This window comes from Bacillus sp. PPSBB_2, from assembly GCF_045291115.1.
Classification (GTDB): Bacteria; Bacillota; Bacilli; order Bacillales; family Bacillaceae_G; genus Bacillus_A; species Bacillus_A cereus.
Genome location: NZ_CP147983.1, coordinates 3,070,345 through 3,178,460 on the forward strand (window position 1 = coordinate 3,070,345; position 108,116 = coordinate 3,178,460).

Consider the following 108,116-nt stretch of genomic DNA (forward strand, 5'->3'; position numbering starts at 1 on the left):
ATTTCTTTTTCAAATAAAACGGCTTCGTGACATGTTTGTAGTAAAATAAAAAACACATTTGCAAATATTTCTTTATGCGCTTTCATACTTTCTTTTTTATGAAGCATTTCAATCAATAACTGCTTCATTTCCTCACCTGCACATTTACCATGTACACTTGAAAATGCACGAGACATAATACATAATCCTTTTTCTAATATTTCATCCATGTATAAAATAATACGTAAAAGCATTACATATTCTCTTGCAGTTATCTCACCCATTTTTGGTCGTTCTCGCAAAAATACACTGAGCCAAGCTGTCCAAAATTTTTGTTGTTCTTTTATACTTAATGTTTTGACGTAATAGCATAAAAACTGCATAAACTTAATTTTATTTTCTTCATTTTCTAGTATGAGTAACGGGTATAACCAATCTGTTTTTTGCTCCCAATATAGTACACATTTAATAAATACAAAGCTAAGCCATTTCAAGAAAGCTTCTCTCGTATGCGGATGTAATACTTCCAAATGTTCTATCGCATACTTAATAAATCGCTTCATTTCTGTAAATAAAGGTAGATTTATTTGCGTGTAACATAAGCCGGCCCATGCATATTCCGTAATCTCATTTTGTTTTTTTAAATCTAAGTATGGTAACAAATATTTTCGGCACCATTGTTTTTCAATATGATATAGGAATGTAATATCTGCTATTAAACGAGCAAACATAAAGTTTGTTCGTTCCGAATTAACTCTTACTTGTTCTTCAAATAAAAATAAATATTCATATACATTACGATCGTATAAATGATCATATGATAACAACTTTAATAATACAGCCGTCATTTTTCCAACTGGATGCTGAATTGATTCATTATAAAAATCTTGTTTCCCAAGCTTAAAGTCTGTATCACTCTTCATAACTTGAGGAAACACTGAAAAAGCAAATCGTTTTACAACACGTATACTATTCTCTTCTAACTCTTCTAGTCGATTACTAATTTCATATAGAAAACTACTAATTAACCAATGAAAAGCAGTATTTCTAACAAATTTCTGCAATAGCGGAATAATTTTTTGGATTTGCTCATTCGTCAATCCTCGATTATTTCGCCATTCTCTAATACAAACAAACCATACTTCATTACTTATTTCTTGCACTCCTACTAATTGGTATGCAAATGAAATACTCCACTCTGTGTTTAATTTACATGCTTTTGATAACATCTCTAAAAAATGGCGTTGTTCAAAAACACCATCTTGCGAAAATTGCTGAACTTGCTTCATAATTTCAACATCTTTCAGCTGTAATAATCCGTCAGCAGTTACATTACAAGTAATGCTTTCTGCTGTATCCTCTTTCTTTTGTACACTGTATCGTTCAGAATGAAAATGAGGATGCTTTTGCTTCATTAACTCATACCCATTTGCCGTAGATGGGCTATTCGAATCACACTTGAATAATAAGTCTAATACGAGACATGCATCAAATACCCTCTCTTCTGTAAGATGCTTTATTACAGTTCGAGTGACTTCTTCTTTTGTTTTTTCTAAACAATGTGCATAATGCCTTTTTAAAAGTTGAAAAACTTCGTGTTTATAAGTGAAATCTAAAAGAAGTCCTTCATGTAACAACCATTTCATTTTGTCATCTACACGAACAAAAATATTTTTATTCATCGCATCAATTGCAATTCGCTTTTGAAGTACACTATTTGCTTCTATCATTTCTGTAATATAATAATCCGCTTTTTTCTCATTGTTTTCGCATAAATAAGTTAGACACTCTTTTACAATTCGTATTAAAAATGCAAGGTCATTTTGATGAAACTCTTTCTCTACATTTTCCTTATTTCTTTTTTTCAGTGCCGTTTGTCTTAACGACAACATTCTCAATTTTTCTAATCCAATCATCATAATTGGAACAGCATAATAAGCGATATATGGCCTCATCTTTTCGTTCCAAATTTGCTCCACATGAGAAAATGTAGATACTGGTAAGCGACTCGATTCCTCGAGTTCTATTGATTCTTGCGTATCATTTCCCCATTTTCTTACACGTTTCAACTTCAGTTTTCCGTCTAAAATAAAAGTTAGTAACAATAAGGCAATTTCTTTATGCTCAGGAAAAGAACATTTTTGCAGTAACTTAGAAATCTTTTCTATAGAGCTACTATCTTTTTCAGCTGTTTCTAATAAAAGGAGTGTCCACCTTGCAAACAACAACGGGTCCATCTTACTCTTCGTTTCGTTTAAGTAGTTACAAATTGTTCTCCATAATAACGGTGATATTTTAGAATAGTTTTTATAAATTAATTGAAATAATTCTTTCTGATGACTAAAAAGAAATTGTTCCACTAACCATTCTGCAAGTAATTCATCTACTTCATTATAGTTTGGCGTAAGCATAAACAAATTTTGTAATTTACCTTCTGCTTCTAACCATTCGACCCATTCATAATCATGAGCAAATTCCACAAAGTAACGTACTGTTTCAATTTTTTTAATCGATTGCTTTATGTATGATAATTGTTCCTGTTCTACTGACGGGGGAACCGTTACAATATCCCGAATACGCATTCTTTTCGTAATATAATTATCACCCATTAATTCAGCCCAGCGTTTTACCGCTTTTACAAGGGATTGATGATTATTCACCTTATTCGGATACACAATTGGTCTTATCCCTAAATGTTCCCAGTGGTATGTATTTTCTCCTTGTGCGACAAAAGCAAATCGTCTTGTACTTGGTGGTAAACCAGTTGCTAAATATTTCATTACTGGGTCATTATGACTATATCCAACGAATAAAACGGTGTAATTTGAGAATAGATCAACTAAAAACCTTCTCGCCCACCCTTCCGTTAAGTAAGCCCTTCCAAAATCACCATCTGTTAAAATTAAAGCCTCTTTCTCCTGTTCTACATTACCATGTATGTAAGCAAGACCTTTAAAAGCTCTCCCAGTCGGTAAAGCTGGAGCGTAATAAACATTGATATCTCTATTTATTTCTTTAATTGCAGTTGTAAAATGTTGATCAAAATTTGTTGTTACAATGCGGATATCTGTATCTAAAGGAAATAACCTTGGAATTGCATAATGCAATGGATTCGGTTTTGATTTCTCTATATGAACGAGATCTCTTGCGACTTGATGTACATCTTTTGTTTTCGCAATTTTGCCAAGATAATAATCATGTGGCTCTGTTATTTCACGTTTTTCGACATATAACGTTTTTGCAATTTCATCAACTAAATCATCAAAATTCGGTAAGTTTGATTTCCCTTTCATAGAAACTCCCGCTCCAACAAATAACACTAACTTTCCTTGCTCAAGGTGATCAATTAACTCATCTGGAATTTCTACTTCTGAAGTAATCCACATCTTGGATTCCCCCTTACCTAAAAATGTCATACACTCTCATTTTACTATAACATTTTTTCATTGTTTTTATAATATTTAGACTAAATTCCGAACATGAAAAAGTTTTATGTAAATAAATCCGTTACAATGTATGAACTCCAGAATTTATTGAAAAACTATGTATAAATCGGAGGTGTAAATTTTGAATGATTTCACAGTAGTGCTTATCAAGTTTATATCGTGCATTATCGCATTTAGCATTGGGCTTGCTTTATTTTTCCCTGCAACGTTTGTTCAAATTATTTCATTCAGTCTCTTTGTTACAATCGTATCCTACATGTTCGTTGATAAAATTATTTTAAATCGAATTGGCAATACTGGTGCCATTATGTCGGATTTCTTATTAACATATTTAAGCGTATGGATTTTTGGTAATATTTTATTAGACAACTATATGCAAATTGCATGGGGCAGTATCCTTTCTGCCATCGTCTTCACTTTATCTGAAGTAATCGTTCATCGCTTCTCTAACTCTCATACAAGGCACAACAATGATAACATTCGTATTAATCGCCGCTTTGCATATGGTACAGAGTTTGCTGAAGAACAAAATATATTGGATAAAGATAAGAAAAAGTAACGTTTTAATGCAGGAGCGCCCTTTTTAATTATGTGGTGCTCCTTTTTGTATTTTTTCATTATGGTACGTGAAATTATATAAGTGATTATTTCAAAATACCGAATTACTAACAATATTTGACGCTATTTTTTCTAATAAAAAACTGCCTCTTATTTAGAGGCAGCCACTTTTAAGTCTTTTACTGCAACAACATCCGCAAACGCTCCCAATACTGCGTTATGATGTTTCACAATATCTTCAGCACGTAACACTTCTGTATTAAATGTACTATGCGCATCACTCACTAACGTTACTTTATACCCTTCACTACATGCTCTGCGCGTTGTCGTATCTACACAATACTCTGTTTGCATTCCCGAAAGAATAACGTGTTCAATTCCTTTCTCTTGTAACACTTCGCTTAAGTTTGTATTATGGAATGAATCTGGAGTCGTCTTTTCAACTATATTATCTCCTTCTTGCGGAGCGATGGCCGCATGGATTCGCCATCCATCCGTACCTTTTTCTAACGGATGGTCTTTAGGACCGTTATGTTGGATATAAATAACTGGAATATCATTTGAACGACATTCCCTAATAAGCTCTTGCAATGTTTGTAAAAACTTTCCCCCATTATGTACTGGCATTCCAGCTGTATACATACCCGCTTGCACATCAATTACGATTAATGCTTTTTTCATTTCACACATCCCCCTTTATTTGTATAAGCCATTATTATTGTTTATATTCCATCATCCAACAATCTTCTAATTTCCCCTCATGCAACTCATGTTCCTTTAAAATCTTTACTTTTTTAAATCCACTTTTTTCATAACACTTTATTGCTCGTTCATTATTTACTTTCGGATCCATTGCAATTGCTTCTGCTCCCATTTCACCCATAATATATGTAATTGCTGCCTGAACGAGTTTTGTTCCAATTCCCTTTCCCCAATAGGCTGGTTCACCGATAAATTGGTCCATACCCCATACATTTTGTGATTCTTTATAGCCATATAACGCTTTCCACTCTGAATCCACTGGGTACATTTGTATGTAACCAATCGGAATGGTATCAAATTCTATTAAACATCTTTTTTCATTACTGTTTGGACTATGTATAAAATGATCAAGCACCTTTTCTACAGATTGCGGATTATCTCGTCCTTCGTAATACCGCAGGACTGCTGGGTCCGTTAACCATTTAGAAATGATAGATGCATCATCTTCCATTACGTATCTAATCAATAAACCTTCTTTTTGAAAAAGCATATTATACCTCTATTATTTCTTTATATTTTTTCTTGCTGTTACATCTTTCATTGCACCTACTAATGCATATGGTAGTAATGTAATCGCAAAAAATGCTGTAAATACGTTAAGTTGCGGGATTGTATAGAGTGTGAACCATTCGGTGAAAAATTGAGAATTTAATATTCTATTAAAAAACTCTCCGCCTGGCCTAAAGTTTGGCGCCCACGCAGTGATTTCACACAAAATAAAGTGAAACTTTAATCAGTGGGGGTTTTGTTCATCCCCCACTGATTATTAGTTGAACCAATCGGGGTCTTACTGCCCTTTAATGCGGGGTAAACAGTAACTGAACAATAAAAAATGCCCCTAGATAACGAAACCAAGTCCGTTTCCATATAGGTTGTGCATTTTTTAATATATCTCCCATCTTACCCCCTCCTTAAATATCCATCATATTAATTATACACTTTCCTCACTTTATTTGTTAAAATTTTCTATATAATTAATGCTGTTGGGGGGAAATACATTATGTCTAATCCTATACTTACATCCACTTTAATCATTCTTAGAGGAAACTCCTCAAGTGGTAAAACAACGATTGCAAAACAACTACAAGAACATTTCGGACAAGGAACACTTTTAGTATCACAGGATGTTGTACGTAGAGATATGCTTAGAGTACACGACACAATGGGTAATTTATCACATGATTTACTATTTGAAATTACGAAGTACGGAAAAGGAAAATGTGAATTTGTTATTTTAGAAGGTATATTGAACAGTCATAGGTATGGTGAGATGTTAAAAGAATTAATTCGTTATTTTGATGAAAATGCATTTGCATATTACTTTGATTTATCATTAGAGGAAACTATTAGACGACATAACACAAGAGACAAACGACATGAATTTGGTGAGGATTCCCTACAAAAATGGTATAATCCGCACGATACTATTAAGGTTGCCACAGAAACTATTTTTACAGATAACTTTACGCAAAAAGATATATTTGATGCAATTCTTAATGATGTTGCGATCGAAAAACAAGCCTAACATAATATGTTAGGCTTGTTATGTATTTTGTATTTCAGTTTTTATAATTAAACAATCTATACATAAATAATAGTATATATTCATTTCCCCAAACTGGAAATCAACTACTGAAATAAGTCCACGTTCCTCAATATCTTGAGTAATTGTAGCAACATATTTCATCTCTTTCGCACAAGTTGGACACGCCAAATCCTTTGGAAGATCATCATATAATGGTACGCCTAATAATCTACATACATATTCAGAACCGAACAAGTCAAAAGCTTCCCAGTAACTATCTTCATCTGTAGGTATATCTTCATTTTTCATATTTATAAGCTTTACCGTTGTTTTTGGTAATGAAGCTGGTAACTTATCTTCCTCTTCCATTATCCATTCTTCTGTATTTTGCTGCTTTATGATTTGAACTGTTTTACCTCCATCACTTAACTGAAAATATTGCGGTTCCCACACCATCGCGCAGTTCAAGCATGAAACGAATGGTAAAATATTTAGTTCATTACTTTTAAGTTCAGCAAGTCTCCCATCTTTTAAATCAAAACAGGGAATTTGATGCATCTTCTCACCGCATAACTTACATACTGGCAAATTACAATCTTGACCGCCAAAGTAATGATTATATGAACCTCTTCCTTCAATTACTCTATACCCTTTCCGCTCATTACAATGTGCGCCATATAATTCTATTGTCATATTCTATCCTCGCCTTTTATAAGAATGATTCACAAAATGATAATAATTAAGACTAAAAAACATCGTCTTCCTGAATAGTTTCCATAATAAATTCTTTTAAACTCGGAGATATTTCTTCCATTTCGTCATCCGCGTGATACCAAATATATATTTTATCATCCATTTTTCCATTATTTATTTTAAAGCACAATTTATCCCCTGAACCATCGTCACCAATTATGATAAGATTTTCTGGTATAGACTCATCTCTCATGTCAATATTTTGTCTAACAATATCATCCCAAGTTTTCGTTACATTTCTATTATCTTTAATCGGATATAGTATCCATTTCCCTATTTCAGCATTATTAACTAATTTAATAAGATCCCTATATTGATTTGGGAAAGCAGCACCTAGCTTTTCTTCCGTTTCTTTTATTTGCAACTCCAATACACCTTGTTTCTTTGTTTCAATATATTCTCTTACTTCTTTCATGAAATACACCTATCCTTTGAACTTAATTACACTATTATGAGTGAAAGTGTTTAGTAAACGATTTGATCCGATTTATATATTTCATTATACGTTAACCCTTCGTTTTCAACATACTATTCTTCTCTACTTCTCAATAACCTTCTGTTCTACTTCCTTACCTCATTCTTAATAGTTTTTCTAAACATGAGACAATTTTTATGTTTTATTACAGGTTTATTAATAAGTCATTTAAAAATCCTATTATACTTCCACTAAAAAAATAAAAGCCAGCCTCAATAAAGAGAACTGACTTCTATTTGGATCATTATAGTTACTATAAAATTTTTACTTTAACAGTTTTTCTTCCCCAATTCATAGCTTTACTTTTTGACCCCATTAATACATCAATACGATTACCTTTAATTGCGCTTCCAGTATCACCAGCGATAGCTTCTCCATAACCTTCTACCCATACTTTAGATCCTAATGGGATTACTTTCGGGTCAACTGCGATAATTCTCATATTCGGATTTACCGTTAAATCATGCCCCATCGCAGTTAAAACGCGTCCACCATATGTACCATTTTCACTTGGATCAGCAGTATACGCTGTCGCTACTACCGTTAATTCACGTTTAGCAGACTGTATGTTGTTTTTAGATGCTTCTTTCGCTCTCTCTTCTTCTTTAGCCTTTGCTATTTCTCTTGCTTTCTCTTCTTTAGCTTTTGCTATTTCTCTTGCTTTCTCTTCTTCTTTAGCTTTTGCTATTTCTCTTGCTTTCTCTTCTTCTTTAGCTTTTGCTATTTCTCTTGCTTTCTCTTCTTCTTTAGCTTTTGCTATTTCTCTTGCTTTCTCTTCTTCTTTAGCTTTTACTATTTCTCTTGCTTTCTCTTCTTCTTTAGCTTTTGCTATTTCTTGCACTTTTTCTTCTTCTTTAGCCTTTGCTATTTCTTGCACTTTCTCTTCTTCTTTAACTTTTACTTCTTCTTTGATTTTTGCCTCTTCTTTAGGCTTTACTATTTCTTGCGCTTTTTCTTCTTCTTTAACTTTTACTTCTTCTTTGACTTTTGCCTCTTCTTTAGGTTTTACTATTTCTTGCGCTTTCCCTTCTTCTTTAGGTTTTACTATTTCTTGCGCTTTCCCTTCTTCTTTAACTTTTACTACTTTTGCCTCTTCTTTAGGCTTTACTATTTCTTGTGCTTTCGTTGTTTCTTTCGCTTTTGCTACTTTCTGCGTCTTTACTTCTTTCTTTTCTTTAACTGATTTTTGTACTTTCGCTACTTGCTTCGTTTTCTCTTCAGTTTTCTTTTCAGTTGGTGCTGTACTTGATAGGAAAGAAACGTTTGCATAAGCAGTTTTTCCTTTATACTCAAATTGCAACCATCCGTCTTTTACTTGATGCGTTGATTCAATTACATCATCTTTTTTTAGTCTGCCAAGAATTTCTGAATCTGTGTTTGCTTCAGTACGTACATTTAACAAATTCGCCGTTACATGATATACATCTTTTGTAAACTCCGAACTTACAAACACTTCTTTACCATTCAACTCAATTTTTGACCAGCCATCTTCGGTATTTATGACTTTTAATTCTTGCCCATTCTTTACTTTTTCGACCACTTTTGATTCTGTAGTCGGTTTTTCACGTACGTTAAGTACATCTGCTGTTACGATTGTTTCTGCGGTAGCAGTTGTGGTAAACGCTCCCAATCCAAAAACAGTTGCTGTTGCTGCGCCAATTACTTTTTTCATATTAGCCTCCATTAAATTTTTTTGAATTTTATCAAATGCCTCCGTAAAATTGTATAATTTTACATAATATCAAAACATTTGCAACAGTATATTAATATTGTTTAATATACTGTTATTAAAACTCCTTACTCCAATACTATCAAATTCTCATTTCTAATTCTATATATTATAAATCTCCTTATCTTTTATAAAAGCTCCATGCCCTTCTTCACACTAAATAGTTGTGGCAATTCCCGCCAAAAATAAACTTACGATTGCTAAAATTTGAGTAGCGACTATAGCCCCTCTTAAATGAAACTTATAATCTTTATAACCTTTCATACCTTCCGTACTAGGAATCACAACAAACCTTGGAGTAATCCAGCAAAAAATTAGCCAATCAATTATAAGTAAATCTACTAAATTGAAAATCATTAAAATACCAAAAGTGTGTAAATAGGCATCCATATACATTAACTTTTCATGCTTATGTAGTATATATGTAGAAACGAAAGGACTACCGAAAAGAATAGTATTATATACAATATTAAAATAAATGGTTTGCTTTTTTTCATGAATCGATTTTGGAAAAACTACTTTTTGAATATCTTTCGGATAATCAGTTAACGAAAGTCGAGGATTATAATATAAGGACCCTAAAATCATTACGGATAGTACAATAGACATGATGACACCAACGTACATCATTTGCTCAAATTGATTCATATGCTTCATTCACCCTTTTCTGTAATTACTATGATGGTCATTCACTTAATTACATATTGTATGTACGTACACAATCAAAAATTAACAACTAGCTTTAATAGCGAAGCAAAATTGTTGTAATGCAAATGCAAATTTAATACAGTGGAAGCCTAATTGATACAGATAGGATTGGTGAAACCTATGAAAATTGAACATATTGCAATTTGGGTAAATGACTTAGAATGTATGCGTGATTTTTATATGAAATACTTTAATGGTAAAGCAAACTCTTTATATCATAATAAAACGAAACAATTTGAATCTTATTTTATTACGTTCGAATCTGGAGCAAGACTTGAACTTATGCGTAAAAAAGGGATTGAAAATAAGCCTAATTTAAACATAACTGGCTATGCTCATATGGCTTTTTCTGTCGGTAGTGAAGAACGTGTGAATGAACTGACAAAGGTGATAAAAGCTGCTGGTTATCCTTTATTGAATGGACCACGTTTTACTGGAGATGGCTATTATGAAAGTGTAATAGGCGATCCGGAAGGTAATCAAATAGAAATTACGATTTAACTTACCCTTTTCCACCACCTCCGTATTTTTCCACCGATTAGGCGGTGCTGTTGCCGAGGTGCCAAATGAGGCGACTGCTTATTTTTACCGAAAAGCACTATCAAACATGTCAATATTTGCTATTTGGGGGCAATCAGAAGGTGCTGGTGGAAGTATTCGATGGGTTGAAGATTTCCGCTTGGCAATGCTCCCCTTTACAAAGGGTGTCTACGTTAATACACCTGACCTTTCCATTAAAAATTGGCCAGATGCAGCTTTGACCGATTAATGAAAGTAAAAGCGAAATACGATCCGAAAAATGTTTTTAACTTTCCGCAAAGTATTCCGCTTTTTTAAACTATATATTCCACCTAATATATCAAAATATAAAACATCCATTTTTTTATGGTTGTTTTACAAAAAGAGTTTACATAATATAATTATTAGTTGCTTCTTTTACTAAATATCTATTCAACAATCGAAAGTAACACTTTCTCAAGGTCTTTTTTAGATAACATACTTTCGTTTATATAGCCATTCTTTTAATTGTACTTCATCCAAAGCTCCGTTCCCCTCTCATAATCCTTCACACTATATTCGCTCGTTTTTCACAAAAGGTTCATTTTACATGAAAATTTATTTATTACAATAAAAATATAAGGTATATTTTTATGAAAAGGAGGAATTCAATAATGAATACAGAGGATAAAATTCACGCTGAAAAAGTGTTGAAAAATCTATTCATCGGATCACAAGTTGATGGATTACAATTTGGTATTTCTCCAGGCGCTATAAAGATTCATTTCACAAACTTTCACGACTCAGTTGATTATGACGGACAATTATATATCAATATCGAATCCAAATGGTGTTTATTTAATAAACCTCAAAAAAGCTACCCATTAAATGAAGATGAATTTGAAGTTTATTCTGAGAAAGAAGAATATGAAAGAATATGTAAGATAAGAAGACAAAAAGTTACCGATATACAACTTGGCTTAGAAAGCCCTCATTTAATTATTACATTAGAGAGTGGACAAATTATTTTTTTAAATGGTTTTCATGATTATTATGAATGTTGGCAAGCTGGTGTCCTATGTGAGCAATGGCTTGTAGTCGCTGCACCTGGGAATGAAATCGCCACTTGGGCTCCCGATGAGTTTACCGATAAGTAAACTGTCTTCACGGAGAAGAAACGAAGATATTTTATGAAGTACTATACTAATGAACTACATAATCATTTCTATTACACGTAAACAAAATGACGATTTTACTTTAATAGAACTCACTTTATTAAAGTTGAAAGGATGATAATGATGGCATGTGTCCATGATTTTGGAATAATTGACGATTTTACTTCTCAAAAAAATTACGAAGATTATACACCAGAGAAATATCATTGTATATCTGTTGATGATGATATTATCAGTAGTTTAAATCAAAATTTATCAATTATGAAAACCTACTTCCATACAGTCAAAAATCAGAAATACGGTTTAGCTTATTGTGGTATTACAATTATCCCGCCTGAATCATTAGCAATTTTCTATGAAACAGTTACATCCTCAAAGTTCTTCAGAAAATCTGATGAGCTGAATGAGTTAGCTTCAAAAATTGTACAAGCTGCAGCAGAACAGAAGTACATGATCCATTATGGGGTTTAAATGTAATTCAAAAAATGCTTAGGATTTCTCCGAAGCATTTTTTGTATGTTACTAATACATTTATTCCTTAACCATTTAGTCAATGCTTGATCCTATGGCCCCATCTTTTACAAGTGAGGGCGCCCCTATTAATCTAAATAAGCGTCTCATTTCCAATCTTCCAGCTAAACCATCTCCCATGCCCTTCTGTTTCTCCAACTGTTTCACGATATTCGTTTCCGTTAATATAATAATCAATATGAAGGTCACGATCCCACATGTTGTTATACAGGTGGAATACATCACGTTTTGCTCCAATTTCTTGTATTTGTTTTTCTAACTTATGTTTTACTTGTTCTGGTATTTGATTTGCAACATGTGTATGGAAAATACAAATAACAGCTTCTTCACTTATTTGTTCAATAATAGATGATAATAGCTCTACACCGTCTCCTTCTATTAATTGGACAGATTCATTTTTCACTAAAGATGCAGCTTGATCAAACATCTCAAGCCTTTCTTTATGTTCTGGCCAAATTAAAGCACGTAACCATAAATAATCTTCCTCATTATGTAAATCATTCACATGTAAGTCCAGTCCGATTCTTTCTACGACAGATGGGCTTTCTTTTAGAAAATGCGGCACATTTTCCCCTCTTATTTCAGAAGTTACATGCACATTTGAATTTATATTCCCGTACATTTTATTCGTTTCGTACGAATAACGATATTGGTCCCAGAACAATTGCAACCCAGAACTTGTCCCAATTTCAATTAACGCTAACGGCTTCTTCACTTTCTTAAATATGTAGCAGAAACTTGGGTATAAGTATGCGCACCGTCTTACTTCATTCGTTTGAACAAGTTTTGTTTGTAACAAAGTAATGATTTCTTCTCGGTACTCTTTACAGAAATCTTTAAAATGATTAAAAGCTTTATCTAAATTTGTATCAGCATCTTCAACTAAACTACTATAATACGTTTTTAAATGATGTTCTTTCCCTGCTAACAATAAATAATGTACTGCACCTAATAGTAAGTTTGGGACTGGTTGACCTACCTGAGCATAGGACGATAGTGTAAGTACTTCCTCATCTTCAGCAATTTTCATTGATAAATATTCATATAAATCACTTGACCCTTTACATTCCTTTATTGAAAAGTTTCGAAATAAGTTTGAAATTTGCTCTTTTGTACGCATTAAAATCCCTCCTTTTTTTCAGAATAATCTTACCATTACAGAAAGAATAATCCCATAAAAAGGTACTCGATTTAGTCCCTTAAGGATACGTAAGCTTTTTCGAGATAATTTCAAACTGTAATTTTTTTCTATTTATCACCTTAAAAGAGCTTGTTAAATAAGATTTTTAGCGAATAAAACGTTAAATAGTTTAAAATTATCAGATAACACTAGATATTTTAGTCTATTAATTATTATAATAGAGTATGAGATGGTTACATAATTGAGACAAAAAAGGTATACACCTAGGTGGGGCCTAGGCGGTGTTTCTCTTTTACGGCTTAGACATAGAAAACACCTACACTTTTTTGCCAATATAGGGGATGGAGAGATTATCATGAGCAACATGCAGCAAAAAACAGACGTTATCTTAATTGGTGCAGGAATTATGAGTGCAACGTTAGGCTCATTACTAAAAGAATTAGCACCAGAATGGGAAATTAAAGTTTTTGAAAAACTCGCAAGTGCCGGGGAAGAAAGCTCTAACGAATGGAATAATGCAGGTACAGGGCATTCTGCGCTATGCGAACTGAACTATACTTCCGAAAAAGCTGACGGATCTATAGATATTAGTAAGGCTGTAAAAGTGAATGAGCAATTCCAGCTTTCAAGACAATTTTGGGCATATCTTGTAAAGAGCAAATTAATTCGTAATCCACAAGATTTTATTATGCCACTACCTCATATGAGTTTAGTACAAGGGAAAAAAAATGTTGAGTTTCTAAAAAACCGTTTTGAAGCGCTTTCAAAAAATCCACTGTTTCAAGGAATGGAATTTTCTGATGCTCCTGAAACATTAAAAAAATGGCTTCCACTCATTATGGAAGGCCGCACATCTAATGAACCGATGGCGGCAACGAAGATTGACTCTGGAACAGATGTTAACTTCGGTGCATTAACACGTATGTTGTTTGATTACTTAAAAACAAAAAATGTCGAGCTAAACTACAAGCATAGTGTCGAAAATATTAAGCGCACGAAAAATGGTTTGTGGGAAGTAAAAGTACACGATATGAATAGTGGTAAAATTGAGCATCATACTGCTAAATTCGTCTTTATTGGCGGCGGTGGCGGTAGCCTACCTCTACTTCAAAAGACTGGTATCCCTGAATCAAAACATATCGGTGGATTCCCGGTAAGTGGACTATTTATGGTATGTAAAAACCCAAAAGTTGTAGAGCAACATCATGCGAAAGTGTACGGTAAAGCTAAGGTTGGTGCTCCGCCAATGTCTGTACCTCATCTAGATACGAGATATATAGACAATAAAAAAGCTTTACTGTTTGGACCATTCGCAGGCTTCTCACCTAAATTCTTAAAAACAGGTTCAAATCTTGACTTAATCGGTTCTGTAAAACCGAATAACGTCTTAACGATGTTAGCCGCTGGTGTAAAAGAAATGGGACTTACAAAATACTTAATTCAGCAAGTTATGTTATCACATGAAAAACGTATGGAAGAATTACGCGAATTCATTCCGAACGCGAAAAGTGAAGATTGGGATATTGTAGTTGCTGGGCAACGTGTACAAGTAATTAAAGATACTGATGCTGGCGGTAAAGGGACACTTCAATTTGGTACAGAAGTAGTAAGTGCAGCTGACGGCTCAATCGCCGCATTACTAGGCGCATCACCAGGTGCTTCTACTGCTGTTCACGTCATGCTTGAAGTATTAGAAAAATGTTTCCCAAGCCGCATGGTAGAATGGGAAGAAAAAATAAAAGAAATGATTCCTTCATATGGCATTTCACTAACTGAAAATCCAAGATTGTTCCAAGATCTTCACACTTCTACTGGTCGTACACTTGGATTAAACGAAAAAGAAACTGTTCATAATTAATGAAGAAATAAAAAAACGTCCGATATATTCGGACGTTTTTTTGTCTACTAAAAATTATACTTATCAATATTATCTTTCGTAAATACAACTCGTTCTGGTAATACGATAATTCCATTCCCTTCTGCCTCATAATCATATCCTTGAATGGAGTTTGGCTCTACCTTCACTTTTCCAATTCCTTTTACTTCGAAGCTATCCCCTACTTTTAACTTCTTCCCTTTTACAACAATTTCATTTGCTACATACGTTGCGAGAGCACCTTGTTGTTTTACATCCCATAAACCAAATTGTGCTACTGTTCCTCGTTTTACGTAATCACGCATAACGTTTGGTGTAGAGAAGCCAGTTACGACAACCTTTTTATCCATTTTTAAATTTTCAGCTGCTTGTGCCATTGCCGGAAGTGCCGTTGCATCTGGACAAATGACTGCGTTAATATCAGGATACGTTTTTAAAATATTCTCTCCTACTGACAAAGACTTTTGCGCATTATTTTCACCGTACTGCGTCGTTACAATTTCCCAGTTCGGATATTTCTTTTTAATAATTTCTTTCGCTTTCGTTACCCATTGGTTTTGATCCGTTACTGTCGGGCTAGAATAAAAGAAGGCTACTTTTCCTTTATCTCCAATTTGCTTTGAAGTCATTTCTATTAATAAATTAGCAAGTTGGTCTGGTGTTCCTTGGCTTATATAAAAAGAACGATCTTTCGGATTCACATCAGAATCCCATGTTAACACCGTCATCCCTTTTTTCTTAGCACGTTGCAGTGATTGCGATAACCCATCCACTGACGTAGATGAAACCATAAGTGCATCATAGTTTTGATTAATGAAATTGTTTATATATTTAACTTGCCCTGAAACACTCGCTTCAGACGGTCCATCATACTTCACTTGCACGCCTAACTTATCTCCCATCTCTTTTGCCCCTTCACCACCCGATGTGAAGAAACCAACCCCTGTTAATTTCGGAATAAATGCAAATTTCACATCATCAACCTTTTTCTTATCTGCCGTTTGACTAGAACACGCAATTAAACCGATTAAACAAATACATACAATCAATACAATCCCCAGTTTTCTCTTCATGACATTTCCCCCTTATGCAAATTCTTTCTTTTCTCCGCTAAGAATTGATGTAATTTGAAATGTCTCATAATAACTGAAAGAATAAGGATAATACCTATTACTACATTGGATTGTTCATTTGTTAAACCCGTCATTTGCAAGCCATACTGCATGAGCCCAATGAAAATACTCGCCAGTACAGTACCAATAATGCTTCCTTTTCCGCCTGTAATAAGTGTACCGCCTAAGACGACTGCTGTAATGATTGGTAAAATTGTTTCACTTCCCATATCAGCACGTGCGGAACCGAAGTAGGCAGTTAAGAAAGCGCCTCCTAATCCACCTCCTAACCCTGAAAGTATGTAAGCAATAATGACTACTTTTTTCGTTTTAATCCCAGTGTATTTTGCTGCATTTTCGTTCGCACCTGTTAATTTTACATGGCGCCCGTATATAGTTCGATGAAATAATACAGTACATAAAACTGTTAATACGATCAGTAGCCATAATAAATTCGGTATTCCTATAAAACTACCATTTGCCAGTTGTACAAATACGTCTGGTAAACCGCTTATTCCTTCATACCCAGAAGCACCTGCCCCTCCTGAAATGACGAGGGCAATTCCCCCGTATAAAAACATCGTTCCGAGTGTAACGACGAGTGGTTCTACATCCGTCATTTTTATAATCAGTCCGTTTAAAGCGCCTGCTAAACAACTAATTATTAGGGCGATTATAACAGCAAACAAAATAGGTATTCCGTTCATCCAAAGTACACCGATTAAGATCGAAGTGAGCCCCATTATTGAGCCGATCGATACATCAATTCCTCCTGTTACTATAACAAAAGTCATTGGTATCGCCGCAATTGCGATAAATAAGAAATCATTTGTACTAAAAAGGAGATTACTAATATTTAAGAAATCACTATTTATTAAACTAAAAAGGATGAATTCTACAAGAAGTAATACAATTAGAACCCCTTCCCATCTATATACATACTTCATAGATTCATCCTCCTTTCTGCCTTCCACTTTTTCATAACACTATCTAATATGATGATAAGTAATAATAAAAAACCTGAAATAGCATTATTCCAAAATGCTGGTATTTTTAAAAAGACGAGTGAGCTACTTATTGTTTCTAAAAATAACGCTCCTAATGCAGCTCCAAATAAAGATCCTGTTCCTCCTTTTAAGTGAATTCCTCCTAGTACAGCGGCTGCGATTACTTGTAATTCTAATCCTGTACCTGTTTGATTTGGCACGAAACCGATATTCATAACAAATATGCAACCAGCGATCGCAGCGCTTATGCCTGAAATCATAAACGCATATATCTTCACTTTATTAACAGGTATACCAATAAGCCTCGCGCCATCTTCATTATCACCTACCGCATAAAAGTATCTTCCCAATGGCACTTTTCTTAAAAAGAAGTATAGTAGTAGTAAAATAATAAGAACGAACCATACAGTTATAGGTAAACCAAGAATGATGATAGATGGCAGCTGCTTAAAATCGTTTGGAATATCTTCAATCCACTTCCCGCCTGTGAAAATTAACATTGTACCTCTAATAATTCCTAACATGCCTAATGTCATAATAATGGCTGGTACCCGAAACTTCGCAACTCCAATACCATTTACGAAACCAATAATGGCCCCAAGTATAATAGCTACAAATATCGACAAGAATGCACTATACCCATTCGTTAACATCATTCCGCAAACTGCTGCACTTAACCCCATGCTTGAACCAACTGATACATCTATATTTTTCGTAAATAAGACGAACGATTGACCGATTACTAGCACCACTAAAATAACGCTTGATTTCATCAGTAAAGATAACGAGTTAAATTGAATAAAACTAGGGTTTATCATTCCTACAATAGCTATATAAATTAGTAGTAACAGTATGATAGACGTTTCATGCACTTTTAACATATGTTTCATTCCGCTACACCTCCGTATGCAAGGCGTGTAACTTCATTCACACTCAGTTGTTCTTTTTCCATATGAGAAACAAATCGCCCATTTCTCATTACATATACACGGTTTACTAATTGGACAATTTCTTCAACATCTGAAGAGATTAATAAAATTGCGAGTCCTTCCCTTTTCATTTTTTTTATCGTCTCATACACTTCAAGCCTTGCTTTCGCATCAATTCCGCGAGTCGGCTCATCAAGAATAATAATTTTAGGATTACATGCAAGATACTTCGCAAGCACGACCTTCTGCTGATTACCTCCTGATAAAGATGCCAGTTCTTTATTCATATTCTGTACAACAATTCGGAACTGTTCTATAAACGAATTAACTAAAGCGCTTTCTTTTTCTTGATTTATAAAAAAGCGATTATTTTGATATAAACTTGCTGCTGCAATATTTTCTTTAACAGAAGCAATTGAGAAAATTCCATTCCTCGCCCTATCCTCTGGCACATAAACTAGTCCTTCGTCTAGCCTTTTATGCAAAGAACACGTATCAATTGATTTTCCACCCAATAAGATAGACCCTGATTTTATAGTTTTCAATCCAAATATCGCTTCTGCTAATTCCGTTCTGCCAGATCCTATAATGCCAGCAACACCTACAACCTCACCCGCATGTACAGTGAATGATATATTCTCGAATGCGTGACCATTTATATCAACCACTTCTAATATTTTTTTCGTCTTTACTGTCTCTTGAACTACTTCTATTTTCTCTTTCTGTTTATATCCTTTTGGCAATAGTCCCTCCATCAGCATGTCATATGTATAGTCACATACATCACCTTGGCTTACAACCATTCCATCACGTAGTATTGCTACTTTGTTGGCAATTTCAAAGATTTCTGGAAAACGATGCGTAATATAAATCATCCCAATTCCTTTTTCTTGTAAACTTTTCATCAACACAAAAAGACTCTTAATTTCGTGTGTTGTTAATGTCGATGTTGGCTCATCTAGAATAAGAATCTCAGCTTCTCTTATTAATCCTCTAACGATTTCTACTAACTGTTGTTGCGCAATCGATAATGTTCCTCCTAGTTTATTAAGGTCAATATCCCATCCTAGGCTGCTAATCAATTGCTGAATCTGTACTTTTAGTTTCTTTTTCTTTTCTTTTAACCCGATACATATATTTTCTTCAATAGTCATATGCGGAAAAATGAGTGGTTCTTGCGGTATTAAATAAATACCTTTTCGGTGTGCTTCTGATGGATTTGAAAACTGTTGCTTCATTCCTTTTACATACATCTCTCCATCATCATACGAATATAACCCCGTTAATATTTTCATTAATGTTGATTTCCCGGCGCCATTTCCCCCCACTAAAGCGTATATATCTCCGCGCTCTACTTGTAAGTTCACTTCTTTTAATACAAGTTGATTTAAAAACGCCTTACTCATTTTCTTTACTTGTAATAAAGGTACGTTCTCCACATGATGTCACCTGCCTTTATCCAGAACATTTTTTGAGAAAATGATTATTTGTTCTACTTGTTTTGTAGCATTGTATATTCCTTTTTTTATATCTAGAACACTTTTTTCTACGTACTATTAATCGTTTCAACTGGAATAAACAAAATATATGGTACATATGTTTAAGCTGTGGTCAATTGTTGAAAGGGATGAAGAGTATGACTCAGCTGAACTTTGAAGAAAATTTATTAACTAAAGTAGCTTGGTACTATTATAAAGACCAATTAACACAACAGGAGATCGCGTCACTTCTTCATATTTCAAGAAATAAAGTCGTCCGGTTATTAGATAAAGCGCGGAGTGAAGGTATCGTTACATTTCACGTAAAAGGGACTGGTTTGCACTGTTTAAGTATTGAGCGTGACCTAATGAAAAAATTCCACTTAAAAGATGCTTTTATTATCCCTACCCCAGTAAACAATTATCACGCTTCTCTCGGAAAAGCTGCTGCACAATATTTAGAAACTCATCTCCAGCAAGGCGATTTACTCGGTATTGGCTGGGGAGAAACAATTAGCAAAATGCTAGAAAACATTCATTTTGAAAGTTCTATCAACCTTTCAATCGTAACGCTCACAGGCGGGGTAAATCACTATTTCCCGAGAAAACAAAACTATTTACACTACATGCAAGGCGAGCTTCACATTATCCCTACGCCGTTTCTAGCGTCTACAACCGAAATGGCACAAAGTATTCTATCAGAACCGAGTGTAAAAGATATGCTTCAAGTCGCTTCACTTGCTCATACGGCTGTTGTCGGTATTGGGGGATTATCTCAAGACGCTACGATTGTAAAAGAAGAAAAATTAACACTACGTGAGATGACATATATTCGTAGTCAAAACGGTGCTGGCGATATTTTAGGACAGTTTTATAATACAAATGGCGATTTATTAGAGCTCTCGCATCACAATCGTCTAATTGGCACGCCCCTCTCTATTTTGCGCAATATGAAGCATGTCGTCGGTGTTGCTGGAGGTACTGAAAAGATAGATGCAATTTATGGTGCCTTAAAAGGAAAGTTTATTCATTCATTAATTACCGATGAGGAAACTGCCCTCTCCTTATTACGAAAGGATGGTGATTGTTAATGTCCCATTTATTAGCTTTCGATGCTGGTACAGGGAGCATTCGAGCAGTTCTTTTTGATTTACATGGTAATCAAATTGCAGTAAGTCAAAAAGAATGGATTCACAAATCTGACCTTCGTTATCCAGGCTCTATGAACTTTGATGTAGTAGAAAATTGGAAGCTAGTACAAGAATGTACGAAAGAGGTGCTTCAAAAAAGCAACACTCCTGCCTCTTCTATTCTTGCTATTAGCGCTACAAGTATGCGAGAAGGATTTGTTTTATATGATCAAGATGGGCAAGAAATATGGGCGTGTGCAAATGTTGATGGGCGCGCATCCGTCGAAGTTAGTGAATTAAAAGAAATTCGGTCACATCTTGAAAAAGATTTATATACAAAGTCTGGTCAAACTTTTTCATTAGGTGCTTTACCACGCCTACTCTGGATAAAAAAACATGAACCCGACGTCTATAATAATATTCACTCTTTTACAATGTTAAACGATTGGATTTTATATAAAGTAAGCAGCGTACTACAAATTGATCCCTCAAACGGATGCACGTCAGGTATTTTTGACTTACAAAATAGAGTGTGGGATAACGATGTCGCTAAGGAGTGCGGTCTATCTTTGCCATTTTCACCAACAGTAAATGAAGCTGGTACAGTAATTGGCAACGTTACAAAAGAGTGTGCAGCATTAACTGGATTACGTGAAGGGATTCCTGTCGTCGCCGGGGGTGGAGATGCTCAAATGGCATCGCTCGGAACAGGAATCGTGAAACCGAATCAAACGTTAATATGCGGGGGTAGCTTTTGGCAACAAGAAGTGAATGTTACTGAGCCAATAACAGATCCACATGCTGCGATTCGAGTAAATTGTCACGTTGTTCCGAACCTATGGCAATATGAAACAATCGCCTTTTTCCCAGGTCTCGTTATGCGCTGGTTTCGAGACGCTTTTTGCCAAGAAGAAAAGAAACTTGCTGATAAACTCGGTGTAGATGCTTATGAATTACTAGAAGAACAAGCGAAAGACGTACCTGTCGGTTCACATGGCATTATCCCTACTTTTTCAAACGTTATGAACTACATTTCTTGGCGTCATGCCGCACCTTCTTTTTTAAATTTAAGTTTAGACGCTGACAAATGCGGAAAAAAAGAACTGTTTCGTGCTATTGAAGAAAATGCAGCCTTCATTACACTTGGAAACTTAAAATTAATAAAAAATCTAACTGGCACATTCCCTTCTGAAGTTATTTTTGCTGGCGGTGCCGCTAAAGGAAAACTATGGCCACAAATTCTATCAGACGTACTCGGTATTCCTGTAAAAGTACCTGTTGTGAAAGAAGCAGCTGCTTTAGGAACTGCGATTGCTGCTGGAGTTGGTGCTGGCATATATTCATCTATGGAAGAAACTGCCGAAGAGTTTGTACAGTGGGAGCAAACATTCAAACCAGTTACTGAAAATCACGAACTATATAAAGAGTTCTATGAAACATGGAAAACTGTATATGACAGTCAGCTCGCTTTAGCTGATAAAGGGCTCACCTCACATATGTGGATTGCGCCTGGTGCACTGTAACACATTACATAAAGGAGTGAACTGTATGTTAAAAGCGAATGAAAATGACTTCTCCTATCGCTTCGGTGATAACGGGCCGAAATATTTAATACAAGGTCCAAATATTGATCTTGGCCTTGTTGTCATTCAACCGGGCCAGGAGTTTCAAAACCATTATCATACGACGTGCGAAGAGGTCTTTTATGCATTAGAAGGTGAAATAGATTTCTATGTGAATAATGAAAGAGTTCCAATTAAACAAGGTGATGTCCTGCAAGTTCGTCCTCATGAATCTCACTATCTTATTAACCATTCTGACAAACCTTTTAAAGCTGTTTTTATTAAGTCACCACATTTACCAAATAAAGATACTGTACAAACGGAAAATCCAACATTAACGAAGGAGTGATTTGGAATGACTTGGGGATTTAAAAATCGATTAAATACAATTTTACCTGATGGTAGAGCGGTTATGTTAGCAATAGATCACGGTTATTTCTTAGGACCAATTCACGGACTAGAACAACCACTTGAAACAGTAAAAAACTTACTTCCTTATACAGACTCCCTCTTTTTAACGCGCGGTGTACTTAGCTCCTGTATTCCTGAAAACTGCAGCACACCGATGGTTATGCGTGTATCTGGCGGCGCTACTGTCGTCGGTAAAGATTTAGCGAATGAAACAATTGTTACACCTGTAAAAGAAGCAGTGAAGCAAAACGCAATTGGCGTTGGCGTTTCTGTTTTTGTCGGATCAGACTATGAAACACAAACTGTTTCGAATCTCGCAAATGTAGTCTCTGAAGCTCACGATTACGGCCTACCTGTACTCGGCATTACCGCAGTCGCAAAAGAATTACAAAAACGTGAAGCTCGCTTTCTAGCACTTGCTTCCCGCGTATGTGTTGAAATGGGTGCTGATATTATTAAAACGTATTACTGCGAAGGATTCGAAAAAATAACGAGCACATGCCCTGCCCCAGTCGTCATCGCGGGCGGCCCAAAACTAGATTCAATTGAAGACGCATTAAACATTACGTACAATGCATTGCAAGAAGGAGCAATTGGAGTAGACATGGGCCGAAACATATGGCAATCCGAGCACCCAGCTGCGATGATCCAAGCAATACATGGCATTGTGAAAAATGGATTGAATGTGAAAGAGGCACTTGAACTTTATGATGATGTGAAGAATTAATGTGAAAAGACAGACTATTTATTAGTCTGTCTTTTTTACTTTACAGTGAAACTTTCTTAATCCGTCTTCTAATATGATACATACTTAAATTTTATACACCTTCAAATGATTACTCTTGTTGATCGCTATTAAGCTTTGAAACTTTCTTACCTTCTCTATAATCAAGACAAGACACTTCAATTAATAAGCCATTAAATACTGTAAAATAAAAACCATAACTACTACCTCGCATCGAATAAGGTTCCTTATCTATTTCAATGCCGCCTGCTACTAAACGATTATACGCTTGATCAACTTCATTTGAAGTATCCACTAAAAAACCAATATGAAAAGCTTCTGGATACATCACTTCCTTATTCCCCTTAAATGCTTTGGGGTCGCTTAGCACCAGTATAAATCCACTCTCATCACTCATTACTAATAATGCCTTTCCCTTTTGCTCTAAAAATTGAAAATCAAAAAATGTTTCAAAGAAATGTCTCGCTTCTGATAAATCATCAACACATAAATTCAAATGATTTAACTTCATTCACTTCATCTCCTTTTAAGCAGAGGGTATGTAGACTCATTTTCATAACACTTAAATATGCAAGGTAAGATATTCAAGCGTTCCGTCTAAGACTATGCTTTATAAGTCTAATACTTTTCTCCATAGCCTAGAACGTTTTTTAAATGAATGAAAGATTTCCTATCATTCCCATCCCCCCAGTCATAAAAAAGAGGATACATGATTGCTTCTACAACATGTATCCTCTACTTATATATTACGACTGTTGATAAGCCGATTTCGATGATTTCACATAATAAACCGCATGATCCACATTAATAATATGATCTGGCTTTGGTTTACCACGTCCCGCTCTATGTCCAGCTAAGTGTTCTTCACTTGTTTCCCAGTTTTTCCATGCTTCTTCAGATTCCCAGCGAATCATAACGACTACTTCTTCGTCGCCGCGTCTTACTTTTTTCACAAGAACACTTAAGTCAATAAAGCCTTCAAATTTTTCAATAATACCTTCTCCAGTAAAACGTTCTACAACTATATTTGATGTACCTTCTTTTACTGTAAATGTTTTCGTTTCGATAAACATATATCCCACTCCTTCATTGTAATACGAATACTACTATTATAGTTGATTATGATAATTATTTTCAATTATAAAGTTTAAATTTTTCGAATTATGCTGTTTTCTCTTCTATCGCCTCATCTAAAAATTTGAAATATGGGAGTAAGATTCCGACTAAAGAAGTGACACATATAATTGAACCGATAATAAAGTATAGTGCTCTTACTCCCCACATTTCACTCAATATGCCCCCTACTAACACACCTAACGGCATAGCGGATCGTATGAAAAATAATCGCACTGAAAATACTTGTCCTATCATATTATTCGGCACGGTTTGTTGGCATATTGTCGTGTTATGAACATTGAAAAATGCAATACAAATCCCTGCTATTACTTCAATTATTATTGCAATGATAATACTATGATTGAATCCTAATGAAATGTATGTGAGTCCCCCTATAAACAATCCTCCAAGCATAAGTATACGCCGACTTTTATATGTTACTTTTCCGACTAATACTGAGCCAATTACGTAGCCAAGTGGAAAACCTGCCATGAAATAACCGTACTCTGCATATCCCGCTGACAGCTCGTCTTTTATATAAGGAAGATTTGTGACCATCGTTACCCCTACTCCAAACTGCACGAAAGTAAGAAATATACCGAGCCAAACGATGATTGGTTTTGTAAAAAAATATGTAAAACCGTGAAGAAACTGTCCAAGCCACGTTTTCCGAATTGGTTGCGACGTTCTATTTTCTTTTATATAAAGTAAGAAAGTGCCACTAACAAATAAACAAATGCATACGAAAGATAATGTAAGTTCTGTTCCAATGAAATGAATGACTACTCCACCTAATACTGGCGCAAGAAACATCATAAGGCGAGTCATTCCATCAATGTACGCATTCGCATCTTGAAGTTGTTCTTTCCTTACAATGCTCGGTGTAATGGCTTGACTTGCAGGTGTATAAAGTGGTGTAATAAGTCCCACTACAATTTGAACAACATAAATGTGCCAAACTTCTATACTACCCGAAACTAACATCACCAAAGGTAATAAGAATACGGACGCTCGTATCCATTGTGAAAAAATCATAATCCACTTCCGGCTCCATTTATCAATAAACGGACTGCTGATTAATTGCAGTATGAGTGATGGGATGAAATATAATAACCACATACTACTTAAAGCCATTTCTGATCCCGTTAACTCATATACTAGAATTGAATTACATAACGTTCCGAAAGCCCCTCCTAATTCTGAGATTGCACTACCAATCCACATAAAAAAAAACGAACGATTTTTCAATACATTTTTCAATTTCATACACCAACTTTTCTTTTATATTCCTCCCTTTATGTACATTCTCGTTGTTAATTATCTATTCAAAAACATATCTAATTCTTTCGTTAAAGACTGTACTGCTTTCTTTCTTAATACATATTTTCCATCGTGTATATCCACTAACTTCGCTGCACGTAACAATTTCAAATGGTGGTGTACAGTCGATTTACCAAGTTGCAATCTTTCTGTAATTTCCTGCAATGTTCGTTCTTTTTCGAACAACATTTTTACAATGCGTAACCTCGCTTCATCTCCAAGAGCTTTATGTTTTTGAACTAAAAAATAATTCGGTTCATATGGATCTTCAGGATGGATACTTTCGTTTGCAACTGGATAATGAAATACTTTCGTATCATCAATATCTGCTTCAATATTCCACGGTCTGTACGTCATTTGCGGAATAAGAAGTACGTGATGAACACTTGGCTCTGGCATATAGTTCACTCCGCCAGTCGCCCACTCGACAAACTCTTCCGGCTTCATCTTTTTATTCATTTCATTTTTTGCTTCATAATCTCGTTTTAATATAGAAAGTATTTCTTCTTCCTCACTCTTAATTACACTCTCATACCACCCTGTCATTACAGCGATTAAATGAGATTTCAGCACTTGTACATCTACATCACATATAAAGCGAATGTACGTAGAGAAAAACTGATGATCATGTGTTAATTCCTTTAGCTCATGTATTGCAGTTCCATCTCTACTTGCGGCTAAACGTCTTTTTTTCTCATATTTCTCCCCTAAAAACGGTAAACATGTATACTTCAAATCTTCTTCTGAAAGTGAATCGATTTTAGCATGAAACTGCGATACATCCTGCATGTCTTCTTCATACAACACCTGAAGTAATGCTTTCCACGTATTATGTTCTTCGACAAATTGTAAGTGCTCTCTCATTTCTTCTGTTAATGATTTCTTAATTTCTTCCCATTCATTTTGACTCTTTTCAAGAGTATCAATTAACCGCTTATGAGTAATTGCTGCAATGCCAAACGCACATTCGAAAAGTATCGAATATTTCACTTGAACGTTATAAGTTTCCCTCTTTCTACTCGTTATGTGATAGACCTCCATTTTTATCCCCTCCTTGTTTGCTATATATTTAATTCTATTTTTATCGAATTTAACCTTCTATATTTTTAGAATTATTTTGCGACTTCAAAAAAACTCTAATCAATGAGCAAATAGAGAAAGGTTTATACTCTTTTTCATTCTGACTTAATTAAAGCCTTGATTATTAAGTATCATATTAAAAAGAAGTTTTTTAATGGCTCTGTTATAAGTTGTCTTTCACCCTCTTGTGCAACTATAGAAAAGGTTTATTGAAGAGAAAAGAGAATTGGTTTTATTAAGAAAAATGAACAGGAGGCTATACGAATGGGAAGAAAAGAAATGTTGCAAAATGGAGTCCAACAAGTTTTTTACGAAGAAGAATGGTACCCACCAATATCAGAAGCGTTAAAGAATCTTACGGTTGAACAAGCATGTTGGCAACCAGAAGGTGCTGCGAGTAATACGATTTGGGAAAATGTGAACCATTTATTAATCTTTAAAGAACGCCTACTTTCCCGCTTACATGAAGACGACACATTTGTTGCTCCACAAAATAATGATGAGACATTTATCCAAGGTGGACCTAATGATGATGCCGCTTGGCAGCAAACCGTAAAGCGAACGCTTCAAGTACATGATGCCTTACAATCTTCATTAACCGCCCTTCAAGAAGCAGAACTAGATCAACTAAGTCCTTCTCTACCAGTTTGGCAACAATATATGAATATCCTTTTGCATGATGCTTATCATACAGGACAAATTATACAGCTTCGGAAACTTCAAGGTTCATGGCCAACTCATCGTTCTTATTTATAAGCGATGCTTACATTTGCTTACGTTTAACATGAAACAAAACAATTGAAAATAGCTACTTGTTTTGTAATTACTACGATTGCTCAAAATAAAGCAAATTAAAATACATTGATTCCTAACATAACTTACATGCTTCATAACTTCTAATCATAATCCAAATTTGGAAGAATAGATGCTTTTTTATATACAAATAATAACTCTCAAGGAGTTGTTGACATGTATTTCATATTGAATATGTTAGGGATTTTCGTTGTCATATTAATCATTTTCTTATGTTCGCCTAATAAAAAACATATAAAATGGAGACCAATTGTAATTCTCATCCTATTGGAGCTTTTTATTACGTGGTTTATGTTAGGCACAAAGCTCGGCAGTATTATCATTAATAAAATTGCGTCATTTTTCAGTTGGCTACTAGCATGTGCGAATGAAGGTATTCGATTTGCATTTCCTTCAGCTATGGAAAGTCAGCACATTGATTTCTTCTTTAGTGCGTTACTTCCTATCATTTTTGTTATTACTTTTTTCGATATTCTTTCTTATTTCGGAATCTTAACTTGGATTATTGATAAAGTAGGTGCAGTTATTTCAAAGATTTCTCGTTTACCAAAGTTAGAAAGTTTCTTTTCGATTCAAATGATGTTTTTAGGAAACACCGAAGCACTTGCGGTTGTTCGGGATCAATTATCTGTTTTAAAAGAAAATCGATTATTAACTTTTGGAATTATGAGTATGAGTAGCGTTAGCGGATCCATTCTTGGTGCTTATTTATCAATGGTTCCAGCAACATATATTTTCAGCGCAATCCCATTAAACTGTATTAACGCATTAATTTTAGCCAATGTATTAAATCCTGTGGAAGTTTCGAAAGAAGAAGACGTTGTTTACACACCTTCAAAACATGAAAAAAAGGATTTCTTTTCTACTATTTCAAACAGTATGTTAGTTGGGATGAATATGGTTATCGTTATTTTAGCTATGGTAATTGGTTATGTAGCTTTAACAGCATGTTTAAATGGGATTTTAGGATTTTTTGTAACGGGGTTAACAATTCAAAAAATCTTCTCCATTATCTTTAGTCCTTTTGCATTTTTACTCGGTTTATCAGGCAGTGATGCTATGTATGTAGCTGAATTAATGGGGATCAAAATAACGACGAATGAATTTGTTGCAATGATGGATTTAAAATCAAACTTAAAGTCGCTACAACCGCATACGGTTGCGGTTGCAACGACATTTCTAGCTTCTTTTGCTAACTTTAGTACAGTAGGTATGATTTACGGAACTTACAATTCATTATTTGGCGGAGAAAAATCATCAGTCATCGGTAAAAATGTTTGGAAGCTTCTTGTTAGCGGGATGGCTGTTTCTTTATTAAGTGCTATGCTCGTTGGGCTATTTGTATGGTAATTAATTTTTATAATAAAAGACACCCAAGCCAATTGAGTGTCTTTTATTATTATTTTCGAATTTGCCCATTTCCACGAATCACATATTTTGTAGAAGTTAATGCTGGAAGCCCCATTGGTCCTCTTACGTGTAACTTTTGTGTACTGATACCAATTTCCGCTCCGAATCCAAATTCGGATCCATCTGTAAAACGAGTCGATGCATTATGATAAAGTGCCGCGGCATCTACAGAAGTAAAAAACTTGCTGACGTTTTCCTCGTTTTCAGTAATAATTGCTTCAGAATGCATAGATCCATACGTATTTATATGATGAATCGCATCTTCAACAGTGGAAACCACTTTCACTGCTAGTGTGAGAGATAAAAACTCAGTTTCCCAGTCTTCTTCTGTCGCAAGTAAGATAGAAGAATCAATCGCCACTGCTTTATTATCACCACGTAGCTCCACTCCTCTTTCCTTCAAGGAAGAAAACAACTCGCTACCATATTGCTCTGCCCAATTCTCATGAAGTACAATCGTCTCAATTGCATTACATACAGATGGACGCTGTGTTTTTGCATTTATAATAATATTAAACGCCATTTGTTTATCTGCTGTTTCATCAATGAATATATGACAATTTCCCGCACCTGTTTCAAGTACTGGAACAGACGCTTCTCTCACAACAGTATCGATTAATTGTTTGCCACCTCTTGGAATAAGAACGTCTAGATAATCCTTCATTGTAAACAACTGCTTCGCGCTATTTCGCGTTGTATCTTCTATAAGCTGTACGCTTTCTTGAGGTAAGCTTGTTAGTTTGAGCGCTCTGTGAATAACGGCAACGATGGCCTTATTAGAATGAATAGCAGAAGAACTACCACGTAATATGACTGCGTTTCCTGTCTTCAAACAAATTGTAGCTGCATCCACTGTTACATTCGGTCTTGCCTCATAAATCATGCCTATAACACCAAGTGGTACGCGCATCTCCTGAATAGATAGTCCATTTGGCCTTTCCCATGCACTTACACATTCTCCTACAGGATCACGTAATTCAATTAGCTGCTTAATCCCCTCTGTCATATCAATAATACGATTTTCAGTTAGCAGAAGACGATCAAGGAGTGAATCAGAAAATCCTTTTGCCTTACCTTCTTCAATATCCCTCTTGTTTTCTTCTAAAATATAAGCTGTTTCTAATATTAACTGATCAGCTATTGCGGAAAGTGCTTCGTTTTTTTGCTCTGTAGATTTAAGCACAAGCTCTCTAGCAACCTCTTTTGCTTTTATCCCCTTTGCCAACACTTCATTCATTTTTATTTCCTCCTTTTTAAAGTGAAACCCAATGATCCCTATGGATGACTTCATAACTATGTCTCTCGCCTCTTACTTGAATATCTTGGCTTTGCATACCTTTTACATCTCTTAGTTCCTCTGCACTATATGTGCATTGTCCTTTTCCTATTACGCGCCCTTGTTGCGTTACAACCTCTACAACTTCACCCACTTGGAAAAATCCTGATACATTCGTAACACCAGCTGGAAGTAAACTCTTACCATGCTGAATGATGGCAGTAGCTGCCCCAGCATCTACTTCAATTTGTCCGCTAACAAGCGAATGTAAGGCAATCCATTGCTTGTTCATCTTCATTTCTTTTTGAGGAGCATTACCAACATACGTTCCATCACCCTTACCCTTCAAAACATCTACAAACTTTTCCTGTCCACGTCCTGTTCCGATAAATACACTCACACCAAGAGAGAGCGCTGTCTTTGCAGCATCGATTTTTGATTTCATACCGCCAGTCCCAAGTTTTGAGCCAGCATCTCCTGCAAGAGAAGAAATTTCTTCCGTAACTTCAGGAAGAAAATAATATTTTTTTGCATCCGCATTTTTCTGAGGATTTTTGTCATATAACCCGTTCACATCCGTAAAGATCATAAGCATATCCGCCGAAACAAGCCCGCTTACTAAAGCTGACAGCATATCATTATCACCGAACGTCAGCTCCTCTAAGGAGATGGAATCATTTTCATTAATAATTGGAAGAGCGGAGCGGTTTAATAATTCTCCTAACGTAGCGTAAGCATTACTATATTGTTCTTTTCTAGAAAAATCACTTCTCGTCAGCAAAAGTTGCGCAGTAACGATGCCATATTTACGGAATTCCTCGGTGTACGCCTGCATTAACAAACTTTGTCCGACAGCTGCTGCAGCCTGTTTCCCTTTAATCGTTACAGGTCTGCTAGGATATCCTAGCGCTGAAAAACCTGCAGCGACGGCTCCAGATGTAATTAACACAACCTCGTGCCCATCTTCTTTCAACCGAGCCAATGCGGCAACGTGATCTGAAAGCTGTTCTGTAGAGATGCCTCCGTGACTATCTGCCAAGGAACTACTCCCAATCTTTACAACAACTCGTTGTTTTTTCACTTTTTTATCCCCCAAGTCTAAAATCAAAGTTTTTTATAAATTACACTTCATTCACTTTGTAACTATATCTATTCTCATCAATGCTGCAATGAAGTATTTAAGAGCAAAATAAAAATGACCGCTTCGCCCTTAATAAAATAAAAAGGACGAAACGGTCATTGTTCCGCGGTACCACCTTAATTGATATACATAGATATCCACTTGGTGCCTATAACGCAGGCGAACGCCTAAACTTTCATTTAAGACTCAGGGATAGGTTCGATATATTCTATACGAGGAATCTTTCAGCCGGTGAATTCCACTCTCTTTCGCAAGAAGACATATGTACTAGTTCCCTTCAACGATTTTCAATCTAATTTTTTTATATTATGCGATATAGTTCGATTCGGTGTCAAGAGGTATTTTTAAAAATAAATAGAGCCGCAAGTTATTTGTATGAAATTATCGCCCTACTAAATAAAAATACAAAATGATATAAGTTTAACTCATATTCATAAACATAAAACCTTACATTATAGTGTATATATTTACATAATGTCGAATATAATTAATTTTTATCTTTTAGTGTTGCAAAAAGGAATATATTCTCTTAGAATGTTTCTTTATATTGCACAGGGATGTTATTCTTATTCTAAGAAAATAATATCAAACCGATATAATTGATTATAAAAGGAGCAAAATTGAGTTATTATGGATAAACAAATTGGATTCATCGGTTGCGGAAATATGGGAATGGCTATGATTGGCGGAATGATAAACAAAAATATAGTGTCTTCAAATCAAATTATTTGTTCAGATTTAAACACTGCTAATTTAAAAAATGCTAGTGAAAAATATGGGCTAACTACAACTACCGACAACAATGAAGTAGCTAAAAATGCTGATATTTTAATTTTATCAATCAAACCAGACCTATACGCGTCAATAATTAATGAAATAAAAGAAGTAATCAAAAACGATGCTATCATCGTTACGATCGCTGCTGGGAAAAGTATTGAAAGTACTGAAAATACCTTTAATAAAAAAGTAAAGGTTGTAAGGGTAATGCCTAATACTCCTGCTCTTGTTGGAGAAGGAATGTTTGCATTATGCCCGAATGAAATGGTGACAGAAAAAGATTTAGAAGATGTACTAAACATTTTCAATAGTTTTGGTCAAACAGAGATCGTAAGTGAAAAATTAATGGATGTTGTCACATCCGTAAGTGGTTCTTCACCAGCTTATGTATATATGATTATAGAAGCGATGGCAGATGCTGCTGTACTAGATGGTATGCCAAGAAATCAAGCATATAAATTCGCTGCTCAAGCTGTGTTAGGCTCTGCAAAAATGGTACTAGAAACAGGAATACATCCAGGTGAATTGAAAGATATGGTTTGTTCTCCTGGCGGAACGACAATAGAAGCTGTAGCAACATTAGAGGAAAAAGGACTGAGAACAGCGATTATTTCAGCTATGCAGCGTTGTACGCAAAAGTCTGTTGAACTATCTGGTCAAACTAAAAAGTAAAACTGTAAAAGAGATCGCGTTAGCTATGAATTCATATGAATTTAATTAGAAATTCACTACATGATAAACGGCCAAACTCATATATACTTGAGTTTGGCCGTTTCAGTTTTAATTATATTAAAATAATTTCATTCAAATCTTCTTTACAGGTTCTGTTTTATCCCTTACCTATTCCCTACTATGATTGTGTAATTTTATTAGAAACTAATAATTTTTCAATGCATTTCGGTAACATATCTAATAGCGTTTCAAATGCGTAGTTTACATCTAGACGTTCTGTCCATTGATGTGCATCTTTTCCTACCGGCCCCATATTTAATACTGGAACATCAAACTCTTCTAATTCCTGAAGCGGAATTGAATAACCTTTATCCCATAATGGCATATTGTCTACAAGCGAACTCATTGAATCCAGTGGATACTGCAAGCCTACATAACTTAAATCTGAAATCCCCCCAAAATAATTTTGGTTTTCAAATGTAATTTTATGATTGTAGTGTGCATACTTTTCCATTTCTACAACTACCTCTTTTATTAAAGGATTGTTGCGTGAACTCACAGCTGGATAGTACGGCGGAGCGAAGAAAAGTACAATCATCGGTGCCTTTTCTTTACATAAAATCGCTAATTTATCTACTAAATCAATGGTTACCGCACGATCATCTTTATCTCCTCTATTTTTTATAATATTAGATTGAATATGATTTATTTTTTCTCGTCCATGTTGCTCAATTGCATATGTGATAAGCTCTTCATAAGTTAATACATTTACTTTGAGATTAGGTGGTATAAATGAATTATATTTAGAAAAACGATATGCATGTTTTTCATATGACTCTTCTATTTTCTCTGCTACTTTCGTTACTTTTTGACGTAACAATGCAACTACATCTGTCATTGATTTTTCTAATAAAAACAAATTAAATAATGTAACTGCACGATGCGGAATTTGTACAGAATAATCCTCTTTTAAGTCCCTTTGAAGTAAGTTAGTTGGCGGGGGACTCGCTTCCCCTTCTACAATATCACAAAGGTCTGTGTTTAACTCTAATTCTGCTGTTATTAATGAAGCCATATAACTCCCATTTAACCCTGCAAAAGGTTCACCTACATGTGTCTCTTTTCCGTAGCAAAGAAAACCAGGTAACACTTTACCAATAGAGCCAGTGTAAATATACTTATTTTGGTCACCAGGATGTCTTGAAAACATAGGCTCTGAGTTTAAGACCGTTTTATAATCTAAGTTATGCTCTCTTGCTAAATCTAACAGTCTCGGAACAGCGGCCCTCATCCCTACAGAATTTACTTCTTCATCTGGTACAGCCAATAAAAGAACATTCCCATCAAATCTTTCTTCGCAAGCTTGCTCAATCATTGCCATTTGTAATGCGAGGCCGCATTTCATATCCATTGTTCCTCTACCAAACAGCCATTCTCCATGTTCTATATCTTCACGTACATGGTCTGGAAGTTCATCTTTATGAGAATAAAACATAGATGTTAACTTTTTAGGATTAAATGCATCTTCTTTCCACATTCCGTAATCTTGTACATCTACAACATCAAAGTGACTTACTAGAATTACAGTATTTTTTGTACTATCGCTTTTCTTTACTAGTGCTGTAACAAAATATCGTCCGTCCCCTGTCGGATTTTTTTGCAAATGGTGCGGTTTTTGTTTGAAATACTGTAAGTCAGATAATTGTTCCACAACAAAGTCTGGCAATATTACTTCAGCTTCTGAACCGGTAATACTAGGAATTTCAACAAGACTGCTTAATAATTGAACCAATTGTTCTTTTGATTGCCACTTTGACATATAAATCCCCCTATTTTCCGCATTATGAAAACTAATTCCATTATATGAATAAAAAATGACGACAGCTATCAAAATTATAGTTCTGATGTACTGCCGATTTTTATTGATATTTCATGAGCCGCTTGTTTTACCTTGCTAATAAGAAAAGATAGTCGATCATCATTAATACGATGACTAATTAACCCAACACTTAATGCTCCTACTACTTTATGATTAAATCCGATAATAGGTGCAGCTACTGAAGCTGTCCCTTCTGTTTTTTCACCATAACTGACAGCATATCCTTCATTTTTTATTTGCTTTATTTGATTAAGAAGAATTTGCTTTTGTTCTGGTAATGAAGGAAGTAAATACTCTACAATATGTTCCATTTCATTCGTTTTCATATTGGCAAGCATCGTTTTATTTGCAGCACCAATTGAAAGTGGAATTTGTTCTCCTAGATTATCGATAACTCGAATTTTTAAAGGACTATCAATTCTTTCAATGATAATAGAATGTGTTCCGTTTGGAATATTCAAATAGACACTTTCTTCCACTTCAGAAGCCAAACGTTTCATCACTTCTCTTGCAACAGATCTATAGTCTACCTTCTCCAATTGACGCAACCCTATTTCCATCCACATTGGTCCAATTTTGTACTGTTTTGTCTCTGTAATTTGTGTAACTAACCCATGCTCCATTAGAGAGTTAAGTAATCTGTGTACTGTACTAACCGGGAGCTGTGTTCCATCAGCTATATCAGAAATAGCCCAATACTCTTTTTCATTTGTAGAATTCAATAATTTAATAATACTTATCGCTCGATCAATGGACTGTACCATAACTCGCCTCAACTTTACTCGTAATATGTTAGTACGCTTAATTAACTATCAATTTAGCAAACATTCGAAATGAAATCAATCTATTTATTTAATTTTCTAACAATAAAAACATATCACTAACAACGAATTGAAAACGCAAACAAAAAAATATTGACTTTTCTTTTTAATTATCTGAAAATTATAACAATATTTCACATCACGGAATACATTCCATAATACGGAAAAACATCAAACATTATTCTATCAACTACGAAAGTGAGGAAAACAATGGCGCAAATAAGCAATACAAACAATGAATTAAAACGTACGATGAAAAGTAGACACTTATTCATGATTGCACTCGGTGGTGTGATTGGAACCGGGTTATTTAACGGATCTGGCTTTATTATAAGTCAGGCTGGACCTGGTGGATCCGTACTTGCCTTTATTGCTGGTGGATTATTAATGTATTTCGTTATGCTATGTCTTGGTGAACTTGCTGTAGCCATGCCTGTTTCAGGTTCTTTTCAGGAATATGCTACTAAATTCATCAATCCTGCAACTGGCTTTACAATCGGATGGTTGTATTGGTTAAGCTGGGCGAATACGACCGGTCTTGAATTTACAACTGCCGGTATTACAATGCAGCGCTGGTTTCCTGATATTCCTGTTTGGGTTTGGTGTTTAATATTTGGCGTTACCATCTTCACTATTAACGCATTATCTGCTCGTAGTTATGCAGAAACAGAATTTTGGTTTTCAAGTATAAAAGTATCTGCCATTATAGCTTTTATAATTCTTGGTGGCGCCGCTATGTTCGGTTTTATTGATTTAAAAGGCGATGAACCAGCTCCACTTCTTTCAAATTTCGTAAATCATGGTGGTTTATTTCCGAATGGACTTGCAGCTATTCTATTAACAATGGTTACAGTCAATTATTCCTTCCAAGGTACAGAGCTTGTCGGAATCGCAGCAGGTGAAAGTGAAGATCCAGCAAAAACTTTACCTCGTTCTATTAGAAATATTATATGGCGCACAATGTTTTTCTTCGTCTTAGCAATCTTTGTTCTTGTTGCTTTAATTCCTTGGGAAGAAGCTGGATTAACAAAGAGTCCATTCGTTGCTGTTTTTGATAATATCGGTATTCCATATGCAGCTGATATTATGAACTTTGTTATTCTTACTGCTGTTCTTTCTGTTGCAAACTCAGGACTATACGCTGCTACTCGAATGCTTTGGTCTTTATCAAAAAACGAAATGGCTCCAGCATTTTTAAAGAAATTATCATCACGTGGGATTCCTCTCAACGCTTTAATCATGACAATAGCTATTTCTGCTTTTTCTCTTTTGACAAGTGTAGTAGCTGCTGAAACTGTTTACTTGTGGCTCATTTCAATTTCCGGAGTCATTACCATTATTGTTTGGATGTCAATTTGTGTTTCTCAATTCTTTTTCCGCAAACATTATTTAGCAGACGGCGGAAAATTAGAAGACTTAAAATTTAAAACGCCACTTTATCCACTCGTACCAATTCTTGGTTTTGGATTGTATGGCATTATATTAATCAGTCTTATTTTTATCCCAGAACAACGACTTGGAATCTATTGCACTGTCCCATTTATCATCTTTTGCTACACTTACTATCACTTTAAAGTTAAGAAAAGAAATTCTACTAACACTCATAGTGAAACTAAAATTAGCGAGACTTCGTAATATTTGACTATACATAAAAGACCACACATGGCGTTTCACTTCATGTGTGGTCTTTTTTCATTATTTTAATATGATTTCATCTGAATTTAATGAATATATCCCCTTTCCTACAAAAGTAGTAGAGTGTTCATTTAAACACTTACTACCTCAGTGGGATTTATCACATTCCAATTTCAATATAATAGTAAATAGGTATATCGGATATAGATGTACATTACTAGGCTTATACATATTTCAACTTTAGAATTATATTCACTATTCAATTGGTAGTTACCAATAAAGAAAGGAATGATCATAATAATACAGAACATATACGAAACTCATTTACATGTAAGAAATTTAGAGAAGGCAATAAATTTCTATCAAAACAAGCTAGGATTAACGTTAGCAAGAAAACTCTCCAAAAGAAGAGTGGCTTTCTTTTGGGTCGGAGAAAATAAACAACAAATGCTTGGACTATGGGAAGTACATAACATTGAAGACTTTGAGCCGAGACATTTTGCTTTTGGTGTAAATTTAGAGTTTTTAATGACTTCTAAAGCGTGGTTAGAGGAACGTGGAATAGCAGTGATAGGAAGTCAAGGAAAAGGAAATCAAGAGCCAATTGTCCAAAGGTGGATGCCTGCTGCAAGTGTATACTTTCTAGATTGTGATGGAAACAAATTAGAATTCATTTCTATGTTACATGAGAATCCAGATGAATTAGAATATGCGTCCTATTTAAGTGTATGGAATGCGGAACACCAAGAAAAATGAATGGAATTTTCGTTCAAGTCTTTTCTTATTTTTGGATATAATGTTGTACGATCCCCCCTTTTACTATGAATTTGTTAACATAATGCATTTACTGTCATCTTATATTTGTACTTACGTACGAGCAATTCCTAATCTGCTTCAATTACAATTTGAATTATGTAAATTTTCCTCTTATCTGGCATCTACTCTTTAAACACAAACTCCCCTTAAATCGAAAATGATTAAGGGGAGTTTTATATACGATGCAATTATAGTTCAGATTTCACTCGAACAGAAACATTATTTTTAATTATATTTTTGACATCTTTAAAGCTAACAAAATTGTTACTTTTCTCATCCCAAAGACGGAAACGTAGTGATTGTAAGCTTGTAGCAAGCGTAATCGTTGGTACATTTTTTAACGGAAGCGTATTATTGTGTGCCTCTTCTAGTTTATAGTTAGGTACTCTTGGGCTTAAATGGTGAACATGATGGAATCCAATATTACCAGTTAAGAACTGCAAAATTTTAGGAAGCTTATAAAAAGAACTTCCTTCCACTGCCGCTTTCACATATTCCCAATCTTTATCCTCTTCAAAATAAGAATCCTCAAATGTGTGCTGTACGTAAAACAGCCAAATCCCTACTGAACCTGCTATTAAGAATATAGTACCATGTACTAACAGAAACGATTGCCACCCAATTGCCCAGCAAAGTATAGCTACTACAGCAACAATTATAATATTCGTCAAATAAGTATTCATACGTTCTTTCTGTCTTGCATCTTTTCGGTTAAATCTATTTTTAAGCAAAAAAACATAAATCGGACCTAATCCAAACATAACGAATGGATTGCGATATAAGCGATATGCTAAACGAAGTCTAAATGGTGCAGCTACATATTCATCAACTGTAAGCGTCCAAATATCCCCTGTACCCCTCTTATCCAAATTACCACTTGTAGCGTGGTGAATAGAATGTTCATGCCCCCACTGATCAAATGGGAATAATGTTAAAACACCCATACACGTTCCAACTATTCTATTTGCACGTCGACTTTTAAAGAACGAATAATGGGTGCAATCATGAAAAATAATGAAAATTCTTGTCATAAATCCAGCGGCTAACAGTGCTGGAACTAATGTTAACCAATAAGAAACTGACAAACTTTTATAAGCAAGGTACCATAAAATAATAAATGGCACGATTGTGTTGATCAGTTGCCAAACACTTTTTTTAATCGTTGATTTTTCAAAAGGAGCAACTTGTTTTTTTAAATTTTTAGTATTTTCTAAGGTCATTGTTCTAATTCCTTTCCTTTTTGTTGCTAATTCATATTATAGCACACTATTAGTATCAGGTGTTAAAAGTAGCTATAATAAATATTATATACTATGAAAATCTCTTTTTTCTTACTCATTACTTACAAATTACTTACGCCCAAAACAGCTTCTATAATTGGACAGGCGGAGTATTTTATTTATAAAAGAAACTTCGAATTTTTCCAATAAGTACATAAAAAAACAGCAAGTTTTTTCACAAGAAGAAAAAAGCTGCGATAAGTCAGTTTCACCGACTTATCGCAGCTCCTCTTCGTTTTACCTTATTTTATCGATGAAGCCACACTGCACCTGCAGACTTGTCTTCAGCTTGGCCTACCACTTCAAACTTCAGTCCTAGTTTCGGTAACTTACGTCCTGCATCAGGAATAATGCTGTTGATGTATTGCTTAGAATCATCAAATTTTGCCACTCCTGGTAATCCTTTATAATCGAAGATACCGCGAGTTGGTGAATTTACTTTCCATGCTGGTGTTTGATCAAATGAGAATGCCGCATCGGCAATTTGGTAACGCGTACTGCTCTTCACAGTAGGTTGTCCATTTAATGTCCCTACAATTGCCTCTGGATGAGAATCTACTACTCCTAAGAACCCTTCACCTGGATGAACTCCTACCCAGTTATCTGTAAAACTTTGATCCGCATACCATACAACCATTCCTGTATTAAATACTGGGCCACGTGCATGTTGTAACGCAGTGTCAGAACCAGCGTAATTTCTCCACTCTACATAGTAATTATGTTTTTTCTGTTCAAATCCGTTAGACACAGTAAAGCCTTTTAACGTCATTGCTGGCTGACCTTCTGCATCATCAGAGAAAACAACTTTTCCATCTACAGTTAATGCTGCATTATCTAACGCAAACCCTTTATAAGCTACTGCAATATCTGTTAAGTACTCAAATTGCAGTTTTACTTTTTTTCCTTTGAATTGGCTTAAATCGTATGATTTATCAACCCACTTACCATCAGTTGTATCCGCGCCGCCTTTTACATCTTTTTCGCCCATTCTATCAATGCGTGTCTTCGTTCCATCTTCTGCAATCGCATATACGTCAAGGAAATCATACTTCGCTTCAAGTTCATAAAATGCCTTATAATCGAACTTAGCATCCTTTGCATTTGTTAAGTCAAATACTGGTGTCTCAAGTGTTGTATGAATGTCATTTCCTTTTGTACTGTAATAGAACTTCTTACCAAACGCTGATTCGATATTTTTTATATCTTTGTCCGGCAAGTTAACACGAACGATTCCAGGTCGTTTAGATTTTGTAGTACTTTGATCTACATATGTCGCAACACCGATTCCTTTGCTAAGTTTGTCATAATCTACTTCAAGGATATTCGCCCAGTTCCCCTTCATATTCTTTTGGAAAAACTCTTTATTTTGTGGTGAGAAACTCGTTGGCTCTGTTCCTGCAATTTTTCCAGCCCAGCTACCACCACTCATAATAGACCATGACTCAACAGGTTCACCTTGTCCTGAGTACTTTGTATCATATTCATCTGGTAAGCCTAAATCATGGCCATACTCATGTGCAAACACACCAACTGCCCCGTCTTCAGGCTCGATTGTATAATCATATGCAGCCATCTTTCCGCCCCAGTTCGAAACAGAAGATTTCGTGCCATCAATTGCATATGGTTTTGAACCTAGTTTTGAACGATGTGACCAAATCGCATCATCTTTCAATTTACCGCCGCCAGCTTCTTGACCAACACCAGCATGTACAACCATTAAATGATCAATAATGCCATCTGGCTCATTTTTATTTCCATCACCATCTTGATCGTATTGATCAAATTGGTCATAGTCTGCTAAATTGATTCCTTTTGCTACCGCTGCTTTTAATGCTTCTTTCACAAAATCTTTTGGTCCTAAAGGCCCCTTGTTATCATGCCCAGTACCTGCATCAGCACCATAATCTGATGCTTTTCCTGGAACAGTAAGCCATTCTGTTACAGTCCCATCAACTGTGTAGCTACCACCAGATTGTTCTTCATAATATTGCTTAAATGTGTTAATCTTCGATCCATCAAATAAAGTAAATGGTTCATCACCAAATAACATTTTTTGATAATGTTCACGATTAAAGTCTTTAGAATACATGTATCCTGGCTCTTGATCAATATTGTTATGCTTAAAATCGCTAAATTCTACAAGTAAAACAAGTACTTTATCTTTTCGAACAGCTCCATTGTATTCTTCTTGCTTCGCTGATGTAGTAGGTACTTTTCCATTTAATTTCCCAGGGTTCAATGCTGCACCTTGTCCAGCTACCGGGCCTACTTCAGGCTGCTGCGCCTGTTCATTTTCCTTCATTTTTGCATCTTTTACTTTTTTCATAAAATCAGAAGCTTCTTGCGTAAGACTATCTCCTGTTAAGATTTCTTTCCCAGGGTTTTCCCCTTTCTTTTTCTCAACATATTTTTCGACAGCCTTTGACGTCTCAGCTTGCGATGCAGATTGATCAATTACCCCCCGTTGTTTTAGCGCTTCAGCCAAACGCTCCTCCGGTATTAAGTGCTCATCTATTGGTAGAGATGATGTTGGTGTCTCAGCATACGCTGCGTGACCTCCAAAAGCAAACGTACTACTTAATACTGCTGCTGTTGTTAATACCGCTAATGGTTTTAATTTCTTTTTCTTTTTCAATGTATTTCCTCCCCAGTGTCTGCAAATTATCGTTTTTTGCCGATAACAACATAATATTCGTTATAATACGAATATTCAATCTTTTTTCAACAAATAAAATGTTGAGAAATATTTTTTATGCAGGGTGAAATACATAAGATAGAAAAACAAACTCACCTATAAATAACAGTGAACTTTTTTAGTAAAAATAAGAATTAAATATTTTCTATACTACTTAATCTATGGGTTACCATATTACTCACTAATCTCATTATTACAAGCTAATAGTGGTTCGTACATCATTATAGCGTGATTCTCTGTTACATATTGATCTTCTATTAACTGTTTCTGTAAATTATATACTTTACGTTGAATCACATTATGTCGTATATAACCGCCCCAGTATGCAGGTTGAATTGAGTGTTCTTTCTCATACACTTCATATTGATAAAGTTGCGGATAGACTGTTCTCCATTCACCAACTAAATGTTCATCTGTCATATAAAGGTGAAGTTGATACGGTTGATCCGTTTCATTTTTAATTTGTAAATCCAAATAGTTATAGGAACAAGTTGCCCCACTCCCAAACGGTTGAGTTCGCCTAGAATCAGGAAAGACATCAAAGCTATGACGATATCGTTCGGTTACTGTCAGTGGTGTATGTAGAGTCATCCAATATATTAAATTTGAAAGCTGACAAAGACCTCCTCCAATACCTGATTGAAAAGATCCGTAGTGTAATACCATACCTTCTACATACCCTTTTTTCCTCGTTGGCTTACCTATTAAACGCCAGTAAGAAAATGTTTCTCCCGGTCTAATGACGATACCATTTAGTTTTTTAACAGCAATTTTCAAATTAACAACCTTATTCTGTTGATACCACATATCTACATCTTTGAGCTTACGAAGTAATATTGTTTGGTGCTGAATTGCTGTACAAGGTAGCTTTTCTTGTTGGAACCTTTTTGCATATGTTTTTCCGTCTGCTAACCACTGAATGTGCCTCTTTGTAGAGTAATACCACTTCCCTAGCATAATGCGATACTTAGACCGCTGTTTAGGACGTAAGTGCACTATATTCATTTTATTCCCTCTCTCTTTCTTCAACTAAATTCTAATATATTTCTAATTCAATAAATTACAGTTTTCTTAACTGCATAATAATTTTCGCAAAAAAATAATAAATTTACTCTAGTGGAGATTTTATTTTGATGATTGCTTTATAATTATATAAAACTGAGCTTCAATACAATACATTGAAATAAACACATTATAAATATAACGGATAACCTTAAATAAAAAATAATGAACATTAAAGAAATTCTAAAGTATTAATATATTTTTCGTAAATATTAATTGATAACCCATTAGACTTTACTATATGTATAACTTCTTATTCTACAAAACGAAATTTTTTAATGTAAGAAAAAACTATACTTTCCCTTTAACATTGATACCAGTCTCATATGGAAAACTTTACAAAACAATTCGAACACTTACATTTAGAATAAACACAAAAAATTGCCACCAGTTAGCTTAACTGGTTAGCAATTTTTTAACGAGAATGCTTTACAAATAGTTGAATTGCTTCTTCTGGTACATAGCACTTTCCATTACTCTCTACAATAATACTTCTTAATTCATACCCTTTACCATTGATACGAATTATATTTTTGTTACCAAATAATTGTGCTTCTACTTTATTATGTTTTACTACCAGTAACGGGTTTGCTCCTTCGGTTTTGTTGGCTGTTACAGTTGCACCAATCTTCTTAAAGGCTTGTTCACTCTCTAAAAATATTTTATTCGTTACTTCTTCTAAGTTAAAGCCCATCGCTTTCGCCATCGTCTTCGCAATGTCTGTATTTTGGATTAAGCCTTCTGGTTTTTGAGGTCCATAAGAATGTAAGAATACATCCTCACCTGTATGTCCTCCTGTCGTAAAGCCGATATTTGCACGATTAGCCAATAATGTAGTAAGAATTCGTCCTACATCCATTTTCTTTTTTGCCGCTTTTAATTTTTCTTTTTCATCATGAGTTAGATTATCCAAACCGTATAGTTTAGCTACATCTTCTACATTTGATAAATCAGATTTCAGTTTATTTATAGTTCCTTCAAGTGTCATTTTCGCCTTTTTCAATGGATCAATGTATGCAGAAACCGGTGTAGTATTGTATCCTTTTGTCGTATTCCTATTCCCTATAGAGATGCCGCTGTTACCATGATCAGTTAAAGCGATGAGCATCGTATCCCCATCTTTCTTCGCAAATTGTAACGCCTTTGCTACCGCTTCATCAAATGCCAATATATCACTAATCATCCCAATTGGATCATTAGCATGGGCTGCCCAATCAGGCTTACTACCTTCTATGAATAAAAAGAAACCATCTTTATCTTTTGATAATGTTTGAATTGCTTTTTCTGTCATTTGAGAAAGTGTTGGTTGTTCTGGGTTTGTTGCTATACGATCCGTATCAAACGCAAGAGCATGATGTGAGAAAGAGCCCCAAATTTTATTAGATTTGGAGTTCAATAACGCATCTTTCGTTTCAACAAAATCGTATCCTTTGTTTTGAATCACCTTTACTAAATTTTCACCATCTTTTCGGATTCCATTACTTTGCATAGGTAACAGCGCCGCTTTTCCCCCGCCTAATACGACATCTATATTTTGATATACTTGCTGCTTCGCAATTACGTCAAATCGCTTGCGATTGACATGGTGAGCCGAGAATCCCGCCGGAGTAGCATGCTGAATTTCAGATGTAGCAACAATTCCAGTTGCACGACCAGTACGTTTTGCACCTTCTAATACGTTTGCGACCGGCCGTAACTTGTCCTCTTCTTTTATTGGCTCTAAGCTAGGCGAACTTACAATAGAAGGTAATACACCTACATATCCTGAATTTGATTTATTTCCAGTTGCTAATGCTGTTGCTGCTGGCGCTGAGTCTGTAATAGCTGATTCCGCCGAAAACGTACGAACTCCTCCTGTTACAATTTGATCTAACGTAAGCGGTGCCCCTTTATACCAGCGAGCCAATGTTGTCGCCGTTGAACTCGTTCCGTCCATAACCATCATAATTATATTTTTAGGCTGATGTTCTACTTTTTTCACCTTAGCTTTGGCCGCATGATAATTCATCATACTTTCCGTACTTAATACGCTTACTATTATAGCTGCCACTAATAGCAACTTTTTCATCTTCACACCATAATTCAACATGATTGTTCCTCCATAAACTTTGCATTCATTTAAATACACACTATTTCCTTTTCCATACCAAAACCTACATATGTTTTATTAGTTCCCAATTCTCATAAAGCTAACAATAGTTACTTTCCCTTTCTTTCCTTTATTAAATATCGGTATGTATCATCTATCTTATAAAAAAGATTTAACATCCTTTTCATTAATTACTTGTTTAACAATAAATCCTCGATCAAAAGAAATAAAAATTTATTGTTAAACAATAAATCCCGTGTTAAATTAATAAGATATTAAATAAATGAGGTGCTTTTTATGAAACAAGGATCCACACTCTTTTTAAAGACCGTTGTGATTCTGATCGGAATCCCCGTTCTTGCTATGTGCATTTTTTTAGTCCCTAAAATAGGAGCTTTCGCTGCAGAATTATATCCAGATATTGCATATATTAAATATCTTGTATTTATCAATTTATATGCAACAGCAATACCTTATTACTTCGCACTGTACCAAACATTTAAGCTTTTAAACTATATTGATAAAAATAACGCATTCTCAGAGTTATCTGTTCAAGCTTTAAAAAATATTAAGTACAGCGCATTGGCAATTAGTGTATTATATGTATTAGGTATGCCACTTTTCTATCTCGTGGCAGAGAGAGATGACGCCCCTGGCATTATTATTATCGGAATGATTATGATTTTTGCTTCAATGGTAATCGCGGTCTTTGCTGCCGTTCTCCAAAGACTATTAAAAGATGCTATAGATATAAAATCAGAAAATGATTTAACGGTCTGAGGTGAATAATATGGCAATTATTATTAATATTGATGTAATGTTAGCAAAAAGAAAAATGAGTGTAACAGAACTTTCGGAGAAGGTTGGAATTACAATGGCTAACCTTTCTATCTTGAAAAATGGAAAAGCAAAAGCAGTCCGTTTTTCAACTTTAGAAGCAATATGTAAAGCATTAGAATGCCAACCGGGGGATATTTTAGAATATCAACCTGAAGATACCGAATAAAAAGAGTCCTTCATACGAGTAATGGGTTCAGTTTAGGAAGAGAAAAATGCTAATAAACATTAGAAATAACAAACTAAAACGCTCAGAAAATATTCTGAGCGTTTTTTATTTCCTTCTTCAACTAAAGCACCAGTTAGTGTAAAAAGCTATTTCACCATTTGTATGGCTAACTTATCTTTTAACATTGACCTATATGAGTCAATTTCATATTTTGTATTATTGATTGTTTCTTTTTTCATTTTTAACATATCGAATATTTCTAATTCTAAATTCCTTCTAGCTTCAAGAACTTTTATCGCTCCTTCTACACCTGAATGGTGATGTTCTTTCCCATAGCCTTGGTTAGTGTAATAGTCGATAATTCCTGTGGACCATTCTGGAGTTCTTTCTTTTAACGCCTTCCTAAATGAAAATTCAAGATTATCTTGTTCTACATACAATAACATTGGGTTTAAATTTTCTATGATTTTTGCAACTTTCATTACATAATTTATTATTTTTTCTTTTTGTTCACCATATTTAATCATCCCAATAGTTAATGGATTTTGTATGAAACAACATTCAAAGATATAAACCTTATTGTCTTCTAGAGCGATTTCAGTAAAGTCATTCCATTTGTCAGCAATTAATTCAACATTTTTATCGAATGGTAATTCGTATATATCATTTTTTAAAATAATGTTAAATAATTCGTCCGAAAACTGGTCAACAAACTCATTTTTCATCTTTCTGTATGGTAATAAATAATTGCTTCCTTTTTTTAGAACTCTCTTAAGGAGCACTTCTTTAAAATCTCCACTGTTAGATAATAATCTATTGAACTCAAATTTATTAAAACAAGATACACCATCATAGTCGGCTGGGTGGTTCAAATTTCCCTCTAAAAATAGTTCAACTTCAATTTTATTTTGGCTTAGAATTTCATTTATTAGCTTTGCAGTGGTTGATTTTCCAAATCCAGGTAACCCTTCTACTATTATTAGTTTTGTATTCATAGTTATAAACCCCTATCTTCAAAGTATTTAACCAAGATTAAAAAAATCACTTAATCCACTACAATCACCCCTTCAAAATATGATATTTACCATTTCCTTTGAAAAAACCTTCTTAAAGTAATCTGAACGCTAGTTTAAGAACATTTTTTCACAATCTCTATAATTATTTTAACATAAATTTTCCATTTATCTTATTATTTAGAACGCTATTTAACTATATAAAAGCGCTTAAACACTGAAATAACAATAAAAAAAGGGATGCTAAATCATAAGTAATTTACATCTCTAATTTGTATGTTATTTTATATTTTCACTCCCGTAACTATACCCGTTATCATACGAAAAGGACTCTTTTTATTTCACATTACGGCGCAAAACTAATTTGACCAGTAAACAATAGGATAATCGCTATGATCCAAAATATAAAAAATGATGAGGACAATATTAATGAAAGAATAGCAATCCCCTTCTTCTCTGTTTTTTTCGTCATTGTGATTATTGAAAGCATGATACCTACACCTGTCAGGGCAATTGTAATATAATCTCCAACTATATTACCTGCATTCGCTATCCTTGTTGGCGTTATAAAAACGAATAGAAAACACAAAATGCCGATGAGTAAAGATATATAGCTTATTATACTGTACTTCTTTTTAGGAACTATTTCTGTTTTCATACTAATCCCCCCCCTTCTATATAGCTATGAGTTTATATTAGCATGAATAACCATAATTTGGTTATGATAAAAAGCAGATAAAACGGACACTATCACTTTATCTGTCTATTTCTATCTAACAACTAACCTGACTATTTCTTTACTAAAGATATACAATCATTCTTTAATCCACGGCAATTGGTATATAATAGCTCTAAAAAATAAAGACTGTACCTTTAAAATGAAAGATACAGTCTTTATTAATAACTTTTTTTATAAAGAAAACTCTCTATCACTCACTACCTTAAAAAACTCCGAGTAATGTGATAAAGAATAATCCGCTACATCACAATTACCTTGAAACATACATGTTGAAATACCTAATTCTTTTGCAGGTAATAAATCTAATTCTCTATCTCCAATAGCTAAATCAATATTGTATTTTTTATGCAGATGATTATAAGCTAAAGAGTTTGGCTTTCGAGGAAAGCCATCGTCAATTGTAACCATATCTACGAAGTATTTTTCCCAGCCGTAATATTTTAAAATGCCCATAACCCCTTCCCTATGTTTATGGGTCATAATCACATTTTTATTTGCAAATTTCAAAACCTCTTCGACACCTGCAAAAGGTTTCATATCTTTTGGCGTGAATTTCTCCTTCAAAACTTTAATCTTTTCTTCCTGCTCGCATGAAATATTATAATACTGAATTGCATGAGAGTATGATATTTTTAAGTTTTTGTATATTTCTTGTTTTTCTACTGAGTCACCTAATATTTCAGAAAGCATCATTGTATATGCAGGATACGTATCAAATAACGTCCCATCAAAATCCCATAAAATATTCATTCTATTCACCTTCTATTTTCAAATCATTCAATGACTAAATCCGCCCTATCCCTCGGCAATTCCGTTTCTAAGTAATAATCCTCTGCTTTCCAATACCTATTTTCAAATTTTGAAAGGTTTTTCTGTGTCTCCTCACTCTCACGTAGAAACCTTGTCTCTCTTGGACAGTCCAAATAGACCATATAATGAAAGAAATCTCTCCATTCTTTTCGCTGCAGAAAAACTCCTTCAATAACAATTACGCCTACAATAGGAATCTGTACTTTTTCCATTTCACATATATCTGTTTCTTCATGAAAGAAAGGTAATTTCAATTTTGTTTCATGTTGTAGCTTTTGAAAAAATTTCTGCTTTAGCCATTCAATGTCCCATTGTAAATAATAATACTCGTACCATTCTTCATATCCAGTATGATATCGTTTATTACGCTCCACTATGTGATCATCAATATGGAAAATATGAAACGGAATGCCTTCTTGTTTCATATTTTCTTTTAAATTGGCTACGAATGTTGTTTTTCCAGATCGACTTAAACCATCTATCCCTAAAATAAAGCGGTTTTCTTTATGCTTCTTCATAACATTTATAAGCTCATTTGTACTCATTACTTCTTCCACTCTTCTTTTAATAACGAGTATAGAATGGTATCATGAGCAACACCATTTTGAATCATATGTTTTCGAAGTAATCCTTCTTCTTGAAATCCTGCTTTTATTAACAATTTTTGAGAAGCTTTATTTTCTACATATACAACCGCTGCGATTCTTATTAGTTGCAGCATTTCAAATCCATAAGCTAAAATCGCTTGTAATGCTTCCGATGCATATCCTTGTCCCCAATATGTATCATCTAATTCATAACCAATTTCAGCTCGTTTATGATGATTATTAATTAAATGAAATCCGCACGTTCCGATTAATTGGCCCGTCCCTTTTTTCTCGATTCCCCAGCGAAATACACTGCCCTCTTCATAACGATTTTTAAACGTTTGAATCGTGGTTTTCGCTTGCTCAATATTTTCGAAAGAATCCATTCCGAAATAACGTATAACTGATTCTTTCGAAAAATATTGGAACATCGTTTCTGCATCTAATAGTGTAAGTTCTCTTAAGAGTAAACGTTCTGTTTCTAGTTTTGGAAATCCCATCTCTCTTTCTCCCTCTATTCTAATGAACTGCAAATTTCAATATAATTTCCATCTGGATCAGCAATGTAGGCAATTGTTTGTCCCCACGGTTTTACAATCGGTTCAACTAAAATCTTGATTCCTTGTTCTCTAAATTGCTCAATCGTTTCTTGTACATTCTCAACAACGAATCCTAATTCGAAATGAGAAAACTTTAATTCACCTTCTGTAAGCGGTAGTCCTGTTAATTCTTTCACATCTTGCCGCGTATTCATCGCTAAAATGGTAGTTCCAGTATTAAATTCAATATATGTACCGTGCTCTGCTTTTATAGGTAACTGTAAAATATCTTTATAGAATTTTAAACATTCCTCAAACTTTTCTACATATAAAATGATGTACTTCATTTTCAAATCCATTTTACATCCCCCCTTGTATCTATCCCTAAAATTTCGACAAAAGTCTCACAAAAACCTTGTTCCTTGTAGTAATGAGCAAAAAAAATGAGGCCGATTTCTCGGCCCCCCAGCTTATTGGCATAAAACAGGAGATTTGGTTTGGACATAACCAGTTCGTACTTTTATTATATTTTATTTTTTCTGAATTTTAAATACATTAAACACCTATTTATATTGAGAAAGTTTTTTGCTTGCATAAAATTAAAGATTTTAAGAAATGATACAAATGGAGGTGTATACATATGGAACCAATGCTATGTCCAAGTTGTAAAACGAACCGTACCCGCTTTAATATTCTTGAGCAACAAGTAAAACCAGTCAAGTTAAATCCACAAACTGGTCAAGTAGAAGAAGAATACACAAATGAAACGATGAATGCTTTTCATATGGCTTATCAAGGACCTACATACCGTGTCCAATGTGCTGTATGCGGACTTGTTGAAAACCCTGAACAATTTATTAAACCTGCGCAAAATCAGTCTTTCTAATAAAAACATGATTATCCCTTGTAGAAATAGATTTTTCTATAAGGGATTTTTTCGTTTAATACGTTAATTAAAAATGTATTTCTTCCTTATTATATGTTAAACTTCGCACTCTTTTGGAAATGTTTACATAAGCGAGGTAAAACAAATAATAAAAAAATAACGCTTCCATCAATATTTCTACTATTAACTTGTCATATAGTCATCTTTTACTTTTGGATCTTCGATTGGGAGAAAATCTCGACTTCTTACGGTTTAGCTATATGGATACTTTCTACTATTTGTGGTCTTTTACTTTATTTCCTTTATAAAAAACAAAAATCTAATAAAGTGATATTCAAGTTCGTTATTATTAATTACTTCTTCATTTATGATTTTTTTAGGTATTGTTACTGGTACATCTTTGTAACTGTTAGTTCTATACCTTAAATATACAATATTTTATTATATAAAAAATACCCAACAAAACAAGGATATATAGAAATTAAAGAAGATGATTTCCATTCAATATACAACCATCTTCTTTAATAAACCCAATCTTTGTTACAATATTTCATTTTTTAACTTTTTAATCTTCCTAAATAAATTAATAAACGCATATAAATATATACAAACTAAAAACCCAACCATACCTTTATATAATCCTGATTCTGATACTCCAAGAAAACATAAGTAAAACACTGGAATTAACATTACAAACATAATTGCAACGAACTGTATCAATTCAACAAATTTTTGTATCTTCGTTTCTTTGTCTGAATAAATATCAGGTAACTCATTTTCCTCGTCTACTTCTTTACAAAAATAATTCCACTTCGCAAAACTCGTTACATGTTTCCATCCACATATTTCATATATTTCAATATATTCTTTTTGTTTTTCTTTTGAATCTTTATAATCCAGTCTAAAATCCGCTTTATATACTACATCTTTTGGTTCAGTTTTCTTAAACGTATACATTACATTATACTTTTGTAAAGCCCATCCCTTTTGATGCATTTTTCTTAAAAAAGCTTCTTCTTTTTCCAAGCTCCATATCGCAAAAGGTTTGAATACCTTCTTTGTCTCCATTTCCCATTCACTCCCCTAATATACTATTTCCATTCCTTACAGATCTCTGCAATCTGTTATATTCTAGCTCTAACACTTCTCTCCCAAACGGCGTTAACTCATAGCACTTCTTTCTATCTGTAGAGGCAACTTCAACAATTAATTTTTCTTTAAGTAATTTCGTCGTATTCCCGTATAAAGTACCAGGACCGAGCTTTACTTCCCCATTTGTCATCTCTTCTACCATTTGCATAATTCCATATCCGTGCATTGGTTTCACTAGTGATAACAGTATGTAATATGTCGCCTCAGTTAACGGAATATATTTTTGCGCCTTCGTATTCATTATAACTACCTCCGATACATCGCCTTATGATATATCGACTTACGATACATCGTATATCGATATTGTATAATCATATTCCAAAATATGCAAGAGTAATTTAATAATTAAATATCCATTTCTTCGAATTAAAAAATCATACCAATTTTCTGAATAATTTGTTAAAATGTAGAAATATTAGCTCTTTTATAATGAAAGGAATGGTACATATGATAAATAAATTGAAAGAAAACATCGGATCTGTGTTTGTTGGTAAAGAAAATGTTATTGATCTACTGCTCGTTTCACTTCTTGCTGATGGACATGTACTACTCGAAGACGTGCCTGGTACTGGGAAAACGTTACTGGCGAAAACCATTTCAAAAAGTATTGGTAGTAGTTTTTCTCGCGTTCAATTTACCCCTGATGTACTTCCAAGTGATGTAACAGGTATTGAATACTTCAACCCAAAAACAAGCGAATTCGAATTAAGAATTGGACCAGTTATGACAAACATTTTGCTAGCAGATGAAATTAACCGTGCAATGCCGAGAACGCAGTCGAGTTTGTTAGAAGCGATGGAAGAACGACAAGTGACGCTGGAGAAGCAGTCAACTCCTCTTCCGAAACCGTTCTTTGTTATTGCGACGCAAAACCCAATTGAATCACAAGGGACTTTCCCTCTTCCAGATGCACAGCTTGATCGCTTTTTAATGACGATTTCAATCGGTCATCCAACTCCTAAAGATGAGTTACAAATGATGCGACGTTTTCGGAACGATTTACCATTAGAAAGTGTCACATCTGTCATCTCATTAGAAGATATTTTAGAAGCTCAAAAACGAGTAAAAGAAATATTTGTTTCGGAACCGTTAGAACATTACATTATTAAACTTGCTCATGCTACAAGAAATCATGATTATATCGCTAACGGTGTAAGCCCACGTGCCACATTAGCTTTAGTACGTGCTGTTCAAGCTTTAGCCTTTTTACGCGGGAGAGAATATTGCACACCAGAAGATATACAATTGTTAGTTCCTTCTGTTTGGAATCACCGTATCGTCTTATCAATGGAAGGTGCCCTGCGTACGACAAAGAATGATATTATGCAAAGTATTTTAAAAGAAGTTGACGTACCTGTGGAGATTGAACAAGCATGAATGGACAGCGTGTTGTAACTGTGCCTTTATTTTTTCAACTCCATATTATTCAACTAACCGTTCCAATCGCATTACTTTTCACATTCTTTTTCCCGCAACGAATGCTTATGTTTCTCTTTTTCTTCTATTATTTATTTGCGATTTTTATTTATAAATATGTCGCTTTCATAGAGAAGAAGTTTCAAATCATAAATGAGAAACAAACTACACGGATTTTTCCTGAGGAATCTGGACAGTTTTTTATTCATTTAAAAAATGGAGCCAGCATACCAATCGTTAATGGTGTTTGTTACTTTCATTTAAATTCGTCCCTTATACCACATAAAGAGCAAGGCATTGAACAAATATCAAAAACGTTATTCTCTTTCCCATTTTCACAACCTGCACATTCGGCACAAAAATGGGGGTTAACATTAACCGCCACGAAGCGTGGTGTGTTTCAAATTGAACAATTTGAATGTGTATTAAAAGATCCATTTCATCTATTAACTGTACATTTACCTGTTTTTGATAAATTAAGGACTGAAATTATTGTGTATCCTTCTCCTAAAGAAGTAGCAGGTTTGCAAGAACTTCAGCAACTTTTGAATGGATCTTATCGAACGAATTTTTCTTTTTACAATGATGAAACATCTATTATCGGTGTAAAGCGATATGAGCGTGAGTCTTTCCGCTCTATTCATTGGAAGGCATCTGCTAAAATGCAACAATTACAGGCGAAGCAATATGAACCTGTAAAAAATTATAGTTGGACGATTTGTCTTTCTTTAGCTGCCGATCGTGGATTTGGTTGGAAAGATAATGTAGAAGAACTTATTTCATATGCAACATACATTTTCCAGTATGCAACGAAGCACCACATTCCGTTTGAATTGTTTATTAGTGTATTAGCAGAAGGCGGTGCATTACATGTACCGTTAAATGAAGGACAAACACAATATGCAAAAGCTTTAGAAGAATTAGCCCGTATTTCAGATGATAGTACGTTACTTCCGAAACAAGGATTCCTTCATTATGTAAAGAGAAAAAGAGAACGATCGTCTACAATGATATACATTGGTTTACAAAGAAATGAACTCCCTCTCCTCTCGCAGCCAACGTTTCTCATTACTAGTGAAGGGATGGTGGAACCAGTTGAAAACTTGGCTATATCACATTCATGATTTCATTCTGCTCCTTCTGCTTTCATTATTAACAGAAAGAGATGAACTAATTAGTATTGCAATATTTTTAACAACAGGCTATATTGGAGTATTTCTTATTCATAAATTTATGCAGAAAAAAACAACAGGATTTGTAATACTTTTAGTTCTTCAAATCGTTCTTTTCTCTTTATTTTTACCTTTTTCTCTATTTGGCACAATCATATTACCACTATTTTTCTTTATCGTACATGTGGTCGGACCTGGATATCCAATTCAAAAATCTTTAGGTGGTATTGTATGGTTTGTCGTTTCAGCTATATTTTATGCACCCTTTCCACCGTTGTGGAAACTATTAATGTTAGCCTTGCATCTTATGATTACATTTTGGTTAACCGGGGCCAATCGCAAACAACAACTATTACGTTTTTCTTCTATCATTACGATTGGCTTAATGAGTATATTAATTGTTCAAGTATTTCCTTTCATTCGACTTATTTTTGGTTTTATAACGGAAGTAGTCGCATTAGGCGTCGGCTATGCTTTAATGCCATTAATTAAAGCAGCGGAATTAAAAGATACTGAAGATGTTTGGGCAAATAAAGGACATCTCTTAAAACCAAAAATTGAAGACGGAAAAAAAATTCCTGATTTTGATCCAATACTCATAAATAGCACTACAATAATAGTCTGTACAGCTATCGCTATTTACGTCGTTTGGAAAATAGTAAAAAAACGAAAACATTTAAGTTTACCAAATATGCACGTCTTCGAATCTACTATCATTACTGATAAAGAAGGAATGATCCAAAATCGTTTTAAACGAAATAAACCGCCACATAACGAAATTCGGAAGGAAATTTTTAAGCTAGAGAGTAAGTTAACCCCTCCTTTAAATAGAAAACGGGGAGAAACTGTTGAGGCTTGGCTAGAAAGAATAAACGATGAAGAAGATGTAAATATTCAAAGTGATATTATTATAGATGCTTATAATACGGTGCGTTATTCAAATGGTGCAAACACTGTACTTCTACATGAATTTAAGGAAGAGATTCATAAGCTTTATGCATATCAAAAAAGTTTGAAGAAACGAAAGAAATAACGTAACAAAAAGACTCCTATATTCATAGGAGTCTTTTTGTATTTCTACGTTGCTTTTTAAATGGAAGCATTCTTCCCTGCTTCAATTTCTAATGACTCTTCATGCCACCAAAGTGTTTCTTCAGGGTCTTCTTTAGCGATTTGGTGTGCTTCTTTTTTCGTTTCTACTGTAGGATATGAACCTTTTAGCGCACGCCCTGAAGTTGTAACGAATAGTACACTAAATACAACTAATCCAATAATACTTACACCTGCTAAATAAAATGCCGGTGCGAGCGGGTTACCAGTTGCATGAACTAAGTATGAACATACGAGCGGTGTTGTTCCACCGAATATCGATACAGAAATATTAAATGAGATCGAAAGTGCTCGATAACGTACATCAGTGAAAAAGAGTGATGGTAATAATGAAGGTAATGTTCCTTCATATACACTTAAGAAGAAACCTAGTACGAAAATACCTGCAAATATAGCTGCAATATGTCCGTTACCTATTAGTAAAAATGCTGGAATTGCAAATACAGTTAAACCAAGTAAACCAATTTGCACAACGCGTTTATTACCAATTTTATCACTTAATTTACCGAAATATAGTGCTAGTGGAATCATAAGTGCCATCGTAATAGAAATAATTAATAAGCCTGTTGTTTCTTCGACTTTAAGTACTTGAGTTAGATAAGAAGGAATATACGAAAGAATCATATAATTTGTAATATTAAAGAAGGCGACAATTACTGTGCTTAATAAGAAGTCTTTTTTGTGATATTTAATAATATCCATGAATGAAAATTGTTCATTGTCTTCAGATTCCTCTTGTGCTTTTTCCATCTCTTCAAAGATTGGAGATTCATCTAGATGACGGCGTAAGTATAAACCGACCAAACCAATTGGTGCAGCTATTAAGAACGGAATACGCCATCCCCAGCTGAGCATTTGCTCATCTGTTAACAATAACGTCAAAATGGTAACAATTACCGATGCAGCAATGTAACCTGAGAGTGTTCCAATTTCAAGACCACTACCGAGTATACCACGCTTTTTATCTGGAGAAGATTCTGCGATATAAACCATTGCTCCTGAATATTCGCCGCCTGTAGAGAAGCCTTGAATCATTCGGGCAACTAAAAGTAGTATTGGTGCCCATACACCAATTTGTTCATAGGTTGGTAGTAATGCGATGAATAATGTAGAAAGTGCCATTAAAATAATAGTAGTAGAGGGTGTTGCAAAACTCATAAATATCCAAAAATGAATGCATAAAGAAATCCGTTTTCCTGGAAGAATGATAGTATCTCAAAACTATCTCCAGAAAGGACGGATTTACTAGTATGATAACCAATTTTGATCAGAATCAATCCATTTTACAAATTTTAATTGCGTATGTAGACAGTTTAACCATTGGAGGCGTTCCGCCTATGACAGGCCGTCCACCCATCTGTAGAAAATCGTTACTTAAATGTTTTTTCCTAAAAACCGTATTTCAAATCAGTTCTTTATGCAAATTGACTCGTTTTTTGCATCAATATCCTTCTTTTCGTTCATCTGGTGGTTTGTCTTTTGTTCCTCATATTTCTACTTTTTCACGTGTCGGCACTTGGTTTCGTGACGCAGGTATTTCAGCCATTCATGAAAAAGTTCTTCNTACGCAAATAAAATTTGTAAAATGGATTGATTCTGATCAAAATTGGTTATCATACTAGTAAATCCGTCCTTTCTGGATATAGTTTTGGGATACTATCATTCTTCCAGGAAAACGGATTTCTTTATGCATTTATTTTTGGATATTTATGAGTTTTGCAACACCCTCAGTAGTACTTAACACGATTTTTCGGCCGTACTTATCTCCTATTCTACCAAAGAATACACCTCCGATTGGTCGAACGAGAAAGGCTGCTGCAAATGTACCGAATGTAAGTACAAGTTGCAATCCACTATTATCAACACCAGAGAAGAATAATTGACTTAAAATTACCGCTAAATACGCGTATAATCCGAAGTCAAACCACTCCATTGCGTTCCCTATACCAGTAGCAATTACTGCTTTCCTGGCTTGTTTAGGATTAACAATATTAACGTCTTGAGGTTCAAAATTTAAATCATTATTTTGTTGCATATAATAAAACAGCTCCTTATTTAATTTAACTTCTTTAAGCACACCTTCTCTTATTGAATAAAATTAATTCGAAGCACTTAAGGAAAAGCAACGTCTCCTTATCTGTTATTATTATTTCACATAATTAATTATTTGTCCAATTAAATGCTCTTTTTATATAAAATTAAACCCTGTTTAACTTGTTATAGAATGACGTTCAGCTTATATAACACATACCTTTACACTACAAATGAAATTTTAATTTATTTATATCTATACGTTTCTATAATTGCTTCCTTTAACCTAGAAATTAGTAACTTTTACTAAAGATTTGCATATATTTAAAAAGTGAACTCATTAGCTCGAATTTTGTCTTATTACATTCAAATATGGTATTATTATAGATTTAAAGGAGGGTGTTTTATGTTGGAAATAATACTTTTACTCGCTACTGTTTCTTTTCTCTTCATTATTTCTGGATTTTTCATTACCTTAAAACAATATAAAGAAATAAAAAATATAAAGACTATATTAACTACCAAAAAAGAAAATGAGAAAACTACATCCGAAAACTCAATCCCTATGCAATTAGACCTGAGCGTTCTCAATAATTTACTCGCTTCTGGAATAAATAAAGGTACTAATTCAGGTAATGAGAATTCTAAGTCTGAGAAAACTAAATAGTCGTTACGTATATAATAAAATATATATCTCCTATTTTATCTAATCTTATTAATAACTACCTCTGATTAAAAAGGAGACTACTTATGTGTAAAAATCCGATTTCTATTATTATTCGTATACAGCATAACATAAAAGTTTTACCTGAAATTTTGAAAGCCTGTGAACAACTACAGCCTTTAGAAATTATCCTTACTATTAACGGATGTATCGATGATTCCATTGATATTGCACAATCTTACAATTGTAAAATTATCACACTAGAAGAACCGACAGAATCAAATAATTGTTATGTAATTGGTGCCAAAAAAGCAAAGGGTAAGTACCTCTTATTTTTAGATGCAAATTACATTATCCAATCTTCCTTACTTACACAATTTCTTCAACCATTACTAGACGAATCAGCTGACATAGTATTAAACAATTTAGATGACTTTTTTTATCAAAAGCAAAAGCCAACTATAGAAATGATTTGGCAGCAAGTTACGAATCATTTTTTTCATCGTCCAGATTTACATGTTAACTCACTATTATTTCCTCCCTATGCAATAACAAAAGAGATTCTTGATGCAATTACTCCAGAAAGTTTATTAAATCCGATATTAGCACAAATGAAAATTATTAAAAATAAATTTCGCATTAGCAATCATTTCAAAATTTCTATACCGCAAATTCCCTCCTTCCCCTCAAAACAACTCATACGTTATCACCTAGAAGCAATTGAAAATTGGGTAAATATATTACAAGATTCGAGAGGAAACTATACTGATAATAATCGAAGGCGGGATATTATTTTAGAACTTCAAAACGGTGAACAAAGAGCTATATCCAAAATAATTACAGGTAAAGAGTTTTATTCAAATACTTATGGAAATAAACAATTATCCATCATTATCCCTGTTCAAAATGAAGAAAAAACGATAGAATCTATCATTTTTGAGGTACAGAAATTAAAACCTTTAGAAATCATCATTATTGTTAATGGATCAACAGATAAAACAGAGGAATTGGCAAAGAATTGCGGTGCAACAGTTATTACTTACAAAGAAGCACTCGGCATTGATACCGGACGTGCCGTTGGTGCATATTTTGCAAAAGGTGATATATTATTATTTATTGATGGTGATTTCTTAATTCCTAGTTCTGATTTATTACCATTTGTACAATCTGTTCAAAATGGCACCGATTTAGTTTTAAATAAATTAGAGCACTACTACATGTATCGTGTTCCTTATACTATCGTAACTGCATGTAAGCATGTTGTTAATTTAGCATGTAATCGAAAAGATTTAGGTATGGGCTCCACAACTGCTGTCCCTCATGCTTTTAGTCGAAAATGCATTGATACAATTGGGTTTGATTCTCTTCTTTCACCAACCTTAAGTCAAGTTAAAACAATTTTAGCAGGATTGCATGTACAAAATGTTCATTCTATCGACGTTGACAAGATAAATCGAGTTCGACCAGAAAAACACTTCTCGCAGGAAGGCTACCTTTCATTAGCAACGCAACAAATCATTGGTGATCATATAGAAGCAATTTCTTACCTCATCGAACAAAAAAGAAACACTGAATGCTTTTAATTGTATATTCTTACCACCAAATAATATATGAATTCATTTTAAATATATAGCAAAATAAAAAAGATGGTTGTAACCATCTTTTTTATTTTTACATTAGATCAAAAGAAAAGTAGCAGGCAGGCTTTTCATTTCTGTATCTTTCTTAAGAAGTTTGAAAATAGAGGCTTGTTAATGAAGAGTCAACACTTAAATCATCTTTTAGTGCAATTGAGAAACATGCAACTAATGGTAAAGTAATAACAATTGATCCACTAGGACTAATTACAATAGTAGGACTTGTCCCACATGTGCCTCCACAATCGACTACTGCATCAATTCCACTACCAGGGGTAATTGTAATTTTAAGACACACATCTAAACAAACATTATTCGTAGTACATGCCATAACTCTCCCTCCTTTCTTTTAACAATATATGCAGTTAATTAAATTCGGACACGACTCTCTTACTAAGTCTTATAAATTAGATGTTATTTTATTATTAACTGCATAGAAAATTAACGTTTTATTAAACTATCTAAATCAACTAAAAAACTCAAATCATCCTTTACTGAAATAGAAACACATGCAATAAACGGTATTACATTAAAATTAGATAAACATTCATCATTGCACCTTACGAATATTTCTGCCCCACCATTTGGATTGACTTTAGTTTCTAAAGAAATATGAAAACAACTTTTATTGATGCAAGACAAGATATTCCCTCCTTTCTTATATCTAATATCAATTTATCCAAAAATAAAAATACCGTTACAACTTTATTTACCCTTTACCTTCCATACTTAAAATAAAAAAGATAAAAGCTTCTTCATATATATAAAGAAGCCTTTACCTTTTAGTTACTTGTTCATTTACTATCAGTCAGTGAAACATGCTCTTCACTTGTACCTGAGCTAAAAATAATAAAAATTTTTGATTTTAGTTTCATTGCAATACTAAATATCGTCAAGTTGCATAAATGAAATGTTTAAGTTACTCATTCAATAGACAAATTTACCTTTTAAAATAAATCTTTAAAATCCTTATTCTTCAATAAATATGAAAGTCCTTCTAAATGATCCCCAGTAATTCTCAATACAGCTGGTGGATGTCCTATCGTCGCAAAATGCTCTTGTGGCCGAATACGATTTGGTTTCATTACATCTACAAAATGGAGACATTCGACTTTATACCCTTCTAATATTGCCTTTACTTGTGCAACACACGCTGTGTGAAGAGTGTCCCAGCCAATTCCCTCTAAACATTTTCTACTAATAGCATGGGGAACAGCAATTGTAGATCCTACCCCTAAATCTTTACGGTTACAAGCAATATTCAACATATATTTATATAAACTTACAATATATAGAGGAAATCTAAGATTTAAATTTAAATCATTTAAAACCATATCAACACCATCCGCAACAGCTTGCGTTAACGGATGAAGATCTTTTGCTGGAATAGCAAAATCAGCATCAATAAAGAGAAGTATATCTCCTGTCGCTTCTTGTGCACCAATTGCCCGTCCTACATCATGCCCTAATCTTTCTTCATAAACAATTACTGTTGCCCCTGATTGCTTAGCAATTGCTTCTGTTTGATCTGTTGACCCATTAATGACAACAATTATTTCTTTTGGTTCAATTTTTCTTGCCTCAAGAATAACTTCTTTAATCGTTGATTCTTCATTTTGTGCTGGTATAATAATTGATAACTGTTTTCCATTATAAATAGAGGAATTCATTCCCCATCCTTTATGGAAACGTGAATAATTCTTTTGTTTTTTTAACTGCTCTATAATTTCTCTTTTTCTTCCTCCATCTGTATAATTACCTCTATCATCTTTTCGTTGTAACCAACTCTCCAAAGCTTTTATATTTTCTTTAATCTCATATACTTCTAATTTAGTTAATCCATTTTTATAGAAAGAGGTTTTGTTTGCGGGCATATTATTCAAGGAGATGTTAGTGATGGCTGACGAGGATTGTAGTCGCCACCCTTTCTCAATAAGAGTTACTTGGGACAGAATAGGGTTCTGCAAGATATCATATCCAATGTCTTCAATTGCTTTTTTAGTAATAGCATATGGCATAGATAACATCGAATCATATTTTAAATCCATACGCCCCAATACATCGTTTACTATTTTTTTATACACCATAGCAATGCTTGGCCATTCTACTCTCATCTTTTCAAAACAAACCGAGTCTATATTATTTAAAATTACATCCTGTTCCTTTTTTAGTAGCGGTTCTATAAATCGTTCTAATTCTACCGAAAAAATAACATCTTCTCCATTTAAAAATAAGACTACATCACCATTGGCGACTTTTGCCCCATGAACTGGTGCTTTCCATTTACTTTTCTCCTCAATCACAACAACGTTACTTTCAACAAATGTTGGTATAGATTGTATCGCACTCATTCTATCATCAGCTACAATAATAATTTCTAGTGGTTTTATATGCTGCACTTTATTTAAAATTTGATTCAATTTTGATTTTTCTTCTCCTAAAACTATAACAACTGATAGGTCCACTTCTTTTTGTTCTTCTTTTACAGTCTGATTAGGTTTTACTTTTTTTATATATTCAATTGTTTCACTCTTCCCTACAGCTGCATGCCCTGCTTTTTTATCAAAATATAAGTCAATTATAATTTGATTTACTTCCGTGTCTTTATCAAGTTGCTCTAATTCGGAAATAAATGGTAGCAAATGATTTTGCACATCAAATTCACACGCGAAATTTTGCAAAAAATAAATATTCGGTACATATTTAATGTGATTAAAAAATTTCACAGCATTAATTCTTTCGCCAAATTTCTCTTCAACTTCTTCTCTTGATAAATTTGGATAAGACAAATCGAAAACTAGATTTATTGGTACAGGTATCCATTTTAATAAATTTGTTTGAGGATTATTAATGAAAGCTGTGGAGCCCTTAACGAATCCAGCTAAAATTAAAGACATAAATCCTCCCCCAGAACTGCCATAAAACAACACATTTTTCGAATCAACTTTTAACTTTACAAATACTATTTCTAAAATATTTGCTATATCTTGTAAATAAAATCTATTTAACTCTCCCTGTCCCCAACCTAAAGATAATTTTCCAAGATATAACGTAGGGTCATTATAATATATAACAGTATCTTCAAATTCATCCATCCAAGAATGTCGATGAAAAATAGGTGGACCAATTGGCTGTTCTTGAAACCCACCTGCTCCGGATCCAAAAACAATAGTGTTAGAAGCATCGGGCTTAATACGAATTAAAAATTCATACGTTACTTTATCCCAATCAACCTTGAGTATAAATGGTTCTGTAATTTGAAAATCCATTTGCCATAATTGTTCATATGAAATGTTAATTATTTTATACTGGTCTAACAGTTTAATCACCCTTTCCATCCATTTCGAGTTGTTCTATCAAGTAAGAGAGAGCTTCAACGTGATCACCAATTATTCTTAATACTGCTGGAGGATGCCCATTGTGACTTACATTTTCCTTTAAACGAATTCTATTCGGTTTTACAACATCAACGTAATGTACACATTCTACTCTATACCCTTGTAATATTGCTTTTACTTGTGCAAGACTAGGGCATAGTAAGCTTTCCCAGCCTATTGCATCTAAACATGATCTACTCATAGCATGTGGAATTGCTACTAATGAGCCATTGCTTAATTCTGGACGATTATATGCTAAATTAAGCATATATTTTACGACGTCTACAACATAAAACGGAGGGTGTAACATCGGATTCAAATCATTTAATGCTATGTCTACACCAGCTGAAACTGCTTTTGTAAAATGATGCAAATTACTTCCTGAAACACTAAAATCACCATCAATAAATAAAAGAATATCTCCTGTAGCTTCAAGCGCTCCAATAGCACGTCCAACATTATGACCAAGTCGTTCGTTATATTCAATAATAGTAACACCAAGTCTTTTAGCAATATTAGCCGTTTGATCTGTCGAACCATTTACAACGACGATGATTTCTAGTGGTTCTATTTTTCTCGCCTCAAGTATTACTTGTTCTATAGTCTCTTCTTCATTTTGTACTGGTATAATGACAGAAAGTTGTTTCCCGTTATAAATTGAAGAATGCATTCCCCAGCCCTGATGATAGGAAGGGTATCGCTTACATTCACCTAGTTTTTGAACAATATCTCTTCTTTTTCCTGCATCAGTAAACCCTACTCTTCTTCCTTTTTTCTCTATCCATTTAGCTATACCGCGTAAATATCTTTCTACTTTCTCTTTTTCATTTTTGGATAACTCTTTTTTTATTAAATATCCTCCTTCCTCTATAGTCTCATCTTTAGATAACGTATTGATTGCATATTGATCGTTAATCCGCCACCCTTGATTCACAATCTTCATATGAGATAGAACGATATCTTCCATATAATTAAAGCCGATATTTTCCACTACTTCCTTCGTAAGCGCATATGGTAACGAAAGTATTGAATTGCTTTTTAAATCTGGTCGACTTAAAATTTCATTTAACATTTTTCTCCATACAATATCCATATTTGGACATTTACCTATTTCTATCAATTTATCTATTTTATTTAAAACTACATCGGCTTGATTTGTAACAATTGGCTCAATAAATCTCTGCATTTCATTTGTGGATAACGAAAAATTGCCATCTAAAAATAATAAAACTTCTCCTTTTGCTGCCTTGATACAAGCTCCATATCCATCATAATGCTTATTATATTTGTCCATAAAAACAATATGACATTTATGTTTCTTTGCTATTTCATACAAATTACTTCTATCGTTAGGAACGAAAATTATAATTTCAAGAGGATTTAGCTTCCATATAGATTGAATTGACTCTTCTAATATTTGCTCTCTTTCACTGTACAAAATAATAACCGTTAACGATTTCATTACACGCCCCCTTTACACATCATGTGACATAAAATATTAAGTATTACCATTTCCTATGAATTTGCTACTTTATTAACATATTCAAAAGTGAATTATACTGTGTGAAAACAAACGTCTATTTTTGAAAATATAATCTCTACACTTGTATCCCTCCTCTTATCGTTGTCTGTTACAACTCTCACCATTTAAAAATAAAAAAAGTCCTAATTTCTTTAGGACTCTTTTACACTAATTTATAAATATCATTAATTTTATATACAACCTTTTTCCATGTTATACCTCTATCCGTTGTAGTAAATATTTCTTTTTTATTACAAGCCCAACCTTTACGCCGATTAAAAAAATGTAAACAAAATACATTTTTCAGCAATGGATTACTTGATACCTTTATCCATTTTGCTCCTTTTTTTATTATTTGATATACACTTCCATGTTCACTATTTATAACCCAGCCATAATAGGAACTAAAAAAAGAAACAGCCGCTTTACTAGTATTTATTGTTTCATTTGAAATATGCCACGAATTCCCCTTATCAAATGAGTAATTCATTAAAAATACATCATTATTCATTTTAGTTGGTATTACTAACAAGTTATTTTTATAGATTGCTTTATAAGCCATAGCAGTCCCATTATTAATTCCTTCAAGACTTGGAATATCTTTTATAGGCTGCCAACTTGCCCCACCATCTATTGTTTTAAATACCGCTGATGTTTCATATTGTTTGTGTAATGAAATAAATCCAACTAACTCGTTTATAAATGTTATTCCTGAAATACTATCACTAATACTTATATTTTTAATTACTTTCCATACTCTCCCTTTCATTTTCATATAGTATAAATTATTTTCAAATTTATTTGATGCAAGCTTTCTAGACAATACAATCCATATACTATCCATATTCGCAGCATGCAATTGTACTTGAACATCCGTCGATTTCTCCCACTCTTCTTCAATTGGTAATATAAACTCACTCCATCTTTCCCCTCGTAGAATATAGTTTAGATCAGTATTTCTGCTTTCTAATTACCCTGATTTTAAAAAAAATAGATAACAAGATTCCTTACGGAATTTGTTTCGATATTATTGAATTTCCCAGATACAATGGATGTATGGAAAGGATCCATCGGGAATTTGCTCATTTCCCCTGTAGCTCTGTCTACGATAAAAAGTCTGTTACCCGAGCCATTGCTATCACTACCAACACACTAGCTGTTTCGATAACTGATTGGGCTTTTGGATAGTAGTTCAAAAGGTNCGTTATCTTCGCTATTACTTAGTTGAGGCTGCCAATTCAGTAAGAAGATATTTGCCTGAATATCAAGCATTTTATCAAAAGAAATACAAAGAAACACCCAAACATCAACACAAAAGAGCCATCGTCTTAACCGCAAGAAAATTTGTGCGTCTGGTGGATACGCTACTACGTAACCATCAACTCTACACGCCACCAAGGAGCGTGATAGAAAAATAACACTTTGTTATTGACGCAATCTTGGAAACGGCCCGAAAAAATTTCATTTTTGGTCGGGTCTATTTCCGTATGCTGAAAAAATCGCACCTAGAAAAAATCAGTCTTGTTTTACTCTTGACTTATTACCACTAGACTCTATTAACTGTATAAAATATAGCGGGTAATAAATCATCATTCTTTTTTGTTAAACCATATGCCCAAGAGCTTCGAGCATTTATTGGATATCCAAATATTACAATTGAATTTAGAGGGTTAACAACATCCCATTCTACTCCTCCGTTTCGAGTATATAAGATGGCTTGCTTTTTATTTGTATATTGAATACCAGCCCACCCAAATCTATCAGTTCGCATTTGTAAAGAAGTAAATTGAATATCATTATTTTCCAATATATCACCTCATTCTTATCATATATATATTCGTATGCTATTATTTTCAAAATGTTCTATCATTAGTTGTTAGTACCACTCGTTTTATCTACTATCTTTATACTTACTTTCCCTTTTCTTCACCACTCAAATATAACGAAATTCCTTCTATTTTTCCGTTATCATATACAAACGACTATATTTTACAAAATTCAACTATAAAAAGTGCACCCCAATTGTAAAACTACTTCTAACAATTAGAGTGCACTTTTTATAAAATATAGCTTTAATTTTTAAGCACTTACTACAGCAGCAACTTTATCTAAACAAATAATAAACTGATTCATAAATGCGTCAATTTCCTCTTTCGTAATAATATACGGCGGAAGTAATCGAATAATATTCCCTTGTGTTACATCGACTAACATTCCTTTATTCATTAGCTCAACCTGTAATTTCTTCACATTTTCATTCGTATCATTCAGACTAATTCCAAACATCATACCAGCATGACGTACTTCCTGAATATAATAAGAGTTTTCTTTCTGAATTTCTTGTAATTTATCATTTAAATATAGTGACGTTTCATACGCTTCGTGCATTAAACCATCTTCAATCAATGTGTTTAATACCGTTAACCCTAAAGCTGTTCCCATTGATGAATGAGCAAACGTTGTCCCGTGATCTCCTGGTGAAAATACATCACATAACTTTTTGCCTACAATAATTCCTCCTAGCGGTATCCCGCCTCCTGCTCCTTTACCAATTTGAATAATATCTGGTGTAATATTAAAATTTTGATAAGCAAATAGTTTTCCCGTTCTACCCATACCACTTTGAACTTCATCAACGACAAGAAGTACATTATATTTTTCACATAAATATTGAACACCATGTAAATATTCACTTGATAAAGGATAAATTCCTCCACTTCCTAAAACAGGCTCTAGCATAATCGCAATTGGTTTTTCTTTAATAATAGTCTCCTCTAATTGGTCTATATTTTCGCGCTCTACTTCATATACAGGAATCAATGTTTTAGGGAAATTTTGATATACACTTTCTTGTCTCGTAAAATGAAGTGCCCCTAACGTACGCCCATGGAAACTATTCTTCAGCACTACAATTCCTTCACGTTCTTCATTCGTATTAGCTCTATATTTATCAATTAATTTCAAAGTTGTTTCTGTCGCTTCCGTACCAGAGTTTGTAAAAAAGACTTTTCCGCTTTTTAAAGTACACTCTACTAATTTCTTTGCATACTCAATTGCAACTGGGTTTAAGAAATGAAACGGTAAATGCAACGATTTCACAACTTGCTCCATTGTCGTTTGTACAATTTTAGGATGATTGTATCCTAGTACATTTACTCCTACGCCAGAAAATAAATCTAAATACTCTTTACCATCTACATCATATAGTTTACATCCTTCTCCTCTTTCCATTGCAACCTCTGTCCGACAATATGTAGACATCATATATTCTTTATCTAATTGAAACCAATCCGACATGTTAAATTCCTCCTAGTTATTTTTCCTTTTTTAACGTTCATTCTCTATATAATCGTTTATAAATTAAGTTTTAAGATTGAAACTTTAATAGTGGTTTTCTTCCACATTTTTTATTAAAACGTGTGCTTTCTCTTCCCGATATTCATTTTTCCATAATTTCTTCTATTTCAACAGGTCCACTACATATGTGTTTTTTTCATCTAGCGGTATGTTACTGCTTTGAACTTTGTATGTCATACATAATCGAGACTATAAAATCATATTTAGTAACAATCGACGAAAAAATTTGGAGGCTATATCGATGAATGAAAAATATGATAAACATAGGAAAGAATTATTAGAAGAAGACTTTAATAAACATCGAGAACTTACTGAACCAGCTAAATTTCACTCTCAAACAGTTGGTTCACGTGGACCCGTACTAGAGCAAGATAGTGTACTGCATGAGTCATTACAACAATTTATTCATGAAAAAATTTTAGAAAGACCTGTTCATGTAAAAGGATTTGGTGCGTTCGGTTATTTTCAAACGATATATTCGATGTCTGAACATACTAAATTAAGTTTTTTACAAAATTCTAATGAAAAAGTTCCTGTTATGGTGCGATTTTCGTTAGCTGTTAGTACGAAAGGAACACCGGATACTGCTAGAAATGTACGCGGTTTTTCTACAAAATTTTATACAAAAGAAGGCATTTTTGACCTTTTATGTAATCACATTCCTGTTTTTTCTGTTCGCGATCCGATGCGTTTCCCTGAAACGATTCAAGCATTATTGCCTTCACCTAAAAATAATTTAATAGACCCTAATAGATTTTGGAGTTTTGTCGCTAAAGCACCTGAATCTATTCATTTTGTTGTCCGTTTATACTCTAATAATGGTACGGCCAAAAGTCTTCGCCACATTCCAGGACATAGTGTTAATACATATGTATGGAGAAATGCGGAAGGTAATCGAAAGTATGTAAAGTATCATTGGTACCCGTTTGAAGGTGTACAGTACATTACTAGTAAAGAAGCAATTAAACTAGCTGCCGAAAATCCTGATTATAGCGGGAAAGATTTATATGATGCTATTGAAAATGGTAAACCAGTGGAATATGGTTTATACGTCCAGCTCATGGATCCGAAAGATGAAGCGCATCTTTCTTATGATCCTTTAGATGACACAAAAGTATGGGATGAACAGACGTATCCTCTCATACCAGTCGGGAAAATGGTATTAAATAAAAATCCTGAAAATTTTATGGAACAAGTAGAAAAAGTCGCCTTCTCTCCTTCTAATTTGCTAGAAGGCGCTGAGTTATCAGATGATAAAATGCTGCAAGGGCGCGCTAACATTTACAGTGATTCACAAAGAAGAAGAATTGGTCCCGAATTTCGCAAATTAACGATTAACCAGCAGCAAGATTGGACACCTGCTAATCAAATTACAACCGGTGAAGGAAGGTACGTTGAAGGTAAACTTGAAAGAACTTCTATAACGAAACAGGATGACTTTACGCAGGCTGGTGAATTTTACACGAAGTTACAGCCGATAGAAAAAGAACATCTCGCTGAAAACTTAGCTAGTGATTTGAAAGTTATATCCGATGATATTAGGAAGATCGTTTTGGGGTATTTCAATCGAGTATCCACTGATTTGAAAACAAAAATCGAGACAAAAATGAAAGAGCATTAAGAAGATTAAAACATGCTTTACGAATGAGAATTCAACTCTATATTAATTATTTTCTTGTCAAAATCCAATGAGGTTATTTAATTTGAAAATATAAAGCCAACATATCCCTGTTCTATAATTAGAACAGGGATATGTTGAATTAGTTTAATGTTTAACATTAAATACTTTATTTCGCTAAAAAATGCGATAAGTAGCCTTTCAAAACAAACTATAGTAAACTATTTTACTTGTACCGTATAATTCCCTGTTCCACCACCATACTTATATACACTTAAGTAATATTTCCCTGGCTTTGCATTATAATTTCCAAGCAATTTGTTTCCATCACGTTTTGTTGCATAAGCTACATAATTATTTAAATCTGATTCAGAATATAATACCCAGTTCAGTCCAAGATTTTGTTCGTTCGTAACAGAAATTTGTAAATCTTTTTGATCCTTTACATCAATAACAAATTTATCCCCCTGATCTTGATCGCTCAAGGTTCCTCTTAACAAAATATTCAAAGATAGTGGGTTTGCTGTTTCAAATGAATTATTTGGTTCTTTTTCTACAGCCGTACCTTCTTCCGTATTCACTCCGCTAAACACAACATCATATTCAAATTGCCCAGCATTATTTACACGGTAATTTACAAAATAAGCAGTCAATGTTTTATATCCTGTCCACTCTTTTCCTGAAAGACGTTTCAACATATCATTTGTTGCTTCATTCATCACTTTCCAGTCCTCAACTTCTCCTTTAGCCGCACTTCCTGTATATGTCCCCTGTAGTGTAAATGTATTAAAGAATTGTGATGTATTCTTTGTTACTTTCACATCTTTTAATTTCGCTTCATTCGTAATATCTGAAGTAACGTCCGAAAGCGATTTTGGATCATGCTGAGTTAAATACTCATCTGATACTTGTGGAATTGTATACTTATCGCGATTATCAATAAGCATTTGCATATAAGATTGATATTCTTCATTTAACTTATTATCTTTGCTTAATGTAGCACGGTATGCATCGTAACTTGAAACATCATTTGCGCGAATTAAATCATGTACTTTATCGAACATTTCTGGGCGCTTATTATACATATATGATTGCAGTGCAAACGAATAATTATAAAAATCCCACGTTCCATATTTCGCATTTAATGTTTGTGATGCTGTATAACGTTTTGCAGGATCATTAGATAACCCACCAATTATACTTTTTCGCGGTACTACACTATCTAATCGCGTTGCACCTGCAAAGAACTCTGCATTCCCTTCTTCAAACCATGTTAAACGTTCATTTTGATACATTTCCCCTTGGCCCCATAATCCCTGAACTTCGTACCTTCCCTGTAAGTAGTGCGTAAATTCATGGCGGAACAATTCTTCCAGACTATAAATACTTTGCTCTGGTGTACGTTCATATGTAAAGAAAGTCCCTGTCCCTTCAATATAAATCCCACCATTATTCGTTTCATATCCGTACAGTTGACGATTAAATTGATACTCATCTGGGCTATTATAAATAACCATCGTTAACACATCATCAGCATGTCCACTTTCAAGTGGTTTATCGCTACCAACTGTACGATAAAATTGAGAACGCACCTCTTTTGCCGCCCAGTATAGACGTTTAATTTTCTCTTCGCTAACTTTATCCCCAGCTTTAAAGACAATTGCTCCATCATCAAACGTATACGTTTGCGGTAAATATTTCTTTTTACCTTCTTCCCGAATTTGATCTAAATTTACAGTTTTTCCATTCGCATCTATTCCTCCATAATTTGTAGTAATTTGTTCTGCCGCAACAAAGTATTGCTCTCCTAAATATGGATAAATTCGCATTGCATCTGTAACAACTTGTTGTCCTTTTGTCGGCGTGCTATGAAGCTTGCCCAATCGGCCAGCATAATAAATTCCATTATTAATTAACCATCCATTTTTATTTGTTACTGTACCAAGTAGTGCAAAACGATTTACTTCATTAATAAAGTTATCGATATTCCGAAACCACATCGTATCTTTTGGCTCTTTTCCAGTCGTGTACATATCCGTCTGAATATCAAAGTCAATTCCCTTCATCAACTCATATATAGCGTCTCCTTTTGTTCGGTCTTCAATGAAAGTTGCAAGATTATCGTTATATTGTTTAAAAATTTCACCTGCATATAAAACCGTTTCAACATCTGCTGATGCATTTCCAATTAATTTTCCATATGATGCAATTACTTTATTTTGTTCTGATGTACCAAGTTTGAAATTTGGATTTTTTGCAATTGTTTTTAAAGCTGGTAAACATTTATCATGGTAGCTACGCTCATTTAGTTTGCTTAATTCATCATGGTAAAAACCTAAATAAAACGCTGCACGTAGAGCTTCTACTAATGTTTCAATCCCTTTTGAATCATCTTGCGTATAAGCTTGTCCTTGTTCTGCTAGTTTATTAATAATCGCTTGCATTCGGCTATCATCTTGATAGAATTTAAGACTATCACTATTAAACTGAAATAATTCCGGAATTTGATACCATTTAATTGTCACAAGAAGATCAGTTAATTGTTTATTATTTAATTGATTTAACTCAGCCATCGAATACTTTTTTTCTTCAGCTAACGGCTTAATATTATCGGTTGGTGCTAGTGGACGCTGCGATAAATCCGCTAATTTTAACCGTTTTGTAAAAGATTCATTTTCTTGTACTTTTGAAGGGTGCGCCAATTCATCAACAGATTTCTGTATTCCTACCGGCTCCATTTGTAATACGTTCTTCACATTTTTCTCTTTTGTCTCTGCTTGAATTTGCAAACCATTACACGTTATTGTCACTAGTCCAACACCAAGAATCCACTTAGAAATTTTCGAATATTTAACCATACCATTGCCCCCTAGTTATTTAAATGAAAATTCAGAATTTTAAAATCAAAAAAACCACTTATTTGTATGTATTTACAGTTCCCCTATAAATACAACTATGATTAATAATGCAATAGTAGCTTGTTTTATACTATTACGAGTACAGATTCCTTACATACAATCTCCCTTCCTTACATGTAATACAAGCAAAAACCGTGCCAATCATATTTCTTATGAATAGCCAACATTCTTTTATAAATACTGTAGAATAAAATATACATAGGTGTTTCGGCAATGTATAAATCATTTGACACAAAATCTAATGTTTATGAAGAACAAATTCATTGAATGTTATAAATTCATTAGGCAGTAAATAATCCCCAATTATTAAATCTCTCAAAAAAAGGTAAACAAACATATTCCATAAAGCTAATATGTTCGTTTACCTTTTTCTATTTCAAATCAACAGCAAAATATCGTTGAATAAAAACAGCATGAATAAGTATTTTGTTATTCATTTCTCTTTTTCATATAATCTTTTTCACATTGCAACGGCTTAAATTTCACTTTTTTCCCTTTCTTCTTTTTCGTTTTTATAACGAGCCATTCCCCTTTTTCAACGTCTAGTTTTAGGCGTTTCATTACATTGATATTATCTTTTTCTTTATAAAGTAAAAATGCTTCTTGTGCCCTCACAAATAAGCTGGGCTGTTCGCTAAATCCACCACTATCATAAATTTTAGTTAGCGAATTATAATAAGAATCATTTTCCTTTCCACCATACATCAAATGAGCAGCCTCCAGATCTCTTTTACTTACTTCCCAAAAACTATGTTCATCAATATTTAAATTAAATGTGGATTTAATGTCCTGTATTATATTCTTCACATGCTTTTCATCTCTAACTTTTCTTTCTTCGAGACAATCCGAAGATAATTCTGGTGCATCTGATTGGGAATGTACAACGTGTTGTATCGATACACACAGAATAAATACGCTTAAAATGTAAAATATTTTTTTCATATTTACATATCACCTCAAATGATTTAGATACTATATCATTTGAGGCTTACAATATTCTTATGCTAATAATAAGAAAGATCCTATAAAATAAAATTTTTATAGGATCTTTCCTTTTAATATTGCTTTATCAAATTCACGGGCGGGGCAACTACCTTACTACTTTTCACATCATATAATCCTATAGGTGTTACTCGTATAAAAGGCAAGTGCGTCGCAGAAAAGAATAAAATTGTAAATGCTGGATCATCATGCGCGTAGCCACGCTCTTGTAGTAATTTCACCATCTGTTTCTCTTCCTGTATTAATTCTCTCATTTTTAAATTAGACATAATCCCGAGCAATGGTAATGCTATTTCGTGTAATACTTCATTCTTTTCAGCTATTACCATTCCCCCGCCAAGCTCTTTTACTCTACGAAAAGCTGTAAGCATATCTTCTTTTCTTTTTCCGATAAGAATGATGTCACCTGTACCAGAATAAGAGCTAGCAAGCCCACCTAGTTCTTTCGCAAAACCTTTCACAGCTATATTCACTTGCCAACTGCCATCACGAGCAATCATCATAAAGAAACATTCATCATGATCTGTGGACAATTCATCACAGTCTATATTGATTTCACTAGTGTATGGTTTTGTAATAACGTTATTTAATAAGTGTATCCCCGTTTTATTAGAGAAAATCATATCCTCTTTTTCTATGGACCAATCTAATGATAATGGAGTTACTTTATGTTTACTCCAGTCTATATGTAATGCTTCATGTGTATTTACACCGTCACGCTTCACCCATTTCCCCTTTGCAAGGACACTGATTGGTACTGGGTTTTCTTTACTTTCTAAAATATTGATATTAGCAATTCTACCTGTCGCAATCGAACCATGTACATGTTCCATATTATAATAGCGAGCAATATTATAACTTGCCATATCGTATGCATCTATTACTGGTACTCCTTGTTTTATCGCGGTAGAAATCATAACGTTTGTCATTCCATTCTCATAAAACGAAGGATGTGAGCCGTCTGTTGTAAAAAAGAATCTATCAAACTGCTTTACGCCTAGTTCCAACAATTCTTTCAGTAAAACTTCTAAATCTGGGCGGATTGAAGAATTTCTTAAGGAAACAGTGTAACCTTGCATAAGACGAGTGAAAGCTTCCTGCCCTGTCATCGCTTCATGATCACAATCTGTACCTAACAGTTTTAACTTCGCTAAAGTCGTTTCAGATGCACCCGGAAAATGTCCTTCTACTTTCTTTTGCAATCGCTTCGTTTCCTGCACCCAAGTTAACATTTCATCATCGCCATGTAATAGTTTTGGCCATGCTGTTAGCTCGCCGCCTTGAAGAACCGCTTCATGCTGCAGCCACTCTATTATTTCTTCACTATTAAACAAAGATTCCCCGTTTTGCAATTCAGTCTGTCCGTCAAAACGGCACCACCAATACATACTTGCTGGAATCTTATTGAATTCATCTAATAAACGAAATGCTTCTTCACGCTTTAATGTGAAAAATAAAGTTAAATTATCATTAATAAAAGTTGTTGTCCCAAACTGCATCGCATGATTCGCTAGCGTCTCTGGGTTATACAACTGATACGGATGTGCATGTGGTTCTATGTAACCGGGTACGACATACTTTCCTTCGCAATCAACAACTTCACACTCCGTTAATTGCTCTGGCAGCTGCTCCCCTACGTATACAATTCGATCATTATATATCCAAATGTTCGCTGTCATCCACTCGCGCATATAAGAATTTAAATATGTTGCATTCTTTAATAATATGTGTGTGCTTCTCTTACCATCTAGTACTTCAACATGTTCTCGTAATTGTTTATTACTCCATTTATAATGATTTTTCCCCATTGTATTCAACTCCAAATCAACTCATAATTATTTTGATTAAAACGAGTAATATTTAACTAACTAAAGTATTTTCCATTCATAACTCCCCAATTGGTGCCCCTATATCCTTCATTATATGTAAAAATTTTAAAAATAACAATTTTCAGAACTATATGCATACCTCTTTTATCCAAAATAAAAAGAATGTCATGTAACTGACATCCTTTTTTATTTTGTCGTAAGCATTAAGATTGATTTTCACTTTGGAATACACTTGATGTCATATCATAAATGCAACTACTGTCCATAGTTACGAACTTAAAAAAGCACCTCTTTTAAATATAACTATAACAAAATTCCATTCACTTTCTTTTCATCTATTTATTAAATTCAATTTGCATCATTTTATTAAACTGCGGAACAATATCGACCCCACCTATAGAGTTGAGACTGATAGCCAATGTATGTTTGCCTCCAATTACTCCCCCAGCAAAAGTTGTAAATCCAGGAATTCCTCCTCCATGCCCCCAAACTGAAACACCGTTTGGAAGTTTAGTCTCATAGATTCCAAGACCGTATGCGTCACCAACCCCTTTGCCTTCTATAGGAACTGTAGTAAGCATTTCTTTTAGCTCGCGTTCCTTCAGTAACTTACCACCGAGTAAAGATGAAAAGAACTTATTTAAATCATCCGCATTAGAAATCATATCTCCAGCTGCATTAGCTAAACTCGGATTATAATACGTAATGTCTTTCAACTCGCCTGTTCCTTCCATTTTCACATATCCACGAGCATGATTCTTTCCTGGGATGACGGGTGAATTTCCTGGTAAAAACGTATTTGATAGGTCCAAAGGTTCAATAATTCGCTTTTCGATTTCTTCCGCATAACTATTTCCAGTTATTTTTTCAATAAGCATTCCTAGTATTACGTATCCTGTGTTTGAATACAACCAGTCTTTACCCGGCGAGAAATCTGGAGGCAGCGAAAGGCCTATTTTCACTATTTCTTCTGCTGTATACGTTTTTTTCGAATTCATTATGTCCGCGTCTTTTGACTTTAAGTATTCAGCGATACCACTCGTATGATTCAAAAGTTGTCGTATCGTAATTTGATTACCATCATACCCATTTCCTTGCACGAGACCCGGTAGCCACTTTTCAATTGGATCGTCAAGTTGTAAGCGATTTTCTCCTACTAATTGAAGAATAGTCGTGGCAGTAAACGTCTTCGTCACACTACCAATCCGAAAGCGATAATCCGAATTCACCGGTTTCTTTGTACTTAAGTCCGCCACGCCTGCAGTAAAACTATTAGTTTTTCCGTTATTAGACGCCTTAGCTAATATTCCTACAGCACCAAGCTGTACTGTTTCCTGCATTACTTGTTTCCAGCCATTACGATTCTTTTGATCATGTACTTGTGACGAACTAGAAATATTTTGGGTTGACTCTGCAGTCACAGTAAAACCAGGTGTGAATAGAGCAGTACCCGCTAATAAAACTGCAAAACTTGCTAACTTAATTGAATTACATTTTTTCATAAGGCTTTCTCTCCTCCATTAATATCGGATTGATTCAGGCTATACTTTCATCCTATATGATAAATCTCTCTTTTTTCTTATCCATTCCTTACGAAATACTTACGTTTAAATTTAAATAGGGTAAACTGAGGAAGAGTTATGCATGCAAATAAAAAGAGAACATGTTTTCATTTTTTATGTAAACATGTTCTCTTAAACATTTAAAATTCTATATCAACTTTTCATCCTATTCTTTACACAACTAATTTATATGCCTTTTTACCAGCCCGCACTAGCATTCATACCATTTCCAATAATAGAAAGTAATAGCGGCCATAATACTGGTCCCAATGTAAGAAATACATTTAGAAGTATGAGCATTCTATATCCAACGGTGAAATTGTGATTTTTACGATTAACAAATACTAAACTGATTAATGATATTATAGTTGTTAAAAATAATACTAACATTAGCAACCAATACCACACCATTAAACTGAGACTCCATGGTGTTAATAGCTCATGTATGATACAAAATGAGATTCCTAATACAGAAAAACTAAAACTAGTCACCGCTGTTTTTATAAGCCATTTATTTATTTTTTTATCGTATGTATTTTTACAATATAAATCTATTAAAGTATATAAAGATAAATATGCCATTAATACACCTATCCAAGACAATAACCAGTCTCCGTCCCCTTTGAATAATACGTACAGTAACCAACACATACCTACTGCAGAAAAAACAAAGGAAATAAGTATGCTTTTTAATACCGATTTCATTACATTTTCACACCCTTAAAAAACTTAAAAATTAATTATAGTTTATAAAAATTAAGTATAGGTTAACATGTAATGAAGTATAAGTAAATAATGTTAATTTTGTTTACCTATTTAAATACGGTTTCATATAAGAAAATAATTCATGTTAATCAAATTTCCGTATAAAAAAAGAAAAGGTGGATATTTATGTATCCACCTTCCCATCTCCCTCTACCCACTTCATTATTTCTTTCACATCTAAATCCGTATACGTCTTTTCCCCATAACGAACAGACTCATATAACGAGATAATATCCCTTGTTCTACAAATTCTTTTTAACCATTGTTGCATCGTTTCATAGGACCTTCTCTGTTCATGAAATGGTAATGTTCTTTCCCATTCAACTAACGTTTTTCTTATCTTATCTGTCGGTAACGGCTGTTCTAACTGATGAATGACTTTTTCATTCTTTATGCTTCTTACCGCAGTTTGCTTTGTGATCGATTCTTTCTCCTGTACTATTTCTGTTTTCGTCAATTTTTTCCTAATATACTTGTAGATGGCATATATAATTGATATTGCGATTATCACATAAAAAACTATATTAATCCATACATTTGAAAGAACAGAAAGCACGTCATTCCATAGACTTTCTCTTTCGAAAGGTTGAAATTTTTTACCCGTTTTCGTTCTTATACCTGTATCTTCTACTTCTTCATATTCATCTTCATCTATTTTGGAATCATCAAAATTTTCACCTATACTAGTAAAGTCATAATTTCTTTCCGATATTGTCTTAGTCTTACTGAAAAAACGCTCTTTTACTATGTCTTGTACATACACAACACCTTGTGATAACGTTATCGCACTAATCGCAAAGAAAAGTATGATTAAAGTTCTTACACTCCATAACTTCACTTTCATATGCCGCTTTTTATTCACCATGACATAAGCCCCTTCTTATTCTTTCATTACAATCCATTTATTCGTTCTACTGTATTTCTTTGGTGAAGTACCAATAATTAAAGGAACCGCATCCAGTTCCTTTCGACGAAAGCCTGCTGTGTAAAAGTAAGAAGAAGATATAGGCGTATCTTGGTCTGATATCGAGGCAAGTACCTTTAATACATTTTGCAAATGTTTCCGATTATCCCCATTTTTTATATGTAGCAAACCGTTATCTTTTACACTATTGATCCATACTTCAAACGAACAGTTTTGCATAAGAAGTTGTTTGCATATACCTGCTGTTAATTCAATTAGTTCCTCTATATCATTTCGCAAAGAAACACCACTTTTATTTTGCAAGTTGAGATAAATCGCGTATTTATCACATTGTGTTCGCTCATACTTTTTCGCAATTATCGTCCCTGTTTTCGCTGTTGCACTCCAGTGGATGGAACGAAAATCTTCATTTTCATAAGACTTTACTCCCATTACTTTCGTTTCATCATATAAGGGTGAAGACATCGCTTTTCGAAATCCTCGTGACCATTCTTGTAATTCAGGAACTTGTATTTTCGGAACAGCTGGTAAGACTAAATAAGAGGGCGTATCAACTTGTTTATATGTTATATGGTTCGTTATAAATCCAAAGAGATCAGTAATAACAATTTCAACTTCTTCCCATTTCGCGATGCCTCTTTTTAACGCTACAGCTTGCAAATCAAATGAAACTGACTCCCTTCCTTTTAAATTAAAATTCATATAATAATTTGAACCTGTACTATGATTTTTGTTTATTTCATCATGATTCCAAGTTAGCTTATTTTCACATTTAAATCGAAATACGATATTAAGAATAGGAAATATCGACTTGTTTGAAATTTTCATTTTGCACATATTCGTTTCACCTATAAAAACATTCGAATTCCCTTGACTGTATTCCCATTCAACACGAGATACTTTACGTATATATACATGCGTAGCACCTATTAAAATTACATATAAAAATACGAGAGATAAAAACAGTAGATTACTTGAAAATACACTTAAAATAACGGCTACAACTGACATAACCCCCATTACGAAAGGCTCCGCTAAAGGTGTATACACAAGCTGTTGATTCATCGTACATTCTCCACTGGCACACTAATCGTATGAAGAATTTCTTTCATAATTTGTTCTTTCGTCGTTTTCATCTCTCCCTCAATTGTTAACGTTAAACGATGAGCACAAACGGATGCAGTGAGCGTCTTAATATCATCTGGCGTACAGTAATCTCTTTCATTTAATATTGCCCGTGCTTGAATCGCTCTCATAAATGCCAACGTTCCCCGAGGGCTTACACCAATTTCAATTAACTCATGGTTACGAGTTGCTTCAATAATTTCAAGGAGATAATCTTGCACATCATTCCCTACTAACACTTCTCTTGCACGCTTTTGCATCGTAATAATTTCTTCACTTGAAATAATAGAATGTAACGTTTCTAACGGATCATTCATTTGAAACCGATTCATCATTTCCTTTTCAGCTTCTCTCGTAGGATAACCTTGGCGTATTGTGAGTAAAAACCGGTCTAACTGAGCATCTGGTAACGGAAATGTGCCCGCTGATTCGAGTGGATTTTGCGTTGCTATAACTAAAAAAGGTTCTGGTAATGAATGGGTCTGTTTCGCAATTGTAACCGTACGCTCTTCCATAACCTCAAGTAACGAAGATTGTGTTCTCGGTACAGCTCGATTAATTTCATCCACTAATACGATATTTGCAAAAATAGGACCTAACCTCGTTTTAAAATCCGATTCCTTCACATCAAAATATTCAAGGCCAATAACATCTCCAGGCAAAGTATCCGCTGTAAATTGTATTCTTTGAAATTTAGCGTCCACACTTTTAGCCAAACTTTTCGCTAATGTTGTTTTTCCTGTCCCAGGTACATCTTCTAATAAAATGTGTCCTCTTGCTATTAGAGCAATGGCTGCTAGTTCTATCGATTCGTCTTTTCCTATAATAACCTTCGAAATATTATTAGTAATTTTCTTTAATGTACTCATATAGTATCTACCACCTTTTAATTATCTAAAAATTAAGAATATACTTTTTTCCAAATTATAACATGTAATTCGAAGATGAAATAGAGTGAAAATGAATCTTTTATTTTTTCTTCATTGTACGCAAAAAAGCACCTATTGTCGTATATTGACAATGAGGTGCTTAACTCAATCCAACAGCCTTCTTTCCCTCTAATTTTTAGTAACAATACATCCTTTTTTCTGCCACGCATGCATTGTTTTCAATTAACTAGTAAAATGCATTCTAATATTACATATAATAAAAACCATTTCGATTTGTTCGTTATAGAACTTCCTCTACATCGACACTCTCTATCTTCACTTCATACATATTTGGGATGTTTGCTTCTTTTGGTACCCATGCATAATAATTTTGATCATTCTCTAACATAAATTGAATTAACTTTGTTTCTGATCCATTCCAGAAATTTTTAAGATTATCAATGTAGTCTTCTAAATCTTCTTTATAGTCCAGTTGTAATATATAATCTCTTACCGTCAGAGCAAACACAATTAAACTTCCTAATAGATTTTTTTGCTCATTTTCTTCTTCATACTCTTGTGGTAAAAACCATACTTGACCTATTCCTATCGTTTTTTTGTATTTTTCATAAAAACTACTATCATCCATATTCTCATAATCATGTATTAATTCATTGACCAATGAATGCCATTTTGGCGGAATAATATTTTCCAATGCAGGATTATGTTCAATTCCTTCTACTATATCCTCGATTTCTTCTGTCTCATCTTCATAGTGATATTCACTTAGGTCTATATGCTTGAATTTCATTTCATTTTTATAATGTGCCAAATCATATGGATAATGATTATTATCTTTTAAACTTGTATCATCAAGTCCGAGTATCTTTACTATTGCAGCTGTCTCAAAGCTCCAATACCCCACATATCCAGGTTCTTTATGTGCATTTTTCCATTCATAATCATAATGGCCTTTAAACCATTCTTTCTCCATGTACGTTTGCAATCTTTTAGACGCTTCTTTTTTATCTGTTTGTGCAAGTTCTATAATCTCTCTCGTTTTTGCATATGGATTTTCTTTATAATATCTATTCGTCATTTTTGTGTATCCGATATCACTAGCGCATAAGAGGAAATCGATTACTGCGTCGTTCATATTTTCCTTCTCAACTAGCTTGGCTAAACTTACAAGATTCTTTTTATCTGTTTCTAATAAAATCCCTAGAGATATCATCCAAATTAGATTTAAATATCCAACTTCATTTTCCCCTATATGCCTCAAATCAATAAGAGCTTTGTCAAAATCTCCTTCTATTGTATGGATAGCTTCTCCTAGGGAATATTTTGCGTTAATATCCTCTAACTCATAATTAAAATTTAATAGATACCTTCCTTCTATAAGACTTTTATTATCTTTAGCCTTTCTTTGAATACCATTCCTTTCATCTTCTTCAAAACTTTTAATCTCCTCTCTATTTTCCTCAATAAACTCTTTATTATATTCTATTCCTTCTCTACATTTTTCTTCTATACATAAAGGATCTCTCATACTATTCAATTCCTCCTAGTTCCTTAAATTATGGCCATTCTCCAATTATGTCTCCCTTTGCATCTATTCTAAATGTTTTCACATTTCCACTACTATCAACCTTTGATAACACTCTCTCAACTTCCTGATCTTGTAATGCTTTCGTAATCTTTGATGCTAATTTTGCATCTCCATCAACTGCCATCAATATTCTACTTTTTCGGGTCTTCGCACCATTCAACCAATCATTTGACATTTGTCGTCCATCTTTAGTTTTACTTAGTTTAGCACCACCACATAATCAATTTGAACAGACGAAAGGTGAGCCCACATTTCTCGCAAGCCCACCCTGTCTATTTCTGATGCTTCTTCATTCATTTTTGCGCAATTAATTTCTTTATCTCTAAAAATATACATCGAGTACAATCCTTGTTCTTCACAGTATACTTTAATTTCATCTTTTTAATATCTGAAGCTACATCCACCTTTAACTTGCCCTAGCGTTGAAACTGGTTTATCCCTAGAAATTTTTAACTTTCATCTTCCTATTACATAAATTGTAATTTTCGTAACGATTTTTAACAAATATTCGGACATTTACCCTATGGAGTACACTCATAAAAGTTTTCTAAAGAGGGTCACTCTTTTTAATGAGACTACATTTTCGAACTGTAATCACTTCTTAACAACTACTAATCTACCTCTATTATTTATATCCCTTCTTTGGTTTCTGCACAATCATTAATGTTTCTTTTTAATACTCATCTTCAAATAGACAATTATATATAGTAACACCTGTTTCCTTTAACTCTAACGAAACATCCTCCACTTCAATACTTAACGTTTCTTTATCAAGATTCTTTATTCCGTTACTATCTAATAATTTTAAAATACTACTTCCTATTTTCTTAGATTCATCATTGTATGGCGAGGACTCTTCAACTAGCTCGATTGTACCATTAGTATATCTATATCTTAAATATTTAACCACTGCATATGGCGCGATTGCCGAAATCATTAGCATTACACAATTAATTTCTGATTGCTTCCGAACGTACTCACTGAATTCTACACTACCAAAACGAAATTTCACATCTAGTGGTAGAAGAATGTAAGAAAAACATGTTGAATAACTAAAATCAGTAATATTATCAACGTTTATATTTGATATTTTATTAATTTCTCCATCCCAAAAATGTTTATCAACAAATTTCCCCAAAACATATTGGAAATCACCTTGTTTATATAATTTATTAACAACTTTTAGTATCTCATCACTCATAATTATTCTCCTTTATTGTACAGGATACCCATGTATATTTCCTTTACCATCCATATGAACCTTTACCCTCGTTTCTCCATTTGGACCTATTGACTTTCCAAAATCATGCACTCTAACACTTCCGTCTGGCTTTACTGGTGTTCCTTTCACCCATGCTTCTTGTGTCTCTACTACTCCATTTTTCCCTGCTCCCCACTGCGATTTGGTTGAGACATTATTCCCATGACCAGGAACATGTTTACCCTGTTTTCCTGCATCAACTTTTGGAGCACCTGAAACGCCAGCATCAACATGCCCTTGACTTGCTAGTTTATCATTTTTTCCAATGTTCCCTGCTACACTGGCTCCCTGACCATCAACACCTGTACTCTTAACACTCCTACTTGTCGTATACTGATAATCCTCTTTCGGAGAATGCTACCCTCCCTCTGTGACATTTCCTACTTCAGCTATGACGAAGCCGTTTCCCTCACCTAGAATCCATTTGTACTCCAGTAATGTTTTTATTGCGTGCCGGATTTTTTCATTCCCCTGCAAAAAGGTTGTTTTTACGGTTGTAGCACCTTTGTTCCATAGACTTCCGATTTTGTCGGCAAATCCTTTTGCTGTGGAGGCTACAAAGTTTACTCCCTCTTTTACTTTGTGACTGGCTGTTTTTATGCCATCGACAGCTGCTTTTTAGTAGATCTTTTTATTTTCTCAATCTAACAAAATATTAATTTTTTATTTATTATATCTTATTTCTATACTGAGATGAAAAAAGCACTTATTGCCTTCCATAGACAATCAAGTGCTTTAAGATCATATGTTGTAAAATGTCATCTTACCTAAACTCGTACTTTTTTTCTATTCTATCATTGGACACAGTACCCAATGATGGGCCAACCATCATGAAGTACGTAATTTCAAACACTTATTTCTTTCCCTAAAACACTAACCTTTATTCTGCTTTTTAATCATTTCCATCCCATTCATAAATCTCTTAATAGAATCCTCATTCTTCAATAATTCACTTAAGTATAACAATACATCAAACTCTTCAGGGTCTGCATCATAATAAATCATTCCTGGATCAATAAAAGGCTCATAAACTATATTACAGATATTTTGTCCTCCTATTGTTACACTAAAACATCTTTTCAATTTTGAAACATAACTATTTGTACAAATTAGATCTTCTATAGATGTTTCAAATGATTTTCCATTATAGAAAAAAAATAGTTTGTTATCTTTAACATAAATACCAACTACCTGTCCATCTTCACTAAATCCTCCGACGCCTTGTCTAACCAACTTTACTTTATTTTTTTCAACTACTGAATATCCGCTAGGTTCTAATATAATATACGTTCCTGTCTTAGAGTAATTATTCATTATTATCATAAGTTATCCTGTCCCTCCTAATGCTCTAATCCTAATAGTGTGTTTATTACATCATCTTTTTGCATTGATTTTTGAATTATAATTTTCCATACTTGTTCATCTGATTCATAAATTCCTTTATCAATGTACGAATCTCTTATCTTATTAAACATACTCTCAGCTGTCGGTCCTATTGGATTACCATATTTTTTTATATTTCTTTCCTCTAAACCGGCTCTCTCCTCAGCAGTCATATTTTCCCTCGCTGCATTTTTTTGCCGATTACGTGCTTCTACAACATGTTCAGCTATTTTTTCTTTAGAAAATCCTTCAGATATCATTTTTTCGATATCATTTTCTAATTGTTTAGATGCTTCAAGATAATCTTTTCTTACATTTTGCATTTCTTTTGTCCATTCAACATTTGTAAAGTCATATTCTGGTTTATTATATGCAGTACCCTCTTTTGGTAAATATCCATATGCTCCATTATCATCAGCATGTATCTGTTTAAGTACATCGGGCTTTACTTTTTCTAAAGGTATTCCCTCACCCGTTTTACCAACACCAGTTTTACCCGTACCCTTAGCAACCCCCGCACTCCCAGACGTTGCTTTCTTCACATCTCCAACCTTTTTTAAATCATGAAGTTTATCAACTATTTTTACACCTTTCCCATATGGAGTCATCATCCCAACTGCTAGGAGTTTTTCACCATAGGTAGCTTCTGGGTCAAAGAGTGTGAAAAGATCACCAAAGAGAAAATCGAATCCAAACTTCGCCACACCGATTAAAAAAGGATCGAGTACTGGCCTTCTACCACCGACTGGATGGCCAAAAATGTTATGCTCCATTTCATAATCATCGGTTTCAACTTGGAAATCCTCACCTATATTCCCTTTTATTGTACCATTTTTAATTCCTTCGAGGTATTTTTGTGTCGCTTGTATCTCTTCTTTTGTAAATCTATTATTGATAGATTGATTTTCGCTGCTTATTCCTTCAATGTCGTTATACACATTGTGCTCTAAATCTACACTTTTTCCAATACCATTGTCAGATTTCCGTATTTTCTCTTCTATAATTATTTGAATTTGCTTTGCCCATTCCATATTTAACTTTTCACTATGAAACGTACCACTCACAGGACTAAATCCTTTCCCGCTTTGCACTTCAGCGAGTCCGGCTGTGATGCTAGCCGCTAATTGGAGGGCGGTGCTGTAGTTGTTGCTGGATGAATGATTGAATTCATATAAATGCTCAAGTTTTTCTTCCAGTTTTTTTCTCATTGCACCTAATACCGTTACGATTGCACTTACTCCGGGCATTGGTGTAAGTACTTCTATTGCTTCTATACTTGTAATCGATTGATTAATTCCCCGTATTTGTTCTCTTATTTCTTGTTCAATCACATCTGTCGAAGCAACTTTCGCTTGGAACTCATTTGGAAATGCTTCGTTTTGGCGAATTAATTCTTCACATAAGCATATGATTCCTTGCGCTAATGGCCGAAATGTTTCGACAAGGTAGGCTTTTGCACTACTGTATGTTTGTCCTTGTAATACTGTGTCTATCGCAAAGGCATCAATAGATTGAATGGCTTGTTCCATACTTTGAATCGTAGCATTACATATAGCGTTCATACTTTGAGTTTGACTTTGTACTTCTCCCAAATACATGTTTAAACTCATGTATTTGCCTCCCTTTGTAGTTGCTGCTGTTCATAGGAAAGGTCGTTTTCTTTCTCACTGAGATGCCGTTTTTCTTTAAGCAACGTCTCTTTTTCATTTTCTAATTCGAATGTAAGTTTTCTTTCATACTGTCCGATTTCTTGCCGCATATTCGTAAAAAGGTGAAACACTTCTTTGTCGCCGTGCCAAGTTTCTAGTATTCGGTTAAATAAACGATTACTTCTATTTTTCCATTCATGAAAACTAACCTCAGCTCGTTCTTGATTTTGCAGCGCAATTCGGTTTTCATTTTGTTCTTCAAATATAATTCGTAATTTTTGATTACATTGACTGATTCTCGTTTCAATTTCTTGACTCATCTTTTCTCCCTACCTTTTCCCCTTTACGTAGGTTGTTACATTATTGAAAAGTCTTTTGAAGTCCTGTATCCATTTTCTCAAATTCATTTGCTACGGAATGGATATTATCAATTGTTTGTTGAAAAGCAGTACAAAATTGTTTCGTGATCTGTAAATTTTGTTGATTTGCCTCTTGTGCTTGGAAGTTCACAGATAGTGTAGTACGCGTTGCCTTATTTATAGAGCGACTAGTAGCACTTTGCATTCTATCTGAAGCATTTCTCATTTTCGTTGCAAGTTGCGTTGCCGTATGCAAATTACTTTGAAATTCTCCCATTACTTACTCCCCTCTACCTTTTATTTACAAGGAAATTATAACACAGAAAAATATCCCAATAAACCAAATGTTCGAATTTAACATACAATTCACCACAGTTACTGAGGATACGAGCAACACTTATCAATCAACATAACTGAGTCCAAAATGGATTCTACTTATACAAAAAAGATGACTTCAGCCATATGCTAAAGTCATCTTTTTCTACCTTATTATTTTACTAACTCTCCATTATAAGCTTTTATATCAAGAGGAGCAGTTAAAAATTGTGCTGCTTTACTAACGAAAGATGTGAAGTGTTCACTCGTATTATGGCTCGCAACTGCTGCTTCATCTTTCCATACTTCTACCATCGTATAAACACTTTCTTTTTCTGTATCTTTATATAAGTCATAAGATACATTTCCACTTTCTTCTCTTGAACCATGAATGAGTGGCTGAATTTCTTCTAAAAATGCTTGTTGTTTTGCTGGATCTACTTGAAATATTGCGTGAATAATAATCATGGTGTTTCCCCTTTCATATTCCACTTATTTCTTTAAAATTACTTCCACTCTGCAACTTTTTCAATTGGAAGACGTACTGATTGGTAACCACTGTCAGCAGCTTTTCCGATTGAAATTAACATAACTGGTACGTAGCGTTCTTTATCTAGTCCGAAAGCTTCTGCGATTTGATCTTTCTCAAAACCACCAATTGGACAAGTGTCATAACCGTGCGCACGAGCCGCTAGCATAAATTGCATTGCTACAAGACCACCGTCAATTAATACCGTATCTTTCATTACTTCTGGTGTAACCATTGAGAAGTAAGCTGAAAGTTTTTTCATTTGGTCTTCTTTTACTTCTGCTGGCATTAAGCCACGCTCTACTGCTGTACCGTAAATTTCCTCTGCGTTATCAAAATTGTTTAAATCACCAAATAAAGCAATCATTGCTGAAGATGTTTCTACTTGAGATTGATTGAATTTCGCAAGTGGCGCAAGTGTTGCTTTCGCTTCGTCACTTTCAATCACTACGAATCTCCATGGTTGCATGTTTACTGAAGATGGTGCAAGTGTTGCTTCTGTAAGAATTTCTGTCATTTCTTCTTTGCTAATTTTCACTGAAGGGTCGTACTTACGAATTGAACGACGTCCTGTTAAAATTTCGTTAAAATCATTTGTTTTTACTGAGTTAGTCATAGTTGTATTCTCCCTTTTTTATAATTCTTTTATATTTTCTTGAATGTGATTTAACATATTTAAAAGATTATCGCGTTCTTCCTCACTTAATCCTTTAAATGCAGATGCTGCAAAACGTTCTTTTTCCTCTTGAAATGCTTGAATTTTATTTCGTCCCTCTTCAGTAAGAGAAACTAACGTAATTCTGTTATCATCTGGATTTTTACGTCTTACAATCATTTCATTGGCCTCAAGCTGCTTTAAATGCCTTGTTATCGCAGCATTATCAATATTCACTTCTTGTTGAAGTGCTTTTTGACTAATTTCACCTACTTCATATAACTGAAGTATAAGCTCTAATCGAGACTGGCTCATACCCGTACACCCTTCAAATTTCGAACTTACTTCTTTATTTAGAAAGTGTAATTTATATAAAATAATCGCTTCTTTTGAGCATGAACTTGTCAAATTAACCCTCCTTTACAATCAAAATAAAAACATTTGATGTATCAATAGTTGATATGTCAATTAATATAATCTATATCGATTTAGAATGCAAGCATTTTGTTTTCATTTTATTTTTTCCAAATTAAGGCGCTTTGTAGCGTTACAAATAATGTTAATTGCACTATAATAATACTAATTTAAAGAACTGGAGAGTGATTGATAATGCGGCAATATACAAATAGAAATGAGGAATTGAAAATGGAAAATGAAATGAGGATATTCACAAATGACAACAATAAATATAGGGATTGTCGCGCACGTAGACGCTGGCAAGACGAGTTTGACTGAGCGTATTCTTTATGAAACGAATGTGATTAAAGAAATTGGCCGAGTAGATAGTGGTAATACACAAACTGACTCAATGGAATTAGAAAGACAACGCGGAATTACGATTAAAGCATCTGTCGTTTCTTTCTTTATTGATGCTGTAAAAGTAAATGTCATTGATACACCTGGACACGCTGATTTTATCGCTGAAGTGGAGCGATCATTCCGCGTTCTAGACGGTGCGATTTTAGTTATCTCTGCCGTTGAAGGTGTGCAAGCACAAACAAAAATTTTAATGCGAACATTACAGAAACTAAACATACCGACTATTTTATTCGTTAATAAAATTGATCGTAGTGGCGCAAACACTGAAAAAGTTATGAAACAAATAAAAGAGGTTCTTTCAAATGAAGCATTCCCCTTCTACTCTGTTCTAAACGAAGGAACGAAAGAAGCCCGGATCATTGAATACAAATCATATGACGATTGTATGGAACTGTTAGCACCATTTAATGAATCGTTACTTGAATCATATGTAAATAACGAAATAATACCGGACGCACTATTAAGAGAAAAACTAGAACAGCAAATACAGCAAGCAAATGTGTATCCAATCTTTTTCGGTTCAGCAATGACAGGTATAGGAGTAACTGAAATACTTGAAAAACTTCCCGCCCTAATGCCAGCTCATACATCGGCACAAGAGGAACCATTATCCGGTGTTGTTTTTAAAATTGAACGTGAACCTTCTGGAGAAAAGGTTGCGTATATAAGAGTTTTTTCTGGTAGTTTACACGTTAGAAAATATGTGGATATACAGCGCGATGAGTCTCTACCACATAAAGAAAAGATTAAAAAAATGTGTATGTTTCATAGCGGAAATGCTGTTCAATCTACTATCGTTCCTAGCGGAGAATTTTGCAAAGTGTGGGGACTGAATAATATAAAAATTGGTGATATTATCGGTGAACGTACGGATTATATAAAAGATATTCACTTTGCCGAACCACAAATGGAAGCAGCGATTGATGCGGTACCTAAAGAGCGAATTCATGATTTATACGCTGCACTTATGGAACTCTGTGAAGAAGATCCACTCATTAAAGTGTGGAAAGATGATGTTCATAATGAACTTTATATTCGCCTTTTCGGTGAAGTACAAAAAGAGGTTATCGAAACAACACTTTATGATAAATATAACTTACAGGTTACTTTCTCAAATACGCGAGTTGTATGTATTGAAAAGCCAATTGGCATTGGGAATTCCGTTGAAGTCATGGGTGAAAAAGCGAATCCATTTTACGCAACAATTGGTTTTAAAATTGAACGTGGTGAACTTAACTCTGGCATAACGTATAAATTAGGTGTTGAGCTTGGTTCATTGCCTTTAGCATTTCATAAAGCGATTGAAGATACAGTATTTCAAACGTTAAAACAAGGATTATATGGATGGGAAGTTACAGATATTATCGTCACGTTAACACATACTGGTTATGCTAGTCCTGTTACAACAGCGAGTGACTTTAGAAATTTAACACCGATCGTATTAATGGATGCTTTAAAGCAAGCTGAAACATATGTATATGAACCAGTAAATGAATTTGAATTAACTGTACCGGAGCACGCAATTAGTACTGCAATGTATAAGCTCGCTGCCGTTCCAGCAACTTTTGCAGAGCCTATATTCAATAACAATTCTTATCAGTTAACAGGATCATTACCTGTTGCGAAAACAGAGAGTTTCAAACGAATACTACATTCATTTACAGAAGGAGAAGGCATATTTACAACGAAGCCAGCTGGTTTCACAAAGCTTATGGCTCCCTTCCCTACTCGAAAACGTGTTGATTATAATCCGCTGAATCGTAAGGATTATTTACTTCATGTTTTGAAGGCTTATTAAAGTAAAAGAGGTGCAATTCGCACCTCTTTTGCATGTATTAATAGGTTAGTTTGTCCTAACAACTTCTTTAAGTTTTCCTATTATTTTCGCTATAGCCTCAATTGAATTTTCCGTTTCATATCCCCCAACATTTACAGAATGATTTACATTTTTGACAACTTCAATCTGTAAATTCGTTTTATGTAACTGATCAATTTGATCTGCATTGTATTGGTGATCTTTATCCCCAATAACTAAAAACCCTTCGTGTCGACTATGTAAGATAGAATCAAAAATTGTATCAAACGTCAGTAAAGGTGTAAGTAATATCATTTTCGACTGTAAAAACTCTTCTCTCTTCATTAAATCATTCGCAATTGGAATTGTTCCGAGTGACTTCCCTAAAAATATAGTATCGCTGTATTGCTCAGCTTTTAATACTTCCTTCATTACTGGATTAATATCATCCATCATTATTTTTGTTACTTCTTCCATTGATTTATTCATTACTTGTTCGTCGTAAGAATAATGAATATGTACAACATCAATTTTATGTTCAAGCATAAGCATCGTCGCGTAATAAAATAACGGCTTATCATAATTGTATCCTGAACCTGAAAACATAAAGCAAACGGTACTAGAACCTTTTTCGATATGTGTGTAATAAATTACTTTGTCATTTATATGTATCTCTTTTTTAATCCCCTTCATCCTTTTCTCCTCCGAATACATTTAATCTTGTAAAATGATATGTTCTGTATGAACTGCTATATTCTTTACTTTCTCTTTTATAAATGCAGGCTGTAAATTATATGCATGTAACTCTTCTACCGGCACCCACTTAAACAAATATGTTCTATCCTCTTCTTCCAAAATATATTGATCCGCTCCATTTGCAGGTAATTCATGTAGCTCTACTTCATAATAAAAACTAATCTCATGAAACTTTTGCTCAGAAAGTGTAAAGAAATTTTCTACTGACCATATTAATCTCTTCCCTTTAATAGGAGCAGCTAGTTCTTCTGCAAGTTCCCGTTGTAACGCATCCTCACTGTTTTCTAACATTTTCACTCTTCCGCCCGGTACGTACCAAAAATCTTCACCGTCACCTTGCAGAATAAGTATTTTATTATCCTGTTTACAAATTGCTCCGACTCGGTAGTTAAAACATGTTACCTCTACTTTGAACGTAAGATCCACAACGATTGCCTCCTATACTTTATTTAAAAATCGCTATAAAACTATTATGTATGTATCGTACAAATAAGATTACTAAATTTTTCTAGTTCGTTCAATAATTTTCGAACTTTCCAAAAATAATACACATCATTTGCCATCACAAGTATAAATACATATATCACAATTACTGCGCACACTTTTGAAGCATTATGGGGGATGAATGCATCTATCTCAACCAATATACAAAACTGAAACATCAAATATTTTTTAAGAAATCATTGTAAAAGATAAAGTGAAACATCAATAAGTGGAGTTTTTATCCTTTTCCTGTTATTTTTAAATATAGTTAAGACATTATTAAAAAGACGCAAGGTCAACTTATGTGCTAATTAATTCTTTTTCTAGAAAAAGCGTCTTTTATTGCACTTGTTACTACATTTAGGAATAATAAAATAGCCATAACTGCCGTTAGTACATTAAATTGCTTTGTTTTATAAGGAGCGAACCATTCCGTAAAGAACTCTGAATTAACGAGACGATCCCCAACTCCTCCTTCCTTGAAGTTCGGTATCCACGAATTCATGTCAAGGATGATAAAAATTAGTTGCATAACGAAAAATGCTCCAATAGTTTTCAGCCAATTTCGTATTCGACTAGGACGCTCTTTTTTGATGTCATTTAAACCATCCTCCTTTTAGAACTTGCTATTAAAGAGCCTTGTTCTGATAGATACGAATAGATAATATCCATGAAACCCCATAGCACCCCACTGCTATGACAGCAAATAAAAGAAATAATTTCAAATCTGAAATCTCTTTTAAAAAGGTCAGTACGCCATTAGCATATTTATTTAATAAATATGGAGTATTTCGCATTAAATATATAACTCCAATAGATAAAAATATAAAAACTGGTACAAGTGTTTTCACTTTAAATGCAACAAAAAATGGGATGTAAAATGCTGTTATCAGCATGACTGCCAAGAAGCCTAGTATGTAACTTTCTAAGGAAAGTTGAAATTCCACGCTGTCTAAAATGAAATATTTTCCAACTAAACAAAATGGGATGATTACTATTGTAAAAAGTAAGGTTCCAACGTATTTTGAACTTATAATTTCCTTCCTAGTATACGGTAATGAGTTTACTAAAATATTAGCATTATCTTTATCATCAGATTGATATGTGTTAATTACAAAAACGGCACTACAAATGATTATGACATATGCTACATCCATGCCGGCCCACAAATAGGTAACTAGAAATAAGAGATAAGCAGGCAAGAAAGTTTTTTGTAAAATCAAATCCTTTTTAATTAAATTAAGCATCTTGAATCCCCCTTTTTCATGAAATACATAATATCCTCTAAACTTGGTTTTTCAATCACTACATCCTTATCAAATAAGTTTTCGATAGAATGTGCATTTTCAATCAATCCCTCGAAACCTGTATTTGCCTTACGTACAGAAATAAATTCACGCTCAGTATCAAACTTTAACAAATCTAGTGGTCCTTTGACTAAAACATAATCCTCCGCAATGGCATAAATATCTTTTGTGAAAATATGCTTCCCATTTTGAATAAATATTATATAATCGGCTATGCGGTCTAAATCCGTTGTAATATGTGATGAGAAAAAGATAGTTTTCTCTCCATCCTGCATAATATTTTGTAGAACATCCAATAATTCTCTTCTGAATACAGGATCAAGTCCAGATGTAGGTTCATCCATAATAATTAGTTCAGCATGATGTGAAAGGGCAATTGCGAGAGAGGCTTTCATTTTCATTCCTTTGGAGAATGTTTTCATTTTTTTATTTAATGGTAATTCGAACAGCTCTTTATAATATGTAAATTGGTTAAAATCCCATTTTTTATAAGCAGGCGCAATAATTTTAGTAATTTCCTTTAATGTGAGTTCATCATAAAACACATTATCGTCATAAACGAAGCCAATTCTTTCTTTAATTCGTTTCGCATCAGTCGAATAGTTCATGCCAAATAAGGAGACGTTTCCACTATCCCGGTTTATTAGATTCATAATCATTTTAATCGTTGTAGATTTACCTGATCCATTTCCTCCAATAAAACCCGTAACAAATCCTTTTTTTACTTCCATCGAAAAATTGTTTATTTGAAACCCTTTAAAAGATTTACTGACATTTTGAAGTTCTATTACGTTTTCCAAGAGTTTTCCTCCTCGTATAAAATTGTAAGCATTTCTTTTAGCTCATTTAAAGAAACATCCATTTGCTTAGCATTTTGAATCGCTTCACATAACTTTTCTTCAACTGTTTTTAATTTTTCTTCTTTCATAGTTTCAATGTTTTGTTCTGCTACAAAGGACCCTCTTCCGACAATTGAATTAATAAAACCGTCTTTTTCCAGTTCTTCATATGCTCTTTTCGTTGTAATAATACTTACTCGTAAATCTTTTGCTAACTGACGCATTGAAGGAAGAGCATCTCCTTGTTTTAAATCACCTAGTAAAATAAGCTTTTTTATTTGGGCACTAATTTGTTCATAAATAGGTTCCTTTGAAGTGTTCCTAATAGTGATTTGCATGCAAATACCTCTTTTTAAAAATATTGTATATATACTTTATATACAATATATACTATCGTACATTTTAAATCAACAGAAAATTCCCAAAATATAGTTACAAACACAATCTAATAATGTAATTACTACAACTTATTTATACAGGCCTTCCTTTAAAAATTCGATGAAAATGAAACTTTGAAAATCCAGCTACCTCGGCTAGCTCTTCAATAGATAGTGAACGATTTATGTTTGATTCTATATAATCTTGAACTGTATGTATGCGTCTTACATACTCATTTCTGCTTTGTTTATTTTCCATACTAATACCTCCTCACAACAAAAAGGCTAACTTTGTGCTAGCCTACTTTTACACATTTTTCAAAAATAATACTCTACTACCGCCATTCCCATCATAATTTGTATGTACCGATACACCCTCTATCTCATCATCCCCAGCCTCAATTTGAAAGCCAATCTCCCTATGAAACTGTATCGATTTTTTATTAACTGGTGACGTGATTGCTTTTATAACTTTACGATTGTTTGCTCGAGCGACATCAAAGAAATACGAATACAATGTCGATGCAATTCCTCTTCTTCTATACTTCGGATTGACACCGATAAAATGAACGTACGCTTCCTCTTTATGCGTTTGTGAGAAGAATCCGCATAAGAAACCTAACGTTCCTCCCTCTTCTTCAATGATAAAACTCGTTTCCTGAAAATGGACGAAGAACAATTTTGGCAACATACTAGCCATATCTCTCCCGCCCCACCATTCATTTAATACGGAATGAATCTTTTCATAATCTTCCCCTTGGATGTTTCTTACTCGCATATGTTTCTCCCTCTCACTCACTTCATTTTTTCATAAATTTTAATGACTGTTTCTACTAAAAGGATGAATACCCATATCCCGCAAAATACAAGAACAGACTGGAATAAAGAACCTAGCATAACAACACTTATTAAACCTAATTCTGGGCCTGAAATGGACATTTCATCAAATCCTATATTATGTATAAATGGACCGGTTGAAAAAGCCATTAAAATAGATGCTATTAAATAAATCACACTCATTATTTTTAATATTTTTATAGAAAGATACGAAGTTTGTTCTTGCTCCATTTGTGATAATTCGATTTCACCGCTCGCAATTCCTTTTTGTAAACAGTCCTCACATAGAAATTCTTCCTTAATTTTTTTACCACCGTGCAATGTACCTGTAATTTCTTTACAGCGCGAACACTTTCGATTTATCATTTTGTTATCACTCCAATCTCGTAAGATTATACTTATACAATTCTATTTTTACCTTATTATTCCTTTTGTGTATTTTATAGAGAGGTGACGTGTTTTATGATATCTAAACTTATTTTTGGTTATAAAAAGCCTACTGAGCAATATGTATTACGACCTAGTTGTTATGCAATTATTTTTAACTCAACTTCTTCAAACATTGCTATTATCCAAAAAGGAGACCGTTATTTTTTACCTGGTGGCGGTATGGAAGGTACCGAAACAAAAGATGAATGCTTACATCGTGAACTACTAGAGGAATTAGGATGGGCAATTGAAATTAATCAATATATCGGTAATGCAATGCGATATTTTTATGCGGAAAAAGAAGATACAATTATTTAAACGATGGGTTCTTTTATATTGCGAACATGGTGCAGACACAAACTGAAAACTGTGAGGAAGATCATGTTTTGCGGTGGATGTCTCCTTTACTTGCTGTAGAGCTTCTCATTCATGATCATCAAAAATGGGCTGTTGGACAAGCGCTTTTATTACAAAAACCAAAAGGATCTCCTTCTATATGAAAGAGATCCTTTTTATTGTTAACTTACTTTTTTCAAATTGAGAGCTTGCTTTTGAATTCCACCCTTTTTTACAACATATAAGCCGATAAAGATTATAAGTCCGCCAACGAGTTGCATCATGTTGATTTGCTCTCCGATAGTTACTGCCGCGAAGATAACTGCGAACAATGGTACAAGATACATATAAACCATTACTTTCGTTGAGCCTATTTTACTAATACCGACATACCACATTGCAAGTCCGAAGATTGTCGCGAAGACGATTGAATATGCTAGAGACCCCCAGCTTGGCATGTCTACTGGCCACGTTAATGTATTTACGTTGAATAAACAATATACAACGAGAGGTACAATTCCAATTAAAGTTGACCAAGATGTGACTCTCATTGCGGAATATTTTGTTATAAGAGGTTGCGCTAATATTGGGTACCATCCCCACGCAATCGCTGCGACTAATCCAATTATGTTTCCGAGCCACGCATATTCGTAAGTAGCTCCTCCTGTATGCCCTGTTAATAAAACGAATGCTGCACCAACAAAGGCCACTATTGAACCAATTTGTACTTTCATCGAAAAACGTTCTTGTTTGTGCAATACTGCTAATATCCCTGTAAAAATAGGTGACATTGCAATTAATAATGAGGCGTTTGTTGCTGAAGTATATTTTACAGATAGCATAAACATCGTTTGATACATTGTCGTACCAACGATACCGACTGCTACTAATCGTAGCCAATCTTTTCTTTCAATACGTAATGAGCGTTCCATTAAAAATGTAATAAGTAATAATACCGGTGATGCTACTAAAAATCGTAAACTATTAAATTGAATGGATGACATATATGCCACTCCATACTTTCCTATTGTATAATTTGCTCCCCATACTAATGCAACTGATACTAGGAGCCATTCCATTTGCCATCGTTTCATCCGAATCTCCCCTTCCCTATTTAGCATAGTAAAATTGGCTGGATATAACACCGTCCAATTGGCTGTTTTTTTACCCAGCCAATTTGCTATACTTGATGTATATAAGAGATACGGAGGCGTTTTTTATGGAATGGAAACTAGATAGTGACAGTAAAATCCCTATTTATCAGCAAGTTGTTGACTTTATTGAAAAACGCATTACATACGGAGAACTTCCTCCAGGAAGCTTCCTACCTTCAGAACGGAAATTAGCTACGCAATTAAATGTAAACCGAAGTACAGTAACGACTGCTTATAATGAACTTCGTGCGATGGGAATTGTAGAAAGTACCACTGGTAAAGGTACACGTGTAAGTACACATATGTGGGGCGTTTCTCCAACATTAACACCCAACTGGAGAAATTTCGTAGAAGGTGGTACGTTTTTACCAAACTTACCGTTACTTCGCCATATTCGGGCAGAAGTACAACAAAATGAAAACATTATTGATTTTGCAAACGGAGAGCTCGGTTGTAATCTTTATCCCCACGATCAACTACAAGCGATTTTACGTGAACAACCGTTAACGCATTCATTAAGTTACGATCATCCGCAAGGCTATCTCCCGCTAAGACAAGCGGTCGTAAAATATATGAAGGAATATTTAAAAGTTGAGGCGACTGAACAATCCATTATGATTACATCTGGCGCACAGCAAGCACTTCACCTTATCGTGCAATGTTTATTAAATCCAGGTGATGCTGTTGCTTTCGAAAGTCCTTCACACTGTTATTCCTTGCCGTTATTCCAATCAGCAGGTATTCGTATTTTCCCATTACCTGTCGATGAACACGGCATTAATCCAGACGATGTACAGGAGTTATATAGAAAACACCGTATTAAAATGATCTTTTTAAATCCAAATTTCCAAAACCCTACGGGAACGATGCTTCATCCAAACCGTAGAAAAAAACTATTATCACTTTGTGCAGACTTACGAATTGCGATTGTGGAAGATGATCCGTCTAGTTTACTTACGCTAGAAAAGAAACAACCTTGCCCTACTTTGAAATCAATTGATGAAAATGGAACTGTCATTTATGTACATTCTTTATCAAAAATGATTGCACCAGGCTTACGAGTTGGTTGGCTCGTTGCCCCGCAGTCTGTAGTAGAAAGATTATCCGACGCAAGGCACCAAATGGAATTAGGTATGAGCATATTCCCGCAGTGGCTTATGCAACAATTTTTTGAAACTGTACCATTTCAGTCGCATATCGTACCGTTACGAAAACAACTAGTAGAAAAAAGAGACGTTATCGTTCGCGCCTTAAACGAGCAACTTCATGATAAAATCTCTTTTTCAAATCCGACCGGTGGAATATACATATGGGGAAAATTAAAAGAACCGATAAACGAAAAACAACTTATTATGCAAAGTTTAAAACAAGAAATTGCTTTTATGCCAGGTAGTATTTTCGGCGCAAAAGATGGTTATATACGTTTATCTTATGGAAAAGTGAATATTAATCAAATTGAGGAAGGTATTTCTCGTTTGCGGGAGGCTATTTTGGTATGTGAAAATAACTTTAAATAAAGCTTTCTCGTTTGACAAAACCTAAATCTACCATTATTATCAACACGAACCTAGTTATAGGAGTGATAAAAATGAAAATTTACGTTGATGCAGATGCTTGTCCTGTAAAAGATGTAATTATTTTTGAAGCTACGAATGCGAAAATTCCTGTTACACTCGTTACTAGTTTTTCTCATTATTCTAATGCAGAGCAGCCGAAAGGTGTGGAAACAATATATGTTGATTCCGGAGCAGATGCTGCTGATTACCGAATTATGCAGTTAGCAAAAAAAAAAGATTTAATCGTAACACAAGATTACGGTCTTGCTTCGCTCGCTTTAGCAAAAGGCTGTATCGTACTACACCATAAAGGCTATAAGTATACGAATGATAACATTGAACAATTGTTACAAACACGATATTTAAGTGCAATGGTTCGAAAAAGTGGTAAGCGTACAAAAGGACCGAAACCATTTACAGCAGAAGATAAAGAGAAATTTAGAGCGCTCTTTAAAAGTATGATCGCACTTTAAAAATGAATCGTCTATTTGCTAGGAAAACTTCGCAAAACAAAGAAGAGAATATCCAAATGAACATTCTCTTCTTGAGGTTTACCCGTTTAAAATGAAGGTAAATTATCTAAGTTATTTTCTTTTATTCCATCCGGTTCACTACGTATAATATCTCTGCCATACTTATGAAATACGTCCACATGAGCTAACTTCCCTGATTTCGCTTCATTAAGAGCAGTCATATAATCTAACTCTCTCCCGCTACTTGTTTTAAAAGCAATCAAATCACCTTCATCATTTTTACGAACAGCAACAATTTGTTCTGCTCCTGAAGTAACTTCCTGAGCTATTTCAAATTGAGCTTGCTCTTCCCCTTGATGTAAATAATCATTATATACTTTTTCAAAGTCTTTTTTGTCCATTAAACTCACCTCCAACACATTTTATTAGTATGGTTGGGATGTAGTGTTTTTATGTACTTTTCTCTTAGAAAAACGGATTTTTAATACCTATGCAAACCCTTCAAAGTCTCCAATATATCATCTGTAAAGGCTGTACTACCCTCTGTCTCTAAAACTCTGAAATATAAACTTCTTAAGAACGATCTAATATTTTGTACTAAAATAGCATGCTGCGGATGTCGGATGTCCTCAACAGTTGCTATACTATGTAGCCAATTGCTCCACTCTTCTTCAGTTAAAAGCTTTTGGTTATGTAACGACATAATTGGCTTTACTAATCTCTCATCCTCAAAGTGTACATATACGTAATCACTCAATCGAACCTTCTGACGAACAGCCGCAAGAATCGCATATGAAAACTCACGATTTTGAATTGTACGTGCTAACGCATCGAGCGCATCTGCTGCATGTGCAGTAGAGTGTGCCCAGCCTTTTCCTTCTACGTAGCCCCTTACATCTTCTTCTAAATATACATATTCCAACACTTGTTCTGCCACACTGTACAATTGTTCTTCCGATAACAACGGTTCTCTTTCATGAACAGATAAAATAAGTGGTGGAATTAATACGGAGAATGCACGTTTAAATACAGAGTCTGTTCCCTTTTCACCAATTTTATAAAATAAATAATCAGGACTAATTGCTTGTAACATTAATCCTCTTAACTCTTTTTGTCTAAATACATCATTTGTAATCCATGTGTGAAGCGTACTATAAATTAAATCATCACGTAATTCAGCATCAGGTGATCCGATATAATCTAGCATCCATTGCGCATATGGATATGCATCTACGTCTTCTGGTACAGCATAATTGTTATTTTTAATTTGTAGTAGTTCTTCTTTTAGTTCGAGTACTTCATTCATTATATTTCTTGTCCCCTTTTTGCGTTTTTTATTGTCTTATCCCCTTTTATTTGCTTCATAAAATTAATTTAATTATAACAATAAACAAAAGGCTATACATATATTTCTGATTATGTATTACGCTCTTTCATGAAATATAACTTCTGGATTTCCTAAATCACTATTCTTAAATATAACATTCGCACACTCTTTTGGATTATGCTCATCTATATACAACTTACAGGCCGCATGATATCTGTTCAAAAACATCTTCTCTGCTTCTTCATAACTTCCAAAAGCTTCAGTTTCCCGCTTCGTACCACGTTTTCTCGCAATCTCAAAATTTGTATCTACAAAGATTTTGTAATCAAATAAATACGCAACGTCTTTTTTCAATAGAAACGTTCCATCTACTATTAATATCATATTTTGCGTGGCCAATAGCGGCTCATTATGTACAGACATATCCGTTATTAAGTTATGAGAAATCGTTTCATACTGTAAATTCCCGTTAGGTCCTAAAGGCATTAATAATCTTTCTTTGAAAGCTGTATAATCGTGTGCATCTTCATAATACCCTCTTGCAGATTCTTTTCCTTTTGCATAGCGAATCACTCTTGGATTATGAAAATCATCAATGCTTGCGCGTGTTACTGGTAATCCTCGTTTTTTTATTTCTTCCGCTAATTCGTTTGCAAATGTTGTTTTTCCTGATGCTGTAATACCACTTACTCCAACTCTTGTTGGATAGGTTAAGTTTAGCTTTACAATATGACCTGCAATTTCTTTGATTCGTTGTTTTCGGTTCATGATATCTCCCTTTATAATTAGTTTACATAATATAATTATAAGTAACAATCCATGTCACTATTTGTCGGTAAATCGATATCCTTTATCGAATCGTTGATATATCGAAAAAATCGTTGATATATTTTAAGTTATGATAGATATATTTGAAAAATCGTTGATATATTATTAGCTTACTTCCCCTTAAACCCCCGATATAAGGCCGTCCGTAACTCTTGCTTATACTCTTCAATTTCTGGCATTTCGAGTTCTTCTGCTAATCTGATAGCTAATTCAATATCATACGGTACTCGTACAAGTTGAATAGAAAAGCTCGCCGCTTCTTTTTCATTATATGTTCCTTCAAATATTAAATAGGAAGCTTGCGTTATTTCAAGTGGGTTTCCTACGCTACCGGCATTACATAACGTTTTCCCTCTGAAATTTTGAACGAACGCTTGGTGAACATCGCCGTAACAAACGACATCTGGTTTTCTTTCTCCTTCTATATTTTCTGTCAGATCACTATTTTCGAACATACTAATACGTTCTTCTCTTGAAGCGTGTGGTTGAATTCTTTCATATAAACTTCTCGGTGAAGCGTGAAACATACGAATGAGTTTTCCACTCATAAAAAATTCGATTGAAAATGGTAAACTTCTTAAATAATCATTTTGTTCTTCCGATAATTGTTTTTGATGCCATTTTAATGCTTCAAATTCAGTCGGCTTTGTAATAAAATCATCCCAGTTTCCCATTACGACTACTTCACATTCTTTACGAATGATTTCAATTGCTTCACTGGAATGAGGTCCTTTTCCTACTAAATCTCCAAGACAAATAATGCGCTCGATTCCTCTTAATTTAATATCATTCAACACGGATTCTAATGCTTGAATATTACCGTGAATATCTGAAATTACTGCTATTTTATCCATATAAATTACTCCTTTATTTATTACATTCGCTTGATTGATACCATTTTGGAATATAGGATGAAAAATCATTATGATCTTCTAAAATTCCATTTAATCTTTCCTTCATATCATCTACTAAATGCGGCGTACTTCGATTCGTCCAAACGATATCCGCTGGGAATGTCATCGCGGCGTACAATGTATAGAGTTTCCAAAAATGAAGCGATGGTTCGCCTCCGCAATAACCGTGAACTTGTCCAACCGCAAATGGTTTGCTTATATTCGTTGTAAATAGTGCTACTTTATAAAAATCATGAATAGGATCACCAATATCGAATCTAGCAAAATCTATGACAGCCCGAAACTCATTTTGGTCAATCATTATATTAGCCGGATGAAAATCGTCATGTAAAAATACGATGGGACGATTTTTTAATAAATCTTTATGATTTCCTACAAAATCTATCACTGTATTTAAACGAAAAAAGTCTACTTCATATTCTTTCAACGCTTCTAAGTATCTCTCATATTTACTCCATATAGACATTTCCCATGAATTACTTTTATCTTCTTTTTCAACTAAATGAATCTTTTTTAGTACTTCTCCAGCCTTTTTTCCAGCCCTATACTGCTCTTCTGTAGACAACGTTCTTAATATATCTTCACCATCTAATCCATCAATCCATTCAAAAACTTGTACACATTTATTGAATTTAGTAAGACTAATAAAATGAATTAATTTTGGCATAGGAATATGTAAAGAATCTAGCTGCTGCATATATTCATATTCTTCCTGCTTCCGTTCAAAATATGATGAATCGCATACTTTAATAAAATACGAGGCCCCACTCTCTAATTCAATTTTATATTTCTCATCGAATGAAAAGCCTTTTGAAATAACAGTCGCTTTTAACATACGAGGCCATTCTAGTATTCTCTCTATCTCCCTAAGCATTTCTTCCACAACGTTCACCTCTATTAATATATGTACAAACTACCTAGCACTTCATGCTCTCGTTTATTTCCACCTTTAAACTCTACTGCAAATGGATATTCGCCATTCTTATTCAAATGTTCTAGTACTAGCCCTTCTCCAATCGGTTCACAAAACTGCACATGAATATTTCCAAACACTACACTTTGACTCTCAGCATTCCATTTTTCATTTTTCACAACTGAACTTGTAGATAGTCCCATTACTTTTTTCCATTTCCGTACTGTTTCTCGAACGTTTTTTACTGCGTAATGAATCGTTTCAATTTGTTGCACTTTGTTTTTATGTTCAGTGATCGTCCTACTGTTACGTAAATCGTTTCTTCTTTCTTCGTCCGTTTCATTCCACTGTATAAAGAAAGGTAATTTCGGTCCGTTCTCTTCTTGCCTAACAAATAACATTTTCCATTCTAAAAGCCGGCCATCTTTTCTCATGCGTTTCCCTTCAAATGGCCCTATCGTATGTAAGCCGTACTTATTAAAGTTAACTGCTAGCTCCTCAATTGCATCTGTTCGGATCGCGATTTGTAGCATTCCTTCTCCATTTTGTAGTTTCACCACTGTTTCTTGTACTAATGGATTTTCTGCTTCTTTCGCTTTTTCTTCATGTTGAACTGCTAAAAATTCTATATATGATAAATCAAAATAACTTAAACTATTCCAAGTACCCCAATTCGTATGCTCTCCGCCTAATACAGTATGAAATCCAAGTTCCTGCATTTGTTTTGCCGCTTCCTCCGGTGTACCATGAACTGCGTGAACAAGATGATCAAATCGTAACATGTCTTTCTCCCCTTTCTCTCCATCCTTTTATTGTATATTTTATTTTTATTTCATTCAATTCAAAAACTTTAAAACCTAGTTGATTTATACGATTAATATGTATTATAATGAAACAAATTTAATTATTGCTGATTGGAAAAACCAAAGGCACTTTTCTCATACGGGAAAAGTGTCTTTTTCATTTATTATTACAGGGGGATTATTTATGCAGAAATTAATTGTCTTTGCTATTATTGGATTTTTCGCTCAACTGATCGATGGAGCACTCGGAATGGCGTATGGGGTAACGTCTACTTCACTATTATTAATGTTTGGTATTGCACCGGCTGTAGCTTCCGCATCGGTTCATTTAGCTGAAGTCGTTACAACTGCAGCTTCTGGCGCATCTCATATCAAATTTGGAAACGTTGATAAATATACAGTTTCCAGGCTTACATTACCTGGGGCAATCGGCGCATTTGTTGGGGCATGTTTTTTTAAGTAATTTGCCTGGAGATGTAATCAAACCGTACATTTCCGTATTTTTATTTACTTTAGGGGTTTATATTTTATTACGATTCATCATTCAAAAACAAATTGTCACTTCAAATAAGCGTATGTCTGCAAAACAACTTGTGCCGCTTGGTTTATTCGCTGGATTCGTTGATTCAACTGGTGGCGGTGGTTGGGGGCCGATTACGACACCTGTTCTTCTAGCAAGAGGAAATGAAGCTAGAAAAGTTATTGGATCTGTAGATACGAGTGAATTTCCTGTTTCACTCGCTGCAACAATCGGCTTCTTCATCTCACTTGGCTGGGAACAAGTAAGCTGGGTTTGGGTATTTTCTCTCATGCTCGGTGGTATCGTAGCGGCACCAATCGCGGCATGGCTAGTTCGCATCGTTCCTTCTCATTTACTTGGCGTATTAGTTGGTGGTCTTATTATCTTTACAAACATTCGTACACTGCTTACTACATTTAAAGTGGATCCAACTATTATTTCACTTTCTTACGTTGCAGTTGGTCTTGTCGTTATTATTTCTATTTTCATTGCTGTTCGTAATCATTCCAATCGTCCTAATACGTCAACGGCTGAGTATCCGAATGATCAGAAGCAAATGCTACCATAACTATAAAAAATACCGCTCAATTTAGAGCGGTATTTTTTATTTTTCTATTTTCCAATTAATCATCATTTCTGTAGCATTTACTCTCTTCATATGTAACTTTTCTAAAACACGCATCGAACTATAATTATCTAGAAGTGTCTCTGCAATTATTGTTTCTACCTCACCTGTTTTGAAAGCCCAATCGATTAGTTCTTTTACAGCTTCTGTTGCATAGCCCTGATTCCAATATTTCTCAATGAATCCATAGCCAATTTCTACTGTTTGATCCTCGTTTGGTTTCCCTTTAAACCCAATATCACCTAAAACGCTATCATCTTCTTTTCGAAGAACATACCACGCCCCCCATGGTAATAAAGTTGCATCTTGTTTTACATTCTTTACATGCCCTACAATATGCGGGCCGCTATTGTATCCTTGCTCGTTAGCGACTTGAATCCTCTCTTCTGTACACGGCACTATATAGAGCCTTTCTGTTTCTAATTTCATTTTGATTTCCCCTCGTAGAATATAGTTTAGATCAGTATTTCTGCTTTCTAATTACCCTGATTTTAAAAAAAATAGATAACAAGATTCCTTACGGAATTTGTTTCGATATTATTGAATTTCCCAGATACAATGGATGTATGGAAAGGATCCATCGGGAATTTGCTCATTTCCCCTGTAGCTCTGTCTACGATAAAAAGTCTGTTACCCGAGCCATTGCTATCACTACCAACACACTAGCTGTTTCGATAACTGATTGGGCTTTTGGATAGTAGTTCAAAAGGTAGCCCCCAAAAGTTGTCATTGTATTCTCGTAGGCGAGGTTGTGGTTACGCAATGAGCTTCTGGGAAATCCCATAGTATCGAAGCATATTCCAAATAACCAATGAAAGGAGGTCCTTCCAAATGAACTTATTTGTCGGATTAGATGTCAGCTCTGAGAAACTAGATGTGTGCTTTTTATCAGACGATAACCAATTGACAATTCTTCTTGAAGCGAGTCTCGGAAATGACGTGAAAGGCGCTCATCAAATTAAACAAAAAATTTTAGAATTTCAAAATGTGTACTCGTTTTCTCAAATCGTCATAGGCATGGAGTCAACTTCTATGTACAGCTTTCATCCTGCTACATTTTTTAATGAGGATCGAGAATTAAAGCGTATAAATACCGTCGTTACCATCGAAAATCCTTTTCGCATCAAGCAATTCAGTCGAATATTTGATGAAGATAAAACAGATAAAAATGATGCGATGCGAATCGCTGACTTTTTAAGAATCCAAAGATTCACTACGTCTCCCATTAAAGAAGAGAAATATATGGCTCTTCAACGTTTAACTCGCACACGTTACCAATTAATTGGACAACTTGTAGAAACGAAACAACATTTTCTCGAAAATTTAACTTACAAATGCAACACGCTCACGCGTGAGTTAAAGAATAGCGAAACTCCTTCTTCTGTATTTGGAGCTACCTTAATCGCTTTAATGACAGAAGATTATGGGTTAGAAGAATTAGCTCAAATGCCTTTAACAGATTTCGCCTCTTTGCTTCAAGAAAAAGGTAACGGCCGGTTTAAAAATCCAGAAGGATTAGCGAAAACGATTCAACGAGCCATTACTATGTCTTATCGTTTAGGAGAAGTCGCTCAAGAATCCATCAATATTATCCTGAGTATTCTTGCTCGCGAAATTCGTGCACTCGAAGCCAGTATCAAAGACCTTGATAAGGCAATTGAACAGCTCGTAATGGTCCTACCAGAATACCAATGCTTGACGAGTATTCCTGGTGTTGGAAAAGTGTATGCTGCTGGATTACTAGCTGAGATCGGACAAATCCAACGATTTGAAGACCAAACGAAACTAGCTAAATATGCCGGATTAAGCTGGAAAATCAAGCAATCTGGAAATTATCAGTCTGAAAATACGCCCTTAACCAAACAAGGCAATCGTTATCTTCGCTATTACTTAGTTGAGGCTGCCAATTCAGTAAGAAGATATTTGCCTGAATATCAAGCATTTTATCAAAAGAAATACAAAGAAACACCCAAACATCAACACAAAAGAGCCATCGTCTTAACCGCAAGAAAATTTGTGCGTCTGGTGGATACGCTACTACGTAACCATCAACTCTACACGCCACCAAGGAGCGTGATAGAAAAATAACACTTTGTTATTGACGCAATCTTGGAAACGGCCCGAAAAAATTTCATTTTTGGTCGGGTCTATTTCCGTATGCTGAAAAAATCGCACCTAGAAAAAATCAGTCTTGTTTTACTCTTGACTTATTACCACTAGAC

101 protein-coding genes, 12 pseudogenes and 1 other annotated feature (1 of these 114 running past the window's edge) are annotated in these 108,116 nt (G+C 34.2%); of the genes and pseudogenes, 34 read left to right on the forward strand and 79 right to left on the reverse strand.

The features are described from left to right. A protein-coding gene (locus tag V6946_RS15430) for a DUF4020 domain-containing protein (protein ID WP_006928558.1) crosses the window boundary here: on the reverse strand, positions 1-3,365 show its 5' portion. The gene continues 118 nt to the left of window position 1, outside the view; the window shows 3,365 of its 3,483 coding nt (coding positions 1-3,365); it begins with the start codon at positions 3,363-3,365; its stop codon lies beyond the left edge, outside the window. Between the two features lie 181 nt (positions 3,366-3,546). Between V6946_RS15430 and V6946_RS15435 the strand changes: the two genes are divergently transcribed. Then, positions 3,547-3,984 (forward strand): YndM family protein, encoded by a 438-nt coding sequence (locus V6946_RS15435; RefSeq protein ID WP_000997702.1) that lies wholly within the window; start codon positions 3,547-3,549, stop codon positions 3,982-3,984. A gap of 149 nt (positions 3,985-4,133) precedes the next feature. Here the strand turns inward: V6946_RS15435 and V6946_RS15440 are convergent, their stop codons facing one another. From V6946_RS15440 to V6946_RS15450, 3 genes and pseudogenes are all read right to left on the reverse strand, one after another. After that, positions 4,134-4,664 carry a cysteine hydrolase family protein gene (locus tag V6946_RS15440; protein WP_000709539.1) on the reverse strand — a complete coding sequence of 177 codons (531 nt, stop codon included), beginning with the start codon at positions 4,662-4,664 and terminating at the stop codon, positions 4,134-4,136. A 34-nt stretch (positions 4,665-4,698) separates the two neighbouring features. Beyond that, on the reverse strand, positions 4,699-5,235 hold the full coding sequence (locus V6946_RS15445; RefSeq protein ID WP_000898772.1) for a GNAT family N-acetyltransferase: 537 nt from the start codon (positions 5,233-5,235) through the stop codon (positions 4,699-4,701). A gap of 12 nt (positions 5,236-5,247) precedes the next feature. Next, positions 5,248-5,644, reverse strand: a pseudogene (locus tag V6946_RS15450) (YfzA family protein). A gap of 101 nt (positions 5,645-5,745) precedes the next feature. Here V6946_RS15450 and V6946_RS15455 point away from each other — a divergent pair. Continuing rightward, the gene (locus tag V6946_RS15455; protein WP_000070150.1) at positions 5,746-6,270 is read left to right on the forward strand and encodes a kinase; all 525 of its coding nucleotides are present in this window, start codon (positions 5,746-5,748) and stop codon (positions 6,268-6,270) included. Between the two features lie 18 nt (positions 6,271-6,288). Here V6946_RS15455 and V6946_RS15460 read toward each other — a convergent pair whose 3' ends face one another. From V6946_RS15460 to V6946_RS15475, 4 genes are all read right to left on the reverse strand, one after another. Further along, on the reverse strand, positions 6,289-6,963 hold the full coding sequence (locus V6946_RS15460) for a hypothetical protein (protein ID WP_149149719.1): 675 nt from the start codon (positions 6,961-6,963) through the stop codon (positions 6,289-6,291). Between the two features lie 52 nt (positions 6,964-7,015). Continuing rightward, positions 7,016-7,438: an SMI1/KNR4 family protein gene (locus V6946_RS15465; RefSeq protein ID WP_006928545.1), complete on the reverse strand. Its 423-nt coding sequence runs from the start codon at positions 7,436-7,438 to the stop codon at positions 7,016-7,018. 313 nt (positions 7,439-7,751) lie between these two features. Further along, complete coding sequence (gene entB / locus V6946_RS15470) at positions 7,752-9,170, reverse strand: cell wall-binding protein EntB (RefSeq protein WP_406622061.1); 1,419 nt, start codon at positions 9,168-9,170, stop codon at positions 7,752-7,754. Positions 9,171-9,383: 213 nt separating this feature from the next. Continuing rightward, positions 9,384-9,875 (reverse strand): hypothetical protein, encoded by a 492-nt coding sequence (locus V6946_RS15475; protein ID WP_001071240.1) that lies wholly within the window; start codon positions 9,873-9,875, stop codon positions 9,384-9,386. Positions 9,876-10,055: 180 nt separating this feature from the next. On the opposite strand from V6946_RS15475, the gene V6946_RS15480 reads away from it, so the two are divergent. From V6946_RS15480 to V6946_RS15495, 4 genes and pseudogenes are all read left to right on the forward strand, one after another. Next, entirely contained in the window at positions 10,056-10,436 is a 381-nt protein-coding gene (locus V6946_RS15480) for a VOC family protein (RefSeq protein ID WP_006924503.1), read from the forward strand. 4 nt (positions 10,437-10,440) lie between these two features. Further along, positions 10,441-10,772 (forward strand): annotated as a pseudogene (locus V6946_RS15485) (BBE domain-containing protein); the annotation flags it as partial. Positions 10,773-11,107: 335 nt separating this feature from the next. Further along, a complete protein-coding gene (locus tag V6946_RS15490; protein ID WP_001090913.1) occupies positions 11,108-11,590 on the forward strand; it encodes a hypothetical protein in 483 nt (160 codons plus the stop codon). A 138-nt stretch (positions 11,591-11,728) separates the two neighbouring features. Beyond that, positions 11,729-12,079, forward strand: a complete 351-nt coding sequence (locus V6946_RS15495) for a hypothetical protein (protein WP_001999997.1) — start codon at positions 11,729-11,731, stop codon at positions 12,077-12,079. A 133-nt stretch (positions 12,080-12,212) separates the two neighbouring features. On the opposite strand, the gene V6946_RS15500 is transcribed toward V6946_RS15495, so the two are convergent. Continuing rightward, a complete protein-coding gene (locus tag V6946_RS15500; protein ID WP_006924505.1) occupies positions 12,213-13,259 on the reverse strand; it encodes a DUF2332 domain-containing protein in 1,047 nt (348 codons plus the stop codon). 376 nt (positions 13,260-13,635) lie between these two features. On the opposite strand from V6946_RS15500, the gene V6946_RS15505 reads away from it, so the two are divergent. Continuing rightward, complete coding sequence (locus tag V6946_RS15505) at positions 13,636-15,138, forward strand: malate:quinone oxidoreductase (RefSeq protein ID WP_006924506.1); 1,503 nt, start codon at positions 13,636-13,638, stop codon at positions 15,136-15,138. Between the two features lie 47 nt (positions 15,139-15,185). Here V6946_RS15505 and lsrB read toward each other — a convergent pair whose 3' ends face one another. The 4 genes from lsrB to V6946_RS15525 are packed head-to-tail and all read right to left on the reverse strand — an operon-like array spanning position 15,186 to position 19,643. After that, positions 15,186-16,229 (reverse strand): autoinducer 2 ABC transporter substrate-binding protein LsrB, encoded by a 1,044-nt coding sequence (gene lsrB / locus V6946_RS15510; protein ID WP_000823665.1) that lies wholly within the window; start codon positions 16,227-16,229, stop codon positions 15,186-15,188. Next, positions 16,226-17,215 (reverse strand): ABC transporter permease, encoded by a 990-nt coding sequence (locus V6946_RS15515; RefSeq protein WP_000878526.1) that lies wholly within the window; start codon positions 17,213-17,215, stop codon positions 16,226-16,228. The genes lsrB and V6946_RS15515 overlap by 4 nt, the downstream gene beginning before the upstream one ends. Next, positions 17,212-18,165 carry an ABC transporter permease subunit gene (locus V6946_RS15520; protein WP_366981455.1) on the reverse strand — a complete coding sequence of 318 codons (954 nt, stop codon included), beginning with the start codon at positions 18,163-18,165 and terminating at the stop codon, positions 17,212-17,214. The genes V6946_RS15515 and V6946_RS15520 overlap by 4 nt, the downstream gene beginning before the upstream one ends. Next, positions 18,162-19,643: a sugar ABC transporter ATP-binding protein gene (locus V6946_RS15525; RefSeq protein WP_006924516.1), complete on the reverse strand. Its 1,482-nt coding sequence runs from the start codon at positions 19,641-19,643 to the stop codon at positions 18,162-18,164. Before V6946_RS15525 ends, V6946_RS15520 begins: the two co-directional genes overlap by 4 nt. 197 nt (positions 19,644-19,840) lie before the next feature. Here V6946_RS15525 and V6946_RS15530 point away from each other — a divergent pair, with 197 nt between their 5' ends. Genes V6946_RS15530 through lsrF form a run of 4 tightly spaced genes read left to right on the forward strand, consistent with a single transcriptional unit; the run spans position 19,841 to position 23,512 of the window. Continuing rightward, a complete protein-coding gene (locus V6946_RS15530; RefSeq protein WP_006924517.1) occupies positions 19,841-20,773 on the forward strand; it encodes a sugar-binding transcriptional regulator in 933 nt (310 codons plus the stop codon). Then, a complete protein-coding gene (gene lsrK / locus V6946_RS15535) occupies positions 20,773-22,335 on the forward strand; it encodes an autoinducer-2 kinase (protein WP_366981454.1) in 1,563 nt (520 codons plus the stop codon). The genes V6946_RS15530 and lsrK overlap by 1 nt, the downstream gene beginning before the upstream one ends. Before the next feature lie 25 nt (positions 22,336-22,360). After that, positions 22,361-22,723, forward strand: a complete 363-nt coding sequence (locus V6946_RS15540) for a cupin domain-containing protein (RefSeq protein WP_000909986.1) — start codon at positions 22,361-22,363, stop codon at positions 22,721-22,723. Positions 22,724-22,729: 6 nt separating this feature from the next. Then, positions 22,730-23,512, forward strand: a complete 783-nt coding sequence (gene lsrF / locus V6946_RS15545; RefSeq protein WP_000219772.1) for a 3-hydroxy-5-phosphonooxypentane-2,4-dione thiolase — start codon at positions 22,730-22,732, stop codon at positions 23,510-23,512. Positions 23,513-23,621: 109 nt separating this feature from the next. On the opposite strand, the gene V6946_RS15550 is transcribed toward lsrF, so the two are convergent. The 4 genes from V6946_RS15550 to V6946_RS15565 form a co-directional block, all read right to left on the reverse strand. After that, positions 23,622-24,041 (reverse strand): VOC family protein, encoded by a 420-nt coding sequence (locus V6946_RS15550; RefSeq protein WP_000773073.1) that lies wholly within the window; start codon positions 24,039-24,041, stop codon positions 23,622-23,624. 235 nt (positions 24,042-24,276) lie between these two features. Beyond that, positions 24,277-24,603, reverse strand: a complete 327-nt coding sequence (gene hmoA, locus V6946_RS15555) for a heme-degrading monooxygenase HmoA (RefSeq protein ID WP_000469498.1) — start codon at positions 24,601-24,603, stop codon at positions 24,277-24,279. 88 nt (positions 24,604-24,691) lie between these two features. Then, positions 24,692-25,912 (reverse strand): MFS transporter, encoded by a 1,221-nt coding sequence (locus tag V6946_RS15560; RefSeq protein WP_139849567.1) that lies wholly within the window; start codon positions 25,910-25,912, stop codon positions 24,692-24,694. Positions 25,913-25,963: 51 nt separating this feature from the next. After that, entirely contained in the window at positions 25,964-27,007 is a 1,044-nt protein-coding gene (locus tag V6946_RS15565; protein ID WP_366981453.1) for a metalloregulator ArsR/SmtB family transcription factor, read from the reverse strand. Between the two features lie 303 nt (positions 27,008-27,310). Here V6946_RS15565 and V6946_RS15570 point away from each other — a divergent pair, with 303 nt between their 5' ends. Together V6946_RS15570 and V6946_RS15575 are read left to right on the forward strand one after the other, a co-directional pair. Further along, complete coding sequence (locus V6946_RS15570) at positions 27,311-27,802, forward strand: DinB family protein (protein WP_000532733.1); 492 nt, start codon at positions 27,311-27,313, stop codon at positions 27,800-27,802. A 213-nt stretch (positions 27,803-28,015) separates the two neighbouring features. Beyond that, positions 28,016-29,209: a NupC/NupG family nucleoside CNT transporter gene (locus V6946_RS15575; protein WP_000273596.1), complete on the forward strand. Its 1,194-nt coding sequence runs from the start codon at positions 28,016-28,018 to the stop codon at positions 29,207-29,209. A gap of 49 nt (positions 29,210-29,258) precedes the next feature. On the opposite strand, the gene V6946_RS15580 is transcribed toward V6946_RS15575, so the two are convergent. Together V6946_RS15580 and proB are read right to left on the reverse strand one after the other, a co-directional pair. Continuing rightward, positions 29,259-30,506 carry a glutamate-5-semialdehyde dehydrogenase gene (locus V6946_RS15580; protein ID WP_001006608.1) on the reverse strand — a complete coding sequence of 416 codons (1,248 nt, stop codon included), beginning with the start codon at positions 30,504-30,506 and terminating at the stop codon, positions 29,259-29,261. A gap of 16 nt (positions 30,507-30,522) precedes the next feature. Continuing rightward, a complete protein-coding gene (gene proB, locus V6946_RS15585) occupies positions 30,523-31,626 on the reverse strand; it encodes a glutamate 5-kinase (protein WP_006924529.1) in 1,104 nt (367 codons plus the stop codon). A gap of 139 nt (positions 31,627-31,765) precedes the next feature. Beyond that, positions 31,766-31,976 (reverse strand) — a binding site (T-box leader). A gap of 340 nt (positions 31,977-32,316) precedes the next feature. Here proB and proC point away from each other — a divergent pair. Beyond that, on the forward strand, positions 32,317-33,135 hold the full coding sequence (proC, locus tag V6946_RS15590; RefSeq protein WP_366981452.1) for a pyrroline-5-carboxylate reductase: 819 nt from the start codon (positions 32,317-32,319) through the stop codon (positions 33,133-33,135). Positions 33,136-33,313: 178 nt separating this feature from the next. On the opposite strand, the gene V6946_RS15595 is transcribed toward proC, so the two are convergent. Next, complete coding sequence (locus tag V6946_RS15595; protein ID WP_006924532.1) at positions 33,314-34,954, reverse strand: M20/M25/M40 family metallo-hydrolase; 1,641 nt, start codon at positions 34,952-34,954, stop codon at positions 33,314-33,316. Between the two features lie 74 nt (positions 34,955-35,028). Beyond that, entirely contained in the window at positions 35,029-35,778 is a 750-nt protein-coding gene (locus V6946_RS15600) for an IclR family transcriptional regulator (protein ID WP_006924534.1), read from the reverse strand. A 267-nt stretch (positions 35,779-36,045) separates the two neighbouring features. Here V6946_RS15600 and V6946_RS15605 point away from each other — a divergent pair, with 267 nt between their 5' ends. Next, on the forward strand, positions 36,046-37,470 hold the full coding sequence (locus V6946_RS15605) for an amino acid permease (protein WP_006924536.1): 1,425 nt from the start codon (positions 36,046-36,048) through the stop codon (positions 37,468-37,470). A gap of 297 nt (positions 37,471-37,767) precedes the next feature. Next, positions 37,768-38,226, forward strand: a complete 459-nt coding sequence (locus V6946_RS15610) for a VOC family protein (RefSeq protein WP_025687456.1) — start codon at positions 37,768-37,770, stop codon at positions 38,224-38,226. Positions 38,227-38,474: 248 nt separating this feature from the next. Here V6946_RS15610 and V6946_RS15615 read toward each other — a convergent pair whose 3' ends face one another. The 4 genes from V6946_RS15615 to V6946_RS15630 form a co-directional block, all read right to left on the reverse strand. Then, a complete protein-coding gene (locus V6946_RS15615; protein WP_406622063.1) occupies positions 38,475-39,506 on the reverse strand; it encodes a fatty acid desaturase in 1,032 nt (343 codons plus the stop codon). Between the two features lie 307 nt (positions 39,507-39,813). After that, positions 39,814-42,201, reverse strand: a complete 2,388-nt coding sequence (locus tag V6946_RS15620) for an immune inhibitor A domain-containing protein (protein ID WP_000727446.1) — start codon at positions 42,199-42,201, stop codon at positions 39,814-39,816. Positions 42,202-42,435: 234 nt separating this feature from the next. Continuing rightward, the gene (locus tag V6946_RS15625; RefSeq protein WP_001028236.1) at positions 42,436-43,266 is read right to left on the reverse strand and encodes a VanW family protein; all 831 of its coding nucleotides are present in this window, start codon (positions 43,264-43,266) and stop codon (positions 42,436-42,438) included. A 472-nt stretch (positions 43,267-43,738) separates the two neighbouring features. Continuing rightward, positions 43,739-45,412, reverse strand: a complete 1,674-nt coding sequence (locus tag V6946_RS15630) for an alkaline phosphatase (protein WP_006924548.1) — start codon at positions 45,410-45,412, stop codon at positions 43,739-43,741. A gap of 297 nt (positions 45,413-45,709) precedes the next feature. On the opposite strand from V6946_RS15630, the gene V6946_RS15635 reads away from it, so the two are divergent. Together V6946_RS15635 and V6946_RS15640 are read left to right on the forward strand one after the other, a co-directional pair. Beyond that, entirely contained in the window at positions 45,710-46,192 is a 483-nt protein-coding gene (locus tag V6946_RS15635) for a DUF2975 domain-containing protein (protein ID WP_000809113.1), read from the forward strand. A 10-nt stretch (positions 46,193-46,202) separates the two neighbouring features. Continuing rightward, entirely contained in the window at positions 46,203-46,418 is a 216-nt protein-coding gene (locus tag V6946_RS15640) for a helix-turn-helix transcriptional regulator (protein WP_000974619.1), read from the forward strand. A gap of 146 nt (positions 46,419-46,564) precedes the next feature. On the opposite strand, the gene V6946_RS15645 is transcribed toward V6946_RS15640, so the two are convergent. From V6946_RS15645 to V6946_RS15670, 6 genes are all read right to left on the reverse strand, one after another. Beyond that, complete coding sequence (locus V6946_RS15645) at positions 46,565-47,413, reverse strand: hypothetical protein (protein WP_006924554.1); 849 nt, start codon at positions 47,411-47,413, stop codon at positions 46,565-46,567. Between the two features lie 364 nt (positions 47,414-47,777). Continuing rightward, positions 47,778-48,089 (reverse strand): hypothetical protein, encoded by a 312-nt coding sequence (locus tag V6946_RS15650; RefSeq protein WP_000845548.1) that lies wholly within the window; start codon positions 48,087-48,089, stop codon positions 47,778-47,780. Positions 48,090-48,341: 252 nt separating this feature from the next. Continuing rightward, the gene (locus tag V6946_RS15655) at positions 48,342-48,920 is read right to left on the reverse strand and encodes an HAD-IA family hydrolase (protein ID WP_001024236.1); all 579 of its coding nucleotides are present in this window, start codon (positions 48,918-48,920) and stop codon (positions 48,342-48,344) included. Positions 48,921-48,943: 23 nt separating this feature from the next. Continuing rightward, positions 48,944-49,525: a kinase gene (locus V6946_RS15660; protein WP_366981451.1), complete on the reverse strand. Its 582-nt coding sequence runs from the start codon at positions 49,523-49,525 to the stop codon at positions 48,944-48,946. Continuing rightward, positions 49,525-50,067 carry a GNAT family N-acetyltransferase gene (locus V6946_RS15665; RefSeq protein WP_006924560.1) on the reverse strand — a complete coding sequence of 181 codons (543 nt, stop codon included), beginning with the start codon at positions 50,065-50,067 and terminating at the stop codon, positions 49,525-49,527. Before V6946_RS15665 ends, V6946_RS15660 begins: the two co-directional genes overlap by 1 nt. 14 nt (positions 50,068-50,081) lie before the next feature. Then, positions 50,082-50,465: a VOC family protein gene (locus V6946_RS15670; RefSeq protein WP_006924562.1), complete on the reverse strand. Its 384-nt coding sequence runs from the start codon at positions 50,463-50,465 to the stop codon at positions 50,082-50,084. Positions 50,466-50,746: 281 nt separating this feature from the next. Between V6946_RS15670 and V6946_RS15675 the strand changes: the two genes are divergently transcribed. Together V6946_RS15675 and V6946_RS15680 are read left to right on the forward strand one after the other, a co-directional pair. Beyond that, positions 50,747-50,992, forward strand: a complete 246-nt coding sequence (locus tag V6946_RS15675; protein ID WP_000433609.1) for a hypothetical protein — start codon at positions 50,747-50,749, stop codon at positions 50,990-50,992. Between the two features lie 93 nt (positions 50,993-51,085). Continuing rightward, positions 51,086-51,418: pseudogene (locus tag V6946_RS15680) on the forward strand (hypothetical protein). 114 nt (positions 51,419-51,532) lie between these two features. Here the strand turns inward: V6946_RS15680 and V6946_RS15685 are convergent. Both V6946_RS15685 and V6946_RS15690 read right to left on the reverse strand, forming a co-directional pair. Continuing rightward, complete coding sequence (locus V6946_RS15685) at positions 51,533-52,060, reverse strand: DUF2812 domain-containing protein (RefSeq protein WP_406622065.1); 528 nt, start codon at positions 52,058-52,060, stop codon at positions 51,533-51,535. 7 nt (positions 52,061-52,067) lie between these two features. Then, positions 52,068-52,385: a PadR family transcriptional regulator gene (locus tag V6946_RS15690; RefSeq protein WP_006924579.1), complete on the reverse strand. Its 318-nt coding sequence runs from the start codon at positions 52,383-52,385 to the stop codon at positions 52,068-52,070. A gap of 206 nt (positions 52,386-52,591) precedes the next feature. Here V6946_RS15690 and V6946_RS15695 point away from each other — a divergent pair, with 206 nt between their 5' ends. The 3 genes from V6946_RS15695 to V6946_RS15705 are packed head-to-tail and all read left to right on the forward strand — an operon-like array spanning position 52,592 to position 55,765. Further along, positions 52,592-53,521: a MoxR family ATPase gene (locus V6946_RS15695; protein WP_197323806.1), complete on the forward strand. Its 930-nt coding sequence runs from the start codon at positions 52,592-52,594 to the stop codon at positions 53,519-53,521. Continuing rightward, positions 53,518-54,684 (forward strand): DUF58 domain-containing protein, encoded by a 1,167-nt coding sequence (locus V6946_RS15700; protein WP_001014398.1) that lies wholly within the window; start codon positions 53,518-53,520, stop codon positions 54,682-54,684. Before V6946_RS15695 ends, V6946_RS15700 begins: the two co-directional genes overlap by 4 nt. Further along, entirely contained in the window at positions 54,656-55,765 is a 1,110-nt protein-coding gene (locus V6946_RS15705; RefSeq protein WP_006924583.1) for a DUF4018 domain-containing protein, read from the forward strand. Before V6946_RS15700 ends, V6946_RS15705 begins: the two co-directional genes overlap by 29 nt. Positions 55,766-55,821: 56 nt before the next feature. Here the strand turns inward: V6946_RS15705 and V6946_RS15710 are convergent. Then, positions 55,822-56,982 (reverse strand): annotated as a pseudogene (locus V6946_RS15710) (MFS transporter); the annotation flags it as partial. A 110-nt stretch (positions 56,983-57,092) separates the two neighbouring features. On the opposite strand from V6946_RS15710, the pseudogene V6946_RS15715 reads away from it, so the two are divergent. Continuing rightward, positions 57,093-57,404, forward strand: a pseudogene (locus tag V6946_RS15715) (transposase); the annotation flags it as partial. A gap of 167 nt (positions 57,405-57,571) precedes the next feature. Here the strand turns inward: V6946_RS15715 and V6946_RS15720 are convergent. Further along, a pseudogene (locus tag V6946_RS15720) lies at positions 57,572-57,877 on the reverse strand (MFS transporter); the annotation flags it as partial. Between the two features lie 402 nt (positions 57,878-58,279). Here V6946_RS15720 and V6946_RS15725 point away from each other — a divergent pair. Next, the gene (locus V6946_RS15725) at positions 58,280-58,540 is read left to right on the forward strand and encodes a hypothetical protein (protein ID WP_000889742.1); all 261 of its coding nucleotides are present in this window, start codon (positions 58,280-58,282) and stop codon (positions 58,538-58,540) included. Positions 58,541-58,623: 83 nt separating this feature from the next. Next, positions 58,624-60,120, forward strand: coding sequence for a glycosyltransferase (locus V6946_RS15730; protein ID WP_006924587.1), 1,497 nt, complete (start codon positions 58,624-58,626; stop codon positions 60,118-60,120). A gap of 142 nt (positions 60,121-60,262) precedes the next feature. Here the strand turns inward: V6946_RS15730 and V6946_RS15735 are convergent, their stop codons facing one another. The 5 genes from V6946_RS15735 to V6946_RS15755 form a co-directional block, all read right to left on the reverse strand. Continuing rightward, the gene (locus V6946_RS15735; RefSeq protein WP_000752474.1) at positions 60,263-60,505 is read right to left on the reverse strand and encodes a hypothetical protein; all 243 of its coding nucleotides are present in this window, start codon (positions 60,503-60,505) and stop codon (positions 60,263-60,265) included. A gap of 110 nt (positions 60,506-60,615) precedes the next feature. Continuing rightward, positions 60,616-60,816, reverse strand: a complete 201-nt coding sequence (locus tag V6946_RS15740; RefSeq protein ID WP_001277646.1) for a hypothetical protein — start codon at positions 60,814-60,816, stop codon at positions 60,616-60,618. A 305-nt stretch (positions 60,817-61,121) separates the two neighbouring features. Further along, the gene (locus V6946_RS15745; protein ID WP_406622353.1) at positions 61,122-63,443 is read right to left on the reverse strand and encodes a glycosyltransferase; all 2,322 of its coding nucleotides are present in this window, start codon (positions 63,441-63,443) and stop codon (positions 61,122-61,124) included. 52 nt (positions 63,444-63,495) lie between these two features. Next, positions 63,496-65,013, reverse strand: coding sequence for a glycosyltransferase (locus V6946_RS15750; protein ID WP_006924592.1), 1,518 nt, complete (start codon positions 65,011-65,013; stop codon positions 63,496-63,498). Between the two features lie 223 nt (positions 65,014-65,236). Beyond that, a complete protein-coding gene (locus tag V6946_RS15755; protein WP_366982372.1) occupies positions 65,237-66,013 on the reverse strand; it encodes a hypothetical protein in 777 nt (258 codons plus the stop codon). Between the two features lie 262 nt (positions 66,014-66,275). Here V6946_RS15755 and V6946_RS15760 point away from each other — a divergent pair. Beyond that, positions 66,276-66,491: pseudogene (locus V6946_RS15760) on the forward strand (IS110 family transposase); the annotation flags it as partial. A 134-nt stretch (positions 66,492-66,625) separates the two neighbouring features. Here V6946_RS15760 and V6946_RS15765 read toward each other — a convergent pair. Next, a pseudogene (locus tag V6946_RS15765) lies at positions 66,626-66,880 on the reverse strand (hypothetical protein); the annotation flags it as partial. A gap of 272 nt (positions 66,881-67,152) precedes the next feature. Continuing rightward, a complete protein-coding gene (locus V6946_RS15770) occupies positions 67,153-68,370 on the reverse strand; it encodes an aspartate aminotransferase family protein (protein WP_001286471.1) in 1,218 nt (405 codons plus the stop codon). A gap of 301 nt (positions 68,371-68,671) precedes the next feature. On the opposite strand from V6946_RS15770, the gene V6946_RS15775 reads away from it, so the two are divergent. Beyond that, positions 68,672-70,051 carry a catalase gene (locus V6946_RS15775; RefSeq protein ID WP_006917939.1) on the forward strand — a complete coding sequence of 460 codons (1,380 nt, stop codon included), beginning with the start codon at positions 68,672-68,674 and terminating at the stop codon, positions 70,049-70,051. Positions 70,052-70,269: 218 nt separating this feature from the next. Here V6946_RS15775 and colA read toward each other — a convergent pair whose 3' ends face one another. From colA to V6946_RS15875, 20 genes and pseudogenes are all read right to left on the reverse strand, one after another. Continuing rightward, positions 70,270-72,906: a collagenase ColA gene (gene colA, locus V6946_RS15780; RefSeq protein ID WP_197228737.1), complete on the reverse strand. Its 2,637-nt coding sequence runs from the start codon at positions 72,904-72,906 to the stop codon at positions 70,270-70,272. A gap of 489 nt (positions 72,907-73,395) precedes the next feature. After that, positions 73,396-73,908, reverse strand: coding sequence for a hypothetical protein (locus tag V6946_RS15785; protein WP_000719373.1), 513 nt, complete (start codon positions 73,906-73,908; stop codon positions 73,396-73,398). Between the two features lie 113 nt (positions 73,909-74,021). Beyond that, the gene (locus tag V6946_RS15790) at positions 74,022-75,776 is read right to left on the reverse strand and encodes an adenine deaminase C-terminal domain-containing protein (RefSeq protein ID WP_006917936.1); all 1,755 of its coding nucleotides are present in this window, start codon (positions 75,774-75,776) and stop codon (positions 74,022-74,024) included. 356 nt (positions 75,777-76,132) lie between these two features. Then, positions 76,133-77,299, reverse strand: coding sequence for a serine hydrolase (locus tag V6946_RS15795; RefSeq protein WP_000710628.1), 1,167 nt, complete (start codon positions 77,297-77,299; stop codon positions 76,133-76,135). A gap of 258 nt (positions 77,300-77,557) precedes the next feature. Beyond that, positions 77,558-78,064, reverse strand: a complete 507-nt coding sequence (locus V6946_RS15800) for a DUF3902 family protein (RefSeq protein WP_000843833.1) — start codon at positions 78,062-78,064, stop codon at positions 77,558-77,560. A 184-nt stretch (positions 78,065-78,248) separates the two neighbouring features. After that, on the reverse strand, positions 78,249-78,989 hold the full coding sequence (locus tag V6946_RS15805; protein ID WP_366981733.1) for a signal peptidase II: 741 nt from the start codon (positions 78,987-78,989) through the stop codon (positions 78,249-78,251). 15 nt (positions 78,990-79,004) lie between these two features. Next, positions 79,005-80,114 (reverse strand): DUF58 domain-containing protein, encoded by a 1,110-nt coding sequence (locus V6946_RS15810; protein ID WP_006927606.1) that lies wholly within the window; start codon positions 80,112-80,114, stop codon positions 79,005-79,007. Next, a complete protein-coding gene (locus tag V6946_RS15815) occupies positions 80,111-81,043 on the reverse strand; it encodes a MoxR family ATPase (protein ID WP_000105663.1) in 933 nt (310 codons plus the stop codon). Before V6946_RS15815 ends, V6946_RS15810 begins: the two co-directional genes overlap by 4 nt. A gap of 301 nt (positions 81,044-81,344) precedes the next feature. After that, on the reverse strand, positions 81,345-82,592 hold the full coding sequence (locus tag V6946_RS15820) for a PoNi-like cognate immunity protein (protein ID WP_006927603.1): 1,248 nt from the start codon (positions 82,590-82,592) through the stop codon (positions 81,345-81,347). Between the two features lie 28 nt (positions 82,593-82,620). Further along, positions 82,621-82,827: a hypothetical protein gene (locus V6946_RS15825; protein ID WP_033692870.1), complete on the reverse strand. Its 207-nt coding sequence runs from the start codon at positions 82,825-82,827 to the stop codon at positions 82,621-82,623. Between the two features lie 498 nt (positions 82,828-83,325). Next, complete coding sequence (locus V6946_RS15830) at positions 83,326-83,853, reverse strand: hypothetical protein (protein ID WP_001278748.1); 528 nt, start codon at positions 83,851-83,853, stop codon at positions 83,326-83,328. Positions 83,854-83,865: 12 nt separating this feature from the next. Then, the gene (locus V6946_RS15835) at positions 83,866-84,003 is read right to left on the reverse strand and encodes a hypothetical protein (RefSeq protein WP_000679168.1); all 138 of its coding nucleotides are present in this window, start codon (positions 84,001-84,003) and stop codon (positions 83,866-83,868) included. 150 nt (positions 84,004-84,153) lie between these two features. Then, positions 84,154-84,531 (reverse strand): annotated as a pseudogene (locus V6946_RS15840) (type VII secretion protein); the annotation flags it as partial. 255 nt (positions 84,532-84,786) lie between these two features. Beyond that, a complete protein-coding gene (locus tag V6946_RS15845) occupies positions 84,787-85,236 on the reverse strand; it encodes a hypothetical protein (RefSeq protein WP_000585090.1) in 450 nt (149 codons plus the stop codon). A 17-nt stretch (positions 85,237-85,253) separates the two neighbouring features. Then, entirely contained in the window at positions 85,254-86,906 is a 1,653-nt protein-coding gene (locus V6946_RS15850) for a T7SS effector LXG polymorphic toxin (RefSeq protein ID WP_006927601.1), read from the reverse strand. Continuing rightward, entirely contained in the window at positions 86,903-87,265 is a 363-nt protein-coding gene (locus tag V6946_RS15855) for a DUF3958 family protein (RefSeq protein WP_000076595.1), read from the reverse strand. Before V6946_RS15855 ends, V6946_RS15850 begins: the two co-directional genes overlap by 4 nt. A 40-nt stretch (positions 87,266-87,305) precedes the next feature. Further along, the gene (locus V6946_RS15860) at positions 87,306-87,581 is read right to left on the reverse strand and encodes a TIGR04197 family type VII secretion effector (RefSeq protein ID WP_000503641.1); all 276 of its coding nucleotides are present in this window, start codon (positions 87,579-87,581) and stop codon (positions 87,306-87,308) included. A gap of 212 nt (positions 87,582-87,793) precedes the next feature. Continuing rightward, complete coding sequence (locus V6946_RS15865) at positions 87,794-88,087, reverse strand: putative quinol monooxygenase (protein ID WP_000583804.1); 294 nt, start codon at positions 88,085-88,087, stop codon at positions 87,794-87,796. 38 nt (positions 88,088-88,125) lie between these two features. Further along, positions 88,126-88,764, reverse strand: coding sequence for a nitroreductase family protein (locus tag V6946_RS15870; RefSeq protein WP_000185391.1), 639 nt, complete (start codon positions 88,762-88,764; stop codon positions 88,126-88,128). A gap of 18 nt (positions 88,765-88,782) precedes the next feature. After that, complete coding sequence (locus tag V6946_RS15875; RefSeq protein ID WP_000204172.1) at positions 88,783-89,211, reverse strand: MarR family winged helix-turn-helix transcriptional regulator; 429 nt, start codon at positions 89,209-89,211, stop codon at positions 88,783-88,785. 265 nt (positions 89,212-89,476) lie between these two features. Between V6946_RS15875 and V6946_RS15880 the strand changes: the two genes are divergently transcribed. After that, positions 89,477-91,420: a translation factor GTPase family protein gene (locus V6946_RS15880; RefSeq protein ID WP_366981731.1), complete on the forward strand. Its 1,944-nt coding sequence runs from the start codon at positions 89,477-89,479 to the stop codon at positions 91,418-91,420. 45 nt (positions 91,421-91,465) lie between these two features. Here the strand turns inward: V6946_RS15880 and V6946_RS15885 are convergent, their stop codons facing one another. From V6946_RS15885 to V6946_RS15925, 9 genes and pseudogenes are all read right to left on the reverse strand, one after another. Further along, on the reverse strand, positions 91,466-92,110 hold the full coding sequence (locus tag V6946_RS15885) for an alpha/beta hydrolase (RefSeq protein WP_406622066.1): 645 nt from the start codon (positions 92,108-92,110) through the stop codon (positions 91,466-91,468). Between the two features lie 21 nt (positions 92,111-92,131). Next, entirely contained in the window at positions 92,132-92,599 is a 468-nt protein-coding gene (locus V6946_RS15890) for an NUDIX hydrolase (protein WP_006927592.1), read from the reverse strand. A gap of 364 nt (positions 92,600-92,963) precedes the next feature. Further along, entirely contained in the window at positions 92,964-93,251 is a 288-nt protein-coding gene (locus V6946_RS15895; protein WP_033692869.1) for a YfzA family protein, read from the reverse strand. 34 nt (positions 93,252-93,285) lie between these two features. Continuing rightward, a complete protein-coding gene (locus V6946_RS15900; protein WP_366981730.1) occupies positions 93,286-93,903 on the reverse strand; it encodes an ABC-2 transporter permease in 618 nt (205 codons plus the stop codon). After that, a complete protein-coding gene (locus V6946_RS15905) occupies positions 93,891-94,763 on the reverse strand; it encodes an ABC transporter ATP-binding protein (protein WP_366981729.1) in 873 nt (290 codons plus the stop codon). Before V6946_RS15905 ends, V6946_RS15900 begins: the two co-directional genes overlap by 13 nt. Further along, the gene (locus V6946_RS15910) at positions 94,751-95,140 is read right to left on the reverse strand and encodes a GntR family transcriptional regulator (RefSeq protein ID WP_006927585.1); all 390 of its coding nucleotides are present in this window, start codon (positions 95,138-95,140) and stop codon (positions 94,751-94,753) included. The genes V6946_RS15905 and V6946_RS15910 overlap by 13 nt, the downstream gene beginning before the upstream one ends. Positions 95,141-95,285: 145 nt before the next feature. Next, a pseudogene (locus tag V6946_RS15915) lies at positions 95,286-95,438 on the reverse strand (AraC family transcriptional regulator); the annotation flags it as partial. 48 nt (positions 95,439-95,486) lie between these two features. Then, positions 95,487-95,957 (reverse strand): GNAT family N-acetyltransferase, encoded by a 471-nt coding sequence (locus tag V6946_RS15920; RefSeq protein WP_006927581.1) that lies wholly within the window; start codon positions 95,955-95,957, stop codon positions 95,487-95,489. 17 nt (positions 95,958-95,974) lie between these two features. Next, positions 95,975-96,382, reverse strand: coding sequence for a DUF3980 domain-containing protein (locus tag V6946_RS15925; RefSeq protein WP_006927580.1), 408 nt, complete (start codon positions 96,380-96,382; stop codon positions 95,975-95,977). Positions 96,383-96,478: 96 nt separating this feature from the next. Here V6946_RS15925 and V6946_RS15930 point away from each other — a divergent pair. Beyond that, positions 96,479-96,945: pseudogene (locus V6946_RS15930) on the forward strand (NUDIX hydrolase). A gap of 18 nt (positions 96,946-96,963) precedes the next feature. Here V6946_RS15930 and V6946_RS15935 read toward each other — a convergent pair. Beyond that, on the reverse strand, positions 96,964-97,875 hold the full coding sequence (locus V6946_RS15935) for a DMT family transporter (protein ID WP_006927576.1): 912 nt from the start codon (positions 97,873-97,875) through the stop codon (positions 96,964-96,966). A 125-nt stretch (positions 97,876-98,000) separates the two neighbouring features. Between V6946_RS15935 and V6946_RS15940 the strand changes: the two genes are divergently transcribed. Together V6946_RS15940 and V6946_RS15945 are read left to right on the forward strand one after the other, a co-directional pair. Continuing rightward, positions 98,001-99,452 carry a PLP-dependent aminotransferase family protein gene (locus V6946_RS15940; RefSeq protein WP_006927573.1) on the forward strand — a complete coding sequence of 484 codons (1,452 nt, stop codon included), beginning with the start codon at positions 98,001-98,003 and terminating at the stop codon, positions 99,450-99,452. A gap of 71 nt (positions 99,453-99,523) precedes the next feature. Further along, complete coding sequence (locus V6946_RS15945) at positions 99,524-99,964, forward strand: YaiI/YqxD family protein (RefSeq protein WP_366981728.1); 441 nt, start codon at positions 99,524-99,526, stop codon at positions 99,962-99,964. A gap of 86 nt (positions 99,965-100,050) precedes the next feature. Here V6946_RS15945 and V6946_RS15950 read toward each other — a convergent pair whose 3' ends face one another. The 6 genes from V6946_RS15950 to V6946_RS15975 all read right to left on the reverse strand — a co-directional run bounded on the left by V6946_RS15950 (position 100,051) and on the right by V6946_RS15975 (position 104,728). Continuing rightward, positions 100,051-100,365 carry a DUF3892 domain-containing protein gene (locus V6946_RS15950; RefSeq protein WP_000358161.1) on the reverse strand — a complete coding sequence of 105 codons (315 nt, stop codon included), beginning with the start codon at positions 100,363-100,365 and terminating at the stop codon, positions 100,051-100,053. Between the two features lie 80 nt (positions 100,366-100,445). Next, a complete protein-coding gene (locus V6946_RS15955; RefSeq protein ID WP_006926031.1) occupies positions 100,446-101,270 on the reverse strand; it encodes a DUF2785 domain-containing protein in 825 nt (274 codons plus the stop codon). A gap of 117 nt (positions 101,271-101,387) precedes the next feature. Continuing rightward, positions 101,388-102,059: a uridine kinase gene (locus tag V6946_RS15960; protein WP_006926034.1), complete on the reverse strand. Its 672-nt coding sequence runs from the start codon at positions 102,057-102,059 to the stop codon at positions 101,388-101,390. A 170-nt stretch (positions 102,060-102,229) separates the two neighbouring features. Next, positions 102,230-102,973: a metallophosphoesterase gene (locus V6946_RS15965; RefSeq protein ID WP_000357656.1), complete on the reverse strand. Its 744-nt coding sequence runs from the start codon at positions 102,971-102,973 to the stop codon at positions 102,230-102,232. A gap of 13 nt (positions 102,974-102,986) precedes the next feature. Next, on the reverse strand, positions 102,987-103,916 hold the full coding sequence (locus tag V6946_RS15970; RefSeq protein WP_006926036.1) for an aminoglycoside phosphotransferase family protein: 930 nt from the start codon (positions 103,914-103,916) through the stop codon (positions 102,987-102,989). Between the two features lie 14 nt (positions 103,917-103,930). Continuing rightward, positions 103,931-104,728: a VOC family protein gene (locus V6946_RS15975; protein ID WP_006926038.1), complete on the reverse strand. Its 798-nt coding sequence runs from the start codon at positions 104,726-104,728 to the stop codon at positions 103,931-103,933. 205 nt (positions 104,729-104,933) lie between these two features. Between V6946_RS15975 and V6946_RS15980 the strand changes: the two are divergent. Continuing rightward, positions 104,934-105,837, forward strand: a pseudogene (locus tag V6946_RS15980) (sulfite exporter TauE/SafE family protein). A 36-nt stretch (positions 105,838-105,873) separates the two neighbouring features. On the opposite strand, the gene V6946_RS15985 reads toward V6946_RS15980, so the two are convergent. Further along, positions 105,874-106,323, reverse strand: a complete 450-nt coding sequence (locus tag V6946_RS15985; protein WP_000764607.1) for a GNAT family N-acetyltransferase — start codon at positions 106,321-106,323, stop codon at positions 105,874-105,876. Between the two features lie 402 nt (positions 106,324-106,725). Here V6946_RS15985 and V6946_RS15990 point away from each other — a divergent pair, with 402 nt between their 5' ends. After that, complete coding sequence (locus tag V6946_RS15990) at positions 106,726-107,982, forward strand: IS110 family transposase (protein ID WP_256426878.1); 1,257 nt, start codon at positions 106,726-106,728, stop codon at positions 107,980-107,982. The last annotated feature ends 134 nt before the right edge of the window (positions 107,983-108,116 follow it).

Bases quoted from the DNA above. Each gene is read 5' to 3' on its own strand.
- V6946_RS15440 (WP_000709539.1), bottom strand. From the start codon at position 4,664: ATGAAAAAAGCATTAATCGTAATTGATGTGCAAGCGGGTATGTATACA.
- V6946_RS15445 (WP_000898772.1), bottom strand. From the start codon at position 5,235: ATGCTTTTTCAAAAAGAAGGTTTATTGATTAGATACGTAATGGAAGAT.
- V6946_RS15455 (WP_000070150.1), top strand. From the start codon at position 5,746: ATGTCTAATCCTATACTTACATCCACTTTAATCATTCTTAGAGGAAAC.
- V6946_RS15460 (WP_149149719.1), bottom strand. From the start codon at position 6,963: ATGACAATAGAATTATATGGCGCACATTGTAATGAGCGGAAAGGGTAT.
- V6946_RS15465 (WP_006928545.1), bottom strand. From the start codon at position 7,438: ATGAAAGAAGTAAGAGAATATATTGAAACAAAGAAACAAGGTGTATTG.
- entB (WP_406622061.1), bottom strand. From the start codon at position 9,170: ATGAAAAAAGTAATTGGCGCAGCAACAGCAACTGTTTTTGGATTGGGA.
- V6946_RS15475 (WP_001071240.1), bottom strand. From the start codon at position 9,875: ATGAATCAATTTGAGCAAATGATGTACGTTGGTGTCATCATGTCTATT.
- V6946_RS15480 (WP_006924503.1), top strand. From the start codon at position 10,056: ATGAAAATTGAACATATTGCAATTTGGGTAAATGACTTAGAATGTATG.
- V6946_RS15490 (WP_001090913.1), top strand. From the start codon at position 11,108: ATGAATACAGAGGATAAAATTCACGCTGAAAAAGTGTTGAAAAATCTA.
- V6946_RS15495 (WP_001999997.1), top strand. From the start codon at position 11,729: ATGATGGCATGTGTCCATGATTTTGGAATAATTGACGATTTTACTTCT.
- V6946_RS15500 (WP_006924505.1), bottom strand. From the start codon at position 13,259: ATGCGTACAAAAGAGCAAATTTCAAACTTATTTCGAAACTTTTCAATA.
- V6946_RS15505 (WP_006924506.1), top strand. From the start codon at position 13,636: ATGAGCAACATGCAGCAAAAAACAGACGTTATCTTAATTGGTGCAGGA.
- lsrB (WP_000823665.1), bottom strand. From the start codon at position 16,229: ATGAAGAGAAAACTGGGGATTGTATTGATTGTATGTATTTGTTTAATC.
- V6946_RS15515 (WP_000878526.1), bottom strand. From the start codon at position 17,215: ATGAAGTATGTATATAGATGGGAAGGGGTTCTAATTGTATTACTTCTT.
- V6946_RS15520 (WP_366981455.1), bottom strand. From the start codon at position 18,165: ATGAAACATATGTTAAAAGTGCATGAAACGTCTATCATACTGTTACTA.
- V6946_RS15530 (WP_006924517.1), top strand. From the start codon at position 19,841: ATGACTCAGCTGAACTTTGAAGAAAATTTATTAACTAAAGTAGCTTGG.
- lsrK (WP_366981454.1), top strand. From the start codon at position 20,773: ATGTCCCATTTATTAGCTTTCGATGCTGGTACAGGGAGCATTCGAGCA.
- V6946_RS15540 (WP_000909986.1), top strand. From the start codon at position 22,361: ATGTTAAAAGCGAATGAAAATGACTTCTCCTATCGCTTCGGTGATAAC.
- lsrF (WP_000219772.1), top strand. From the start codon at position 22,730: ATGACTTGGGGATTTAAAAATCGATTAAATACAATTTTACCTGATGGT.
- V6946_RS15550 (WP_000773073.1), bottom strand. From the start codon at position 24,041: ATGAAGTTAAATCATTTGAATTTATGTGTTGATGATTTATCAGAAGCG.
- hmoA (WP_000469498.1), bottom strand. From the start codon at position 24,603: ATGTTTATCGAAACGAAAACATTTACAGTAAAAGAAGGTACATCAAAT.
- V6946_RS15560 (WP_139849567.1), bottom strand. From the start codon at position 25,912: ATGAAATTGAAAAATGTATTGAAAAATCGTTCGTTTTTTTTTATGTGG.
- V6946_RS15565 (WP_366981453.1), bottom strand. From the start codon at position 27,007: ATGGAGGTCTATCACATAACGAGTAGAAAGAGGGAAACTTATAACGTT.
- V6946_RS15570 (WP_000532733.1), top strand. From the start codon at position 27,311: ATGGGAAGAAAAGAAATGTTGCAAAATGGAGTCCAACAAGTTTTTTAC.
- V6946_RS15575 (WP_000273596.1), top strand. From the start codon at position 28,016: ATGTATTTCATATTGAATATGTTAGGGATTTTCGTTGTCATATTAATC.
- V6946_RS15580 (WP_001006608.1), bottom strand. From the start codon at position 30,506: ATGAATGAAGTGTTGGCAAAGGGGATAAAAGCAAAAGAGGTTGCTAGA.
- proC (WP_366981452.1), top strand. From the start codon at position 32,317: ATGGATAAACAAATTGGATTCATCGGTTGCGGAAATATGGGAATGGCT.
- V6946_RS15595 (WP_006924532.1), bottom strand. From the start codon at position 34,954: ATGTCAAAGTGGCAATCAAAAGAACAATTGGTTCAATTATTAAGCAGT.
- V6946_RS15600 (WP_006924534.1), bottom strand. From the start codon at position 35,778: ATGGTACAGTCCATTGATCGAGCGATAAGTATTATTAAATTATTGAAT.
- V6946_RS15605 (WP_006924536.1), top strand. From the start codon at position 36,046: ATGGCGCAAATAAGCAATACAAACAATGAATTAAAACGTACGATGAAA.
- V6946_RS15615 (WP_406622063.1), bottom strand. From the start codon at position 39,506: ATGACCTTAGAAAATACTAAAAATTTAAAAAAACAAGTTGCTCCTTTT.
- V6946_RS15625 (WP_001028236.1), bottom strand. From the start codon at position 43,266: ATGAATATAGTGCACTTACGTCCTAAACAGCGGTCTAAGTATCGCATT.
- V6946_RS15630 (WP_006924548.1), bottom strand. From the start codon at position 45,412: ATGTTGAATTATGGTGTGAAGATGAAAAAGTTGCTATTAGTGGCAGCT.
- V6946_RS15635 (WP_000809113.1), top strand. From the start codon at position 45,710: ATGAAACAAGGATCCACACTCTTTTTAAAGACCGTTGTGATTCTGATC.
- V6946_RS15640 (WP_000974619.1), top strand. From the start codon at position 46,203: ATGGCAATTATTATTAATATTGATGTAATGTTAGCAAAAAGAAAAATG.
- V6946_RS15645 (WP_006924554.1), bottom strand. From the start codon at position 47,413: ATGAATACAAAACTAATAATAGTAGAAGGGTTACCTGGATTTGGAAAA.
- V6946_RS15650 (WP_000845548.1), bottom strand. From the start codon at position 48,089: ATGAAAACAGAAATAGTTCCTAAAAAGAAGTACAGTATAATAAGCTAT.
- V6946_RS15655 (WP_001024236.1), bottom strand. From the start codon at position 48,920: ATGAATATTTTATGGGATTTTGATGGGACGTTATTTGATACGTATCCT.
- V6946_RS15660 (WP_366981451.1), bottom strand. From the start codon at position 49,525: ATGAGTACAAATGAGCTTATAAATGTTATGAAGAAGCATAAAGAAAAC.
- V6946_RS15665 (WP_006924560.1), bottom strand. From the start codon at position 50,067: ATGGGATTTCCAAAACTAGAAACAGAACGTTTACTCTTAAGAGAACTT.
- V6946_RS15670 (WP_006924562.1), bottom strand. From the start codon at position 50,465: ATGGATTTGAAAATGAAGTACATCATTTTATATGTAGAAAAGTTTGAG.
- V6946_RS15675 (WP_000433609.1), top strand. From the start codon at position 50,747: ATGGAACCAATGCTATGTCCAAGTTGTAAAACGAACCGTACCCGCTTT.
- V6946_RS15685 (WP_406622065.1), bottom strand. From the start codon at position 52,060: ATGGAGACAAAGAAGGTATTCAAACCTTTTGCGATATGGAGCTTGGAA.
- V6946_RS15690 (WP_006924579.1), bottom strand. From the start codon at position 52,385: ATGAATACGAAGGCGCAAAAATATATTCCGTTAACTGAGGCGACATAT.
- V6946_RS15695 (WP_197323806.1), top strand. From the start codon at position 52,592: ATGATAAATAAATTGAAAGAAAACATCGGATCTGTGTTTGTTGGTAAA.
- V6946_RS15700 (WP_001014398.1), top strand. From the start codon at position 53,518: ATGAATGGACAGCGTGTTGTAACTGTGCCTTTATTTTTTCAACTCCAT.
- V6946_RS15725 (WP_000889742.1), top strand. From the start codon at position 58,280: ATGTTGGAAATAATACTTTTACTCGCTACTGTTTCTTTTCTCTTCATT.
- V6946_RS15730 (WP_006924587.1), top strand. From the start codon at position 58,624: ATGTGTAAAAATCCGATTTCTATTATTATTCGTATACAGCATAACATA.
- V6946_RS15735 (WP_000752474.1), bottom strand. From the start codon at position 60,505: ATGGCATGTACTACGAATAATGTTTGTTTAGATGTGTGTCTTAAAATT.
- V6946_RS15745 (WP_406622353.1), bottom strand. From the start codon at position 63,443: ATGGATTTTCAAATTACAGAACCATTTATACTCAAGGTTGATTGGGAT.
- V6946_RS15750 (WP_006924592.1), bottom strand. From the start codon at position 65,013: ATGAAATCGTTAACGGTTATTATTTTGTACAGTGAAAGAGAGCAAATA.
- V6946_RS15770 (WP_001286471.1), bottom strand. From the start codon at position 68,370: ATGTCGGATTGGTTTCAATTAGATAAAGAATATATGATGTCTACATAT.
- V6946_RS15775 (WP_006917939.1), top strand. From the start codon at position 68,672: ATGAATGAAAAATATGATAAACATAGGAAAGAATTATTAGAAGAAGAC.
- colA (WP_197228737.1), bottom strand. From the start codon at position 72,906: ATGGTTAAATATTCGAAAATTTCTAAGTGGATTCTTGGTGTTGGACTA.
- V6946_RS15785 (WP_000719373.1), bottom strand. From the start codon at position 73,908: ATGAAAAAAATATTTTACATTTTAAGCGTATTTATTCTGTGTGTATCG.
- V6946_RS15790 (WP_006917936.1), bottom strand. From the start codon at position 75,776: ATGGGGAAAAATCATTATAAATGGAGTAATAAACAATTACGAGAACAT.
- V6946_RS15795 (WP_000710628.1), bottom strand. From the start codon at position 77,299: ATGAAAAAATGTAATTCAATTAAGTTAGCAAGTTTTGCAGTTTTATTA.
- V6946_RS15800 (WP_000843833.1), bottom strand. From the start codon at position 78,064: ATGAAATCGGTATTAAAAAGCATACTTATTTCCTTTGTTTTTTCTGCA.
- V6946_RS15805 (WP_366981733.1), bottom strand. From the start codon at position 78,989: ATGGTGAATAAAAAGCGGCATATGAAAGTGAAGTTATGGAGTGTAAGA.
- V6946_RS15810 (WP_006927606.1), bottom strand. From the start codon at position 80,114: ATGAATCAACAGCTTGTGTATACACCTTTAGCGGAGCCTTTCGTAATG.
- V6946_RS15815 (WP_000105663.1), bottom strand. From the start codon at position 81,043: ATGAGTACATTAAAGAAAATTACTAATAATATTTCGAAGGTTATTATA.
- V6946_RS15820 (WP_006927603.1), bottom strand. From the start codon at position 82,592: ATGAGAGATCCTTTATGTATAGAAGAAAAATGTAGAGAAGGAATAGAA.
- V6946_RS15825 (WP_033692870.1), bottom strand. From the start codon at position 82,827: ATGTCAAATGATTGGTTGAATGGTGCGAAGACCCGAAAAAGTAGAATA.
- V6946_RS15830 (WP_001278748.1), bottom strand. From the start codon at position 83,853: ATGAGTGATGAGATACTAAAAGTTGTTAATAAATTATATAAACAAGGT.
- V6946_RS15845 (WP_000585090.1), bottom strand. From the start codon at position 85,236: ATGATAATAATGAATAATTACTCTAAGACAGGAACGTATATTATATTA.
- V6946_RS15850 (WP_006927601.1), bottom strand. From the start codon at position 86,906: ATGAGTTTAAACATGTATTTGGGAGAAGTACAAAGTCAAACTCAAAGT.
- V6946_RS15855 (WP_000076595.1), bottom strand. From the start codon at position 87,265: ATGAGTCAAGAAATTGAAACGAGAATCAGTCAATGTAATCAAAAATTA.
- V6946_RS15860 (WP_000503641.1), bottom strand. From the start codon at position 87,581: ATGGGAGAATTTCAAAGTAATTTGCATACGGCAACGCAACTTGCAACG.
- V6946_RS15865 (WP_000583804.1), bottom strand. From the start codon at position 88,087: ATGATTATTATTCACGCAATATTTCAAGTAGATCCAGCAAAACAACAA.
- V6946_RS15870 (WP_000185391.1), bottom strand. From the start codon at position 88,764: ATGACTAACTCAGTAAAAACAAATGATTTTAACGAAATTTTAACAGGA.
- V6946_RS15880 (WP_366981731.1), top strand. From the start codon at position 89,477: ATGACAACAATAAATATAGGGATTGTCGCGCACGTAGACGCTGGCAAG.
- V6946_RS15885 (WP_406622066.1), bottom strand. From the start codon at position 92,110: ATGAAGGGGATTAAAAAAGAGATACATATAAATGACAAAGTAATTTAT.
- V6946_RS15900 (WP_366981730.1), bottom strand. From the start codon at position 93,903: ATGCTTAATTTAATTAAAAAGGATTTGATTTTACAAAAAACTTTCTTG.
- V6946_RS15910 (WP_006927585.1), bottom strand. From the start codon at position 95,140: ATGCAAATCACTATTAGGAACACTTCAAAGGAACCTATTTATGAACAA.
- V6946_RS15920 (WP_006927581.1), bottom strand. From the start codon at position 95,957: ATGCGAGTAAGAAACATCCAAGGGGAAGATTATGAAAAGATTCATTCC.
- V6946_RS15925 (WP_006927580.1), bottom strand. From the start codon at position 96,382: ATGATAAATCGAAAGTGTTCGCGCTGTAAAGAAATTACAGGTACATTG.
- V6946_RS15935 (WP_006927576.1), bottom strand. From the start codon at position 97,875: ATGAAACGATGGCAAATGGAATGGCTCCTAGTATCAGTTGCATTAGTA.
- V6946_RS15940 (WP_006927573.1), top strand. From the start codon at position 98,001: ATGGAATGGAAACTAGATAGTGACAGTAAAATCCCTATTTATCAGCAA.
- V6946_RS15945 (WP_366981728.1), top strand. From the start codon at position 99,524: ATGAAAATTTACGTTGATGCAGATGCTTGTCCTGTAAAAGATGTAATT.
- V6946_RS15950 (WP_000358161.1), bottom strand. From the start codon at position 100,365: ATGGACAAAAAAGACTTTGAAAAAGTATATAATGATTATTTACATCAA.
- V6946_RS15955 (WP_006926031.1), bottom strand. From the start codon at position 101,270: ATGAATGAAGTACTCGAACTAAAAGAAGAACTACTACAAATTAAAAAT.
- V6946_RS15960 (WP_006926034.1), bottom strand. From the start codon at position 102,059: ATGAACCGAAAACAACGAATCAAAGAAATTGCAGGTCATATTGTAAAG.
- V6946_RS15965 (WP_000357656.1), bottom strand. From the start codon at position 102,973: ATGGATAAAATAGCAGTAATTTCAGATATTCACGGTAATATTCAAGCA.
- V6946_RS15975 (WP_006926038.1), bottom strand. From the start codon at position 104,728: ATGTTACGATTTGATCATCTTGTTCACGCAGTTCATGGTACACCGGAG.
- V6946_RS15985 (WP_000764607.1), bottom strand. From the start codon at position 106,323: ATGAAATTAGAAACAGAAAGGCTCTATATAGTGCCGTGTACAGAAGAG.
- V6946_RS15990 (WP_256426878.1), top strand. From the start codon at position 106,726: ATGAACTTATTTGTCGGATTAGATGTCAGCTCTGAGAAACTAGATGTG.